The 115343-nt window shown below is 61.0% G+C and carries 87 protein-coding genes and 4 pseudogenes (2 of these 91 running past the window's edge); 57 read left to right on the top strand and 34 right to left on the bottom strand.

Going from position 1 to position 115343, the window contains the following annotated elements; genetic code table 11:
• The 9 genes and pseudogenes from JN279_RS33215 to JN279_RS33175 form a co-directional block, all read left to right on the top strand.
• Positions 1-2130 (top strand): annotated as a pseudogene (locus tag JN279_RS33215) (strawberry notch-like NTP hydrolase domain-containing protein) (its annotated part extends 414 nt beyond the left edge of the window); the annotation flags it as partial.
• Between the two features lie 145 nt (positions 2131-2275).
• The gene (locus JN279_RS33210) at positions 2276-2689 is read left to right on the top strand and encodes a hypothetical protein (protein ID WP_202351302.1); all 414 of its coding nucleotides are present in this window, start codon (positions 2276-2278) and stop codon (positions 2687-2689) included.
• 29 nt (positions 2690-2718) lie between these two features.
• Positions 2719-3810, top strand: a complete 1092-nt coding sequence (locus tag JN279_RS33205) for a tyrosine-type recombinase/integrase (RefSeq protein ID WP_202351301.1) — start codon at positions 2719-2721, stop codon at positions 3808-3810.
• Positions 3807-4718, top strand: coding sequence for a tyrosine-type recombinase/integrase (locus JN279_RS33200; RefSeq protein ID WP_202351300.1), 912 nt, complete (start codon positions 3807-3809; stop codon positions 4716-4718). Before JN279_RS33205 ends, JN279_RS33200 begins: the two co-directional genes overlap by 4 nt.
• Positions 4715-5725: a tyrosine-type recombinase/integrase gene (locus JN279_RS33195; RefSeq protein ID WP_202351299.1), complete on the top strand. Its 1011-nt coding sequence runs from the start codon at positions 4715-4717 to the stop codon at positions 5723-5725. Before JN279_RS33200 ends, JN279_RS33195 begins: the two co-directional genes overlap by 4 nt.
• Before the next feature lie 139 nt (positions 5726-5864).
• Positions 5865-7646: pseudogene (locus tag JN279_RS33190) on the top strand (strawberry notch C-terminal domain-containing protein); the annotation flags it as partial.
• On the top strand, positions 7646-8704 hold the full coding sequence (locus tag JN279_RS33185; RefSeq protein WP_096454556.1) for a DUF7146 domain-containing protein: 1059 nt from the start codon (positions 7646-7648) through the stop codon (positions 8702-8704). The pseudogene JN279_RS33190 and the gene JN279_RS33185, both read left to right, overlap by 1 nt.
• Positions 8705-9058: 354 nt before the next feature.
• On the top strand, positions 9059-9988 hold the full coding sequence (locus JN279_RS33180; protein WP_202351298.1) for a DUF2493 domain-containing protein: 930 nt from the start codon (positions 9059-9061) through the stop codon (positions 9986-9988).
• Between the two features lie 351 nt (positions 9989-10339).
• A complete protein-coding gene (locus JN279_RS33175; RefSeq protein WP_202351297.1) occupies positions 10340-10507 on the top strand; it encodes a hypothetical protein in 168 nt (55 codons plus the stop codon).
• A 50-nt stretch (positions 10508-10557) separates the two neighbouring features.
• On the opposite strand, the gene dinB is transcribed toward JN279_RS33175, so the two are convergent.
• On the bottom strand, positions 10558-11643 hold the full coding sequence (gene dinB / locus JN279_RS33170) for a DNA polymerase IV (protein ID WP_202351296.1): 1086 nt from the start codon (positions 11641-11643) through the stop codon (positions 10558-10560).
• Between the two features lie 369 nt (positions 11644-12012).
• Here dinB and JN279_RS33165 point away from each other — a divergent pair, with 369 nt between their 5' ends.
• From JN279_RS33165 to JN279_RS33150, 4 genes are all read left to right on the top strand, one after another.
• Positions 12013-12207 (top strand): transcriptional regulator domain-containing protein, encoded by a 195-nt coding sequence (locus JN279_RS33165; protein ID WP_096454562.1) that lies wholly within the window; start codon positions 12013-12015, stop codon positions 12205-12207.
• 154 nt (positions 12208-12361) lie between these two features.
• The gene (locus JN279_RS33160; protein WP_244734259.1) at positions 12362-12763 is read left to right on the top strand and encodes a DUF2285 domain-containing protein; all 402 of its coding nucleotides are present in this window, start codon (positions 12362-12364) and stop codon (positions 12761-12763) included.
• 351 nt (positions 12764-13114) lie between these two features.
• On the top strand, positions 13115-14890 hold the full coding sequence (locus tag JN279_RS33155; protein WP_202351295.1) for a type I secretion system permease/ATPase: 1776 nt from the start codon (positions 13115-13117) through the stop codon (positions 14888-14890).
• Entirely contained in the window at positions 14877-16223 is a 1347-nt protein-coding gene (locus JN279_RS33150; protein WP_202351294.1) for an HlyD family type I secretion periplasmic adaptor subunit, read from the top strand. Before JN279_RS33155 ends, JN279_RS33150 begins: the two co-directional genes overlap by 14 nt.
• 67 nt (positions 16224-16290) lie before the next feature.
• On the opposite strand, the gene JN279_RS33145 is transcribed toward JN279_RS33150, so the two are convergent.
• The 8 genes from JN279_RS33145 to JN279_RS33110 all read right to left on the bottom strand — a co-directional run bounded on the left by JN279_RS33145 (position 16291) and on the right by JN279_RS33110 (position 33276).
• Complete coding sequence (locus JN279_RS33145; protein ID WP_202351293.1) at positions 16291-24267, bottom strand: putative Ig domain-containing protein; 7977 nt, start codon at positions 24265-24267, stop codon at positions 16291-16293.
• 688 nt (positions 24268-24955) lie between these two features.
• The gene (locus JN279_RS33140) at positions 24956-26122 is read right to left on the bottom strand and encodes a Gfo/Idh/MocA family protein (protein ID WP_244734258.1); all 1167 of its coding nucleotides are present in this window, start codon (positions 26120-26122) and stop codon (positions 24956-24958) included.
• Between the two features lie 70 nt (positions 26123-26192).
• Positions 26193-27833, bottom strand: coding sequence for a GMC family oxidoreductase (locus JN279_RS33135; RefSeq protein WP_202351291.1), 1641 nt, complete (start codon positions 27831-27833; stop codon positions 26193-26195).
• Positions 27823-28482: a gluconate 2-dehydrogenase subunit 3 family protein gene (locus tag JN279_RS33130; protein WP_202351290.1), complete on the bottom strand. Its 660-nt coding sequence runs from the start codon at positions 28480-28482 to the stop codon at positions 27823-27825. Before JN279_RS33130 ends, JN279_RS33135 begins: the two co-directional genes overlap by 11 nt.
• A gap of 102 nt (positions 28483-28584) precedes the next feature.
• Positions 28585-29547, bottom strand: coding sequence for an ABC transporter permease (locus JN279_RS33125; protein WP_202351289.1), 963 nt, complete (start codon positions 29545-29547; stop codon positions 28585-28587).
• Positions 29544-31076 carry a sugar ABC transporter ATP-binding protein gene (locus JN279_RS33120; protein WP_244734257.1) on the bottom strand — a complete coding sequence of 511 codons (1533 nt, stop codon included), beginning with the start codon at positions 31074-31076 and terminating at the stop codon, positions 29544-29546. The genes JN279_RS33125 and JN279_RS33120 overlap by 4 nt, the downstream gene beginning before the upstream one ends.
• A 162-nt stretch (positions 31077-31238) precedes the next feature.
• Positions 31239-32363: a substrate-binding domain-containing protein gene (locus JN279_RS33115; RefSeq protein ID WP_202351287.1), complete on the bottom strand. Its 1125-nt coding sequence runs from the start codon at positions 32361-32363 to the stop codon at positions 31239-31241.
• A 79-nt stretch (positions 32364-32442) separates the two neighbouring features.
• On the bottom strand, positions 32443-33276 hold the full coding sequence (locus tag JN279_RS33110) for a sugar phosphate isomerase/epimerase family protein (protein WP_202351286.1): 834 nt from the start codon (positions 33274-33276) through the stop codon (positions 32443-32445).
• Positions 33277-33409: 133 nt separating this feature from the next.
• On the opposite strand from JN279_RS33110, the gene JN279_RS33105 reads away from it, so the two are divergent.
• From JN279_RS33105 to JN279_RS33050, 12 genes are all read left to right on the top strand, one after another.
• Entirely contained in the window at positions 33410-34813 is a 1404-nt protein-coding gene (locus JN279_RS33105; RefSeq protein ID WP_202351285.1) for an ROK family transcriptional regulator, read from the top strand.
• Positions 34814-34945: 132 nt separating this feature from the next.
• Positions 34946-35983, top strand: a complete 1038-nt coding sequence (locus JN279_RS33100) for a substrate-binding domain-containing protein (protein ID WP_202351284.1) — start codon at positions 34946-34948, stop codon at positions 35981-35983.
• A gap of 888 nt (positions 35984-36871) precedes the next feature.
• On the top strand, positions 36872-37198 hold the full coding sequence (locus tag JN279_RS33095; protein WP_135906813.1) for a DUF736 domain-containing protein: 327 nt from the start codon (positions 36872-36874) through the stop codon (positions 37196-37198).
• 303 nt (positions 37199-37501) lie between these two features.
• Positions 37502-37783 (top strand): helix-turn-helix transcriptional regulator, encoded by a 282-nt coding sequence (locus tag JN279_RS33090; protein WP_202351283.1) that lies wholly within the window; start codon positions 37502-37504, stop codon positions 37781-37783.
• Between the two features lie 17 nt (positions 37784-37800).
• Positions 37801-38853 (top strand): replication initiator protein A, encoded by a 1053-nt coding sequence (locus JN279_RS33085; RefSeq protein ID WP_202351282.1) that lies wholly within the window; start codon positions 37801-37803, stop codon positions 38851-38853.
• On the top strand, positions 38850-39332 hold the full coding sequence (locus JN279_RS33080; protein WP_202351281.1) for a DUF2840 domain-containing protein: 483 nt from the start codon (positions 38850-38852) through the stop codon (positions 39330-39332). Before JN279_RS33085 ends, JN279_RS33080 begins: the two co-directional genes overlap by 4 nt.
• A gap of 4 nt (positions 39333-39336) precedes the next feature.
• Complete coding sequence (locus JN279_RS33075; RefSeq protein WP_202351280.1) at positions 39337-39882, top strand: S26 family signal peptidase; 546 nt, start codon at positions 39337-39339, stop codon at positions 39880-39882.
• 35 nt (positions 39883-39917) lie between these two features.
• On the top strand, positions 39918-40247 hold the full coding sequence (locus JN279_RS33070) for a DUF736 domain-containing protein (RefSeq protein ID WP_096454634.1): 330 nt from the start codon (positions 39918-39920) through the stop codon (positions 40245-40247).
• On the top strand, positions 40244-41020 hold the full coding sequence (locus JN279_RS33065) for a lytic transglycosylase domain-containing protein (RefSeq protein WP_202351279.1): 777 nt from the start codon (positions 40244-40246) through the stop codon (positions 41018-41020). Before JN279_RS33070 ends, JN279_RS33065 begins: the two co-directional genes overlap by 4 nt.
• A 243-nt stretch (positions 41021-41263) precedes the next feature.
• Positions 41264-43003 carry a relaxase/mobilization nuclease domain-containing protein gene (locus JN279_RS33060; protein WP_202351278.1) on the top strand — a complete coding sequence of 580 codons (1740 nt, stop codon included), beginning with the start codon at positions 41264-41266 and terminating at the stop codon, positions 43001-43003.
• Positions 43004-43026: 23 nt separating this feature from the next.
• Positions 43027-45015, top strand: coding sequence for a conjugal transfer protein TraG (locus JN279_RS33055; RefSeq protein ID WP_202351277.1), 1989 nt, complete (start codon positions 43027-43029; stop codon positions 45013-45015).
• A 5-nt stretch (positions 45016-45020) separates the two neighbouring features.
• The gene (locus tag JN279_RS33050; RefSeq protein WP_202351276.1) at positions 45021-45464 is read left to right on the top strand and encodes a CopG family transcriptional regulator; all 444 of its coding nucleotides are present in this window, start codon (positions 45021-45023) and stop codon (positions 45462-45464) included.
• Positions 45465-45649: 185 nt separating this feature from the next.
• Here the strand turns inward: JN279_RS33050 and JN279_RS33045 are convergent, their stop codons facing one another.
• The 4 genes from JN279_RS33045 to JN279_RS33030 form a co-directional block, all read right to left on the bottom strand.
• Positions 45650-46975: a type II toxin-antitoxin system HipA family toxin gene (locus JN279_RS33045; protein ID WP_202351275.1), complete on the bottom strand. Its 1326-nt coding sequence runs from the start codon at positions 46973-46975 to the stop codon at positions 45650-45652.
• Entirely contained in the window at positions 46975-47229 is a 255-nt protein-coding gene (locus JN279_RS33040; protein WP_064982438.1) for a helix-turn-helix domain-containing protein, read from the bottom strand. The genes JN279_RS33045 and JN279_RS33040 overlap by 1 nt, the downstream gene beginning before the upstream one ends.
• A gap of 644 nt (positions 47230-47873) precedes the next feature.
• Positions 47874-48746, bottom strand: coding sequence for an ectoine/hydroxyectoine ABC transporter substrate-binding protein EhuB (gene ehuB, locus JN279_RS33035; RefSeq protein WP_096454646.1), 873 nt, complete (start codon positions 48744-48746; stop codon positions 47874-47876).
• A 249-nt stretch (positions 48747-48995) separates the two neighbouring features.
• Positions 48996-49463: an Lrp/AsnC family transcriptional regulator gene (locus JN279_RS33030; RefSeq protein ID WP_096454648.1), complete on the bottom strand. Its 468-nt coding sequence runs from the start codon at positions 49461-49463 to the stop codon at positions 48996-48998.
• 126 nt (positions 49464-49589) lie between these two features.
• On the opposite strand from JN279_RS33030, the gene JN279_RS33025 reads away from it, so the two are divergent.
• From JN279_RS33025 to JN279_RS33015, 3 genes are all read left to right on the top strand, one after another.
• Positions 49590-51971, top strand: a complete 2382-nt coding sequence (locus JN279_RS33025; protein WP_202351274.1) for a pyruvate dehydrogenase (acetyl-transferring), homodimeric type — start codon at positions 49590-49592, stop codon at positions 51969-51971.
• Positions 51972-52097: 126 nt separating this feature from the next.
• Positions 52098-53036 (top strand): GHMP family kinase ATP-binding protein, encoded by a 939-nt coding sequence (locus tag JN279_RS33020; protein WP_244734256.1) that lies wholly within the window; start codon positions 52098-52100, stop codon positions 53034-53036.
• The gene (locus JN279_RS33015) at positions 53033-54103 is read left to right on the top strand and encodes a PLP-dependent cysteine synthase family protein (protein ID WP_202351273.1); all 1071 of its coding nucleotides are present in this window, start codon (positions 53033-53035) and stop codon (positions 54101-54103) included. The genes JN279_RS33020 and JN279_RS33015 overlap by 4 nt, the downstream gene beginning before the upstream one ends.
• On the opposite strand, the gene JN279_RS33010 is transcribed toward JN279_RS33015, so the two are convergent.
• Positions 54098-55360 (bottom strand): threonine synthase, encoded by a 1263-nt coding sequence (locus JN279_RS33010; RefSeq protein ID WP_202353857.1) that lies wholly within the window; start codon positions 55358-55360, stop codon positions 54098-54100. The two genes, JN279_RS33015 and JN279_RS33010, sit on opposite strands and share 6 nt — an antisense overlap.
• Positions 55361-55562: 202 nt before the next feature.
• Between JN279_RS33010 and JN279_RS33005 the strand changes: the two genes are divergently transcribed.
• The 3 genes from JN279_RS33005 to JN279_RS32995 all read left to right on the top strand — a co-directional run bounded on the left by JN279_RS33005 (position 55563) and on the right by JN279_RS32995 (position 57405).
• The gene (locus tag JN279_RS33005) at positions 55563-55829 is read left to right on the top strand and encodes a helix-turn-helix domain-containing protein (RefSeq protein WP_202351272.1); all 267 of its coding nucleotides are present in this window, start codon (positions 55563-55565) and stop codon (positions 55827-55829) included.
• Positions 55830-55996: 167 nt separating this feature from the next.
• A complete protein-coding gene (locus JN279_RS33000) occupies positions 55997-56725 on the top strand; it encodes a LuxR family transcriptional regulator (RefSeq protein WP_202351271.1) in 729 nt (242 codons plus the stop codon).
• Positions 56726-56790: 65 nt separating this feature from the next.
• Positions 56791-57405: an acyl-homoserine-lactone synthase gene (locus JN279_RS32995; RefSeq protein WP_202351270.1), complete on the top strand. Its 615-nt coding sequence runs from the start codon at positions 56791-56793 to the stop codon at positions 57403-57405.
• 288 nt (positions 57406-57693) lie between these two features.
• On the opposite strand, the gene JN279_RS32990 is transcribed toward JN279_RS32995, so the two are convergent.
• The 10 genes from JN279_RS32990 to JN279_RS32945 all read right to left on the bottom strand — a co-directional run bounded on the left by JN279_RS32990 (position 57694) and on the right by JN279_RS32945 (position 69115).
• Positions 57694-57921: a hypothetical protein gene (locus tag JN279_RS32990; protein WP_202351269.1), complete on the bottom strand. Its 228-nt coding sequence runs from the start codon at positions 57919-57921 to the stop codon at positions 57694-57696.
• Positions 57922-59775: 1854 nt separating this feature from the next.
• Complete coding sequence (locus JN279_RS32985; RefSeq protein ID WP_202351268.1) at positions 59776-60069, bottom strand: hypothetical protein; 294 nt, start codon at positions 60067-60069, stop codon at positions 59776-59778.
• 248 nt (positions 60070-60317) lie between these two features.
• Positions 60318-61112 (bottom strand): class I SAM-dependent methyltransferase, encoded by a 795-nt coding sequence (locus JN279_RS32980; protein ID WP_096454622.1) that lies wholly within the window; start codon positions 61110-61112, stop codon positions 60318-60320.
• Between the two features lie 1320 nt (positions 61113-62432).
• Entirely contained in the window at positions 62433-63689 is a 1257-nt protein-coding gene (locus tag JN279_RS32975; protein WP_202351267.1) for an MFS transporter, read from the bottom strand.
• Positions 63690-63699: 10 nt separating this feature from the next.
• Positions 63700-64152 carry a MaoC family dehydratase gene (locus JN279_RS32970; protein WP_096454616.1) on the bottom strand — a complete coding sequence of 151 codons (453 nt, stop codon included), beginning with the start codon at positions 64150-64152 and terminating at the stop codon, positions 63700-63702.
• 273 nt (positions 64153-64425) lie between these two features.
• Entirely contained in the window at positions 64426-65712 is a 1287-nt protein-coding gene (locus tag JN279_RS32965; protein WP_096454614.1) for an NAD(P)/FAD-dependent oxidoreductase, read from the bottom strand.
• 139 nt (positions 65713-65851) lie between these two features.
• Positions 65852-67147, bottom strand: a complete 1296-nt coding sequence (locus JN279_RS32960) for an NAD(P)-binding domain-containing protein (protein WP_202351266.1) — start codon at positions 67145-67147, stop codon at positions 65852-65854.
• Positions 67147-67713 (bottom strand): OsmC family protein, encoded by a 567-nt coding sequence (locus tag JN279_RS32955; protein ID WP_096454610.1) that lies wholly within the window; start codon positions 67711-67713, stop codon positions 67147-67149. The genes JN279_RS32960 and JN279_RS32955 overlap by 1 nt, the downstream gene beginning before the upstream one ends.
• A gap of 180 nt (positions 67714-67893) precedes the next feature.
• Positions 67894-68070, bottom strand: coding sequence for a hypothetical protein (locus JN279_RS32950; RefSeq protein ID WP_096454608.1), 177 nt, complete (start codon positions 68068-68070; stop codon positions 67894-67896).
• A gap of 196 nt (positions 68071-68266) precedes the next feature.
• Positions 68267-69115, bottom strand: coding sequence for a class I SAM-dependent methyltransferase (locus tag JN279_RS32945; RefSeq protein ID WP_202351265.1), 849 nt, complete (start codon positions 69113-69115; stop codon positions 68267-68269).
• A gap of 151 nt (positions 69116-69266) precedes the next feature.
• Here JN279_RS32945 and JN279_RS32940 point away from each other — a divergent pair, with 151 nt between their 5' ends.
• Both JN279_RS32940 and JN279_RS32935 read left to right on the top strand, forming a co-directional pair.
• A complete protein-coding gene (locus JN279_RS32940) occupies positions 69267-70226 on the top strand; it encodes an AraC family transcriptional regulator (RefSeq protein ID WP_202351264.1) in 960 nt (319 codons plus the stop codon).
• Between the two features lie 711 nt (positions 70227-70937).
• A complete protein-coding gene (locus JN279_RS32935; RefSeq protein ID WP_202351263.1) occupies positions 70938-72587 on the top strand; it encodes an alpha/beta hydrolase in 1650 nt (549 codons plus the stop codon).
• A 130-nt stretch (positions 72588-72717) separates the two neighbouring features.
• Here the strand turns inward: JN279_RS32935 and JN279_RS32930 are convergent, their stop codons facing one another.
• Positions 72718-73410 carry a class I SAM-dependent methyltransferase gene (locus JN279_RS32930; protein WP_202351262.1) on the bottom strand — a complete coding sequence of 231 codons (693 nt, stop codon included), beginning with the start codon at positions 73408-73410 and terminating at the stop codon, positions 72718-72720.
• A gap of 688 nt (positions 73411-74098) precedes the next feature.
• On the opposite strand from JN279_RS32930, the gene JN279_RS32925 reads away from it, so the two are divergent.
• From JN279_RS32925 to JN279_RS32900, 4 genes are all read left to right on the top strand, one after another.
• Entirely contained in the window at positions 74099-75637 is a 1539-nt protein-coding gene (locus tag JN279_RS32925) for a winged helix-turn-helix domain-containing tetratricopeptide repeat protein (protein WP_202351261.1), read from the top strand.
• A gap of 498 nt (positions 75638-76135) precedes the next feature.
• Entirely contained in the window at positions 76136-80782 is a 4647-nt protein-coding gene (locus tag JN279_RS38425; protein WP_244734254.1) for a GAF domain-containing protein, read from the top strand.
• A complete protein-coding gene (locus tag JN279_RS32905) occupies positions 80779-81168 on the top strand; it encodes a response regulator (RefSeq protein WP_096454701.1) in 390 nt (129 codons plus the stop codon). Before JN279_RS38425 ends, JN279_RS32905 begins: the two co-directional genes overlap by 4 nt.
• On the top strand, positions 81165-82418 hold the full coding sequence (locus JN279_RS32900; protein ID WP_096454703.1) for an adenylate/guanylate cyclase domain-containing protein: 1254 nt from the start codon (positions 81165-81167) through the stop codon (positions 82416-82418). Before JN279_RS32905 ends, JN279_RS32900 begins: the two co-directional genes overlap by 4 nt.
• Before the next feature lie 141 nt (positions 82419-82559).
• On the opposite strand, the pseudogene JN279_RS32895 reads toward JN279_RS32900, so the two are convergent.
• Positions 82560-83056: pseudogene (locus JN279_RS32895) on the bottom strand (tyrosine-type recombinase/integrase); the annotation flags it as partial.
• A 345-nt stretch (positions 83057-83401) separates the two neighbouring features.
• Here JN279_RS32895 and JN279_RS32890 point away from each other — a divergent pair.
• Complete coding sequence (locus tag JN279_RS32890) at positions 83402-85153, top strand: adenylate/guanylate cyclase domain-containing protein (RefSeq protein WP_096454600.1); 1752 nt, start codon at positions 83402-83404, stop codon at positions 85151-85153.
• A 438-nt stretch (positions 85154-85591) separates the two neighbouring features.
• Here the strand turns inward: JN279_RS32890 and JN279_RS32885 are convergent.
• Positions 85592-85924: pseudogene (locus JN279_RS32885) on the bottom strand (integrase core domain-containing protein); the annotation flags it as partial.
• Positions 85925-86563: 639 nt separating this feature from the next.
• On the opposite strand from JN279_RS32885, the gene JN279_RS38975 reads away from it, so the two are divergent.
• Positions 86564-87190 (top strand): nitroreductase/quinone reductase family protein, encoded by a 627-nt coding sequence (locus JN279_RS38975; protein WP_446720380.1) that lies wholly within the window; start codon positions 86564-86566, stop codon positions 87188-87190.
• Positions 87191-87731: 541 nt separating this feature from the next.
• Here the strand turns inward: JN279_RS38975 and JN279_RS32875 are convergent.
• The gene (locus JN279_RS32875) at positions 87732-88583 is read right to left on the bottom strand and encodes a DUF1194 domain-containing protein (RefSeq protein WP_096458705.1); all 852 of its coding nucleotides are present in this window, start codon (positions 88581-88583) and stop codon (positions 87732-87734) included.
• Positions 88584-88760: 177 nt separating this feature from the next.
• Here JN279_RS32875 and JN279_RS32865 point away from each other — a divergent pair, with 177 nt between their 5' ends.
• A complete protein-coding gene (locus tag JN279_RS32865; RefSeq protein ID WP_244734253.1) occupies positions 88761-93569 on the top strand; it encodes an nSTAND1 domain-containing NTPase in 4809 nt (1602 codons plus the stop codon).
• A gap of 699 nt (positions 93570-94268) precedes the next feature.
• The gene (locus tag JN279_RS32860) at positions 94269-94487 is read left to right on the top strand and encodes a glycosyltransferase family 2 protein (protein WP_202351259.1); all 219 of its coding nucleotides are present in this window, start codon (positions 94269-94271) and stop codon (positions 94485-94487) included.
• Here the strand turns inward: JN279_RS32860 and JN279_RS32855 are convergent.
• Complete coding sequence (locus JN279_RS32855; protein ID WP_096454590.1) at positions 94444-95340, bottom strand: LysR family transcriptional regulator; 897 nt, start codon at positions 95338-95340, stop codon at positions 94444-94446. The genes JN279_RS32860 and JN279_RS32855 overlap by 44 nt on opposite strands.
• 349 nt (positions 95341-95689) lie before the next feature.
• Between JN279_RS32855 and JN279_RS32850 the strand changes: the two genes are divergently transcribed.
• From JN279_RS32850 to JN279_RS32805, 10 genes are all read left to right on the top strand, one after another.
• The gene (locus JN279_RS32850; protein WP_202351258.1) at positions 95690-96511 is read left to right on the top strand and encodes an alpha/beta fold hydrolase; all 822 of its coding nucleotides are present in this window, start codon (positions 95690-95692) and stop codon (positions 96509-96511) included.
• Between the two features lie 99 nt (positions 96512-96610).
• Positions 96611-97567, top strand: a complete 957-nt coding sequence (locus JN279_RS32845; protein ID WP_202353854.1) for an alpha/beta fold hydrolase — start codon at positions 96611-96613, stop codon at positions 97565-97567.
• A gap of 102 nt (positions 97568-97669) precedes the next feature.
• Positions 97670-98653: an alpha/beta fold hydrolase gene (locus tag JN279_RS32840; protein WP_202351257.1), complete on the top strand. Its 984-nt coding sequence runs from the start codon at positions 97670-97672 to the stop codon at positions 98651-98653.
• Between the two features lie 85 nt (positions 98654-98738).
• Positions 98739-99704: an MBL fold metallo-hydrolase gene (locus JN279_RS32835; protein ID WP_096454586.1), complete on the top strand. Its 966-nt coding sequence runs from the start codon at positions 98739-98741 to the stop codon at positions 99702-99704.
• Between the two features lie 29 nt (positions 99705-99733).
• A complete protein-coding gene (locus JN279_RS32830) occupies positions 99734-100483 on the top strand; it encodes an SDR family NAD(P)-dependent oxidoreductase (RefSeq protein ID WP_274608613.1) in 750 nt (249 codons plus the stop codon).
• Positions 100484-100515: 32 nt separating this feature from the next.
• Entirely contained in the window at positions 100516-100965 is a 450-nt protein-coding gene (locus tag JN279_RS32825; RefSeq protein ID WP_096454582.1) for a DUF6130 family protein, read from the top strand.
• 24 nt (positions 100966-100989) lie between these two features.
• On the top strand, positions 100990-101946 hold the full coding sequence (locus JN279_RS32820) for an MBL fold metallo-hydrolase (protein WP_244734249.1): 957 nt from the start codon (positions 100990-100992) through the stop codon (positions 101944-101946).
• A gap of 38 nt (positions 101947-101984) precedes the next feature.
• Positions 101985-102332: an SH3-like domain-containing protein gene (locus JN279_RS32815; protein ID WP_096454578.1), complete on the top strand. Its 348-nt coding sequence runs from the start codon at positions 101985-101987 to the stop codon at positions 102330-102332.
• 2 nt (positions 102333-102334) lie between these two features.
• Positions 102335-102979, top strand: a complete 645-nt coding sequence (gene nthA / locus JN279_RS32810) for a nitrile hydratase subunit alpha (protein ID WP_096458696.1) — start codon at positions 102335-102337, stop codon at positions 102977-102979.
• Positions 102976-103293, top strand: a complete 318-nt coding sequence (locus tag JN279_RS32805; RefSeq protein WP_096454576.1) for an SH3-like domain-containing protein — start codon at positions 102976-102978, stop codon at positions 103291-103293. Before nthA ends, JN279_RS32805 begins: the two co-directional genes overlap by 4 nt.
• A 547-nt stretch (positions 103294-103840) precedes the next feature.
• On the opposite strand, the gene JN279_RS32800 is transcribed toward JN279_RS32805, so the two are convergent.
• Positions 103841-104917 (bottom strand): medium chain dehydrogenase/reductase family protein, encoded by a 1077-nt coding sequence (locus tag JN279_RS32800; protein WP_202351254.1) that lies wholly within the window; start codon positions 104915-104917, stop codon positions 103841-103843.
• A gap of 786 nt (positions 104918-105703) precedes the next feature.
• Here JN279_RS32800 and JN279_RS32795 point away from each other — a divergent pair.
• Both JN279_RS32795 and JN279_RS32790 read left to right on the top strand, forming a co-directional pair.
• Positions 105704-107641, top strand: coding sequence for an adenylate/guanylate cyclase domain-containing protein (locus tag JN279_RS32795; protein ID WP_202351253.1), 1938 nt, complete (start codon positions 105704-105706; stop codon positions 107639-107641).
• Between the two features lie 229 nt (positions 107642-107870).
• Positions 107871-108044, top strand: a complete 174-nt coding sequence (locus JN279_RS32790; protein WP_202351252.1) for a hypothetical protein — start codon at positions 107871-107873, stop codon at positions 108042-108044.
• 178 nt (positions 108045-108222) lie between these two features.
• On the opposite strand, the gene JN279_RS32785 is transcribed toward JN279_RS32790, so the two are convergent.
• Positions 108223-108930 carry a winged helix-turn-helix transcriptional regulator gene (locus JN279_RS32785; RefSeq protein WP_202351251.1) on the bottom strand — a complete coding sequence of 236 codons (708 nt, stop codon included), beginning with the start codon at positions 108928-108930 and terminating at the stop codon, positions 108223-108225.
• 155 nt (positions 108931-109085) lie between these two features.
• Between JN279_RS32785 and JN279_RS32780 the strand changes: the two genes are divergently transcribed.
• Positions 109086-109361 carry a hypothetical protein gene (locus JN279_RS32780; RefSeq protein WP_202351250.1) on the top strand — a complete coding sequence of 92 codons (276 nt, stop codon included), beginning with the start codon at positions 109086-109088 and terminating at the stop codon, positions 109359-109361.
• A gap of 1701 nt (positions 109362-111062) precedes the next feature.
• Positions 111063-111761: a response regulator transcription factor gene (locus JN279_RS32775; protein ID WP_096454718.1), complete on the top strand. Its 699-nt coding sequence runs from the start codon at positions 111063-111065 to the stop codon at positions 111759-111761.
• Between the two features lie 71 nt (positions 111762-111832).
• Here JN279_RS32775 and JN279_RS32770 read toward each other — a convergent pair whose 3' ends face one another.
• Genes JN279_RS32770 through JN279_RS32760 form a run of 3 tightly spaced genes read right to left on the bottom strand, consistent with a single transcriptional unit; the run spans position 111833 to position 113911 of the window.
• Positions 111833-112609 (bottom strand): amino acid ABC transporter ATP-binding protein, encoded by a 777-nt coding sequence (locus tag JN279_RS32770; RefSeq protein WP_202351249.1) that lies wholly within the window; start codon positions 112607-112609, stop codon positions 111833-111835.
• Complete coding sequence (ehuD, locus tag JN279_RS32765; RefSeq protein ID WP_202351248.1) at positions 112609-113268, bottom strand: ectoine/hydroxyectoine ABC transporter permease subunit EhuD; 660 nt, start codon at positions 113266-113268, stop codon at positions 112609-112611. Before ehuD ends, JN279_RS32770 begins: the two co-directional genes overlap by 1 nt.
• Entirely contained in the window at positions 113258-113911 is a 654-nt protein-coding gene (locus JN279_RS32760) for an amino acid ABC transporter permease (protein WP_244734247.1), read from the bottom strand. The genes ehuD and JN279_RS32760 overlap by 11 nt, the downstream gene beginning before the upstream one ends.
• 394 nt (positions 113912-114305) lie before the next feature.
• On the opposite strand from JN279_RS32760, the gene trbB reads away from it, so the two are divergent.
• Together trbB and JN279_RS32750 are read left to right on the top strand one after the other, a co-directional pair.
• Positions 114306-115289 carry a P-type conjugative transfer ATPase TrbB gene (trbB, locus tag JN279_RS32755; RefSeq protein ID WP_202353852.1) on the top strand — a complete coding sequence of 328 codons (984 nt, stop codon included), beginning with the start codon at positions 114306-114308 and terminating at the stop codon, positions 115287-115289.
• Positions 115286-115343, top strand: partial view of a TrbC/VirB2 family protein gene (locus tag JN279_RS32750; protein ID WP_202351247.1) — the beginning only. Its footprint extends 269 nt past the window's final position; only the first 58 of its 327 coding nucleotides appear in the window; its start codon is at positions 115286-115288; the stop codon falls past the right edge of the window. Before trbB ends, JN279_RS32750 begins: the two co-directional genes overlap by 4 nt.

The raw sequence follows: 115343 nt of genomic DNA, 5'->3' as shown, positions 1-115343 counted from the left end.
GCGGCCGCCATAACGGCGTCCGACCGCGTGCTTGAGCCTTCCGCCGGTACCGGGCTGCTTGCCATCCTCGCCGAGATCGCGGGCGGCTCGCTTGTCCTGAACGAGCTTGCAGAGACTCGTGCGGGTCTCCTGTCCAATCTCTTCCCGGCCCTTACGGTCACGCGGTTCGACGCGGCCCAGATCGATGATCATCTCGATCCCGCAAGCTTGCCTACCGTCGCGCTGATGAATCCGCCGTTCTCGGCCCTCGCCAACGTGCGTGGTCGCGTCGCGGATGCGGCCTATCGCCATGTCGCCTCAGCACTCGCCCGGCTCGCCGACGGGGGCCGGCTGGTCACCATCACCGGGGCAAGTTTCGGACCGGAGATGCCAGCGTGGCGCGATACATTCGTGCGCCTCCAGGAGCATGGTCGTGTCGTTTTCACCGCCACGATCAGCGGCGCCGTCTATGCCAAGCATGGCACCACGATCGAGACCCGACTGACGGTCATCGACAAGACGCCTGCTGGTGATACGTCCCTCATCCCGAATGCACTCGGCGTTGCGCCGGATGTCGCCACCTTGCTCAGTTGGATCGAGGAACACGTTCCCGCCCGGCTGCCGGTCGCCGAAGCGGCTAAGGTCGTTCCCGCCACTTCACCGACGGTCCGCAGCTCTCTCGCCCGCACTGTCACAGGCCCAGTTCACCGGCAGCTGTCCGAGCCCGTCGGCGTTGAACTGTCGTACGAAACGGTCGATTGGACGCCCGACGAGGGAGCACGGCTGACCGACGCGATCTACGAGGACTATGGATTGCAGACGATCCGTATTCCCGGCTCAAAGGCTCACCCGACCAGGCTGGTGCAGTCCGCGGCGATGGCGTCGGTCGCGCCGCCAAAGCCCACTTATCGCCCGACCCTGCCCGACGATATCCTGGGGTCGCTCTCCGACGCCCAGCTCGAAACGGTGATCCTTGCCGGCGAGGCCCATTGCGGGTTTCTCGCCGGCTCGTGGTCAGTCGACCAAACGCTCGATCTTGTCAAAGCAGTACCCGATGACGCGCCGGCAGCCGTGCGCTTCCGGCGCGGCTTCTTCATCGGCGACGGTACCGGCGTCGGGAAGGGCCGGCAGTCGGCGAGCATCGTGCTCGACAACTGGCTGCAAGGCCGGCGCAAGGCTGTATGGATCTCGAAATCAGACAAGCTGCTTGAGGACGCGCAGCGCGACTGGGCCGCGCTCGGCATGGAACGCCTGCTGGTCACGCCGCTGTCGCGCTTTCCACAAGGGCGCACCATCACGCTCCCCGAAGGCATCCTGTTTACAACCTATGCCACGCTGCGCTCCGACGACCGCGGCGAAAAAGTTTCGCGCGTCAGGCAGATCGTCGAATGGTTGGGCTCGGATTTCGACGGAGTGCTCATATTCGACGAGGCGCACGCCATGCAGAATGCCGGCGGCGGCAAGGGAGAGCGTGGCGATGTCGCGCCCTCACAGCAAGGCCGCGCCGGTTTGCGCCTGCAACATGCTCTGGCCGGCGCCCGTGTCGTCTATGTCTCCGCCACCGGCGCGACCACCGTCGCCAATCTGGCCTACGCCCAGAGGCTCGGCCTCTGGGGAGGCGAGGACTTTCCGTTCTCGACCCGCGCGGAGTTCGTCGAGGCGATCGAGGCGGGTGGGGTGGCGGCGATGGAGGTGCTCGCCCGCGATCTTCGCGCGCTCGGCCTCTACACGGCACGCTCGCTCTCCTTTGATGGCGTCGAATATGAACTGGTCGAGCATGAACTGACGCCTGAGCAGCGGCGCATCTACGATGCTTATGCCGGCGCCTTTGCCGTGATTCACAACCATCTCGACGCAGCCATGCAGGCTGCCAACATTACCGGCGACAGCGGCACGTTGAACCGCCAGGCCAAGTCCGCCGCGCGCTCGGCCTTCGAAAGCGCCAAGCAGCGCTTCTTCGGTCACCTGCTGACGTCGATGAAGACGCCGACGCTGATCCGCTCGATCGAGCAGGATCTCCAGTCCGGGCATTCGACCGCGATTCAGATCGTCTCCACCGGCGAGGCGCTGATGGAACGCAGGCTGGCGCAGGTGCCGACGCAGGAATGGAACGATGTCCGCGTCGACATCACGCCACGCGAATACGTCTTATCCCGAGTTCGGGATAAGACGTAATATGCCGCGTCCGCGTTATGCAGGGCATGGCGGGTCAACTCTTTGATCTGCTTTTTCATTTTTCAATCTCCACTTGGCATAATCATGATGCCTCTGCTCTCAACAGCAGAAGGACACCCTCATGGCTTTCCCCACCAACTCTCGCTCCGGCGGTGACCCGCGCGCCGCCTCTCTCAAAGAACCTGCGCTCGTCCAAGGCTATCTGGCGCAGCACCCCAAGCTCGCGGCTGGTGCGCTGAGCGCGGCGCGACATTTTCTGAAGTGGGCAGGCGCCCACGGTATCGCGTACAAGGATCTCGATGCGGCAGCGGTTGATCGTTTCGCGCGGCATCGCTGTCGGTGCGGACGCTACAGCTCCCGGCAGTTGCGTGACCCGGTCTACATGACCGATGTCCGCCGGTTCCGCCGCTATCTGGAGAATGCCGGGATCGTGACCGTTCCGACCAGTGTCGAACGGCTGGACAAATACCTGCCAGAGTTCGCCGTCGGGCTTAGAGCGTCGGCTATAGCAAGCCGACCTATGCTCGACGATTAAGTCAGGCACGGCATTTCGCCGAATGGATCTTGCAGGCGCGCATTCCTGCAAAAGAGATCACTGACGACACCATTGAACAGTTCGCTCTGCACAATTGTCGGTGCGGTATCCGAACCAAGCGGGGCAGACGGGTGACCGGCACGGGAACCAGAGATCGCCGTCGCGGTGCCCGTCGCTTCGTCAATTTCCTGCGTGAACGGGGTGTGATCAATCTCTCGGCGCCACCCGATGCTCTGGCGATCGATCCGCGGCTGGACGGCTTAGCCGAATGGCTGCGCCACGAGCGTGGGGCGACTGAGGAGACGATCCGGCGCTACCAGCACGAGGCCGGCCGCTGGATCGGCGTTCTCGGCAAAGATCCAGGGCATTACAATGCAGCAATCATCCGCTCTATTGTTCTGGATCAGCGCCAGGAACGATCGCGTTCTTCGATCCGTATGACGGTGACCGTGCTGCGCGCGTTCCTGCGCTTCACCGTCAGCCAGGGACTTTGCGCCCCGTTTCTGCTGCATGCAGTGCCGCCAGCAGTTCGACGGAAGCTATCAACTGTTCCGCGCGTGATCCCGGCGGCAACGATTGAAGATATCATTGCATCCTCTGGCACGACGACACCGGTCGATATCCGGGATCGCGCCATCCTCCTCCTGCTCGCGCGAATGGCGCTGCGGGCCGGGGATGTGTGGCAACTGCGTCTATCCGATATCGATTGGCGGGCCAGTCGATTACGGTTGCACGGCAAAAGTCGTCGCGGGACGATGCTGCCGTTGCCCCAAGATGCGGGTGAAGCACTTCTCGCCTACATCGAGGATGCGCGGCCCGTCGTCTCGACGGACCGGGTATTTCTGCGGACACAGGCGCCGTTTACTCCGCTGCGTTCTTCGGCCGAGATCGCCGGCATCGTCGCTCGCGTCCTGAAGCGTGGTGGTTTCTCCCACCTGCCGACAGGATCCCATGTGTTCCGTCATTCACTGGCGTCCGCCTGGCTGCGCGACGGTGCCGACCTTGATCAGATCGGCGTCGCCCTCCGCCATGCCTCGCGGGACACGACCGCGATCTACGCGAAGGTGGATATCTCGATGCTGTCGGCCGTTGCCCAGTCTTGGCCGGGAGCAGCGTCATGATGCACCACCACGTCGATCGCTATATCCAATTGCATCGCGCCCTCGGCAAGAAGTTCGATGCGCAGGAACAGGCACTGAGTAAATTCGCTGTACTCGCCAGCGAAAGCGCCGCCACCATCATAACCGTCGAGTTGATACTAGAATGGGTGCGTGAAGCGGCTACGCCGAATGCCGCCCGTATCCGTTTTGGCCTCGCGCGCGCCTTTGCCGAGTTTCTGCACAGTGAAGACCCACGGCATGAAGTGCCGGCCGCAGGGTTGATGGGGCGCGGCAGACGGCGGCGGCCAGCTCCTTACATTCTGTTGCCGAATCAGATCACAGACATCATGGCGGAGGCCCTGAAGGTGCCGGGCTTGGCTCCGATCAGCCCGCTTACATATCATCATCTGTTCGGATTGCTTGCCTCGACAGGGCTCCGCATTTCGGAAGCTCTTTCCCTCCGCTGCGATGATCTGACGGATGACGGCCTCATGGTTCGCAGCGGCAAGTTCGGTAAAAGCCGCATTGTCCCGTTGCACGCTTCAACCCGCACTGCGCTTGAGCAATACCTTGCCGTCCGACGTGAGGTTCGCGGCGCAAGCGACGATCTCTTTGTGCTGGGTCACGGTCATGCGCCGACCAGGACCAGAGCCCATGTGGTTTTCGTCCGGATTGTTCGACAGCTCGGATACCGCAACCCAACGGGGCCTGGTCCCCGGCTGCACGATCTTCGTCACACCTTTGCAGTGCGGTCTCTGGAAGCCTGCGGGAATGATCCGCAGGCTATTCAGCGACACATGCTTGCGCTGAGCACCTATCTCGGCCATGCCGAGGTTGCCAACACCTATTGGTATCTCGAGGCGACACCTGTCCTGTTGCGCACAATCGCTTCAGCAACCGAAGGCGCTTTTGTCGGAGGTGCGGCATGACTCCGCTAGCTCCTGACCTTTCTGCATTCCTGCAAAACCACCTTCCGAATGAACGTGGTGCAAGCCCGCATACAATCGCGAGCTACGCGCATGCGTTCACGCTCTTGCTGCGTTTCACCACCGCTCGGCTCAAACGACAGCCCTCCGACCTCATGATCGAGGATCTCGACGTCGGACTCGTGCGAGCGTTTCTGCAGCATGTGGAAGAAGGGCGGGACAATACCGCCCGTTCTCGCAATGCACGGCTCTCGGCGATCAAGGCGTTCTTTCGCTTCGTCGAACATCGGCAACCGGCCTGTCTGGAGCAGGCTATGATGATCCGGGCGCTACCGGTCAAACGAACGGACACCCGGCTCATCGACTATCTGACTCGGGAAGAGATCCGAGCGCTGCTTGCGGCACCCGATATCCGCACGCGCGGCGGCCTGCGTGACCGCGCGATGCTCCATCTCGCCTATGCCGCGGGTTTGCGGGCATCCGAACTGTTGGCGATGCGGATGGAAGACTTCCCCGACAGGTCGCTTTCCAGCGTTCGCGTCCTCGGCAAGGGACGGCGAGAACGTATCCTGCCGCTCTGGAAAGAAACTCAGGCCGCATTGCGTGCATGGCTGGCCGTTCGGCCAAATGGTCACGGTCCAGAACTGTTCCTGAGCCGGGACGGCAAACGCATGAGCCGCGATGGATTCGCCTACAGGCTCAGCTTGCACGTTGCCAAAGCCGGCAAGACGGTGCCGTCGATTGCCGGCAAAAGCGTCACGCCGCACGTGCTTCGGCATAGCTGTGCCATGCACACGCTCCAGGCAACCGGAGACGTCCGTAAGGTGGCGCTCTGGCTCGGTCATGCCAGCATCCAGACCACCGAGATGTATTTGCGCGCCGACCCGACCGAGAAGCTTGCGCTTCTCGACGCGCACCATCCCCCGCTGATCAGGGCTGGCCGGTTCCGAGAGCCGTCGGACAAGCTGATGGCCGCTCTCGCGGCCGCAACCAACCCGCGGCACCAGTAAATCTGGAACGGCGATTATCGAAAGAGCAGTGCCGGGCGGCCTCCGCCCGGCATCTATTATTATGCCGAGTGGAGATCACGAAATGAAAAAGCAGATCAAAGAGTTGACCCGCCATGCCCTGCATAACGCGGACGCGGCATATTATGTCCTCGATTACCTCCAGCATTCCTTTCCAGTTCAACTCTACGAACCCTTCACGGATTCGGAAGGCAACCTGTCGTCGAGGCCGGTGTTTCGCGACGGCCAACCCGTTGAGAGCCGCGAGGCGGTCGCGCGCCGCACGGCCCTGATCGAGAAGCTGGCGAGCTTGCCACCGGTCCCTGGCGCGCTCGACCAGATCGTCCAGCGCTTCGGCACCGACATGGTTGCGGAGGTGACGGGCCGGTCGCGGCGCATCGTCAGGAAGGGCGAACGCCTGATGGTCGAGGGCCGCGCGACCTCGGCCAATCTCGCCGAGACGCAAGCCTTCATGGATGACGTCAAGCGCATCCTGGTGTTCAGCGATGCCGGCGGGACGGGCCGCAGCTACCATGCGGAGCTTTCGGCGCGGAACACGCGTCTGCGCGTCCACTACCTTCTCGAGCCTGGCTGGAAGGCCGACACCGCCATCCAGGGTCTTGGCCGAACGCATCGCACTAACCAGGCGCAGCCGCCGCTTTTTCGACCGATCGCCACCAACGTGAAGGCCGAGAAACGCTTCCTCTCCACGATTGCCCGGCGTCTCGATACGCTGGGCGCGATCACGCGAGGCCAGCGCCAGACCGGCGGGCAGGGCTTGTTTCGCCCGGAGGACAATCTGGAATCGCATTATGCGCGCGATGCACTGCGCCAGCTCTACCTGCTGATCGTCCGCGGCAAGGTGGAGGGCTGCTCACTCACGCTGTTCGAGCAGACCACGGGGCTGACGCTGATGGACGAGAACGGCATCAAGGACGAGTTGCCGCCGATCACCACTTTCCTCAATCGACTGCTGGCGCTCACCATCGAACTGCAGGATATCCTGTTCGCGGCTTTCGAGCGGTTGCTCACCGCCAAGGTGGAGGGCGCCATCGCGGCCGGGGTTTATGATCTTGGGCTCGAAACGCTGCGAGCAGAGAGCTTCGTCGTCACCGATAGGCGGGCGATCTACAACCATCCGAGCACCGGCGCGCAAACACAGCTTCTCACCATCGATCAGCGCCAGCGAAATCGACCCGTGCCCGTCGAGGAAGCAGTCGCCCAGCTCGACGACCAGCGCGCCATCCTCCTGGTCAACGAACGCTCAGGGCGTGCTGCCGTGCAAGTCCCCGCGCCATCGTTAATGCTCGATGATGGCGAAATCGAACGGCGCGTCCGGCTGATCCGGCCGATGGAACAGCACCATGCTTCCCTGCGCATGATGGAGGACAGCCATTGGCAGCAGGCTGATCGCGAGACCTTCGCCGCCGCCTGGAGTGCGGAGGTCGCGGGCGTCCCGACTTTTTCGGACTCGACCCTCCACATCGTCGCGGGGCTGCTGCTGCCGATCTGGAAGCGACTTCCAAACGAATCGAGCCGGGTCTATCGGCTCCAGACCGACGAGGGGGAGCGCATCATAGGACGCAGGGTTTCAGCCGCATGGGCCGCCGGCGCGCTCGCAACCGGTGTCAGCACGATCACAGCATCAGATGCCTTCAACGCCCTTGCGGATGGGCGAACGATGCTCGACCTCGAGGAGGGACTTCATCTGCGCCGCGTCCGCGTCATGGGCGCCAATCGCATCGAGCTGTCGGGCTTCACAGATGCGATGCGCGAGCGGCTAACGGCCTACGGACTTTTCCACGAGATCATCTCCTGGAAGCTGCGCATGTTCGTGCCCGCGGACGCAAGTGGGCCTGAGGTGCTCGCCAAGGTCATCGAGCGTCATCCGATACAGCGCATCAGCGAGAGGCAGGCCACCTGATGCCGCCTCGTGCTGCATCCGAAATGGCAAGCCGTCTCGCCCAACAGGCGGAGGCGGTCTGCCGCCGCTATCTTTCCAATGGACGCCGTGAGGGCCGCTACTGGCTGGTTGGCGACGCCCGCAATGCGCCGGGGCGCTCGATGTTTGTCCGTCTCAAGGGACCGGATTGTGGCAAGGGCGCCGCCGGGAAATGGACCGACGCCGCCACCGGCGAGCATGGCGACCTTCTGGACGTCATTCGGGAATCGCTTGGTCTTGTCGATTTCAAGGACGTCTGCGACGAGGCGCGCACCTTTCTGTCGATGCCCCTGACGACGAACGAACCAAAGGATCGGCGGGAGCAAGCCGTTCCCGCTGCCGGCGGCTCTCCCGAAGCGGCGCAGCGGCTGGTCTCCATGTCGCAGCCGATACCAGGTACGCCTGTGGAGACGTATCTGCGTGGACGCGCGATTACAGCTTTGCATGAAACCGGGAGCCTCCGGTTTCATCCGTGCTGCTATTACCGTCCAGAGAGCGGCCCGACCGAAACATGGCCGGCAATGATCGCGACGGTCACCGACCTCAGAGGCAAGCTCACCGGCGCTCACCGCACCTGGCTCAATCCGGGCGGATTCAGCGAGGCCCATCTCGGCCGCGCTCCAATCGACACGCCGAGACGAGCCATGGGCGAACTGCTCGGTCACGCTGTCCGCTTCGGCTGCTGCCGTGATGTCATGGCCGCCGGCGAAGGCATCGAGACCATGCTGTCGCAACGCACTGTCCTGCCCGCCATGCCGGCACTGGCGGCGCTGTCGGCGGCGCACCTGTCCGCAATCCTGTTCCCTGACACATTGCGGCGGCTCTACATTGCCCGCGACAATGATCCGGCGGGCGACGCAGCAGTGGCAACCCTCATTGAGCGCACCAGCGCGGCCGGTATCGAGGCGATGGTTCTGACGCCGAAACTTGGCGACTTCAACGAGGATCTGCGGCTGCTCGGCGCCGATGCGCTGAGGGGGATCCTGCGGGTTCAGATCGCGCCACACGACGTCGAGCGCTTCATGAAGCTGGCGGCCTGACCGGAAGGGAAGGGAGGGGTGGCATTTGCGATGCGTACCTCGGTGCGCAGGGGGACCTTTGCTCGGGCGAGGGCCGGCCCACGGCCTTCCAGAGGGCGATCGGGCGACGGCCGGTCCGGACAGGCAATGGCTGCGCCCGGCTATTTTCCGGCGGCCCTTGCCACCCACGCGGCGAGCCGCGCGGGTCCCCGTCTTCGGGCCTTTCCATCGCGAGGCAAAATAGCCGGGCTTCGCCATCCTCCACTTCCGTTGCGGCCCTGCGCTGACGCTGCGGGTGCAAGTCCGGATCGTCCATCGCCTTCGTCGCCATGAAGGCCGCGATGGGCGCGGCCGATCTCACGAAGGCAAGCCGCCATGAGCACCGAGCACGATACCGATTTCGCGCCGCAACCCGCATCATCACCCATCGACCACGTCCTTCAGGACCTTCAGCTCTACGGCTACCGTCCTTTCGACGACGAACCCGATCCGCGCCCGCTTCCCGAAGGCCGGGTCGTGGCAGCCAGCATCGCCGACATCTTCGACGCTCTCGTGGTGGCGATGGCCGACACACGCCTTGAGCCCGATCTCGAGGAGCTGCTGTGGGGTACGGTCAATCTGTTCCATCGCGCGACCAAGCGGATCGAACGCGAGCTCGATGAAAACGAACTCGGCCAGCAGCGGCTGCAACGCGAACAAGACGGATCCGAGGTCAAGTCGGTCGAACTCGAACAACTGATCGCCCAAGGTCAGACGCTGCTCGAACGCCGCAACGCCTTCGAATTGATGCGCGACCAGGCCGCCGAGCATTTCGAGCGTTACAGCCATTCGATATGGCGACCACGCTCAGGCTCTGTCGTCAACCACCGCAACCTGACCGCGGCACTGATCGACAGCCGGGACTTCGTTGCCGCGAGGAAGCACGCAGACAGCCAGGTGCTGTTGCCACCTGGACCGAAAGTCGCCTTCACCGGAGGACTCGATTTCAACGATCATCGGCTGATCTGGGCCAAGCTCGACCAGGTCCATGGCAAATATCCGGACATGGTCCTGCTACACGGCGGATCGCCAAAAGGCGCCGAGTTGATAGCGGCCAAATGGGCTCACAGCCGCAAGGTGCCACAGATTGCCTTCAAGCCGGACTGGACCAGGCATGCCAAGGCCGCGCCCTTCAAGCGCAACGACGCCATGCTCGACACCTTGCCGATTGGTGTCATTCATTTCCCCGGCTCTGGCATTCAGGACAACCTCGCCGACAAGGCCCGCAGGCTCGGCATTCCGGTAATGAAGTTCGGCGCCGCGTGAAGCGGCCACCACCCGCCTCAAGTCATTTGCTCTGATTTCCGTCGCTCCCGGCGCGTTGATCGGACGACCGCCCCTGCCGATGTGGCGTCGATAAAGGCAAGGCGGCGGACCACGAGGTTCACATCGCATCTCGTCCTGGAATGGAGAACAGGGGACCGATCGCCGCGTTTCTCGGCGCAATTCCTTAGTCCGGTCCGAGGGCCTGATGCCATCAACCCATGAAGGGTCGGACTACACAAAGCGTGCCGCCGTTCCGGCCTTGCCTTCACGGTGATTGCGGCCCTCGGCCGGACACATCGGGCGCCTGTCACGCGGGGATCGCTCCCCGCTTCCAGAACAGGAGCCGGAAAAATGTCCCTCGTAGAAGCCAACGCCTTCGCCTTCAGCCTCGCCACCAGCCTGATGGTCAGCATCGTCATCTTTCGCGCCGGCGACGGAACACTCACGGTCGTGCGGGCCGACGAATTTGAAGGAGAGGTTTCCCAGATCGTCCGCGAGATCGATCCGCACGAGCGATGAACCGGACAAGCTGCGGCCGGTGGTTCTTTGCGCCCCGGCCCGAGGCAGCGCTATAGTTCGAACCGCAATTGACGTTGATCCGGCGGTGACACAGCGCCAAGCGACGAGAGTGTTATACCCAACAGGCGGATGCCTTGGCGTAGCGGAAATACCGACCTCAGGAGATCGGCTGCCAGCTCTTCAAAATCAGGAAGTTCGATCGGCGCCGCCACGGTGCGACTACGCGTGATCTGCTGGAAGTCGGCGAATTTGACCTTAAGTGTGACCGTCCGGCCCCGGATGCCTTTGCCTTCACAGTATCCCCAGACCTTGGCGACCAGCGGCTTGAGTTCGGCGATTGATGCATCGAGATCGACGATGTCAGCTGTGAATGTGTCCTCGGCGCCGATCGATTTGCGTGGCCGATCCGGCTCGACCGCGCGTTCATCGATGGCGCGCGCGATCTGATAGTACCAGAGCCCAGACTTTCCGAAATGCTGTTGCAGGAAGGGGAGCGACCTCTCCTTGAGATCGGCGCCGGTCTCGATGCCGAGCGCTTCCATCTTCGCGGCTGTCGCGGGGCCGACACCATGAAATTTCTTGACTGGCAGACTCTCCACGAAGGCCGGCCCGTGGCGTGGCGTGATGACGAACTGGCCATTTGGCTTGTTCTGACCGGACGCCATCTTGGCGAGAAATTTGTTGTAGGAGATGCCTGCGGAAGCGGTCAGACCGGTCACCTGCAGGATCTTCGCCCTGATCATCTCGGCAATCGTCGTGGCAGAGGAAATGTTGAGCCGGTTCTGCGTCACGTCGAGATAGGCCTCGTCGAGCGAGAGCGGTTCGATGAGATCGGTATGTTCGGCGAACACGTCGCGGATCTGGGCCGAGACTGCCCGGTAGACGTCGAAGCGGGGCGGCACGAAGATCAGCTCGGGGCATTTGCGCTTTGCCGTGACCGAAGGCATGGCGGAGCGAACGCCGAACGCGCGGGCCTCATAGCTTGCGGCCGCGACCACGCCGCGGGCCGCGGCCCCGCCGACGGCAAGCGGCTTGCCGCGCAGTTCTGGATTGTCGCGCTGTTCGACCGACGCATAGAACGCATCCATGTCGACATGGATGATCTTGCGCGGGTCGGCGGCGCGTTCAGGGGCCATTTGCCTGCAATGTCATTTCGCCAGGATATGCGCTTCGTGCTTCCGGATGCTACAATCTTCAGATCGCAAATTCAGCCTGTCTGCGACCCTGGCGGAGATACGAAATCGCGAACTTCTCCCGGGAAGGGTGTATGTCGGAATTTCCGACAAGCCCTTGGGCGGCTAATTTGCCGGCGCCCTTCGGTAAGCCGGGTCGACGGGCACCGCTGCATCAGGCGCGTCCGCAGGCAGCGGTGCCGCAGTGGCTTAATGCATCCATGCCATCTCTCGGCGCCGGGACCTCTCCTCGGCCATCGTCAATGACGGAATCCAAGGATTTCGCTCAACGCCGCGTCCCCCTATCAACTCCTTGAGAAGGGAAGGATGCGAATGAAGCCGGATACATCGCAGTGGCGTGATCCACAGGCATATGCGTTCGTCAAAGGCGCCGCCGCTGATGCGATCGCCTGGGAATTCCTGCGACGCAATTCGCAGTATCAGCAGGACTTCGCTGCCTCCCGCTCAGGCAAGGCGATGCGCGCGTTGCGCAAGCGCTGGGGTTTGCAGTTTCGCCGCCAGGCCTGACCAATCCGCAGTCGAGCAGCCCGTCTATTGGGCGCCTCAGGTAGACCCTGGGGTCGTGACCCTAGTCGAGGTTCCGCCGGATCTGCGAGCGCGAGAGGCTATCGCCTCCGACGTCTCGCTGGCCGCGGGCCGGCATGACGAGGTGGGCCTTCACATGCGCTCTTCGCCGGGCGGCACGCAACTGGCGCTTCTCGGCGACGCGCAGCCAGGCGAACCGCTTGCCGCCATCATCCCGCTCGACGATATGGCCCACGACCGGCTCCAGGCGATCGAGCGGTTCATCCGCTCGATCCATACGCAGCACGTTCCGGACGCCCGCTTGACTGGGGCCCAGCGCCGACGCCTTGGCCTCATGCTGCGATGCCTGGATGGCCGCGACCAGCGGGCATCCCATTTTGAAGTCGCGACCGCCTTGTTCGGTCGGCGGCTGGTCAGCGCCGCCGACTGGCAGGACTCGGCTTTTCGCTACCAGACGCATCGCCTCGTGCGCGACGGCCTGAAGATGGTCGAGCGCGGCTACTGCCAATTGTTGCGCGCCCGAAGGCGTCATCTCTGACGAGTGCCGCCGGCCGCTTGTCCACTTTCTTGCACTGTCTCCGAGCCTACGCCTGTTCTCAATCCTGAAGCGAACGGCCGCTTTGCGCCTTAAGTCGGTCATCCAACTCCCATCTCGGCGCCCCCGGAAGCGGACGTTTACCAGCGTCAAGGTTGCCTCGCGGAAGCGATCCCTTTGGATCAAGTCTCGGACCGGTTCGCCGATCAGCGCTGAACGGTCGGTGCTTTTCTGGTCGGGCTCTGTTGCACCTCTGGCGGACGTTGCCAATTACGTCGAAACGATTAGGCCTACGCACCTTTTATTATATTTCAGTTTTCTCTAATATGGACGCCGGGAGGGACCAACGCGTCAATGCCAGGAACAAGCGAACGTGCAATCGTAGCGAAAAGTGTCGTCGAACTTGGCATCTTTTCGGCGCTGATGAATGTGCTGTTGCTGGTTCAACCCTTATATATGCTCCAAATTTATGATCGGGTGCTGCCAGCCTCAAACCTGGATACGCTGATCTATCTATCTGTGATCGCCCTATCTTCGCTTTTGCTTTTCGGCATCCTTGAGATCGTCCGCGGGATGTATGCGAGCCGCCTCGCTGCGAGGCTCGATGTCTCGCTTGGCTCAACGTGCTTCCTCGCTGCGATGAGCGGACCACGCGCCGGGCTGGGGGACGTTCAGGCACTGCGCGACTTAACGCTGCTTCGAAATTTCATCGCCTCTCGAGCTCTGTTTTTTCTTTTCGACGTCCCGTTCGGGCCGATTTTTGTTGGCCTTCTCTATTTCATTCACCCTCTGCTTTTCCTCGTCACGGTCGGTGGCGCCGTTCTGATGATTTTTATTGCCTTGTTGAATCATGCTGCGAGTTCAAGACCGACCAAGGAAGCTGCAGAGAACCTTAACGCCTCAATGAATTCCGCTCAGGCCTTCGCCCGGAATTTCGAGACTGTTCGAGCCCTGGGGATGGTGTCCCATACAGTCGAATTCTGGGGCAGCCGTTTCTCTGGAACAGTGAAGGCGTCCGATAGAGTTGCTCGTGTGAACGCGTTTTACGGTGGTGTCTCCCGCACCGCGCGGTCGATCTTGCAAATCGCGATCTTGGGTGTCGGCGCGGTTCTTGTCCTGCGTAATGAGATGACTGCTGGGATGATATTCGCGTCCTCGATGATCTCGGCTCGGGCGCTTCAGCCCCTGGATCAGGTCATTGGAAGCTGGCGGCAGATCACGGACGCGAAGCTTGCTTGGAAGCGGCTGGGGACAATCCATTCGAACTCGAGGCGGGCGGAAATCGTGGCGCTGCCAACGCCTCAAGGGGCGTTGAGCGCTGATCAAGTCATCTACTACCCTCCGGGTTCGCCCGATGGATCGCTGCCGCTGATCAAGCGCATGAGCTTTCAGGTGGCTGTCGGCGAATCCATTGCGATCGTCGGCCCCAGCCAGGCGGGAAAATCCACTCTCGCGCGGCTGATCGTTGGCGCCATCGAACCGCGTTCGGGCGCGATCCGCATTGACGGTGGCGACATTCGCAACTGGGACCCGGAAAGGCTCGGCCGGCACGTGGGCTATCTCCCGCAGGACGTTGAGCTCTTTCCAGGAACAATCGGCCAGAACATCTCCCGCTTTGAGCCCTCAGCTTCGGACGAGAAACTGGTGGAAGCCGCGCAACTGGCCCAGGTGCATGAACTCATTCTCGGATACCGGGAAGGGTATTCGACCGTGATAGGTCCGACGGGCGTCCGGCTGTCGGGCGGTGAGCTTCAGCGGATTGGACTTGCTCGCGCCTTCTATGGCGACCCCAGGATTGTCATCCTGGACGAGCCGAATGCCAATCTCGATGCTGACGGCGAGGCGGCCCTTGAGCGGGCGATCCTGCAGGCGCGTTCTCGACAGACGACAGTCCTGGTCATAACGCATCGCCCTTCACTGGCATCAAAATGCGATCGCATGCTCGTAATGCGGAATGGCCAGATCGAGCTTTACGGCTCGACCAAGGACGTGCTGGCTCAGTTGGCTGAGCGAATGAACCAGCAGGCCCGGCCGGCGGCGGCAGCGTCGCAGCCCGGCGCCAGCGAAGGCGTCGTTGCGTTTCCGTCACCCTCCCGCACCGAAGTGAAGACGGTCAATGACGGTTCCTAGTCAAACCCTCCCTGTGGTGGCGAGAACTTATCGCTGGCAGGAAAAGGTGGATACCCGAACCGGTCTGGTGTCCCTGGTTGGGTTTTTGAGCGTAAGCGTCTTTTTGCTGGGATTCGGCTACTGGGCGGCGACGGCTCCGATAGGTGGCGCAACAATCGCTCCAGGCGTGGTTGCGGCTGCAGGCCAGAATGTCATGATCCAGCACCTCGACGGCGGGATCATCACCAGCATCCGGGTTCGAGAGGGTGACCGGGTCTCAAAAGGCCAGGCGCTCATCACACTCGATACGACTTTGGCGCAGGCCCAGCTCAACCGCGTCCTGAAGCAATGGGTTGCTCAAAGGGCTGAAGTCGCCCGCCTCGATGCGGAGAGGGATGGCTCGAAAGAGGTCGATCTGCCCGATGAGCTTCGTCCCTATTCAATGGACCCGAATTACCGCGGCTTTATCGTCGAGCAGACCAAAGAGTTTCAGGCCCGCTTTGCCCGCTACACCGCGGACCAGGAAATCCTGAAGCAACGGATTGCGGCCCTGCAGGAAGCGATCGTTGGCATGCGTGCGCGAAAGGACGCTGTCGAAAAGCAGCTCGCGATCGTCAACGAGGAGACTGAGCGAAAAAAGGCGCTTCTCGATAAAGGCCTGACGAACCGCTCGGAATACACGGATCTGCTGCGCAGCACCGCGGATCTGGTCGGCCAGGCAGCGGCAATGGAAGCACAGATCGCCAGTTTCCTGAGCCAGATCGAAGAGGATCGCCAGCAGATCGAGCGGCTGACCACGGCGAGAGTCGAGGACGCCGTCACGGATTTGAACAAGACACGCGCGCAGGTAGCCGACCTCGAAGAGCAAATCAACGCCGCACGTTCGGTGTTGGAGCGAACGACCATTCGGACGCCGGTCGACGGCATCGTCGTCCGCTCCGTCTACAACTCGGTGGGCAGCGTTATTCGGGCCGGCGAGTCCGCAATGGAACTGCTCCCGACGATGGAGCAGTTCATTGTCGAGGCCAAGGTGAAGCCTGAAGACATCGATTCCATCCGTGTCGGTCAGGCCGCAAGCATGATGTTCACGGCGCTCAATGCTCGAACGACTCCAAAGGTTTCAGGGAAGGTGTTCTACATTTCGGCGGACCGATTGGTGACGCCGAATACCGGCCAGGCATATTACACGGTAAGGATCAGGCTGTCCGAAACTCTGCCGGCGCAGATCAAATCCGAACAGATTTATCCAGGCATGCCTGTTGAGACCTTCATCTCGACAAGCGAACGCACCTTCCTATCCTATCTTACCAAGCCGCTTATTGACTCATTCCAGCGAGCGTTCCGAGAACGATAGCGCGGCCACAAATCCGTTCATTCGTCCGGTCAGACAGGCTGGTGCCGTTTCTGGCTCCTACAATGCGTTATACAAACGCAAAGTCGGTTGCCTCCAAGTGATTCAGATCAACGTTGGTTAGTGTAATGGTGTTGTCTGCGTCGTGAGTGATAACAACGTCTGCATTGACTTGCTCGGCATGCGCCTGCACGGCGGCAAAATCCGCAAACAGGCTTTGGGCGAGCTGAATGACATCGTGCCCTACGGATGACGTGCTGAAATCGGTTATGACGTCGTGGCCGAAGCCGCTTCCGAAAACAAAGGTGTCTCGGCCAAACCCGCCAGTAAGGGTGTCGTCACCGTTGCCACCTGTGATGTGATCGCTGCCGTTTGCACCATTGAGTATGTCGTTGCCACTCGTTCCAGCAATTGCGTCATCACCGATGGTGCCTACAATAGAAGAACCCGCCAGCGTTTGCCCGTTGATGCCGCTTCCATCTGCGGGATATGCTGGGCTGAAGTTTGCGGCGGTGAATTCGGCAGCGTTGGTATTCTCGAAGCGAATTACGGTGGCGTAACCCTGGTCGGTCCCCGAGCCGTCGCGGTCGACCTGGAAAAGGGTATCGGCGCCATCCTGGACGAGTTGGATGAATCCCGAGCCGAACGGGTTGGAGGAGCCGTCCCATCCGATGAGTTGGTTGAGCAAGGCATTGTAGTCAAGCGTTTCTCCGCCAACTCCAGCGACGAAGTCGGTCACGGTTGCAGAATTAGTTCCATTCCATGAATCGAGAATGAGACTGTCAGCGCCGGTTCCCAGGGTTAGGGTCGGGTCGCCACTCTGCAGCGTGAGATGCGCCACGTCGTTGCCTGATCCGAGATCGGCAATCAATGCTCCGTCAATATATGCGGTATCATTCCCCTCATCGGCAGAAAATGAAACTGTTCCGCTTGCATGCACTGTGTCGTTGCCGGAGCCGAGATCTGCGGTCAAGGACCCTGAGATACTCACGGCATCATCGCCATCTCCGGTGGAAAGCGAACCGCCCCCGGATACATTCACCGTGTCGTCGCCGCCGCCTGTATCAACAGAGAGGGTAGTTGCACTGACGTTAATAGTATCATTTCCTATTCCGGAAGTCAGATTGACGTTACCGCTACCTCCCAAAGACGCGGAGTTGTTGCCATCTCCCAGACTAACATTGAAAACTGAATTCTGGTCTAACGTAATCTGAGAGCCCCAGTAGGCGACGTTATCTACAGTGTCACTTCCTGATCCAAAAGTTAAAGTGATGATGGAATTGCTAAAGGCTGGAATACCCCACCCATTATAGGTTTCCGTGTGGAAAACATTATTACCGTCACCCATCTCTAGATTTATAAAAACATTGCTAAACGTTCCAAGGTGAGCAAATTGAACTTGATCGTTACCGGCGCCTAACGCGCCATTCAGAGTCGAGTTAGACAATGCCGCTACATTCAGAACATCTCCTCCGTCACCCCCGTCAACCTGATAGGCAATCGAAGCAGCACCACTATTGAGAGTGATGTTGTCATCACCCGCGCCGGCATCCGCTATCTGAGCCAGCGAGACCCCGGACGGCCCCGAATACGTCAGGTTCAAACTGTCATTGCCGTCGCCGCCATAGAGCGAATCGTTGCCGCTGCCGTCCTGCAGGACGTCATTGCCCAGACCGCCGACCAGCACGTCGCTCCCAGACCCGCCGTTCAGCATGTCATTGCCGTCGCCGCCATCAAGTAGATCATTGCCAGCAAGGCCAGACAACGTATCGTTGCCAGCAAGACCGTTGATCGTATCGGGGCCGACATTGCCGCTCAGGAGATCATCGCCCGAAGTGCCGTCAATCGTTAAGCCAGACGGAAGCGTTCCATCTGCGGGATATGCTGGGCTGAAGTTTGCGGCGGTGAATTCGGCAGCGTTGGTATTCTCGAAGCGAATTACGGTGGCGTAACCCTGGTCGGTCCCCGAGCCGTCGCGGTCGACCTGGAAAAGGGTATCGGCGCCATCCTGGACGAGTTGGATGAATCCCGAGCCGAACGGGTTGGAGGAGCCGTCCCATCCGATGAGTTGGTTGAGCAAGGCATTGTAGTCAAGCGTTTCTCCGCCAACTCCAGCGACGAAGTCGGTCACGGTTGCAGAATTAGTTCCATTCCATGAATCGAGAATGAGACTGTCAGCGCCGGTTCCCAGGGTTAGGGTCGGGTCGCCACTCTGCAGCGTGAGATGCGCCACGTCGTTGCCTGATCCGAGATCGGCAATCAATGCTCCGTCAATATATGCGGTATCATTCCCCTCATCGGCAGAAAATGAAACTGTTCCGCTTGCATGCACTGTGTCGTTGCCGGAGCCGAGATCTGCGGTCAAGGACCCTGAGATACTCACGGCATCATCGCCATCTCCGGTGGAAAGCGAACCGCCCCCGGATACATTCACCGTGTCGTCGCCGCCGCCTGTATCAACAGAGAGGGTAGTTGCACTGACGTTAATAGTATCATTTCCTATTCCGGAAGTCAGATTGACGTTACCGCTACCTCCCAAAGACGCGGAGTTGTTGCCATCTCCCAGACTAACATTGAAAACTGAATTCTGGTCTAACGTAATCTGAGAGCCCCAGTAGGCGACGTTATCTACAGTGTCACTTCCTGATCCAAAAGTTAAAGTGATGATGGAATTGCTAAAGGCTGGAATACCCCACCCATTATAGGTTTCCGTGTGGAAAACATTATTACCGTCACCCATCTCTAGATTTATAAAAACATTGCTAAACGTTCCAAGGTGAGCAAATTGAACTTGATCGTTACCGGCGCCTAACGCGCCATTCAGAGTCGAGTTAGACAATGCCGCTACATTCAGAACATCTCCTCCGTCACCCCCGTCAACCTGATAGGCAATCGAAGCAGCACCACTATTGAGAGTGATGTTGTCATCACCCGCGCCGGCATCCGCTATCTGAGCCAGCGAGACCCCGGACGGCCCCGAATACGTCAGGTTCAAACTGTCATTGCCGTCGCCGCCATAGAGCGAATCGTTGCCGCTGCCGTCCTGCAGGACGTCATTGCCCAGACCGCCGACCAGCACGTCGCTCCCAGACCCGCCGTTCAGCATGTCATTGCCGTCGCCGCCATCAAGTAGATCATTGCCAGCAAGGCCAGACAACGTATCGTTGCCAGCAAGACCGTTGATCGTATCGGGGCCGACATTGCCGCTCAGGAGATCATCGCCCGAAGTGCCGTCAATCGTTAAGCCAGACGGAAGCGTTCCATCTGCGGGATATGCTGGGCTGAAGTTTGCGGCGGTGAATTCGGCAGCGTTGGTATTCTCGAAGCGAATTACGGTGGCGTAACCCTGGTCGGTCCCCGAGCCGTCGCGGTCGACCTGGAAAAGGGTATCGGCGCCATCCTGGACGAGTTGGATGAATCCCGAGCCGAACGGGTTGGAGGAGCCGTCCCATCCGATGAGTTGGTTGAGCAAGGCATTGTAGTCAAGCGTTTCTCCGCCAACTCCAGCGACGAAGTCGGTCACGGTTGCAGAATTAGTTCCATTCCATGAATCGAGAATGAGACTGTCAGCGCCGGTTCCCAGGGTTAGGGTCGGGTCGCCACTCTGCAGCGTGAGATGCGCCACGTCGTTGCCTGATCCGAGATCGGCAATCAATGCTCCGTCAATATATGCGGTATCATTCCCCTCATCGGCAGAAAATGAAACTGTTCCGCTTGCATGCACTGTGTCGTTGCCGGAGCCGAGATCTGCGGTCAAGGACCCTGAGATACTCACGGCATCATCGCCATCTCCGGTGGAAAGCGAACCGCCCCCGGATACATTCACCGTGTCGTCGCCGCCGCCTGTATCAACAGAGAGGGTAGTTGCACTGACGTTAATAGTATCATTTCCTATTCCGGAAGTCAGATTGACGTTACCGCTACCTCCCAAAGACGCGGAGTTGTTGCCATCTCCCAGACTAACATTGAAAACTGAATTCTGGTCTAACGTAATCTGAGAGCCCCAGTAGGCGACGTTATCTACAGTGTCACTTCCTGATCCAAAAGTTAAAGTGATGATGGAATTGCTAAAGGCTGGAATACCCCACCCATTATAGGTTTCCGTGTGGAAAACATTATTACCGTCACCCATCTCTAGATTTATAAAAACATTGCTAAACGTTCCAAGGTGAGCAAATTGAACTTGATCGTTACCGGCGCCTAACGCGCCATTCAGAGTCGAGTTAGACAATGCCGCTACATTCAGAACATCTCCTCCGTCACCCCCGTCAACCTGATAGGCAATCGAAGCAGCACCACTATTGAGAGTGATGTTGTCATCACCCGCGCCGGCATCCGCTATCTGAGCCAGCGAGACCCCGGACGGCCCCGAATACGTCAGGTTCAAACTGTCATTGCCGTCGCCGCCATAGAGCGAATCGTTGCCGCTGCCGTCCTGCAGGACGTCATTGCCCAGACCGCCGACCAGCACGTCGCTCCCAGACCCGCCGTTCAGCATGTCATTGCCGTCGCCGCCATCAAGTAGATCATTGCCAGCAAGGCCAGACAACGTATCGTTGCCAGCAAGACCGAAGATGGCATCAACGTCGATCGTGCCGGTCAGCGTATCGTCGCCGGACGTTCCGTTGATGATGGCTCCATTCACCACACTGATGGCAAAATCAACATGCGCCTCGGCAGAAGACGTGTCGTTGGCCGTGATGCGTATTGCAATCGTGCCGACATCGACGTTTGAGGGCGTACCAGTAAACGTACCGGTATTCGGATCAAAACTGAGCCAGGACGGTAGGGGATCTCCGTTCGCCTGTGTTGAAGTCAGCGTGAGATGGTCGCCCGGATCTGGATCGTAAAAGAGGTCCGAGGGGATCGTAAAACTCAAGGGACTGGCCACTGCTAGCGCCAGCGGCGAAAGAGACCCCGCCGTGGGCGCATCGTTGACGTTGGCGATGGCCGCGGTCGCGGCGCTCGCAACGGACTCCGCCGTGCCGTGGCCGTCGGTGTAGCTTGCCACCACGCGCACCGCAGCGCCGACGTCGTTGTCGCCCAGCGTGTAGGTGGTGTTGGTGGCGCCGCCGATGTTGACGAAGCCGGAACCGGTGTCGCGCTGCCACTGATAGCTGATGGTGCCGAGCCCATCGGCGTCGGCTAACGTGTTCGAGGCCGTCAGCACCTGGTCCTCGGTCGCCGTGCCGGCAACCGTCACCGAGCCGGTCGGTGTGTCGTTGACGTTGGCGACGGCCGCCGTCGCGGCGCTCGCAACGGACTCGGGCGTGCCGTGGCCGTCGGTGTAGCTTGCCACCACGCGCACCGTGGCGCCGACGTCGTTGTCGCCCAGCGTGTAGGTGGTGTTGGTGGCGCCGCCGATGTTGACGAAGCCGGAGCCGCTGTCGCGCTGCCATTGATAACTGATGGTGCCCAGACCATCGGCGTCCTGCAGCGTGTTCGAGGCCGTCAGCACCTGGTCCTCGGTCACCGTGCCGGTGACCGTCACCGAACCGGTCGGCACATCGTTAACGTTGGCGATGGCCGCCGTCGCGGCGCTCGCAACGGACTCGGGCGTGCCGTGGCCGTCGGTGTAGCTTGCCACCACGCGCACCGTGGCGCCGACGTCGGCGTCGCCCAGCGTGTAGGTGGTGTTGGTGGCGCCGCCGATGTTGACGAAGCCGGAACCGCTGTCGCGCTGCCATTGATAGCTGATGGTGCCTAGCCCGTCGGCGTCGGCTAACGTGTTCGAGGCCGTCAGCACCTGGTCCTCGGTCACCGTGCCGGTGACCGTCACCGAACCGGTCGGCACATCGTTAACGTTGGCGATGGCCGCCGTCGCGGCGCTCGCAACGGACTCGGGCGTGCCGTGGCCGTCGGTGTAGCTTGCCACCACGCGCACCGTGGCGCCGACGTCGGCGTCGCCCAGCGTGTAGGTGGTGTTGGTGGCGCCGCCGATGTTGACGAAGCCGGAACCGCTGTCGCGCTGCCATTGATAGCTGATGGTGCCTAGCCCGTCGGCGTCGGCTAACGTGTTCGAGGCCGTCAGCACCTGGTCCTCGGTCGCCGTGCCGGCAACCGTCACCGAGCCGGTCGGTGTGTCGTTAACGTTGGCGACGGCCGCGGTCGCGGCGCTTGGAACGGATTCCGCCGTGCCATGTCCGTCAGTATAACTCGCGACCACGCGCACGGTGGCGCCGACATCGGCATCGCCCAGCGTGTAGGTGGTGTTGGTGGCGCCGCCGATGTTGACGAAGCCGGAGCCGCTGTCGCGCTGCCATTGATAACTGATGGTGCCCAGACCATCGGCGTCCTGCAGCGTGTTCGAGGCCGTCAGCACCTGGTCCTCGGTCACCGTGCCGGCAACCGTCACCGAGCCGGTCGGCACATCGTTAACGTTGGCGATGGCCGCCGTCGCGGCGCTCGCAACGGACTCGGGCGTGCCGTGGCCGTCGGTGTAGCTTGCCACCACGCGCACCGTGGCGCCGACATCGGCGTCGCCCAGCGTGTAGGTGGTGTTGGTGGCGCCGCCAATGTTGACGAAGCCGGAACCGCTGTCGCGCTGCCACTGATAGCTGATGGTGCCCAGACCATCGGCGTCGGCTAACGTGTTCGAGGCCGTCAGCACCTGGTCCTCGGTCGCCGTGCCGGCAACCGTCACCGAGCCGGTCGGTGTGTCGTTGACGTTGGCGACGGCCGCCGTCGCGGCGCTCGCAACGGACTCGGGCGTGCCGTGGCCGTCGGTGTAGCTTGCCACCACGCGCACCGTGGCGCCGACATCGGCATCGCCCAGCGTGTAGGTGGTGTTGGTGGCGCCGCCGATGTTGACGAAGCCGGAGCCGCTGTTGCGCTGCCACTGGTAGCTCACGGTGCCGAGCCCGTCTGCGTCCTGAAGCGTGTTCGAGGCTGTCAGCACCTGGTCCTCGGTTGCCGTGCCGGCGACCGATACGGTACCGGTCGGGGCATCGTTGACATTGGCGACGGCCGCTGTCGCGGCGCTCGCAACGGACTCGGGCGTGCCGTGGCCGTCGGTGTAGCTCGCCACCACGCGCACGGTGGCGCCGACATCGGCATCGCCCAGCGTGTAGGTGGTGTTGGTGGCGCCGCCGATGTTGACGAAGCCGGAGCCGCTGCTGCGCTGCCACTGGTAGCTGATGGTGCCGAGGCCGTCCGCATCGGCCAGGGTGTTGGAGGCGGTCAGCACGTGATCTTCTGTCGCCGTGCCGGCGACCGTTACGGTGCCGGTCGGGGCATGATTGATTATGTTAATTGCCGCTGTTGCCAGACCGGTATCGGTGCCACCGTTGGCCGTTCCTCCGCCATCCACCAATGTGAACGTCACGGTGCGTGGCGACTGAGGCGGAGTGACTGACGAATTCGAATAGGAAATGTGCTCAAGAACGGTCGCCGCCAAACTGGGCGTCGCGCTATTTGCAAAGCTTATGACGAGATCTGTGCCATTGGTGCCACCCGAGACCGCACCAACCTTGGTGCCAGACACAAAGACGGAACCGTTCGAAATCGTCACGGACGCGTCCGTGGCAATCGTGAGCTGGTCTGATGTTGCCTTGTTCTGAGTAATCGAGACACGGAGCGAGCCGCCGCTGAACTTCGTCGAGTCGATGTCCGTAATGGTTGCAGAGGGCGCGATTTTTGCTGCCGAGCCGCCCGGTGAGTAGTTCAACGTGCCGGAAGTGCCGCTAGCCGCCCCGTTCAGATCGACGACTGGAGCATCATTAACCGCGGCAACGTTGATCGTGACGGCGCCGGTACTCGACGAAACGCCGCCCTGGTTGTCCCTCACATTGAAATTGAAGGAGGTACTGCCGTTGAAATCGGCAGCAGGCAGGAAGTAAAAAGTAGCGGTTGAGTAGGCAGTGTTCAGGAGGGCAGGTTGTGTGTGAGCGGCGTCCAGGTAGAGAATGCCATTCGAGGGTAGAGAGGTCAGGATATATCCCGTGACCGTCCCATCCTGATCCGTTCCACTTAAGGTGACGGTTATGAGATGATCTTCAGAGCCATTGAAGGTGATCTGCGTCGTGGCTTTTGGCAGCTTGTTGGCCATAGGAAATACCCCTGATGTTACTCATGGGGTTACCCGGTGATTGGGGGTAGCTCGGAGTTTTTACGTCCTGAGGTCGCCTACCTCTGAGCAATAAAAACCGGCTTCGGACGGTGTACTCCGCCCAAATTTGACCTCTTTGGAGCTGCCCCTATGTGGGTAGCGTCCCCAACCTTTTTCCCTCATATTAATGATATCTTAACCAAGGTCGGAATCCAATACTTCGCCGATCAAATTTTAGCGACAGCTAATGCTCTTGAACCGAGTTGAACTGAACAGCTCCTTTATGACCGGCGGGTCATTCGGGCTATACACCGGAGTGACGGTTCGTCATTGTTCCGTTTGAAAGTATGTAATGCCCCAGGATCGCGAGCTGAAATCTCGCTTGGGCCAACCCGCTGAGCCGAGGTTCGCAACTCTCGCTGCGTCCACAAGAGCGCTGAATACGGGCCTCGCTAACCAATTGTGCAAGACCTGATAATCCGCTTCCATCACGGTCGCCGGAAAGCTGCCTGACTACTCCCGGCCCCGCAACTGCCTGTCAGGAATGCGCCCATTTTCGGTCATTGTCAGGCCCATCTTCCCGATCCCGAAAGCGGAGATAGTGACCTGGGCCTGACGATTAGAAGCCAGGGGAGTTCAATCGCTTCTAGCAGCACTGCGCTGGTGGACCTTGATGCGCAGGTAATCATCACAATCTTGTCCAGACGCCACCTGCAATCGATGAACGAATGGCGGCGTCGATGAAAGCCATGCCCTTGACGCCGTCGTCGACGGTTGGGAACAGCGTTTCGGGCGCTAGCGACCTACCCTGGCGCATGGCGACGATCGCCTCGGCGACTTCACGATACAGGGTGGCGAAAGCTTCCAGGTAACCTTCAGGGTGGCCAGCCGGAACGCGCGAGGCACGTCTGTTTGCTTGATCCGCGCCGGCGCCGTTGCGGGTAATGATTTGTCGGTTCTGGTCGAGCGACGACCAGACCAGCTGGTTCGCGTCGCGCTGCGCCCATTCTAACGCTCCCTTTGAGCCATAGACGCGAAAACCGACCTCATTCTCGTTGCCGATGGCGACCTGGCTGCACCAGAGACTTCCGCGTGCGCCGTTTTCATAGCGCAGCATTATCTGGGCGTTGTCGTCGAGCCGCCGTCCTGACACAAAGGTCGTAAGCTCGGCACACAGTTCGTCAGGCTCGAGCCCAGTGACGAAACCGGCAAGATTGAAAGCATGGGTGCCAACGTCGCCAATTGAGCCGCCCGCGCCCGAGCGCGCTGGATCCGAGCGCCACTCGGCCTGCTTGTTGCCGCCGTCCTCGAGTTTCGTCGCCAGCCAGTCCTGCGCGTATTCGACCTGGACGATCCGGATGTCGCCCAGGTCGCCGTTGCGCACCATTGCGCGGGCCTGCCGGAGCATGGGATAACCGGTATAGGTATGGGTCAGCGCCACGACCAGCCCAGAAACCCTCGCCGCCTCTCTCAGCGACAGCGCTTCGGCCAGCGTCGTCGTCAAAGGCTTGTCACAAATGACATGGATGCCGGCATCGAGAAAGGCACGGATGGCCGGCGCGTGCATGTGGTTGGGGGTCACGATCGAAACCGCTTCGATGCCGTCGGGGCGTGCGGCCTCGCTGCGGGCCATCCCCGCGAAATCGGCATAGCTGCGGGCCGGGTCGAGACCGAGTAGCGCAGCGGATCGCGCCGCGCGCGCCGCGTCCGAGGATAAAGCTCCTGCAATCAGGTCGTAGCGGTCGTCGAGCCGGGCGGCGATGCGGTGCACTGCACCGATAAACGCTCCTTCGCCACCGCCCACCATCCCGAGACGAATGCGGCCACTCCTTCCCGCGAAACGGGTGCCGGTCATGGTGCTCTCCATTGCTGCGATCGATCGGGGATGTTGCGGGCGGTAGACCTCGGCGGCCTCGCGCCCGCCATTACGCTGCCGCCCCGCGTTCGGCGATGATCTTGTCGGCGACGCGCCAGGCATTGGCCATGATGGTGAGGGTCGGGTTAGCGCCGGTGCCGGTCGGGAAAGGCGATCCGTCGACTGCGTAGAGGTTCTCGACTTCGTGCGCCCGGCACCATCTGTTGAGCACCGACGTTGCCCCGTCATCGCCCATTCGTGCCGTCCCATGCTGGTGCGAGCAATTGCCGGTGACGCGGTCGGCATAGACCTTGCGGATGGTCAAAGCGCCGCTGGCCTCCAGAATGTCGGCACCGCGATCGATCAGGTAGCGTCCTTGGTCGAGATCGTTCTGGTGCGGCTTCAGTGTTACGCGCGCGACCGGCAGTCCCCAGGCGTCGACCACCTTTTCGTCGAGGTCTATCCGGTTGTCATGCTGGGGCATGTCGTGCAGCACCATGGCAATCGCCAGCGAATGGCTAAAGTGGTCGCGGTCGTTCTTCTTGGCCTCAGCGCCCCAGGATGGGGTGCCTGGCATGCGCCAGTTTATCGGCAGCGGGATGCCGACGCCCGCCACCGCAATATGCCCGCCTGAGACGAAGCCACGCGATGCGTCGTGCTCGTAGTGTTGGAAGGTCGAAGCGCTGACATAGCCGCCGCCTGCCCAGGCATAGACCGGATCGTCATAGGTGCCGACCGCAGCCGAATATTCGTGAAAGGTAACGTTGCGCCCAACCATGTCGCTGCCATTGGCAACGCCGTTCGGGAAGCGTCCGGACTTCGACAGAAGCATCAGTCGTGCGGTTTCCATCGCGCCGCAGGCAAGGATGAACAGATCGGCCTCCTGCTCCATCGTGTCGCCGTCGGCGTCCTGGTAGATCGCGGCCTTGATATTGCCTTGGCTGTCCAGCGTGAGTTCGCGAACCACGCAATCCGGCCGCAGCTCGAAATTGCCGGTTGCAACGGCGTCCGGGATGAAGACGTTGAGCGCCGACGAGCGCGTTCCGGTCGGGTCGCCGTGCTGTTGTGCAAAAGCGCTGACCACCGTCGCCTTGCGACCGTTGAACGGGCGTGACAAGGCGGCCTGCGGCGTCGGGAAGGCGTTCCAGCCAAGCGCGTCGCAGCCCTTGATGAACTTCTGCGCATAGCGTGAAATCGGCATAGGCGGACATGGGTAGCCGCCCGAGCGGCGCGACTCGAATTTGTTGGCGCCAGGCTGCCCCGATACACCGAACGCCCATTCGACTTTGAGGTAGTATGGCTCTAGCTCGTCATAGGTAATCGGCCAGTCGGCAAGGCTGGTGCCCGGCAGGTCGCCGGCCACGGTTCGCAGGCGGAAATCATTCTCGGTGAAACGCGGCAACCAACCCTGCCAGTGGACGGTGCCGCCGCCAACCATCTGCGGCACCGGGCAGAACATCTCGGAACGCGCGTCGTCGGCGGCCGTCTCTCGCCATGTGCGCGGATTAAGGATCGGGTCCGGCCACAGATTGTAGCGATTGATGTTGGCGAGTTCGTCGCCGCCAAAGCTTTCCTTCTTCCGCCACGGCCCCTTTTCGAGGGCCACGACCTTGACGCCAGCCTCGCAAAGCACCTTTGCGGCGGCGGCGCCGGACGCGCCGGCACCAATGATGACGACGTCGGTTCTCGCGGGTTTGGTCTTATAGGCCATCGTGGAACTCCCTGACCTTGTCGGCTTCGCCCTCGGCGAAATACTGCAGCGTGGTGTAGCGGCCGGTATGGACATCCTTCAGCGAGGCGGGGCCGGGAAAACCGATCACCTCCCAGCCGATCCGGTTCCTGTTACCGCCGTAGATGGGGTCGGCATAAAAACCCTGGCGCGTGTGGGTGACCATCAGCGGCAGAAAGTCGAGATCGACCTCCGTTGAGGTCTGCTGCAGTGCGGGTTGGGGCGAAACCGGACCAGCGAGCGCGTCGTTGACTGCGAGCGTCGTCGGCGCACCCGTGCCGGACTGCTCCAACTCGTGAAGGATGTCGTCCTGCTGGTGTGGGGCCAGTGCCACGAAGTCGGACGAAAACCTCTCGCGGGCGCGGGCGTCGAGGTCGAACAGTCCGGCGACATAGCGTTCGCGCATGATTTCGATGCGCTGCATCCAGGCCTTGGCCGATGCGCCATCGAGAACTTCGAAGCCGGAGCCGTCGGGCTTGGCGAAGATGTAACCGATACCCGAGAGATAGCGGTCGACGAAGTCCACGCAGCCTGCTTCGCGTGCGCCCGGCGTGTCGTCGGTTGGAATTATGCGGGCCATCGCGGCCTCCACCGTCGCGCGCTGATGCGGATTGAAGAAGGTGTCAGACATGGCATGTCCTTTGCTGCAGTTGTCTTTTTGGGTCGACGCATTGGGGCAGCGCGCCAAAGTTTGCTGCCTGGCAAAGCCCCGCCTGTGTTCTCTGCGCTCTGCCTAACGCTTGCGCGTTTGGCTGATGGCGACTGCAATGATGATGATGGCGCCGCGGGCGATCAGCTGCTGGCTGAATTCCAGTCCCATCAGGACGAGGCCGTTGTTGATCAGGCCGATCATCAGCGCGCCCATGATAGAGCCGACCACCGTGCCGGCACCCCCGAACAGGCTGGTGCCCCCGAGCACGGCCGCGGCGATCACCGAAAGCTCGTCGCCTTCGCCGAACTGGAAGCGGCCGGAATGCAGACGGCCCGCATAAAGCATGCCGGCCAAGGCGGCCGCCACGGACGACAGGATCAGCACGCGGAACTTGATAGAGGCGGTGTTGACCCCGGAGTAGCGTGCCGATGTCTCGTTGCCGCCGGTGGCCAACACGCGCCGTCCGAACGTGGTGCGGCGAAGCACGATGTGGCCGGCGACACCGATGATTGCCACCCAGACCAACAGGCTTGGTATCGGGCCGATGTTGCCGGCGCCGAAGACCGCCGCGTAGGGCTTGCTTAGTATGGGGATCGCCGCCGTGCCGCTGATCCACATGGCGACGCCGCGTGCGATGCCCATCATGGCCAGCGTGGTGAGGAACGAGGGAATTCCGATGCCGGTGGTCAGCCAGCCATTGACGGCGCCGACGACGACGCCGGTGCCCAGGCCGTAAAGGATGCCGCCGGGGATGCCGAACTGGTCGATGCCCATTGCAGTGGCGACGGAAGCGAGGCCCGCGACTGCCCCGACCGACAGGTCGATCTCGCCGGTGCTGAGCACAAAGGTCATCGTCACCGAGACCACGGCGATGATCGCGGTCTGACGGATAATGTTCAACAGGTTGTTGGGGTCGAGAAAGCCCCTGTCGCCCAGCGTCGCGGCAAAGACGAGGAAGATAACCACGAAGCCGATATAGATGATGTATTCACGCCAGTTGGCCAGTGCCGAGAATTTGCTGGCTGATGCGGCCGTGTCGGTCATTGGATAATTCCTCCGCGGGCTTCCTGCATGAATTTGTTGAGTTTCTGTTCGGCGTGCTGAAGACTGTCGATCGAGTCCACCTTGGCGGCGTCGTCGAGGTCGTGACGGGCGATGTCGCGCACGATGCGGCCTTCCGACATCACCAGGATTCGATCGCAAGCGGCGAGCAGTTCCTGCAACTCCGACGACAGCACCAGGATTGCCTTGCCGGATTTGGCGAGGTTGCGGATCAGCGTCACGATCTCCGATTTCGAACCGATGTCGATGCCGGCGGTTGGTTCGTCGAGGATCAGCACCTCCGGTTCGGTCGCCAGCCATTTGGCGATGACGACCTTCTGCGCATTGCCGCCCGACAGCGTCCTGATGGTCGCTTTGCGCGAGTCGGTTTTGATGCGCAGGCGCTGGATCGAGCTTTCCGCCAGTGCCGCCGACTTGGTGCGATCGACCCATGTCTTCGTCGAAAGGCGATCAAGGTTGGGTAGGTCGATGTTGCTTTCTACCGAATGGAAGGCGACGAACCCCTGACGGGCGCGGTCTTCCGGCACCAGCGCAATGCCGGCGTCGATGGCATCTCGCGGCTTGGCGATCGAAACCGCCTTGCCTTTGATCCGGATCTCGCCACTAGTCATCGGCTGGACCCCGGCCAGCACGCGCGCCAGCGACGAGCGGCCACTGCCCAGCAGGCCAGCGACGCCGACCACTTCACCGCGGCGAAGCGTCAGATCGATACCGATCGGCTTGCCGGAGCCCGAAAGGCCGCGTGTTTCGAGCAGCACTTCGCCGATAGTCGCCGTCTCACGCACCACGTCGGAGAAGCCGCGAGAGCGTCGGCCGATGATATGGGCGATCATCGATTCCAGCGTGAATTCCGACATCGGCGCGGTGATGATGTGCTTGCCGTCGCGCAAGATGGTAGCGCGGTCGGCTATGCGGAAGATCTCGTCCATACGGTGCGAGACATAAACGATGGCGACGCCCTGGCCGCGAAGCTGGCGCACATATTCGAACAGCCGCTCGACTTCGTTCTGCGACAGCGCAGTGGTTGGCTCGTCCAACACCAACACCTTGCACGGTTGCGAGGTCGCCTTGACGATCTCGGTAAGCTGTCGGTGTCCAGCGGGAATGTCGGAGACCTTGGCGTTGGGGTCGATCTCGACGCCCATGCGCGCGAAAAGCTTTCGCGATTCGGCCGCCGCGGTTCTGTCGTCGATGAGCCCGGAGTTGGTCCTGATCTCACGGTTGAGGAAGACATTCTGCGCCACCGTCAGCGTCGGAATCAGGCTCATTTCCTGGAACGCCATAGCGACACCGGCATTGCGCGCTGCCTCGGCGGTGAAGGTGGCTAACGGCACGCCGCCGATCTCGACCGTGCCGGAGGTTGGCGGTTGCACGCCGCGCAGAATCTTCAGGATTGTCGACTTGCCGGCGCCGTTCTCACCGAGCAGTGCGTGCACTTCGCCCGGGCTAACGTCGAGATGAACGTCGTCAAGCGCCCGGACACCGCCGAAACGCATGCTGACATTTCGCATTCGGACGGCTTCGGCTGCGTTGGCAGTGTTCATGACAACACCTAGGGCAAAACAAAGGTTGCGTCGGGTGGGACGAATGGTTCGGCCTGCCGGACAGAAACGTTGCGCTTCTGCTCGAACTCGGCCGAACCCATCTCCACCGGGAGGACCTGTCTGCGAAGTCTACTGCATGCTTTGCTTGATCTTGTCGGTGACCGGCTTGTGGTAGACCTGCTGCCAGGCATCGGCGAGATTGGCCTTGGTTACCGGCAGTGCCGGCAGCGCGACATAGGCCGGCGCCTGCTTGCCAAGCAAACCGTAGCCGGCCAGCATTGCCTCGGTCACGCCCTGGTCGTAGGGCCGCTGCGCTGACAGGCCCTTAACCGGACCGCCGCTCGCCATGTTGATGGCGACGTTTTCGCCGAGGTCGCAATTGACAATTACCAGGTCGTCCCGGCCATTGGTGAGAGCGGCGGAGATGACGCCTTCTGCGGGCACATCCCACACTGCCCAGATACCCTTGATGCTGGGATTGGCGACGAGCAGGGCGCCTGCCGCCTTCTCGGCATCGCCTGAGAAGTCGGGACCGCCGATGCCTTGCTCGGCGACGACGTGGATGTCCGGATAGTTCTCGGCCAGCGTCTTCTTGACGGCGTCGTAGCGCTGCTTGGTGACGAAGAAATCGGCTGCATGGAAGATCAGTCCGACATCGCCCTTGCCGCCAAGAGCCTGTGCCAGCAGGTGCGCGGTGGCGACGCCGTTGCCGTAGTTGTCAGCCGAGACGGAGCTGACGTAGTCCTTGCCGGCTACGAAGCCTTTCGGCACGTTGTCCATGAAGACGAGCTTGGCGCCTGCGTCGGCCGCCGCTTTGTAGGCCGCTGCGGTCGCGACCGGGTCGGTCGGAATCGACACGATGATATTGGGCTTCTGGGCCATTACGGTCTCGAGGTCGGACACCTGCTTGTCGGGCTTGAAGCCCGCGTCGGTAACGGCGACGACTTCGATACCCATGGTAGCGAACTGCGCCTTTAGGCCTTCGATTTGCGCCTGCGACCAGTCGTTGCCGGCATAGTGCATGACAATGGCGGCCTTTGCGTGCATGTCCTTAATCTTGGCGAGTTCCTCATCGGTGAGCTTGACGCTCGAGGCGGCTTCCGGCCTCTCGCCGTTAGGTCCGAGGCTCATCACATGCTGGCCGATCTCAGTCAGCGCCTGGGCAGAATCGATGGCATAGGCGGCGTTCGAGGCGAGGCCCAGGCCGAGCGTCAGACAGATTGCCGTCGACCGAAGCAAGGTTTTCATGCGCATGGTGTTTTCTCCCTGATATTGTTTGGTTTTCGTTATTGCAGTTACAGACGCCTCCCGGCGGCAACGCCGGTCGGCAAATTCAGACTTTCGCCAGTTCCGCTTGCACAAAGGCGTGGCTTTCCCGCGCTCCGGCGGCAGGATCGGCCCAGGCGTCGAGTTCGTTGCAGATCCAACCCGTGTAACTGATGTCCTTCAGGGCCCGGATCACGGCGCCACTGTCGCAATCGCCCCGGCCGACCGGCACGAAGGCGAACGGGTCGCGCTGCCATCCCTTGAGGTGGACGTAGGAAATGCGTGACGCGTGCTCGCGCACCATAGCTGCCACGTCGCCTCCGGCAGCGGCCAGATGCGCGGTATCCGGACAGAACCCGATCGCGGTCTTGCCGAAGATCGTCCGAACCTCGTCCGGGTTCTCGACGATGGTGGAAAGGTGGGGGTGGTAGTGAGCTTTCAGGCCGTGCTGCGCAGCGATTGCCATCACCTTGTCGAGCGCCGATGCCAAAGCATCGTAGTCGCTTTGGCGCGTCCCGTCGTGGCGCCGCGCGCCGCCGCCAACAACCAGGTGCTCGGCGCCGAGCGCCCGCGCTGCGTCCGCCGCCTTGGTGACGCGCGCCAGTTCTTCGTCAAGGATGTCCGTGAAGATGAAGTTGCCGCCGGCATAGATCGAGACAAGCGACAGGCCGGTGTCGGCGAGGATATTGCGCATGGCGGCGTAATCGTCGCCTTCGCTTTCGACGACATTGCCGTCGAAGAACTCAATGCCATCATAGCCCGCTGCTGCAATATCGCGCGCGGCCTCTGCCATGTCCCCGAACGTCCGGTAGGCCAAACGGTTGATGGAGGTCACACCAACGGCGTCGCCCCCAAGCGGACCCCAACAATTGGCGTGATAGGCCAGCTTCCAAGCAGTCATGGCGTCTCCTCCCGACACGGCCCAAATGCTTTTGTATTTGCAAACGTACCTTTAGTTGATAAAATGCAAAAGTCAATTAAGTTTTCTGTGTCAGCGACAAAATAGGCATTGCGTCTTCCGAAAACGCTCGTCCATGGTGGACAAGAAGGAGCAATCGGCCGTGGCAAGGACTGGTTTGGGAGGCACCGCAGTTGCGGATGCAGATCGATCCGGGGAGACTGGTTCTCCAGCGGCGGCCGACCGCGTGAGGGCCCTTGAAGCCGAACGGCAGAGTCTTGTTTCGCTTCTTAACATTCTGCGCTCCAGTGAACCTTGCACGCGTCTCGACCTCGAACGAGAGGCCCGGCTCGGCCGCGCCGTGGTCACGGACCGGCTGTCGACGCTTGCTGCCTTCGGCCTTGTTGACGAAGGCGGTGTCGGGCGCTCAATAGGCGGGCGCGCGCCGCGTCTGGTGCGGTTCCGATCGGAGGCCGCGCGCATTCTGGTTGCCAACATCGACGGCGACACCATCGGCCTTGGTCTCGCCGATCTGGACGGGCGGCTCATCCTTGAGCACTACGAGGATTTCGACGCCGCTTCCCCAGCGCAGGCACTGTTCGATCGGCTCGAGGCGCTGTTCAACTGGTCGCTCGGCAAGGATGGTGCTCCGCTGTGGGCGATTGGTCTGGGAGTGCCGGGCGCGGTAGAGCAGAAGGACTCGAACAGCCTCGCGATCCCTAAGCTTGGCGCTATGCCTGCGTGGGACGAGGCGAAGCTTCTGGAGCGTTTGATACAGAGGTTTCAAGCGCCAGTCTGGGTGCGGGGCGCCGTGCAGATGGAGACGATGGGGGAACTAAGCGCCCTGTCAGCGGAATCCGGGCGCGACATGCTCTATGTCGACCTTGGCTCGGATATCACCGCCGGCATCGTCGTCGACGGCCGCCTGCATCGTGGCGCGCAAGGCATAGCCGGACAGATAGGGCATGTTTACGCCGGCGAGCCGCACAAACGCATTTGCGGTTGCGGCAATGTTGGCTGCCTGCAAACCGTCGCCGGCTGCGATGCCATTGCTCAGGCCGGCCTGCTAGCGGCAGAACAGGGGCAAAGTCGCCTTCTCGGTGAAACGCTCGCCGCCACCGGGACGGTGACGGCTGCCGACATTGGCACAGCTGCGCGCCTTGGCGACCCGTTCTCGGCCGATCTGTTGGCGCAATCCGGACGGCTGATCGGCACCGTCCTGGCGACGCTGGCCAATATCCTCAACCCGTCGATGATCGTTCTTGGCGGCGAACTGTCCCAGACGGGAGACATCTGCCTGGCTGCGATCCGCGAGGGAATATACGGGCACGCGCAGCCTCTCATCAGCCGCGATATCCGTATTGTCCATTCGCGCATGGGGCGGTCGGCTGGACTTGTCGGCGCCGCAACCGTCGCCGTGACTGAACTGTTCGCACCAGCGTTCCTTAGCGAATGGATCGTATCTGGCACGCCGCTTGCCCACGCCGGGGTTACCGATTTGCTGGCCGTTGCCGAGAAGACGGCTATGACTGGCGGTTGAGCGTGCAGTCCGCCCGACCAGCTGTCGCGCAGTCACCGCGGTCAGCCGTGATGCTTGCAAACCCGAACCCCTGCGGTAGGTTCGATCCAATAAAGCTGCCCCGCAGAGGTGGCGGGCGGGAGGAGCAACGGGATGCAGAGAGCTGATGCAGCAATTCCGTCTGGATGTGCGTTGCCGGTTTCGTCCGTCGCGCGTCCACTGGTTGCAGGTTTGGGGCCACACGGCGAACGGCCGGCATCTCCCGAATTGCTGCTCCCATCTGCCGACATGCTGGAGCGCGCCAGGGAAAGAGCCTTCCGTGTGGCGATCGTGCTGCACACGACCGCTTCGGATTGGGCGCAGCGTCAGATAGCGGGCATCAAGGCCGGCTTGGAGCTGGCCGGCGCCGTCGTCGTTGACATCGTCGATTGCGGCTACGACGCGGCCACCCAGATCGCAGCGATCGAGCGGCTGGTGCAATCGAAGCCTGATGCCGTGATCAGCATCCCCGTCGGAAGCACGGCCGTGGCCGCAGCTTTCCGCAAACTGGCGGTCGCCGGGATCAAGCTCATTCTACTCGACAACGCGCCTTCCGGCCTGCTTCAGGAGACCGACTATGTAAGCGTCATATCGTCGGACAATTTCGGCCTCGGCCAGATCGCCGCCAGTCTGATTTCGCCACACATCCGGCGTAACGGCACAGTCTGCGTGGTCGCCTACAATGAAGACTTCTTTGCGACGGCGCAGCGTGAGATCGCATTCGGCAAGTGGATGCAGCACGAGCGCCCGGACATCACACTGACGCAGCTGAAATTTGAAGTGCCGGCAAATGCCGGAAGCGCAGTCGGCCCGTACCTCGATGCCAATCCTGACCTGGATGGACTGTTTGTCGTCTGGGACGAGCCAGCAGTTGCATCGCTGCCGGCTTTTTCTGGCCGCTCCCGGATCCCGGTCATGACCACGGTGGATCTCGGTAGCGCGATCGCTGAGGCCCTTCTTGAAGGAACGATCGTCAAGGGAGTTGCCGCGCAGCGGCCTTTCGAACAGGGCGAGATCGCGGCGATGGCCGCGATTGTCGGGCTGACCGGCAATGCTGTGCCGCCGTGGATTGTGCTGCCGGGGGTAGCCGTGACCTCTGGCAATGTCGCGGAAGTCTACAAGCACGTCGGCGGCGCGCCCAACTTCTATTGAGATGACATTACGAGAGGTTGCACGAAGGCGCGACAAACGGTTGAACCTTTTTTGACGTTTGGCAATACGTCAGGAGCAAATCCGACCTTGGGGTGTTGAAAAAATTCCCTGGCACTGGATCCATAGCTTCCATCTAAACAACGGGCGGGCCGCATCAGTGCGGGCTACTCTGAGCGAAGCTAGCCTTCATATGCCGCGATGGCATTGACATGACCATTGTCCGCGCCACGAAATGGCTATGCGCGATTGTGGTAGCTGCGCTTCTGTCGGCGGTGCCTGGCATCCGCAGTGCCGCTGTCGTCATTGCAAGGGAAGTGTGCATCAGGTCTTAAGATGTTTCCGTTGCAGCGCATGGTTCCAAAATCCTTTGTAATACTTTTGCGGTCATCGAGCCGGATGAGATCGTATCTTCGAAGGTCGCGGTCTGGAACGGCGGCTTTCCAAGCGACCTAGCCGAAAGCAGGCCGTCCGCTTTCGGCCCCAATTAGACATTCGGGGTGCATCGTCGTGCTTTGCACCCGACGGGCAAAGGCTTGATGCGGGGCAAGCAATTGTAGGCTGACATCCTGGCGAACCAATCCGCTTGTTTCTGAGCCATCGATCCCGCCATTGCCTCCCTCCTTCATTTCGCAGAGCGCACCAACGACCTCTCGAACGGGCTGATCTGGCCGAAGGACGGCTGAAGCCTCGACCGCCTATGCCGCAATGCCGCGTCGCGCGTTTCTTCCCCTGGGCAAAGCCCATTCCTCGCGGAACCAAGAAACGCGCGCCTGCGCCATCCTCCACATTGCTGCGGTCGCAAGCGATGCGGCGGCGGTCGCCTTCGGCCTCACGATCGCCGTCGAGGTCGCATGGTGCGGGCTCGGAAACGAAGAACGGAGACTGAAAATGGCTACCATCGGCACTTTCAAGAAGACCAACGCGAACGAGTTCACCGGCGAGATCGTCACCCTCAGCGTCCAGGCCAAAGGCGTGCGCATCATCCCCGACACCCGAGCCAGCGGCGAGAACGCTCCAAGCCACCGCGTGGTGGTCGGCAAGGCCGAAATCGGCGCCGCCTGGTCGAAACGCTCCAATGAGGGCCGCGACTATCTCGGCCTCAAGCTCGACGATCCGAGCTTCACCGCTCCGATCTACGCCAACCTCTTCGCCGACGAGGAAGGCGAGGGCCACAGCCTCATCTGGTCCCGCCCCAACCGCCGCAACGGCGAGTGAATCGCCAGACGCCTCGCCCGGCATCGGGCGAGGCGTCTTCTGCCAGTGACCGTGGAAGCTTTCCGCGCCGCGGGCTGCCATCACCGGGCTTCCTGTAATCAGATGCGTTGCTTGATGCGCGATGGCGTGAAGATGGTCGAGCGCGGCTATCACCAATTGCTGCGCGCATCGGCGCCACTGCCTGAGGGCCTCTTGGCGGTGCGAAATAGCGCCCCTCAATTGCGCACCTGATCGCCGTCCCCCCGCTCCTCCATCCTGGCCATCGATCGCCGTTCAATCGCAGCGGCCGCAAGGAGACACCCCATGAACGCCGACGCCGCGCCATTGCCGCCGCGCTATCTGCGCACTACGGAGGCAGCGCATTTCCTCAGCCTTTCTGCGCGCACGCTAGAAAAACACCGCACCTACGGCACCGGCCCTGCCTATCGAAAACTCGGCGGCCGCGTCGTCTACGCCGTCGACGACCTCCAGGCCTGGGTCCAGCGCGGCGCCATGACGTCGACATCCGATCCGCATGGCTCGGTGCTGCCGGCCAAGCCTCAGGCCGCCCGCCTGATCGCCTATGCCGGGCGCGAGAGGCGCTGACCCGGCTGATCTTCCCTATGTCGGCACGACCACCCCAACCGTCTGAACGCGGACAGCTTGATCTGTTCCACGCGCTGCCCGGTGTCGTCGCGCCACGCGATGCGCAGGACCTCATGGCCTATCCCTTCTTCTCGCTTGCCAAATCCAGGCGCATCGCGCCGATCGACTTTCGCGCCGGCGATATCGCGATCCGTGTCGAAGCGATGCCCGACCATGGCATGGCGACGATCTGGGATGCCGATATCCTGATCTGGGCCGCGAGCCAGATCGTCAGCGCGCGGGACGCCGGATTGCGCACGTCGCGCCTGATGGCTGCGACACCATACGAAATGCTCACCTTCGTCGGCCGCGGTGTCTCGAAGCGAGACTATTTGCGCCTCAAGGCGGCGCTCGACCGCCTGCAGTCGACAAGCGTCGTCACCTCCATTCGCCAGCCCGCCGAAGGCCGGCGCAATCGCTTCTCATGGATCAACGAATGGCAGGAGCGCTTCGATCGAAACGGCCGCCCGCTTGGCGTCGAGTTGATTTTGCCGGATTGGTTCTATCGCGCCGTCATGGATGACGCGCTGATCCTGACAATAGACCGGGCCTACTTCGGGCTGACGGGCGGCCTGGATCGCTGGCTCTATCGGCTGGTGCGCAAGCATGGCGGACGCCAGCGCGCTGGCTGGCGTTTCGACATCCGGCATCTGCATCAAAAGTCCGGCAGCCTCTCGCCGCTCAAGCGCTTTGCCTTCGAGCTGCGCGACATCGTGCGCCGCCAACCCTTGCCGGGATATCTGCTGTTCACAGAGGTCGAAGCCAGCGGCCGTGTGCTGCTGGCTTTCGAACCGGCGCCCGCGTCGGTGGACAGGATCGTGCCATCGGGAACCCGAACTATCGTGCCATCGGGGACCGCATCCTCGTGCTTTCGGGAACCGGGATCGGCCTTAAGGGACGAGCCCTTAACGGAAAACCGCGCTCTTAACTTAGAGTCTAACTCTCAATCTAACAGTCTTGCGGGCGAGCCGGGGACCGGCGGTAGGCAGGAGCGGCGGTGCGTTGGCCCGAGCGAGGGAGATTACACATGACGTCGTCTACCGAATTGCCGGCGCGCAGCGAGCTCACGACGGTCGAGCTGATCTGGATCGAGAAGCGGGTCGAGCATCGCATCCGCTTCGGACATCCATCCCATGAGACGATCATCGACAAGCAGCGGCGCGTCGTTGGATTTGCGCCAGGCAGTGTCTTTGCGTTCGTGCGCTGGGCGGCGAATGACTTTGGCACTGTCGTTTCGCGCATCGACATCGTGCGCGCGGTGTTGCACGCTGAACCTTATCAGACGCTGCGTTACATCCGGCCAGGCGGCGAGATCCTGCTCAAGATCGCGGGCTGGGACAAGGTTGAGCGGGTTCTCAAGCTGATCGATGCGATCGAAGCGATCGGTCTCGATCCGGCCGGGGCCGCGCCGGATTATTGGCGTCAGACCCATAACCGTCTCGTGGCCGGCGGACTGCCGCGTGCCTATTCGCTCGAGCAGCACCGAGCCTTTCTGTTGCGCAAGCGGTGACCTCATGAGCCGCGCCGCTTGCATAGCCGCCGCCCTTGCGGCCGTCGTCGCGACGGTCGCTCCGGCTGTCGTGGAGCTGCCGTCGCTGCTGCTGTGGAATGCTTCGGCCAGCGCGCCGCTTGGGCTCTATGCGATCAGGAAGATGGCCGCACCAAGGGCTGGCGCGCTCGCTGTCATCGCACCGCCAGATACAGTCGCTCGGTTCGCCGCCAAGCGTGGCTACCTGCCGCTCGGCGTGCCGATGCTGAAGCACATCGAGGGGCTTCCTGGGAGCCAAGTCTGCCGCGCAGGCCGCGTCATCATGGTGAACGGATTTGCGGTGGGTGCTGCGCTGGAGCGCGACCGCAAGGGACGCGCCCTGCCTGACTGGCAGGGTTGCCGCGTCATCGCCGCCGCCGAGATCTTCGTCATGAACCGGAAGGTCGATGACAGTCTCGACGGCCGCTATTTCGGCCCGTTTCCGACGAGCTCGATCGTCGGCCGCGCACTGCCGCTTTGGACCGACGAGAGGGGCGATGGCCACTACACCTGGCTCGCTCCGGCGAACTGAATTCAGTCCAGCCAACAACAGATAGGAGATAATCCATGGCCGAGATCGGCGTCTTCCACAAAACAGAATCCGGTTATTCCGGACGCATTCGAACGCTGCTCGTGGATGCCGAGCTGGTGCTTGTGCCCACCAAAACATCTGACGACAAAGCGCCGGATTTTCGTATCCACATCGGCGACGGCAGCGGCCCCGAGGTCGGCGCGGCCTGGAAGGAAACCGGACAGACGGCTGGCGACTATCTGTCGTTCCGGTTGGAAGATCCGCTGTTTGGCCGGCGCTTTCGCGCCGGTCTGTTCCAATCCGACGACGGCTCCTGGTCGCTGCGCTGGATCCGGCCGAAGCCGCGGCCGGAGCGTGCTCGATGAGTGGGCCATCGGCGCCGAACTGTGCGAACGGAAGCCGCGCCGTCAGTCGGTTGTTTGGTCGGCGAGAAGCACTTTGCCTTATCGGTGGCATGCTGATCGTCTGTCACGCAATGACGGGGGCGCTGGCACAATCCGCGCCGGCCTCACGCGCATCCGCGGACGATCCCTACGCCGCGCCTATTGCCGAGGCGTCGCATCGCTTCCGTGTTCCCGAGCGCTGGATACGGGCAGTCATGCACCTCGAAAGCGCCCGCGACCCGCGCGCTGTTTCGCGAAAGGGGGCCGTGGGCTTGATGCAGATCATGCCCGGGACCTGGGCTGAGCTGCGCCTTCGCCACCAGCTCGGCCGCGATCCCTATGATCCACATGACAACATCCTTGCCGGGACCGCTTATCTTCGCGAGCTCTATGATCGATACGGTTCACCGGGCTTCCTCGCCGCCTACAATGCGGGGCCAGGGCGTTACGAAGCTTCCTTGAAGGGCCGTCCGCTGCCGGCTGAGACCCGGGCCTATGTTGCGATGCTTCGCCCTTTCTGGGGCGGCGGTGATGCACCCGGCGCGCTCACCGCCGGCCATGCCAAGGCCGTCAGCTGGAAGGTTGCACCGCTGTTCGTAGTGCCGTCCGGGTCCATGCCCGCTTCCGGTCTTCCGTCCGGCGAGGACGCGTCCGTAGAGGTCTCGTCGTCACCGTTGGCGCGCAGACTTTTCGCGGCCGGTTCGCAGCCGCGCCAGCTGTTCACTGGGTCCGACGTCTGGACATCGCAGCGATGACGAAGTCTCCTCCAGGGCGCTCCCTGGCGTCTCGTTTGACGTCGCAGCCAATGAGGCGCGCAGAGCACAGGGCAACAACCGAAGGATGGCAGGATAAAATGGCGCACATTGCGCGGCGGTCGGTTGGTTGTATTTGCTTGATTTTCTGGCGGGGGCCGCACATTGCCGGCCATCGGCGCAATGTGTATGAAGTAGCCAATATATTGTATTTGTTTTTCTTTTTCCACATTGCGGTGCCGCGCCATGGCTGATGAGCGCGAGTTTCGCATTCGACCCGGGCGCATCCGCTCCACGCGGGCCCAGCAGGCCCGGCCCTTCATCGCGCAGGTGTTGGCCGCGGCGAAAAAGGCAGGCGGCGGTATTTCGCGCTCGGGCCGGATTGTACAAGCAAGCCGCTCCCGCTTTGGTCAGGGTCAGCGCGCCAGCATCCAGGCCAACCGCCTCATCACGTCGCGGTCGCGCGGCGCCGTCGTCAAGGCGCGAGTCGTCCGTCATTCCGTGCGCGCCGCTCCACTTGGCACCCACCTCAACTATCTGCGCCGCGAGGGTGTCAGCCGGGACGGGGAGAAAGGGCAGTTGTTCGGGCCGGGGACGGAGAATGCCGATGGCGCGGCCTTCGCCGCTCGCGGTAAGGACGATCGTCACCATTTCCGCTTCATCGTCTCGCCGGACGACGCTCTCGAGATGGCGGACCTCAACGCCTTCACCCGCGATCTGGTGGGGCAGATGGAGAAGGACCTCGACACGCGGCTCGACTGGGTGGCGGTCGATCACTGGAACACCGAGCATCCCCACATTCACCTGATCGTGCGTGGGGTTCGCGACGATGGCCAGGATCTGGTCATCGCGCGTGACTACATCAAGGAAGGCATGCGCGACCGGGCTCGCGATCTGGTTACCCAGGAACTGGGTCCGCGCACCGATATCGATATCCGCCACAGGCTCGAAAGCCAGATCCAGTCCGAGCGGTGGACGCAACTCGATCGGCAGTTGCTTCGCGACAGCCGTGACAGCGGGATCATCGATCTCGCGCCATCTCCCCAAAGCCAACCGGACGAGTATCACGCTCTGAAAATCGGCCGCCTGCGCAAGCTCGAGACCCTTGGTCTTGCCCAACAGGCCGGGCCTGGCCAATGGGCAATCGACGAACGGGCCGAAGCAACGCTGCGCGCGCTTGGCGAGCGCGGCGACATCATCAAACGCATCCACCGCGCGATGAGTGCGGCTGGCATCGAGCGTGGCTCAGCCAATTATGTCCTGGCCGCGGAGAGCCTGGAGACGCCGGTTGTCGGCCGGCTGGTCGATCGTGGGCTCGATGACGAACTGATCGGCACGGCCTATGCCGTGGTTGACGGCGTCGACGGACGTACCCATCACATCAAGCTCTCCGATCTGGAGGCGGCTGGAGACAGCGCACCGGGATCGATTGTCGAGCTGCGAAAATTCGATGACGCGCGCGGTCAACGCCGGGCCGCACTCGCCGTGCGCTCCGATCTTGGAGTGGATCAGCAGATTACGGCATCGGGTGCGACCTGGCTCGACCGTCAGGCAATCGCGCGGGAACCGGCCGCCCTGGCCGAGGCCGGCTTCGGCGCCGAGGTTCGCGACGCCCTCGACCGGCGCGCCGAACATCTTGTCAAACAGGGGCTCGCGGAGCGGCAAGGCAGACGCATCATCTTCACCCGAAGCTTGCTCGATACACTGCGGCGGGCGGAACTCGGGACGCTTGGCGACAGGCTGGCGGCCGACACTGGCAAGCCCTTCCAGCGCGCCGCCAGCGGAGACTTTGTTGCCGGCGCCTATCGCCAGCGCTTGTCACTCGCCTCCGGCCGTTTCGCCATGATCGACGACGGGCTCGGCTTCCAGCTCGTCCCCTGGACGCCCTCACTTGAAAGGCATCTCGGCCAGCATGTCTCCGGTGTCGCGCGCGGTGATGGCGGCATCGACTGGAGCTTTGGCCGCAAGAAGGGGCTCGGCCTCTGAAAACCAGATGAAAGGCACACGTCATGTCCGCCACGAAAATCCTGTGGGGCCAGATCCTCACGGTCTTCCTGATCGTCCTCTTGACGACCTGGGCGGCGACGCAATGGACCGCATGGCAACTCGGTTTCCAGGCCGGGCTTGGCCCACCCTGGTTCGAGATTGCTGGGTTGCCCGTTTACTATCCGCCCGCTCTGTTCTGGTGGTGGTATTTCTACGACGCCTACGCCCCGTCTATCTTCGTGAAAGGCGGCTTGATCGCCGTGTCCGGTGGCTTCCTCTCGATCATTGTTGCCATAGGCATGTCGGTGTGGCGGGCGCGCGAAGCCAAGACTGTCCAGACCTACGGGTCGGCGCGCTGGGCTGATAAGCGAGAGGTGGAGGCAGCGGGCTTGATCGACAACGATGGTGTCGTGCTCGGGCGCTATGACCGCCATTACCTGCGTCACGATGGCCCTGAGCACGTGCTGTGCTTCGCCCCGACGCGATCGGGCAAAGGCGTCGGCCTGGTGGTGCCTTCGCTTCTGACCTGGCCGGGCTCGGCGATCGTCCATGACATCAAGGGCGAGAACTGGCAGCTCACCGCAGGCTTTCGCGCTCTGCACGGTCGCGTGCTGCTTTTCGATCCGACCAATTCGCGATCGTCAGCCTACAATCCGCTTCTGGAAGTCCGTCGTGGCGAATGGGAGGTCCGCGATGTCCAGAACATCGCCGACATTCTCGTCGACCCGGAAGGGAGCCTGGAGAAGAGGAACCATTGGGAAAAGACCAGTCACGCGCTGCTGGTCGGCGCGATCCTCCACGTTCTGTACGCCGAGCAGGACAAGACGCTCGCCGGCGTCGCCGCGTTCCTCTCCGATCCGAAGCGCCCGATCGAATCGACGCTTGCCGCGATGATGAAGACCGCGCATCTCGGTGACGCCGGCCCGCATCCAGTCATCGCCAGTGCGGCCCGCGAGCTGCTCAACAAATCCGACAATGAACGCTCGGGCGTCCTGTCCACCGCGATGTCCTTCCTCGGTCTCTACCGCGATCCGGTCGTCGCCGGCGTGACCCGGCGCTGCGACTGGCGAATTTCCGACATCGTCGGCGGAAGGCGACCGGCAACGCTCTATCTCGTGGTGCCGCCTTCGGACATCAACCGGACCAAACCGCTCATCCGCCTCATCCTCAATCAGATCGGTCGCCGCCTCACCGAGGACCTGACTACCAAGACAACCCGCCACCGGTTGCTTCTGATGTTGGACGAATTCCCGGCGCTGGGCCGCCTCGACTTCTTCGAGAGCGCGTTGGCCTTCATGGCGGGCTATGGCCTGAAAAGCTTTCTCATCGCGCAGTCGCTGAACCAGATCGAGAAGGCCTACGGTCCCAACAACTCGGTCCTCGACAATTGTCATGTCCGCGTCAGCTTCGCCACGAACGACGAGAGGACTGCCAAGCGGGTCTCGGACGCACTCGGCACGGCAACCGAAATGCGGGCGATGAAGAACTATGCCGGTCACCGGCTTTCGCCCTGGCTCGGGCATCTCATGGTGTCGCGGCAAGAGACGGCGCGGCAGTTGCTCACTCCTGGCGAGATCATGCAGCTTCCGCCGACCGACGAGATCGTCATGGTGGCGGGCGCGCCGCCGATCAGGGCCAAGAAGGCCCGGTATTACGAGGACGCCAGTTTCAAGGAGCGCGTGTTGCCGCCACCCGAACTGGCGCGGTCGCAAGAGGCCGTACCTGATGATTGGAGCCAGTTGCCGGTCCTGGCTCACTTGGAGGTCACGCAGGCTTCCGGAACGCTGCAGCAGGACGACGGAGATCCGACGGGATCGGAGCGCCGCCTGCAGGCCGAACTCAATCGGGCGCAGGCGGTCGAGAAAGCGGCGCCGATCGAAAACGAATTCGATATGGAACCGGACGACGATGCCGACGACGATGATGCGGTCCGCAACCGGCGCCTGGCGCGCCTCATGCAGGGTGTTGCACGGCAGGTTTCCCTGGACCCCGATGACGGCATGGAGTTGTAGGCGCCATGATGGCTCGCAAAAAGAAGGCGCAGATTTCCGTCTATCTCGATCAGAGCATCATGACGATGCTCGGCGATTATGCGGCGCGGCGCGGTCAACCCCAATCCATGATTGCGGAAGCAGCACTCGCTTCCTTCCTGTCGCCGGATGCGGACGCACGCCGCGAGGCCGCTATCGCCAAACGCCTCGACCAGGTCGATCGCCGCCTGGCCAGGCAGGAGCGCGATATCGGCATTGCGGTCGAGACACTGGCGGTGTTCGTCCGCTTTTGGCTGGCGACAACGCCGGCGTTGCCCGAGCCCGTCGCCCAGGCCGCGCGCGCCAAGGCGTCCGAACGCTATGAAGCCTTCGTGACGGCCCTGGGCAGGCGCCTGGCGAAGGGGCCGAAATTGCGACAGGAGATTTCCGAGGATATCAATCCGATGGACAACAGCGAAAACCCACCCTGACGGATTGCAGGTCAATCATCGGCTGGCTTGGAGCATGATGGCCATGTTCATCATGCTGATGGGTATACTCGACGCCCCTGGCGGTCACGCGACGACAAAGTTGGCGTACCGATGACGACGCTGATGATCAGCCGCGGCAACAGGATGAGCGAGCAAGTCCCGGCAGCCGGTTCGTCGCACCTTGATCAATCGATGGCATCAGCCTTGTTATCGGCGAGAAGAGCCGCCCGCTTGCCGATAGCCGACTTGACTGAGTCGACAAGCTGCTCAGGAAAGCCACGGGGCAAGGAGATGATCACCTCGTCGGCCTGCTTCTCCACGTTTTCAGCAATGTCATCAAAAATTCTGCGCATGACAGGGGCACCCACACCGGCAATGTCAGCCGTCTGCAGGAAGTGGCGTGGCATGATGTCAGGTACCGAATAGTGCCTGTTCTTGCCGACCGACATTGCCAATTTGAATTTCTTGCGAGGGATCTGTCCGGCATCGAGGCTGGGTTGCGCGGTCAGCACGTCGTAAAGCGGCGTCATGCGGAAGCGTCCGCCAGGGCTCAGAAAAATACTGAAATTCTTGGCGTGGCCGTCGGTCGCGCCAATCAGCCAGAACAAGATGCAGGTGCGCAAGAATGTGGCGATGTCTTCATCTGGCGTATCGCTGCCCTTCAAGAGGTCAATAATCTCTCGCATCCCGGGACCGCCATCGGACTGGTACTTGCGCGTCGGCGGCACCGACAGCGCTTGACAGATATCTTCCTGCGGCAGGCGCAGGAGGCGGCCGTCGCGTGCCCACAGCCGGTCGAAGCGTTCTACGATCAGGGTACGGCGCACGCCGAAGTCAGCGATCTGCGCCTGGGCGGAGGGAACGCCAAACGCTTGCAGCAGCTTAAGGCACAGATACTCGTTCTCGACGCTGTTGGAGAGATCGATGCCGTTCGGCAGCCGGCCGATCTGCGGCTTCAGGATATGGGTGGTCGCTGCCGTGCCGATCGGTTTGAACCAGCTTCCGTCCTTGCGCAGCAGCGCGGTCTTTTCCTGCGCGCCGGCAATCGAGATGCGAAAGTCCTCATCCTCGCCGAGGCCCAGCGGAGCGGTGGCAAGGTTCTCGATTATCCCGGCGACGTCCTCGTTGCTGACCGGCTTGCCTTCGACACTGCCGGGAGGGCCTGGATCCATGCCATCGGGCTGGAATTGCAACGCGCCGACGCAGTCACGGCCGAGCGCAGCCAGCATGCTGTAGGCGTCGGTGCCGTCGGCGCCGACCCGTTCGGCAACACGCCTGCGTATGGCGTCATTGTCCGGAAGCAGGTTGTCGAAGACGTTGGTCACCGGCGTGCCGATATAGCGGTCTTCCCGCAAAGGAAGCGAGAGTGAGATCGGGAAGGTGCCGCGCCAGTCCAGCCATTCGCGGGCGTATTGGAAGTCGATGGCGCCCGTCGATTCCCTGCGCAGGATGCCCACCAGGCGCCCGTTCAGAAAGACATTCAGGGGGATGTGAACCCGGCGCCGTGCCATCAGAACAGATCCTCGATATCAGCAGAGCTGCCTTTGCTGCGCGCGCGCACGACGAGTTCAAGGTCGAGAGCGGAGAGGGCGGCCATCAAGGTGCGGAGTTGCATCGCGGGCTCGCCGGCCTCGAGGCGGGAGACCGTACCCTGGCGCAGGTGGATCTGGTTGCCGAGCGAGCCTTGCGTGAGCCCGGCGTTCTTGCGGGCGCGGCGCAGAATGGCTCCGAGTTGTTTTTCGTTGCGAGCGATCTGGTCTGTCATGATGGGTCTCCACGCCAGCAATATACGCGATCGCGTATTATTCGTCAATATACGAAGTTGCGTATAAAATGGAGATATACGTGATCACGTATATAAGGAAGATATACGCGACCGCGTATGATGCGGCGCGTCAGCTGGCAGCGGCGGTCTTGGCGCCCCAGCTGAAGCGGTCCGCACCCGGTCATCGCCAGCGCCGCACGGGAACTTCTGAGCAAGTCCGACAACGAACGCTCCAGTGTACTCTCGACCGCGATGTCCGCAATGCGAGGCGGCGATCTCCAGGCGTCTCTACCGGACCGACCGCCGGATCGCGCGCCTGGAGCGCCGGCATCTCGCTGGAGACCTTGGCCGTTTTTATCCGCTTCTGGTTGGCGCGACTCCGCTTTGCCGGAACCGATGGCGCAGGCGGCGCGCGCGAAGGCGAACGAACGCTACGAGGCATTCGTCGCCGCGCTTGGCAGCGCCTCGCCAAGGGGCCAAGCCTGCGGCAGGAAATCCCCGTAGACGTTATGCCATCCAGCGACGCAGAATGACGATGAGAGGCCTGTGGGCAGAGGCGCCGCCCGGGCTAGCGCGGCGCCGCCCGCGCTAGCGCGGCGCCGCCCGCGCTGTTGATGCCATCTGGGTTCTGTTGCTGATGGCGTTCAGTTGGCGGCTCCGCACAACTGCGACGTCGTCAATCCTGGCGGCACGTTCTCAGTGGGGCCAAATCCGTACTTCGCCATGATGGTGGCGATCGTGCCATTCGACATGACCTTCGCCAGACCCTGATTGTAGAGGTCGCGCAGATCGCCATCGTCCTTCCTGAACGCGATCGCGATGTAGCTGATCGACTTCTCGTCCGTCGTAAACGGGCTGGCGCGCTCCAGATCGGGGCTCTTGTTGCCGGCAAGCAGCCCGATCACCGTCGGGGAAGAGAACAGAGCCGCGTCGATGCGGCCGGCGCGCAGTGCCGCGATGTTGGTCTCGATGTCGGGGAACTGCAGGATGCGGTCTTCCGGCACGCCCTCGGTGATGGCGTTCTTGATGACATTGCTGCCGCGGCCGCCGCCCATGATCGCGTCGGATTTCTTGGCAAGATCCGCATAGCTGTGGATCGCCTTGGGATTGCCGGCGAGCACGATCGCCGCGTCGTCCGACCTCAGGTCGGGAGCGCCGAAGGCCACCTGCTGGCATCGCTCCGGCGTTATCGACAGGCCGGATGCGACGGCATCGAAACGGCCGGCCATCAGGCCAGGGATCAAGGCGCCGAACTCGGTGACCTCGAAGTCGACCTGCTTGACGCCGAGATCGGCGAAGGCAGCCCTGAGGAGATCCGGATGCCAGCCGAGCAACTCGCCGGTTCCCTCCTTTTTGTAGCCCCATGGCGCGCGGTTGTGGATGCCGATGACGATGCGCCCTTCCTTTAGGACGCGTTCTTTCGTGGTCTCTGCCGTTGCCGGCAGCACAGATCCAACAAGCGCGGCATAGGCGATGCAGGCTAGGCCAATCGCAGCCGATGGGGCTCGAAAATTCATCGGGGGTCCTCCCATGAGTTTGAGTTGCGCGAAGGCGTCCCGCCTCAGCCGCTCAAAACTACGGTTGGATGCCGCATCTCGTCAATGTATATATACGAAATATAGACGAAATATTGCGTATGAAGTGGTGAGTGGGTCAGGCCTGCCCGTCGAGGAGATACATGCCCTACGTGATTGCGATCGGGTGACGCAGTCCCCCAACCTCGCTTCCGCCGCTGACGCTTGAACCGATGCCGAACACCCGGTCGCCTAGACAGGCAAGACTTCCGAGCGCTTGACCTGCCCGAGCGCGAAGCTGCTTTCTATCGAGGCGATGTTGTCCAGCCGCGTCAGCTTGTCCTTGATGAACCGCTCATAGGCCTCGAGGTCGCGCACCACGATGCGCATCAGGTAATCGCGCTGGCCGGTCATCAGATAGCAGTCGACAACCTCCGGCCAGCGCAGCACCGCCTGGGAGAAGCGGTCGAGATCGTCCTCGCGTTGCCGTTCAAGCTTGATCGACGCGAAAGCGCTGATCGGCAGGCCAAGCTTCTTCTGGTCGAGGACCACGGTGTAACCTTTGATGACGCCGGCGCTCTCCAGGAGTCTCACGCGCCGGGCGCATGGTGAGGGCGAAAGGCCGACGGCCTCAGCGAGGTCGTTCGTCGTTGCCTTTGCGTTCTTCTGCAGCGCGGCGATGATTTTAAGGTCGATTGCATCGAGCGTCGGACTTGGCACGTTTCCCTCATCTGGGTGTCAATATTGGCTGGATCAGCCAATATTATTGAAATCCTTGCGTAAGAATAGCCACTTTTGAGAGACCTTGGCCGCTATCGTTGAACCGCGATTTCACGGGAGCCGACGATGACGATCCTTTCCGAGCTTGAACGCAAGGTTCTGTGGCTGGCTGTCTGGATGATCCATCATGCCAACCATGTTCGCGGGTCGCAGGACGGCCTCAAGGTCGGCGGCCATCAGGCGTCGTCGGCGTCCGCGTCGACCTTGATGACGGCGCTCTACTTCCAGATCCTCAGGCCTGAAGACCGCGTTGCCGTCAAGCCGCATGCGAGCCCCGTCTTCCATGCCATCCAGTATCTGTTCGGCAGGCAGACGCTCGAGCAGCTGCAGAATTTTCGCGGCTATCGCGGCGCGCAGTCCTACCCGTCACGAACCAAGGATATCGACGATGTCGATTTCTCGACCGGGTCGGTCGGACTGGGCGTGGCGCAGACCTTGTTCTCCTCGCTGGTCCAGGACTATGTCAGGGCCAAAGGCTGGAACGCGGACCAGCCGGAAGGTCGGATGGTCGCCCTTCTCGGCGACGCCGAAATGGATGAAGGCAACATCTTCGAGGCTCTTCTCGAAGGCTGGAAGCACGGCCTGCGAAACACCTGGTGGGTCGTCGACTACAACAGGCAAAGCCTTGATGCGGTGGTGCGCGAAGGCTTGTGGCAGCGCTTCGAATCCATCTTTCGCAACTTCGGCTGGGACGTGGTGATCCTCAAACATGGGACATTGCAACAGGCGGCCTTTGAGGAGGAGGGCGGCGAAAAGCTGCGGTCGTGGATCGATGCATGCCCCAACCAGCTCTATTCGGTGCTGACCTTCCAGGGCGGCGCCGCGTGGCGCCGGCGCCTTCTGGATGACCTGGGGGACCAAGGACCGGTGACCCGCCTGATCGAGAAGCGCAGCGACGAAGACCTTGCCGCCTTGATGGCAAACCTTGGCGGCCACGATCTGGCAAGCATCATCGATGCCTTCGAGCAAGCGCGCGGTCATGATCGTCCGACCTGTTTCATCGCCTATACGATCAAGGGCTTCGGCCTGCCGCTCGCCGGCCACAAAGACAATCACGCGGGATTGATGACGCCAGCGCAGGTCGACGCGCTGCGGCAAGGCATGGGTGTGCGCGAAGGGCATGAATGGGACTTGTTCGAGGGCCTTGCATACGATGAGGCGGCGATCCGGTCCTATCTGGCGTCGTCGCCTTTCGCGCAGGCAGCTACCCGTCGCCATAAAGCTCCAGCCGTGCCCGTGCCGGTGCAGATACCCTGGGGCGCACAGGCCTCCATGTCGACACAACAGGGCTTCGGCCTCTTGATGCACGAGATCGCCAAGTCAGACAGCGATTTTGCCAAGCGTGTCGTGACCACGTCTCCGGACGTCACGGTCTCGACCAATCTCGGCGCCTGGGTGAACAGGCGGGGCCTGTTCGCGCGCGGCGGCCAGGCAGACCTCTTCCGGGAAGAACGCATTCCCTCTACCTTCAACTGGACGTTTTCGCCGTCAGGACAGCATTTCGAACTGGGCATCTCGGAGATGAACCTCTTCACCATGCTCTCGGCGCTGGGTCTGTCGCACTCGCTTCACGGCGAGCGCCTGCTTCCCGTCGGAACGCTCTACGACCCCTTTATCGAGCGTGGCCTCGATGCGCTCAACTATGCCTGCTATCAGGATGCGCGCTTCATCCTGGCGGCGACGCCTTCTGGCGTGACGCTGGCCCCCGAGGGCGGAGCGCATCAGTCGATCGCCACGCCGCTGATCGGCATGGCGCAGGACGGCCTGGCGACATTCGAGCCGGCCTATGTCGACGAACTGGCAGTCATGCTGCGTTGGGCATTCGACTACATCCAGCGCTCCGGAGAGGCCGAGCCCGATGACCAGACCTGGCTGCGCGATCAAACGGGAGGTTCGGTATACTTCAGGCTCTCGACGCGGCTGATCGAGCAGCCGACACGCCAGACCGGGAATCCCTTGGTGCGCGACATCGTCGATGGCGCTTACTGGTTGCGCAAACCCGGGCCGAATGCCGCTGTGGTGATCGCCTATTCTGGAGCTGTCGCGCCGGAGGCGGTGCAGGCATTGGGGCTGATGGCCGGTGACCGGCGCGATGTCGGGCTTCTTGCCGTCACCTCTGCCGATCGGTTGAATGCCGGCTGGTCGGCCGCGGCGCGGGCGCGGCAATATGGCCATCCGCACGCCACCAGTCATGTCGAGCGCCTGTTGGCCGGCCTCCCGGCCTCATGCGCCATCGTGACGGTGTTGGACGGGCATCCCGCAACGCTCGCCTGGCTCGGTTCCGTATGTGGCCATCGCACGCGCGCCCTGGGCGTAGAGCATTTCGGCCAGACCGGCACGATCGCGGATCTCTACCGGCATTACGGGATCGACGCGCAAGGTATCATGGCTGCCGTGCAATCGGTTTCGGCCGGCCGGCCGCTGCGGCACCTTGGCTCCGCCGCCTGACGATTCGCCAGCATCGCCCGCGCGGTTCGCTCTTTCGATAGGGGTGTCAATACCGGAATTCCTTGAGGGCGCTTGCCGACCGCCGGTGCCATCTTCCCGCGTGGCGACAAAGCGGGGGAGATGAAAATGGCTGAGGCAGGCGATCCTATGAGCCGCGAAGTGCTGCGGTCGCCGGTTGGGACGGCGGTGGCGATGGCGCATCACGGCGAACTCATCCAGGGCGTCTTCAAGGACGATCGCGGGCGCCTTCATCGCGGGCTCGTGACGCTGCCGATTGCCGGCTTGAGATCGCAGGCGCGCTTTGTCCGGAGCGACGCAGATGCGGTCGTTGTCCACCCCGATCATAAGGTCAAGGCGTCGGCCGCCGCACGGCTCACGCTCGATTTCCTGAACGCCGCCGGCGGCGGCGAGCTGACCCTTCAAAGCTCAATTCCCGTGGGGCACGGCTACGGCTCATCGACGGCCGACGTTGTCGCTTCCATTCGCGCCGTCGCAGCGGCAGTCAACGTCCAGCTGCGGCCCTCGAGCATCGGGCGTCTGGCCGTTGCCGCCGAGCGCGCCAGCGACGCCATCGCCTTTGATGATCACGCGGTGCTGTTCGCGCAGCGCGAGGGCAGGGTTATTGAAAACTTCGGCGGCTCCCTGCCGCCGCTGCTTCTGGTCGGGTTCAAGGCAAATGGCGGGGTTCCGGTCGATACATTGCAGCTGCCGCCCGCGCGCTACGACAGTGCCGAGATCCAGGAATTCGGCGTGCTTCGGGCGCTGGTGGCGCGGGCGGTTCGCCTCCAGGATCCCTATCTTCTCGGACGCGCCGCCTCGGCCAGTGCCCTGATCAGTCAACGGCACTTGCCGAAACAGGGCTTCGGCGAGATCGCCGAAATCGCCCGGCGAGCCGGGGCGTGTGGGGTGCAAGTCGCCCATAGCGGTTCGTTGTTCGGCCTGATTTTTGATCTTTTCGCATCGAATCTGAAGCGACGGGCGGCGCTCGTCGCGCAGCAGATAAGACGTGCCGGCTTCAACGACGTCGAAATCCATCAGGTCAATGCGGAGGGCTGGACGTGGTGAGCCTCGACGTGGACTATTTCAGGGACCTTGAGACCCCGCGCCTTGCGCGCCTGGCGCCAAATCTCGTGGCCGCGGCTTTTCCGCTGATGAAGCTGATGCCGGCCCGCTTCATTCTGGATCGGGCAGCGTCGAATGGCGAGCTGAAGCGAGGCTCCCATATCGTGGAGACGACGTCCGGCACGTTCGGCATGGCGGTCGCGCTGCTGGCGGCAGCGCGCCACTATCGGCTTACGCTCGTCACCGCTTCAACGCTGATTGACGCCAAATACAAAGCCCGCCTGGAGCGCATCGGCGCCACGGTCATCGCGCTTGACGATCCGCGCGGCGACGGCAACCAGCCTGGCCGGCTGGAGCGCCTCCAGGAAATCCTCGCCAACGAGCCGGACGGCTTCTGGACCCGCCAATATGACAGTCCCGGTAACTGGCTTGCCTATGCGCGGTTGGCCGAACTCTTCATCCGCGCAATGGGCAAGGTTGACTGCCTGGTCGGCTGCGTCGGCACGGGCGGCTCGCTATGCGGCACCGCCTCCTTTTTGCGAACCGTCTTTCCGCACCTGACGGTATTTGCCGTCGATACCCATCGCAGCATTCTGTTCGGGCAGCCTGTCGGCAAACGCATGCTGCGGGGCTTGGGCAACAGCGTACTTCCGAAAAATGTCAGGCATGAGCTTGTCGACGAAATCCATTGGGTTGGCGCCTACCCGGCGTATGGGACCGCGCACCGTTTGCTGCGCGACCACGGCCTGTTCATGGGGCCGACCAGCGGCGCCGCCGCCTTGGTCGCGCAATGGGTTGCAACGACCCTTTCGGATGCGCAAGTGGCGGTCATCATGCCTGACGAAGGCCATCGCCATGCCGAGACTGTCTACAGTGACGAATGGCTCAGCGCGCTGCCTGGCTGGCCCTGCAAGGAGCCGTCCGAGCCGAGGACGCTGACGACCATCGCGCCAGCCGCGGAGACGCAATGGACGCGCTTTCTTTGGCTGCGCCGCAGCCTCGACGATGTGCTGAAAACGCGCGAAGCAGGGGAAGTGCCACCGGCTGTTGGCGCCGCGGAGAATCTATGAAACGAGATCCAGCCCGTTCTTGTCGAGCCAGCGCCAGGCATCGTCCGTCGTCTGGAAGACCTGATCGTGTTCGTTCGATCCGGCGGACCGATCGACGTCCTTGAGACCGCTGGCCGTCACGACGGCCACAACACGGTCTGTGGCTGCGATGGCACCTTGGTCCTTCAATTTCGATATCGCTATCAGCGGCGTGACCGACGCCAGTTCGGCAAAGATTCCTTCGTCCCGCGCAAGGCGCTCCTGCATCGCGATCAGGCCGTGATTGCTGACGGGGACGGCGTGCCCGCCGGATTCGCGCAGCGCCTTCAGCGCCTGAAAGGTGCTGCGCGGCGTACCGATCGATACGGCAAGGCTGTCGAACAGCATCTTGCGTTCACTCAACGCATCAGTGCCGCTGGCCAGAGCATCCGCCAGCGACCCATGCACCTCCGCCGCGACGAGACGAGGCAGGCGCGTGATCGACCCTTGGGCGAACAGCTCGCAAAAGCCAGCCCACACGCCGGACAGGGCATCGCCGTAGCAGACCGGCAGGACGCACCAGTCTGGCGCCGTTCCGTTTGACTGCTCGATAATCTCGTAGGCGATCGTCTTGTAGCCCTCGATGCCGAGTGGGTGGCTGCCGACGACCGGACCGTGATAGGGCGAGGCGATGAACCAGTCGTAGCGGGCAGCCGCCTGTTCAAGCAGCGACCATCGGTCCATCTTGCTGACCAAGGGGAGGACCGTCGCGCCATACTTGCGGATCTGCGCCAGCATCGCGCCGGCCGACCCCGCGAACGTGGTGACGACGCATTTCAACCCGGCGCGGGCGGCGTAGGCCGCCAGGGAAGCGCCGGCGTTTCCCGAGGATGCGGTCGCGACGATCTTCGCGCCACGTGCACGCGCCACGCTGACCGCGATTGTCGAGAAGCGGTCCTTGTGCGACCAGGTCGGGTTTCGGCCTTCGTCCTTGATTGCGAGGTTAGGCACGCCGAGAAACGCGCCTATGCGCGGCGCGGCAAGCAAAGGTGTCAGACCCTCGCCGAGGCTCACCGCCTCCGCTTCTGTGCAAGGCAGCATATGCGCAAAACGCCACAGCGAGCCCGAGGTGGCAGCGCCGGCCAAGGGGTGAGGCTGCGGGGCCGTATAGACGGGCGCAAGATTTGCCGGCGCGGTGTCCTGGCAGCGCGCGCACCCTTTGGAGTCGATGGTGACATCGGCCGGGTAGGAAGCGCCGCATCGGATGCAGACGAACTCCAGGACGCGACCTGTGTCCATACCAGGTCGGTTTTGCTCGCCTGAGAGATGCGCGGACATATCGTGTGCGAGGTCGCGAAACGGCCGGCTCGCCATGGCTATTCCTTATCCAGGAAACGATGAAATCGCTGGTTGTTTCAAACAGCCAACAGGACCGCTGTCAATGCGGAATGTGCACTATAGTGTGTCGCACCATAGTGCGCGTCGTAGCATCCGTTGTTTGATGAAACTTCGCGGCGTTTTCGGGCTGAACGTGCAGCGGCTCCGGAGAGAGAGAAAACTCTCTCAGGAGCAGTTGTCTTTCGTTTCGGGCCGCACGCGCGCCTATATCAGCAGCGTCGAGGCCGGGAGGCGCAACGCCACGCTGGATACAGTCGAAATTTTGGCCAAGGCCTTGAATGTCGAGCCGCAAGAGTTGGTTTCAGCAAGTCCGGCAGACAGGCGAGCTATCCGGGTGACGAAGCAGGTCGCTTCCAAGTCGACCGAGTGAAGCCAAACGTCATCAATGCAGTACTGATCCAGTTTTCACTTATCTCTTCGTTGTGACATGCGATTGACTCCTTCAGTGTACATTCGATCCGCCTCCTATTGAAGATGGTATCAAGGCACGCATAGGTTGTTGCGCGGGTAGGGCCTGACTGTAGTCGAGGTCTGCCAATGGAGAACAAAATCGTTTCTGACCTCTTTGCGGCGATCTCGAAGATCGACACCGCGCGGTCGGCCGATGCAATCCTTCAAGAGTTCCGCTCAGCCATGGAGCGCTACGGATTGCGCAATTTTCTGATCACCGGACTGCCTGTGCCGCACGATACGGACTGGCAGCGTGAGATTCTTGCTGATGGCTGGTCTCCTGAATGGCATCGTCGGTATGTCGCCGAAGAGTATTTTTTGCACGATCCTTGTGTCGCCCAGTGCCGGCACTCGCCACAGCCCTTCCGATGGGGCGAGCTGCCGGCCGCAAGGCTCGTTGCACGCGCGAAGCTGGTCATGGACGAGGCGGCCGAGTTCGGGATGAAAGAAGGTATCTGCGTCCCAATTCATGTCCCACTGGCCGGGCCGGGCGTCGTCACGGTGGCGAGTGACCGGATGGACGTTCCGCCAAGCGCCATGCCCCTTATCGAAACACTTTGCGTGCATACCTTTCGCAGCCTCTCAGCGCTGGGAACAGCCGGCGATGGCGATGAGCCCACGCCCTTGACGGCGCGCGAGCGCGAACTCCTGGAGTGGAGCGCGCAAGGCAAATCCAACGATGACATCGCTTGTATCCTCGGCGTCACCAGGAACACGGTTGAAAGCCATCAGCGCAACATTCGAGGCAAGCTCGATGCAATCAACGTGGCGCATGCCATTGTCAAGGCGCTGCGACGGCAGGAAATCCAGATTTAGCAATACCTGAATACCGTCATACGTACGGCAAATCCGTTTTCCTACGACCTCCGCATGGAGGCGTCATGGTTCGTGTGCATTTGGTCACTTGGGACAACAGGAAGCACTACAGGAAAGTTCTGGAGCGCTACTTTCGCATGAGGTACGACATTTACGTCAAGCAGAGGCGATGGCGCGCCGTCGCCCGGCCGATCAACATCGAGATCGACGCCTTCGACAACGAGCATGCGCTTTATGTCCTGGCGCTTGACACCAACGGCAAGATCGTTGGCGGCTCCCGTCTCGTGCCGACGCTGGAACCGCATCTCATGAGCGAGGTCTTCCCGGTCCTCGCCGGTGGCAAGCCTCCGAGAGCGGCTGAGATTTTCGAATGGACGCGCTTCTTCATCGTTCCATCGCTTCGCACGCACGGTGCTTCATCGCCGGTCGCCGGCTTCGTCCTCTGCGGTATGCTCGAGATGGCCCAAATTCTGGGGATTCGACAGATCAGCGTGGTGTGCGAGACATTCTGGCCAAAACGGCTGCGCGCGCTTGGCTGGACGCTGACCGAGCTCGGCGACGTTCTCGAACATCCCGACGGCGACATCATCGCGCTGCTGATCGATGTCACGCCCGAGGCTGTTGAACACACGCGCCGCGCCTACGGCATCAGCGGCGTCATACTTGCCGATAAGATCTAGAATGATACCCATCGCCAGCTGAAGTTCGCCAGCCGGAGACCGCCAATCGATCGCGAATTGTAGAACTATTCGACGACCATTTTGGGCCGGAAGCGGACGAGCGGCTTTCGAAAGGCGAAAGCGAGTAAGCAGCCGGTCCAGTTGCCCTCCTTCAAACGCATTCATCATGGTTTCATACCGCCACCAGAACAGTGAATCTGCTGTCTTCGTCGCTCGACCATGCATATCGACTGCGATGATTCAGTTTCCAGCAGGTCGACCAACCGAAGAGCCGACAACTCTGTCAGGTCAACCTGTCGGCTTCAGATCCTGATGACGTGCCCGCGCAGCGATGAGCAGCATCGTCTCGTCGTTCATGCCGCTCTGGAAAAGCCGGACAAGATCGGCTGCAAGCCTTTCAGCCTGCGGCGAGCCCGCTATCAGATGGCCTTCCTGGCACACCTGAATGAAAATGCGTTTCAGGGCTTCCAGGTCCGACGGATACAGGGCGGGGTCGATGTTCATGCGGTCAATCATGTCTGTGCCTCCCAGTTGCCAGCTATGATCAGGGGGCGGAAAATACCCCTGCCAGTGAAGTCTGTCGTTTAAATTTGCTGTGACGGGCGTCGCAAGCAAAAGACCGGCAGTAGGACGGCGGCTTCCATGGGCGGCACGTCCTTACGATTCAGTAAGTAGCTCAGTTGGGCAGCGCCAGCTAACCATCACGATCGGCAGCGAACGGCACATTTGCTGCCCGGTGGGCCTCCACCCGCCGAAACTAAAAGGCCCGCTGCCCGCGAACCCCAGGCAGCGGGCCGTCAATACGAAGGCTTCGCCCGGCAAGCGCGCGCTGGACGGATCTCCTTACACGGCGGCGCTGGGATGAGGCTGGCTAAGCCAGGAATTTTGAAATGATCGGTGTCCCTGCCAACCGACGACACAAAGAGAATGGCGGCTAAGGAAGACCCGGAGGCAATGCGCTTCGCGGCCTGCCTGGCTATTGTCGTCCGGTTCGATAGGAGGGCTGAACGACAATTTGTCGGCGCTTGTCCCCATCTGGCTGAACTGGCGAGCCTGTCCCAGACCCATTGTTGACTTGAATTGGCTGTTTTGCCGCGGTCCCACCATCGCCCTCAACGTATAGCCGTTCACTCTCCGTTTGGCTCGTTCCGTTGCCGTAGTAGATGATTGACGGCCATTTCTTGTCGACCCTTTGCTCGTCTGCCAAGCTATGGGTCGTCGCAAGGATCAGTGCAGCCAGCGCCAAGATGACCTTCATTTCAATCATCCATCACCAACCAAAAGATGCGCCTGAAATCATAAGTTTGCCGTTAAGGGAATTCTGCAAATTGTAGTCTTCCGCGCCATCGAGGCAGAGACGAGAACAGAGGGTGAGATGAGTTTCGCAATTCCGACCCCGATCCCAGTTGGCGATTGTTCAGTAATCAAGGCTGCCTAGTTTTCCACCGCTAATCACGGCCCGTGGACCGAATTTTCTGGCCGGAATTTGCGAGACTCTTATATAAGCAATTCCTAATGGAACGCCGGTACGCAATCCGAAGGGTCGAGGATGGGCTGTGGGAGGTCTACGACATAGACAACTACATGGTTGTACCCGTGGGTGGGGTAGCCTTGACAAATTTGCTGGATGAAGAGGCGCTCGACGCCTTGGAACTGCTAAAGGGCGGATTCCTAACCCCGAGCAAGACCAGGAAGATAAAGCCCTAACAAGAATTCACATCGATTACGGTGTGCCAAATTTGCCCTTGAGGGTACTTCAGGACGCGAACCCGGACGCCGCCGGGCCATCCTGAGGGATACTTGGAAGCCTTCTCTCCAACCTCTACGCCGGGTTTGCGGAGGCGCCAAGCGCGAAAAGCGCGAGCCCATTGCCATAGGTCGCGATATCCCAACTGCCACGATGGCCTGAAGGACGTCGCCATCGCCGACGCAGTCGTTGACAGCGCGACCGCTACTGACCCCGCTTGGATAACGCCCGTCGCCGTTTGGACACTGTGTCTGCTATCGAGCACCGACAAAGTTGATCTCAACGACCGACATTGGGCGCATTGCGGTCCGGCAGCATAGGGCCGACAGTAGTAGGTTCGCTTGTGGTGGAGGGAACGCCGATAGCGGACGCTGAACTGCCAATGTTCGATGTCGTTAGTTGACCAAAAGCAGACACTCAACTCAATTGATCGGTGTCGTCACCATCCAGGAGTGCTTGGCGTTCCCGCGAGAAAGACCAGGCATTTGCCTCGTTTCGCCTGCCCCAACGTTAGACATTGGATCAAGTCGACTGGTGTCACCGGGATCGCTCTACAAGCTCGTTTCCACCTGTTGTAGACCCGACATGGCGGCATCGGACTGCCGGACCAAAATTTCCTGCGTCTAGCGCAGTGGGATGCCAAGGTTATCCTCCCGACTTTTCACCTCGGCTTCGCTTAAATACCCCATTCGGAGGCAGTTCGCGACTTCATATGGGTGGTTCGGCGGGATGGAAAGCGTGCCATTTAAGTCATCGAGGCACCCCTGCCGCAGCGCTTTATCCACCAGTTGCTGCAACGTCGCTTCTTTTCCTTGCTGGTTTGATCGATGTTCGCCGAAGACATAAAACCCAACCCAGACGACAATGGCTGCGAAAGCGCCGGCTACCAGCAGTCGCAATCGCGCGTTATTGGGCATTTGCCCTCCGCAGAGCAGCGCAGCCTTTCAGGCTACCGGGCTTGGTCAGGGTGAATCCTTGCCGATCAATCCTCCGGCTGCCGCTTGACTCTCGGTCGAGGACTGGTTGGCACCGATCAGTGTTGCAGATGGGGTCCGGCGCTCTTGGGCCAGTAGTGGCGGCAATCTGTGCCGTCGTTGTGGTTGGCATCTGCCACGCAGGTGCTTCGAAGATGGTCAGTTGGCGCGCGGTACACCCGTACACCACGTCACCGCTTGCACAGTCGCGCCACCAGGCCGCGAAAGCCGAATGGCAACCAAATCATTTGAATATCGATTTGATCCGACGCAAATGCGCTCTTGCCGAGGAAATCCTCAAGTCCTTTTAGATCAAATGTTTGTCGTGTTTCGGGGCCAACGAATTGCAACCTCTTCATTGAAGAGCAATCCGTCGCGTAGATCGACATTGTTCCGCCTGGACGCAGGACCCTGTGGGCTTCCGCCAAGGCGGTTCCGGTCGGCGAGCAGAAGTATATCACGTTGACGGCCAGAACCTTGTCCATTGAGGCGCTTTCCACTGGCAGCCGCTCGAAGGTGCCCTGGATCAGTTTCAGCTTTCCGTCTTGAATTGCGGCTCGATTTCGAATTTGGGCCTGACGAAACATCGTCGGCGACCGATCCACCCCTGTGATCGTACCGCTGTGCGCAAGTCTGGCCATTTTTTTGAGCGCCCAACCCGGCCCAAACCCTATTTCTAGGACGTCATCCTTCTCGCCGATGTCCAATCGTTCGATGGCCCGCCTGTTGGGCAGGTGATTTATCAGACCCATGACAGCCCCGGCCGCACGCCCGCACATGCCCTCCGGCATGGAAAACTGTTGCGCAATAAAGTTGTGCAGGCCAATGGTGCCTATGCCATCGGGTGTCTCGACGACGGATGCACGTGGTGGTGCCAGATGCCAGCCAGGCGCGCCTTGGAACGCAAGGCCGTCGTTTCCGCCGCATCTGTCAATCTGTGGAACCAATGATATTGCAAGCGGCTCCTGGGCTTTTTCATCCAACATTCATTCTTGCTCTTTGTTGCGGGCGATACCCAGAACGCCAGTTCGATGCGGCAGTGTCCGAAACGTATCCGGCGCCATGGCGGCAGCGGCCATCGTTGCAACCGCGGACACACTCACAGGGTTGCGATCGCCCAACGACGGTGTGGGTCGTCTCTATGGTCGGAGCAACACGGGACCGATCATCCGAATCCCTTCGGGTGGAGGGATAAACGACACGGCCGCAATAGGGGTGCCGATAAACCCTCCGCATCGCCACAGGAAGCGCGAGCTCAAAAAAAAGCAACCGATGGCAACGATCGGTACCGCGACGGCTGCAAGGGCCGCGCCTAGAACCAGCGCGAACGCAATCCAGAAGGTTTCAGCGATCCTGTTCATTAAGATGACTCCATTCCTTCCGAAACAATGAGCCATTCATGTTTCCCGCGCATTTCCGTTGGAATACATATTCGTAAGGTGCCGTAGTGGCGGACGCATTGGATAAGGGGTATCGATCCCGCCAATCGAGCGCAAAGAGATCAGGAAAGATGCGCGGTGGTCTTCATCCAGGTAACGGAAAAAGCGTCGAGGCTGAGGGTGCGCGCGTGAGACGCAAGCATCCGATCGACAGTCTCGAATTCCTTGTTGGTGCCTGACAAGGTCGCGGGCCCCGTCCAGCACCGTCGTCAACAATGAACTGCCGGATATCTGGCGTCGACAGGGTCGGAGGCCCTGAACCGCTGTCGGTTCGGCATTGATGGTTCGCAAGCTCCATTCCTGACGCGTTGCCGAACCGACCGCTTTGGGGCCGCAAGCTGACTGTCTGCTTGTGGGACGAAATCGCAATAAGCAGTCATCCCGCCACTACCAAGCATGACCATCGCAGAGCAGTCGATCAGAGAAGCGAAATGACCGGTATGCTCATACGGCATGACATCGATTGCGGGATGTTGGACGCGCGTTTCCGCTATGCACGTGTTCGCTCCAGGAACCCTAGATCTCATGCACTTGCTTTGTCGCCGTTGCCTTCGGAACCATGAAGTCTATGATGTCAGATCTTGCGCGATGATACGACATCGAGAGGATTTCGCACGATGTTTCCATCGTGCGAGCAAGTTTGCAGGTGAGAAGGAGGTGGCCTCGCCCGCAACACAATCGTGGTGCGTATCACCACCTGGAAACGGGAGGCTATTTTGCAAGTCGGCAGGGCGCGCGGTCGTCAACCTGCCCGTGAACTCCACCGATCAAGGCAACAAGACCGGCGTCACGGGATTCGACGCCCACTCTCCACGCTGGGAGAGCCTGATGCAGAAACCTCTCCATCGGATTTCGGAGGGATGAGGTTTACCGCTTTCCGCCTGCCATCTTCGTGGAAGCAGGTAGTCGCCGCAGGCCAAGCATGGCCGCGGCACCGATCAACGGTCCAGGTACTAGAAGCAGGAATGCCCAACGCCAGCCGCCAAGCAAGCCCGCTATGCGCGGGATCAAGCCGATGACCAGCACGGTGAGGGCAAAGCCGAGCCCGAGTTGGACGGACAGCGCCGTGCCGACAAAGCGCCTGTCGCCAAGCTCCGTCACCGCCGCCGAGAACTGCGCGGAATCCCCGATGACTGAGATGCCCCAGACCAGTGCGACCAGGACGAACAGCCAGAGCGGCCCGTCAAAGACAAAGCCGATGGCCAGCGCACAGAGGCCGGACACGATCATCATTCCTGCCGTGGTCAGGCTGCGGCCGAAGCGGTCGGACAACACGCCGCCAAGCAGGCAGCCGGCGACACCCGCAGCGATGGCGCAGAACGTGAACAGTGATGCAAAAGCCGGCGACGGTTGACCCTGCACTTCGAGTGCAGCCCGGGCATAGGTGAGCAGCCATGCCCACATCGCATAGAGTTCCCACATGTGGCCGAGATAGCCGATATTGACCAGCAGCAACGGCCTGTCGCCGAAAATTGCGCCTATCTGGCGCGGTTCAAAGATCGCCTTGCCGAATGGATGCGGCCCTTCGCCAGCGAAGAACCAGAATATCGTGGATCCGATGAGTGTCGCCACGCTTGCGGCAAGCACCACCGATTGCCAGTTGAGCGAACCGGTGAGTGCCCGGAACAGATGCGGCAGCGCCGAACCCAGTGTCAGCGCACCGATGACGGCGCCGAGCGCCAGTCCCCTGCCTCGTATGAACCAGGTCGAGACCAGCTTCAGCGCGGGCGGATAGACACCGGCCAACGAAACGCCGGTGAGGATGCGGGCAGCGACGATGCCGACCTGTCCGGGCTGCAGCAACAGACAGGCGTTGGCAGCGGCGGCAAGCAGTGCAGAAACTGCCATCAGCCGGTTCAACCTGACGACGTCGGGCAGGTTGACGAGGCTCGAGACCAGCGCGCCGGCAACGAAGCCGATCTGCACGCCATTGGTCAGCCATGCCTCGATCGTGCTCGAGAGAAGCCACGCCGCCTTGAGCTCGGGCGTGATCGCGGTAGCTGAAAACCAGGTGGTCAGCGACAGCACCACGGCGAGGCAGAGCAAGGCAAGTACACACCAGCGATGCGTATCCTTGACCAGGACGGCCTCGGCCGCGCTATCAGAACTCAGCCGGAGCGCCATGACCAACCACTCAGCCGCGAGCCAGCGGCACGGTGAACACAGTCGCGGTGCCGGTCAGGCAGACGTCGCCGGCCTCATTGCGCACCGAGGTCTCGATCTTGCAGATCGGCTTATCGGGGCGCACCTCCTTGATCTCGACGCGGCCGGTGATCATCTCGCCGACGCCGACCGCCTTGACGAACTTCCAGCCGACTTCAAGGAACACCGTGCCTGGACCGGGAAGGTCCTCGGCTACCAGCGCATTGAGGATGCCGGAGGTGACGCCGCCCTGGACGATGAGCTTGCCGAACACGGAGGCCTCGGCCAGTGCCCTGTCGTAGTGCAGCGGATTGCGGTCACCGGTCATCTCGGTGAAGGCCGCGATGTCTTCGGGACGCGTGCGCCGAGAGCGCTCGGCGAATGCGCCCACTTGCGGGCGTCCCTTGACGACGCCAATCCAGCCATCCTGTGTCTTTGCATTCATGGGCTTACTCCAAGTTAAGTTGCGTCATGTGGCTGAGCCAGCCATCGCTGGACCACGCCGCCAAATCGTGACGGTAAGATCAGGTCGTGCCCTTTGTCGGGAACAAGTCCCGGTAGTTCGTTACCTTAAGCAGGTGGCGTCGAACGTCTTCGATGGATGGGCCTTGGCGGACTAGCGTCCAAAGGCTTGAGGGCGGTAAGGTTTCCATTCCGAAAGAGCGATGCATTTTTTTTACCTTTGTTTGAATTCAGCGGTTCGACTGCGGCTTGCTACTCACTGAGCAATGTTTCGTTGGCGTAGTCGCTTCGACCTCCGGTTGGCATGAGCTACCTCTCTCCTGTTAGACGAGCCTTTACTCGCCAGGGTCAGGGCTGTGGTCGTTTGCCGCCCGCGCACCGCGGGGCTGCGGCCGGGCATATCGCACTGGGACAACTGCACAATCTCGGCTTTCATCACGGTGCTGAACTGCCGATGCCTGTCCTCTATGTCGAGCAACGTCCAGTTGAAGGATGCGATTGCGTCGGTGGCGTCGAGGATTTTCCCGCTGATCAGATCGCGCTCGCGCTGGTAGACCTCAAAGGCCTTGGCGGTGTTATCGAGGATTGCACAGGCAAGGCTTTCGCTATCGCGCAGCGCATCGGAAATACCGTGCGACGTGATCGGGTCGCGGAAGAACCCGGCATCACCGACAAGCGCCCAGCCTGGACCATGCGCTTGGCGCAGGAAACCCGGCGCGCCACGAAAGACATGGATTCTTCCGCGAGTTGCCTTCCCGGCCTGTGCGGCTAATTCTGGAGACACTGCGTGCAGAGTAGCCATGCGGGCGTCTGCGTGGCCACCTCGAAAGCGTTCGTCGAACTGTTTTGTCGGCACTGAGGCCACGATGCAGGCGAGGCCGTCATTGGTCGGGATGAACGAGCCGCTTATACCCTCGCGAAAATACCAATGGTAGCTGCTCTCCGGCTCGACCGGCACGTAGGCGTAGAGATGGGCGGCCGAAACTTGGCCGCGCCGCAGCGTCTGCGCTCCACAGCGCTTCGCCACCAGCGACCCAATCCCATCCGCCCCAATGACTATGTCGGCTGTGATGGTTAGATGCGCTCCGTCAGAAGTGAGTATCTGAACGCCACGCATCCTGCCATCGGCGCTGCTGACCAAATCCGCAACGACCGTGTCGTGCAACACCTCGGCGCCGGCCTCGCGAGCGGCATCGACCAGCGTCCTGTCCAGCAGCGTGCGCCTCGGTGCTATCAGGCCCGGCAGATGCGGGCTCGCGCGCAGAGGTATGGTGATTTCCTGATCGCCATAGTGGAAGGCGGTCGCGGTTATCAAGGGCGTGCCGGCGTCGAGCAGCCTCTTCAGCAGGCCCCAACGCGACAGCTGGAGAACAGCCGGGCGCATCAGCGCATGGGTCGACAACGTGTCCGATCCATAGGCCCTGCGGTCGAGCGCAAGGACTCGCAGCCCGGCTCGCGCAAGCAGCATGGCGGTCGAGGCACCGGCACAGCGAGCGCCGACGATGATGGCGTCGTAATGGGAACAGCCTGGTTTGATGCGCATTTTAATGTCCTAACGCAGTGGGAGATTTCGGTGGCTATCGCTTGCTCGTCCGCGCTGACGCCGCCGATGAAGATGGGATGACGCCCGCGCAGCACGGAATTTAGCTAAGGAATGTTGAGGCGCGTCCTCCGTCGCCGCCCTAGATCGCCACCGAGCGGAGACGCGACTTTATTTGGCTCGTTGACCTGTCGATGTAGTCGGCGATATGGGTGCTGAGTTCGCGCACATCGTCCTCAGCGCCGTGGATGAAGCTCGATTTCCGGCGACGCAAGTAAGGCAGCCCCAACACATACACACCGGGAACGTCAGCAACACCGCGACTATGCTTGAGGTCGCCCTTGCGATCGAAGATTGGCAAGTCCAGCCATGAAAAATCCGGCTTAGAACCGGTAGCCCATAGCACCGTGCGAATGTCTTCCCCGAGTTTGAGTTCCAGCTGTGACGTCTCACCAACTAAGGTAGGAACGAAGCGTTCGGTGGGACCGATGCCGGACGGAGTATTGGCCTCTGCCCATTGGTCGATCCAAGCGAGCAGCCGGTTCATCTTCAGGTCGGCGAGCGCGCAGACGTTGCGCAGCGATCCGGAAAATTGGGCTACAGAGTCGCGAATGCCCATCAGCCGCCCGACGATTTTGACGCCCTGTCCTTGCAGGACATTGAGGTCGAGCGTCGCGCGGTCCGATGTGCCGACAAGCTGTGGCGACGGTACTCTTCGGGCGCGGTCGGGGTCGTCTACGTCATCGATGTGCTGGTCCAATACGCCCGTCGCGAGCATCCACCATTGGATGTCGCGACCTCGATAGACGCGCGGCAGCCGAACGTGTTCGCCTACCGCGAGCGTTACAGGCCGGCCGCTGAGCTGAATCTCCTGTGCCAATTGCAGGCCTGTAGCCGATGCCCCAACCACCAACACCCCGCCAGGGGCAAGTTGCCGCGGATTGCGGTAGGTGTGAGCCGATAGCTGTTCGACATTGGCTGGCATGGCCTCGGCCAATCTCGGTATGACCGGCTTGTTGAACGCACCAGTCGCGAGCACGACGGCTTGGCACAGCCAGTCCCCACGCGAGGTCTCGACCCGAAAGCCGTGTCTGCTCTGCGCGACTCTGGTGACAGTGGTGCGCGTAAGAACCGGTGCTGATGTGTATGTGGCATAATTGGAGATGAAATCAGCGGCTTGGCCGGCGCTCATGTAGCCGTCCGGGTCATCGCCCCGGTATGGGTAGCCGGGGAGCCGCGTCATCCAGTTGGGCGTAAGCAAACGCAGTGAATCCCAGCGCTCCGTGCGCCAGGAATTCGCGACCTCGCCTCGCTCGAGAACCACATGCCTGAGCGAGCACTGGCCTAGCAAATAACTCATGGCCAGGCCGGAGTGACCGGCACCGATGACGACTACGTCAACGGTGCCGGCGATCCCGCGCGATGCGCTTTCGCTCATCAGGACTTGCTCGAGGTGACAGTGACATCGGTCGGGTTGGCGACCACGTCAAAGACGGCCGAACGCTTTTGCGACTGTGCGACGAGAGCGGCTATGTCTTCCGCGCTGGCGTCGGCGTCGATATCGTAATGCACCTTGATGCCATCGAAACCATTGCGCACATCCGGATCAATGCCGAGGATACCCTGGATATTCATGCCCGCCTCAAGCGTCGCCTTGACTGAGTGCAGCTGGATGTTGCGGTTTTGCGCAACAGCCGCGATGCCCGCGGTCAGGCAACCGGCCAGGCCGACCAGCACAAACTCCACCGGCGTCGCGCCGTTGTCTTCCGACGCGAAGACTTCCGGGTGATCGGACTCGAACTTGTAGGTCTGGCGATGCTGGTGTTCTGTGCCCAGGCCGAAAAATCCGGCAACCGTGGCTCGGTTGTGGGTGCCCTTTACCCACTCACTAGTTGCTCTCCATTTGAAGCGGGCGGCCTCGGGGGCATCCTTCAGCGCCTCGCGGGCGCCAAGCAGAGCGGCTACGTTGACGCCATTCGTGGCGGTTTTTGTGTGCTTGGTCATTAGGTCGTACTCCTGTCGATAGTGATGGGTCCGAGTCTTTCAGCGGACTGGTTGTCTTCCCATGGGGCGTTGTACCCAACATGGGAGTGGGCGTAGAATCGCCGGACGAGACGCTATGCTGGCTTAACTCCGGCAAGGCCAAGCCAACGGATTGCAGATGTTAAGGGCGATGGGCGTCGTTCAGAGGAACCTGCCCCAAGTGTTTGATGAGAGCCTTTTTGAGCGCGGCGTAACCGGCCAGCCTATGTCCTTTTGAATTTCGATCGGTAGGCTGTTCAGAACGCGTTCCGACTTTCGTGCTTCACGGGCATTTTTGAAGGCCGCCCCATAGCGAGCGAGCGTTTCAAACATTGACATTTTCTTCTCCTGTAGAGCCTTGGGGCACCGAGGGATGTATCCAACGGGCGTTCGACGAATGTTGAATGCTCCACATTTGTATCTGGAAGGTTCCACCGAAATCGCCGTTCGGTAACAAAGATCGAGGCGTTGAAATTTTCCCACAACTGTCGCCGCTAGCTCGTGGATGCCGATGCGACATTTGCCTCTTTGATCGTTAGCGCGTCGTGATAACGGCCTCGAGATACTCGCTGGGTACGATGAGCGTACCCCGTCCGCCCCGGTTCATTCGATCCAGAAGATCAAAGATGTCAGCCTTCAAAGCAGCTTGCGCACCGACTTCGAGGGTCGCAAAGGCGCGGTTCATCGGGCCGTAGTAGGTCTTGAAGACACCAAAGAAATGATCAGCGGATTTGTACCGGAAGTTGAAAATCTGGCTTGAGCTTCTGACGTGATGCCCGGCGAAGAGTTCGGCGAGCCGCACCTGCGTGCCCCAAAGCGCCGGCGATTTAACGCCGGCCGGCGTAGGCAGATATTTGCCGATGGCCTTGAACAGCTGACCGATGAACCCGTTGGGCGTCCAGTTGGCGATGCCGATGCGACCACCCTGGCGAACCACGCGGGTGAGTTCGGCTGCTGCCTTCTCTTGGTTTGGGGTGAACATGACACCGAAGGTCGACAGCGCAACGTCGAACGAGCCATCCGCATAGGGCAGCGCCTCGGCGTCGGCCTCCTTGAAAGTAGCGGACAGGCGCTCCCCATCGGCGCGCTCCTGGCCTCGTTGCAAAAGGGCGTCGACGTAATCCGTTGAGGTGACCTGAGCGTAACGCCGCGCGGCGGCAAGCGTGGCATTGCCGTTTCCGGCAGCAACGTCGATTACTCGCTCATCTGCGCGCAGGTCGACTGCCTCGCATATGCGCTCTCCAACGATCTGCAGCGTGGTGCTGATCATGGCATAGTCGCCGGCGGCCCAGGTGACCTGCTGGCGGACCTTGATAGCCGCAAAGTCAGACAAGACCGTCGGGGAAGTGGTTTTGCTTGAATCAAGCACAGTGTTACCTTCCATAGTTGGATCATCAGATGACGAGAGCCCGGCCACGACCGGTCGGTGCGGATGGCGCCCGTCTTGGTGAGGGGTGTATAGAAGCCCACCATGCCGGCGAGTATGATCGCGCGGCCGAAACAGATGACTGATCGTCCAAATCAGGAAGACCGCTATGGACCCACTCTCGGACGTTCTGAGGTCATTTCGACTGACGGGCGGTGTATTTCTAGACGCCCGCTTCACCGCCCCATGGTGCGTTGCCACTAGGCTTTCCGCCGAGGATTGCAAAAAGTACATGACGGACCCGTTGCTGCTGATCGCCTATCACTTCGTTGTCGAGGGAAGACTGCTTATAAGCGTCGAGGGCGAGCCGGCGATCGAGGTGCGTGCCGGTGAGGTAGTGCTCCTTCCGCGCAATGATCTGCACGTGCTGGGCAGTGGCTACGGGCTGGACCCCGTCAGCGCGCTGGATCTTATCCGGCCATCGGATAGCGGCGGCCTTGCTCGGGTATCCCATGGTGGTGGTGGTGAAGCCACGCACATTGTCTGTGGCTTCCTGGGCAGCCAGGACCCCTTCAATCCCGTCATCGCGGCCTTGCCGAGCATCCTCAAACTCGACGTCCGAGAGGGGGCGTCGGGGGAGTGGATCGATGCTTCGGTGAGATTCGCAGCCAACGAATTAACCCGCGGCAAGTTAGGCTCATCGAGCGTCATGTCGCGTCTGTCAGAGCTGTTGTTTGTAGAGACCGTGCGCCATTATGCCACGACGTCGGACAATCCCGATGCAGGATGGTTGAAGGGTCTCGCCGACCCTCGCGTCGGGCGCGCGTTGGCGTTGATGCACGGGGACATGTGTGCTTCCTGGTCGACCGAAGCACTTGCTCGGGAAGTCTCAATGTCCCGTAGTGCTTTCGTTCAGCGCTTCACCAGCCTAATAGGCATGCCACCAATCCGATATCTAACGCTCTGGCGTCTCCAGGCCGCGAAATCGCAATTGCGGGAGAGCCAAAAGACGATCGGCCAGTTGGCATATTCGGTAGGCTATGAATCGGAGGAGGCCTTCAGCCGGGCCTTTAAACGGGAATTCGGTCTTCCACCGGCGCGGTGGAGAGACCAACAAGTGGCGCAATAGGCGCAATGGATTGATGCATTTGTCATCACTACGTTGTGCAAGTTGACGGTGCTTTTGATTATAGCAACGCCGCTGACTGATAGGCCTCTGCGAACTCGTCCGAAGGCTTGCCACGGGAAAAATGTTTTTGAATTCCCAACGACGGCACTTTGCGCGGCTCCGACGTTCAGTATGGTCACCAACAAAGTCTGCTTTCTCGACAGCTTTGGGCCGCAAGCGGACTGTCTGCCTTGCGACGGACGCAGCGCAAAGCGGTCGCTCAACTCACACCCGACGGTCCGGAGGGTCATAGGCTTATCGCGCCGCGATGACTTTCCGTTTCAAGAAGAGGCCGACCCTCGATAGACGCAGGAGCACCAGGGTGCCCAGACGGGTCTGCGCATGTTGTCGAGATGCCATGATCGCTGCGCGATGAGCTTCTTGTTGTTCCAGGTAGCATGCAAGTGCAAGGTCATAACGTGACGCTCGAATGTCGCCGGGGGGCTGTTCTACCGTTGACGATCCCCTAGATTGAATGGGCCAATCGGAAAGGCTGGGGCCAAGCATAGCGTTTCCCTTGCCAAGTGTTGATTTGAGAGTCTCTCGTATGGCCGTGAGGGATGCGTACGAAGAACTGTGATTGGTTCGTGAAAAGCGCCTGTCCAGACAGATTGCAGTTGAAGTCGCAGCAGGTCCGGGGAACAATCGAATGTCCAACATGGCTTGCGAACGGTGGCGCAAACACAACTTCTGTTATTCGGCGGCTTCACTCTTGCTGGAGGCGGGTTTGCCAATGCAGCGCTGAGCCGCAAAGCGCGTGGTTTGGTGACTTATCTAGCACTCAATCCTGGACAGTCCCATTCGCGCGAGAAACTCGCCGCGCTTCTATGGGGCGATACTGGGGAGCCGCAGGCGCGGATGAGCCTTAGACAGGCCCTGTCGGCGATCAGGAAGGCGTTGCCATCGGTCGACGACCGACGCCTCTTGGCAGACGGCGACAATGTCACCCTCAAGCTCGACGATCTTGAGATCGATGTGGCACGGTTCGAGCGCCTAGCGTCAGGTGCAGACCACGAGCAGCTTGAACAAGCCGTTGTTGTCTATCGCGGTGACTTGCTCGATGGCTTCGCCCTGAAGGAAGAACCGTTCAACGACTGGCTCAGGGTGGAACGAGAGAGATTGAGGACGATTTGGATCGGCGTTCTGGAAAAACTTCTGCATCACTACTCGGTTGAGAACAATCTGGCCGCTTATGTCGAGGCAGCGAGGCGCCTAATCGGATCGGATCCACTCAGGGAAGACATTCACCGAGGCCTCATGCAAATCTATGCCCGCCAAGGCCGATTGAACATGGCACTGAAGCAGTATGCCCAAATTCGCGAGGTCCTTCGCAAGCACCTCCAGGTGGAACCGGAGAAGGAGACGCGTGAGCTGAACGACAGGCTCCGTGCTAGCCGCTCGGTAACGTCCAAAGCGAATTCAACAACGTTGTTGGAACCCGCGGCAGGCCTTGTCGATAGTCCGGTGCCAGCCTCGCTGCGCCCAGAAACGCACTATGTAAAGTCGGGCGGGGTCAGCGTTGCCTATCAGGTAACCGGTGGAGGGCCGTTCGACCTCGTCTACGTACAGGGCTGGGTTTCCAACCTCGACTATGCTTGGGAATCCCCGCGGCTGGCGCATGTGCTGCGGCGGCTTGGGTCATTTTGCCGGCTGGTCCGCATCGACAAGCGAGGCACTGGGCTTTCCGATCGCAACGTGGGCTTTCCAACGATGCAGGAGCGGGCGGACGATTTACGGGCGGTACTCGATGCAATCGGATCGCGACGGACAGTCTTGTTCGGCAGTTCCGAAGGGGGCGTCCTGTGCATGCTTTTTGCGGCGACCTATCCCGAACGAACCCAGGCACTCATTCTTCACGGTGCTTACGCTCAGGGACTTTGGTCACCGGACTATCCTTGGGCAAAGACTAGAGAGGACATGGAAGAAGAACTGGCCGAAATCGAACGCAAGTGGGGAGAGCCTTGGGATTTGGGACGAGGGGCGCCGAGCTTGGCGAACGATACCCACGAGCAACAATGGTTCGCAGCCTATCTGAGGAGTTCGGCGTCTCCCTCCGATGCCATCGCATTGTGGCGCTGGGGCGCAGAAGTCGATGTTCGTAATATCCTCCACGCGATTCATGTGCCCACTCTGATCCTGCAGAGGAAAGGCGATCGATGGGTCAAGGTAGAAGAAGCGCTTTACCTGTCCGAGCACATTGCTGGCGCCACGCTCGTTGAGCTTCCGGGAGATGACCACCTGATCTGGGGCGCCGATTCGGACCGTCTAGTCGACGCAATCCAACACTATCTCGCCGTGAAGTTTCCGACGAAGGCCAGCTAAGGCTGCAAGGCTGGCTTGTCTTTCTCCTGCTTGTAGAAATGGACGATCTAGACGCCTTTTCCGTCGCAAGAAACCGACAGGCCATTGTCTCACTCGTCTCAGTTCATGCCGGACTTATGAGTTCACGGCCCTAGTGACGGAACCGGTAGACGCGTGCCAGTCTGTTCGGCACCATCATCAATTCGTCCGCAGTTCTGAAACCGGCCTCGCGGCCCATGCCAATCCAAGTCGCGGCCGTCTCGGCATAATCGGATGCGCGGCAGTGGGTCTCAAAGGCGGCGAACTCCTCGTCAGAGACCGTCGCCCACTCGGGCCTTATCTTATGAAATCGCTCGAGCCATCCCTCTCGATCCTCGCTCTCGAGGCGCGTGGGCTCCCATATCAGAAAAAGACCATCTCTGGGCAACAGGTCGCGGATTTTGCGCATGAAATTCCGCTTGTCCGGCGCAAGAAGATGGTGGAGGGACTGACCAATCCATACAACGTCGAGCGGCCCCTTCCAGGAATCGATTGCAGCAACGAAATCTCCGCAACGCAGTTCGACCGGGCAGGTGAGTGGGGCAAGCGCTTCCTTGGCTGCATCGAGCGACGGTTGGGATATGTCGATGCCGATATAGCGTGCGACGTTGCTGCCGGCCAGTGCGGCTGCTGAGCCGGGGGCTGTGCCGCAGGCCAGATCGGCAAAGACGAAGCCGTCGGAAGCCTCATCGAGAAGAACTTGGCGCAGCGTTTCATAGACCTCCCAATGGGCCATATAGTTCGCCGCGACAACCTTCTGGTATGTTGCAAGACCCTTCTCGAATAACTCTTGGTCGGACTTCATGGCTCCTCCTCGAGGCGAGCATTTCGCGTACTGGAAAAACTCGGTGCTTTCTGATTCGAACGTCACCCGTTTGGCGCCTGGGCTGGCACGGAGCGGCCATGATATTAGCATCAGCTTAAGTAATATCCGGCTTTTGCCAGGGGCCGTCAATCTGTGTCGTCCTGCTTTGACACCAGAAGAAGCGACACGTGGCGCCAGGATTTCAAGGGGTCGATAACGACGAGTCGAAACGATGCCACCTAATGCTTGTGGCAAGATGTTCGCTCCAATGGACGCGATTGATGGAGCGGCTCGATAGGCCATCTCGCTGGGCGCAGCACTGCAGAGGTACCCCAGCCGGCGGCGTTGAAAACCGCTCTTAGTCGCCGTATGAAATTAGGCAAATGTCTTCTCGCGAACCCGGAAACATCCGGGCCGGATTGAAGCCGGACTCTTCTTTGATACTCGACGTAGTCGGCCAAGTAGCGATCTAAAGCTAGACGAAATTCCTCTTGTCTACCTCGCTTTGCGAATCCGCATGTCTCCTGGAAATCTGGTGCGGCAAGGACAGGTGCCCGTTCGTGCGTGATCGACGACATTCTCGGCTCCTCGCTATCAACGTGGAGGTACCTTGCGTCTAGGGGTTTCAAATGTCCCCAAGGCTCTCGGAAAAGTTCCGAAACGTCCCGAAAAGACATAAGGTCCTCACATGTTTGGGCAGCGCGTTGCCTTTGGTTCGTTTGTTCTGAACTCGGAAAGCGGTACGCTTCTTCGAGACGGAGTTCCCGTGCCGGTCGGGTACCGAGCGCTGCTCCTTCTGGCGAAGTTAACGGACAGCGCCGGTCAAGTTCTCACCAAGACCGAATTGATCGACGCTGCCTGGCCGGGTATAGCGGTGGAGGAGAGCAATCTGTCTGTTCAAATCGCTTCGCTGAGAAGATTGTTGGGTTCGATGTCCGACGGCACGGACTGGATCGCGACAGTCGCTCGCGTTGGCTATCGGTTCACCGGCACCGTCGAAAAACTCGATCAGCCTGCACTGGCAGCCGCATCTTCGGAGCCGGGGCCATCGATCGCGGTGCTACCCTTCACAAATCTCAGCGAGGATGCAGAGCAACAGTACTTTGCCGACGGGCTGGCTGAGGACATTATAACGCGGCTTGGGCGGTTGCGCTGGCTGTTTGTACCCGCTCGCAACTCTTCTTTCAGCTACAGGGGCAAGGCTGTTGACGTCAAGCAGGTAGGGCGAGAACTCGGCGTCCGCTACGTGCTCGATGGAAGCGTTCGCCGCTCCCGGCAACGTCTTAGAATTGGCGCCGAAGTGAGCGACACGTCGAGTGGGCATCAGGTGTGGGCCGAGCGCTACGATGTTGAGAACTCCGATTTTCTCACTCTCCAGGACCAAATCGCAGACAGTGTCATCGGGGCAATCGAGCCGAGATTGTACGCAGCGGAATATGACCGCTTTCAGAGCCGCTCGCCCAATAATCTCGACGCCTGGGGTTTCGTCATGAGGGCCATGCCTCATGTTTGGACGTGGGGCCCGGCGGCGGACATCGATTCCGCGGAGGCGTTGCTAATGCACGCCACTGAGATCGAACCTGACTATCCCCGTGCCAATAGCTTGCTCGCCTGCATGCGAACGGCTCGAACACTGCTTGGAATTGTGGATCCGACGGCCAACCTTGCCGCCGCCCAAGAAATGGCCGAACGTGCAATCCAGCGTGATCCGATAGATCCCTGGACGCACTTTGCGGCCGGCTTTTCCTATATGGTGGCGCGCCGTTTTGATCAGGCAGTCGAAGCCTTAAGCGAGGCAATCAGCCTGAACCCCAGCCTTGCAATCGCTCACACCATCCTCGGATCGACCTACGGCTATGGAGGCCTTCCGACAGACGGTCTGCATCATCTCGCGATCGCGGAGAGGCTGAGTCCCCGCGACTTCACCCAAGCGGCGAACCTGTCCATAAAGGGCATGTGCCATTTCGTCATTGGAGATTTCGCCGAGGCCGTTCGGCTCGAGAGCCGCGCTGTGAGGCTCCGTCCCCATTTCGGAACCGCCTGGCGCACCCTCGCTGCGTCTGCCGGCGTGTTCGGCGATCAGGCCACGGCGGTTCGTGCTCTCAGCGAAGCGAAACGGCTTCAGCCATCTCTGTCTTTGGATTGGGTGGAGAAATACTACCCGATGGTGCGGCCAGAGCACCGTGCCCTCTACATCGAGGGATTGCACATTGCGGGGCTCAGCTGAACGGCCGACACCATCGGTTGCGCTCCCTCGATGTGGGAAGAGAAGCGATGTTCGCGTTTGTGTGTACGAACGCCGCGGCGAAGCGCTTTCAACGACCCGCACAAGGCAAGCCCTTTTTCCATCTCAGCGCTCCCCATAGATTTAGCGTCACAACTATGACGTAGGAGGCCACTCAGGTCGGCTTTCAGGACGCGGTTAAGCTGACCTCTACGGCCGAGATGCGTGGCATTGCTGACCGGCAGATTGGAGGCCGGAAGCTGACCGACTGGTTTTAGGTCAAGGTGCGAAGAAGCGGGCACTCGGCCTACGATACCATCTCGGACGTATTCCCTATCTGCAATAGCTCCGAAATCCGACCCTCAGGTGCATCACCAAGGCCGCGCTGCGTCACAAACGGACGTTGCAGGTCACCAAAGTTGACGCTAGGCTGGCCAAAGCCGACACTGAGCAGAGAAAGACAGGAGCACCTCAGTGGGAGGGCCCGACTCCGACTCTGAGATGACTATCAGCTCGCTCCGAACCGAGTTGACAGCGGCGCGCGAAGAAAATCAGGTGCGCACCGCGGAGGTCGCCAGTCTCCTTGAACAGCAGACAGCGACGAGTGCGATCCTCAGGGTGATTGCCGCATCGCCGACCGACATCCAACCGGTCCTGAATGCGGTCGCCGAAAACGCCGCACAACTCTGCGACGCCTATGACGCGGCGATCTTTCTGCGGCAAGGCGAATCGCTGGCCATTGGTGCACACCACGGGCCGATCCCCATCGACTTCTCCACTTTTCCGATCACGCGGGAGTGGGTCACCGGCCGCGCCGTGATCGATCGCAGGCCGGTCCACGTGCATGATCTACTCGCCCTGGAGGGCGAGTTCCCTGCAGGCCGATCGATGGCGCTGCGGCTTGGTCACCGGACAATTCTCGCCACCCCTTTGCTGCGTGAGGACGAGGCCATTGGAGCGCTAGTCATTCGCCGAACGGAGGTCAGACCGTTCAGCGAAAAGCAGGTCGAGCTACTCAAGACCTTCGCCGACCAGGCCGTAATCGCCATCGAAAATGTCCGCCTGTTCGACGAGGTGCAAGCGCGCACGCGCGATCTCGCCGAGGCGCTGGAGCAGCAGACCGCGACCGCCGATGTGCTCAAGGCAATCAGCAGGTCGGCCTTCGATCTTCAACCGGTACTGCAGACGCTGGTCGACTCGGCAATACGCCTGGCCGGGGCGGACATGGGCGCAATCACGTTGCGCGTTGGCGATACGTTGCGGTTCATGGCAGGCGGCGGGCAAGGTGCCGAACTGCAAGCATACGAACGAGCCAACCCACATGTCGTGGGACGAGGGACGTTCCAGGGCCGCGCCGCACTGGAGGGATTGACGATCCACGTGGCGGACGCGCTTGAAGACCCGGAATACGAAAGGCCGGAAGCGGCAGTCATGGGCAGTTTCCGCGGAGTACTTTCTGTTCCGCTGAAGCGGGGTCAGGAGACCATAGGCGTATTCGGTTTGGGGCGGCGGACGATCGGGCTATTTTCACCGCGTCAAGTCGAACTGGTCGAGAGCTTCGCCGACCAGGCCGTGATCGCAATCGAGAATGCCCGGCTGATCGAGAAAGTCGAGGGGCACAATCGTGAACTGGCCGAGTCGCTGGATCAGCAGACGGCGACGGCCGAAGTGTTGAAGACGATCAGCAGTTCGGTGTTCGATCTCGATTCCGTGCTGCGTACGCTGGTGAAGTCCGCGTCCGACCTCTGTCATTCCGGGATGGGCTACATCTATCTGCGCCAGGGCGAGGTGTTGCAGCCGACGGTACAGATCGGATGGAGCCAAGAATTCCAGGACCACATGAATAACCTCCCGGTCACGCCGGGCCGGGGCAGCATTGCCGCCCGTGTTGCCCAGAGCGGGTCCGTAGAGCAGATCGCCGACGTTCTCGACGATCCGGAGTATACCAACATCGAAGGCCAGCGGCTCGGCGGCTTCCGCACCCTGCTGGGCGTTCCGCTGATGCGTGACGGCGCCGTGACCGGCGTCTTCGTCCTCGCCCGTTCGTCAGTCTCTCCGTTCAGTACGCGCGAAATCGAACTGGTGCAGACATTTTCGGATCAGGCGGTCATCGCGATCGAGAACGTGCGGCTGTTCGAAGAGGTGGAGTCCCGCAACCGCGAACTAGCCGAGTCGCTGGAACAGCAGATGGCGACCGGCGCGATTTTGCAAGTGATCGCCGGCTCTCCTACGGACATTCAACCTGTGCTGGACGCCGTCGCTGAAGGAGCCGCTCGGCTCTGCGACGCCTATGACGCAACGATCTATCTGCTGCGCTCCGATAGGCTGGCTGTGGGAGCGCATCACGGACCGATTCCCATTGACGGCACCGGCTTGCCGGTCGCGCGCGACATCGTTACCGGCCGCGCCGTATTGGATCGGGTGCCAGTCCACGTTCCCGACTTGACCATCGCTGGAGAGGAGTTTGCAAGCGCCCGAATGATGGCTCAACTTCTTGGTTTTCGCGCGATTCTCGCCACGCCGCTGTTGCAGGAAGGAAAAGCAATTGGAGCGCTTATGATCCGGCGCATTGAGGCGCGGGCCTTTAGCGACAGCCAAATTGGCCTTCTCAAAACTTTCGCCAACCAGGCCGTCATCGCAATCGGCAATGTGCGGCTCTTCGAAGAGGTGCAGGCTCGCACCGCCGAGCTTGGCGAAGCGTTACAGCAGCAGATTGCGACCGCGGATGTGCTCAAGGTCATAAGCCGCTCCGCATTCGACCTGCAGAGCGTCCTGCAGACACTTATCGATTCTGCTGTTAGGCTCTGCGGCGCGAAAACGTCTGGCATCTTTATGCGGGACGGCGATGTCTTCCGGCTTGCGGCAGGCTACGACCAAACCCCGGAGTATCGCGCGTATGAAGAGGCGAATCCGAGTCCGATCAGCCGACAATCCTGGGTCGGCCGAACAGCACTCGACAAGGCAGTCGTCCATATTCCAGATGTTACCAAGGACACCGAACATGGCCTTCCCGATGCTCCGCGCCTCGGAGGATATTCGGCTGTGCTCTGTGTACCGCTCATGCGCGAAGGATCGGTAATTGGCGTCTTCGCAATGACGCGGCCCGAACCCGGGCCCTTCACCGATAGCCAGATCGAACTTGTCCAGACCTTTGCCGATCAGGCGGTGATCGCCATCGAGAATGTGCGCCTGTTTGAAGAGGTACAGGCACGCACGGCGGAACTGAGCGAGTCACTGCAGCAGCAAACGGCGACTGCGGATGTGCTAAAGGCGATCAGCCGTTCGACGTTCGACCTCCGGGCAGTGCTCGACGCTCTGGCCGCATCGGTAACCCGGCTGTGCGAAGCGGACAACGCCTCGATCGTGCGTGAGACGGGCGGCAAATTCGTCGAGGCTGCGAGTTACGGCTATCCGGCCGATCTCGAGGAATATTTCAGCGGTTTTGTGCACGTCCCGGGGCGCGGCACCGGTGTCGGCCGAGTCCTGCTCGAAGGCAAGGCCGTCCAGATTCCAGACGTGCTGGCTGATGCCGACTACACGCTGTGGGAAGGACAGCGGCTTGGCGGATACCGCACGGTGCTGGCCGTGCCGCTGCTGCGCGAGGGGGTTCCAATCGGCGTTTTCTCACTCACCCGCTCGACGGTGCGGCCCTTCACCGAAAGGCAGATCGAACTCGTCGAAACCTTTGCCGACCAGGCAGTGATCGCCATCGAAAATGTCCGTCTGTTCGACGAGGTGCAGGCCCGCACGGCGGAATTGAGCGAATCGCTGCAGCTGCAGACGGCAACGGCGGATGTTCTGAAGGCGATCAGCCGTTCCACATTCGACCTGCAGCCGGTTCTCGACACGCTGGCAGAATCGGCGGCCAAGCTGTGCGACGCGGACACGAGCGTCATCTTCAAGCGTGATGGCGATCTCTACCGGTGGTCGGCCGAGTACGGCAATTTGCCCGAAGCCGCGGCTTTCGCCAAAGCCAATCCCTTCGCCGCCGGTCGCGACAGCGTCACCGGAAGGGTGGCCCTCGAAGCCCGCGCCGTCCACGTTTCGGACGTGCTCGCCGACCCGGACTACGGGGCAACGCAGCTTCAGAAGCTCGGCGGTTACCGGACCATTCTATGCGTTCCAATCTTGCGCGAAGGCGCGCCGGTCGGCGTGTTCGCGCTGACGCGGTCACAGGTGCGGGACTTCACGCCGAGGCAGATCGAGCTCGTCGAGACGTTTGCCGACCAGTCCGGCATAGCGATCGAAAACGTTCGGCTGTTCGACGAGGTGGAGGAGCGTACCCACGAATTGTCACGCTCGCTCGAAGATCTGAGGACCGCGCAGGACCGGCTCGTGCAAACGGAGAAGCTCGCCTCACTCGGCCAGTTGACCGCCGGTATCGCCCACGAGATCAAGAACCCGCTCAACTTTGTCAACAACTTCTCAGCGCTCTCCGGCGAACTCATCGATGATTTGAACAGTGTGCTGGCCGGAGCGCCTTTGGAGGCATCCGTGCGCGAAGAGGTCGGCGAGCTGATAGCCATTCTCAAGAGCAATCTCGACAAGGTGGTCCAGCACGGCAAGCGGGCCGATTCCATTGTCAGAAACATGCTGCTGCATTCGCGCGCGGGTTCAGGAGAGCATCGACCGATTGACATCAATGCCATCGTGGAGGAGAGCCTGAACCTTGCCTATCACGGGGCGCGCGCCGAAAAGCCGGGTTTCAACGTCACGCTGACGCGGAATCTCGACCCGCAGGCGGGGGATGTCGATCTCTACCCGCAGGAGATCACGCGGGTGCTCCTCAACCTCATCTCCAACGGCTTTTATGCAACAGCCAAGCGCAGCGCCGCGGCAAATGGCGCGGGCTATGAGCCGACGCTCTCCGCCACCACCATGAGTCTCGGCGACCGTGTCGAAATCAGGATCCGCGACAACGGCACCGGCATTCCGCCGGAGGTGAAGGAGAAGATGTTCAATCCATTCTTCACGACCAAGCCAGCCGGCGAGGGTACCGGGCTCGGCCTGTCGCTCAGCCACGACATCGTCGTCAAACAGCATGCTGGCACGATCGACGTCATCAGCCAGCCAGGCGAGTTCACCGAGTTTCGGATTGTGCTGCCGCGCGCTGCGGCCTCGCTCGCAAAATCGGGAGGTGAAGAATGAGCCTCCTCATTCTGGTCGTCGACGACGAGCCCGACGTCGAGCCGCTGTTTCGCCAGCAGTTCCGCCGCGACATCCGAGCCAGCCGCTTCACCATGGAGTTCGCGCAATCGGCGGTGGACGCGTTGGAGCAGATAGACCACGCCGAAGGGGTGACACTGATCCTGGTGCTGTCCGACATCAACATGCCCGGCATGAGCGGGCTCGAGCTCCTGCCGAAGATCAAGGTGCAGCGGCCGGACGTCCCGGTCATCATGATCACCGCTTATGGCGACGCCGAAACCAAGCGCAAGGTGTTGGAGAACGGCGCCGAAGCGCTGCTGACCAAGCCGATCGACTTTGCGGCGCTCAGGCAACAGATCGAAACACGGCTGGGAATGGTGGCGTGACGGCGCGCATTCTTGTGGTTGACGACGAGCCCGACCTTGAGGTCTTGATCGTCCAGAAGTTCCGGCGTCAGATCCGCGACGGCGCGGTCATTTTCCTGTTCGCCAGCGATGGTGTGGACGCCCTGTCCGTCATCGACGGCAACAGCGACATCGACATGGTGCTGTGCGACATCAACATGCCCCGCATGGACGGCCTGTCGCTGTTGGAGAAGCTGCAGCAGGCCGAGGGGCAGCAGCTTTCGACGGTCATCGTCTCCGCTTACGGTGACATGGCCAACATCCGCACTGCGATGAACCGCGGCGCCTTCGACTTCATCACTAAGCCGATCGACTTTGCCGACCTGGAGACCACGATCGCCAAGACCTTGAAGCATCGCGAGGTGCTGCACGAGGCGCATAGGCGGCAAGCGGTCGCGGAGCGCGCGCATGCATCCCTATCGCGCTACTTCTCGCCCAATCTGGCCGAGCGGCTGGCCGGCGACGCGGACGGGTCGGCGCTGGCCGGGCAGTGGCGCGAGGTCGCCTCGCTGTTCACCGACATTACCAGCTTCACCACGCTGGTGGAAACGATCGACCCTGCCACGCTTGGCGCGCTCCTCAACGACTATTTGGCTGGCATGACCGACGTCGTGTTCGCGCATGAAGGCACCGTCGCCAAGATCGTCGGCGATGCGCTGCATGTGCTGTTCGGCGCTCCTGGCGAGCAGCAGGACCATGCGGCCCGCGCGGTTGCCTGCGCGTTCGAGCTCGACGCGCTGTCGCAATCGTTCCGCGATAGCTGGCGCGACAAGGGCGTCGCGGTCGGTACGACCCGCATCGGCGTCCATGCAGGTCCGGCGCTGGTCGGAAATTTCGGCGGAGGCCGCTTCTTCGACTACACGGCCTATGGCGACACCATCAATATAGCGGCGCGGCTGGAAAGCGCCAACAAGCAGCTGGGCACGCGTATCTGCGTCAGCGCGAGCGCCGCTGCAAGGGTCGATGGCTTCCGCGGACGGCCGGTCGGCGATCTGATGCTGCGCGGCAGGGCCGAGGCGCTGCGCGCGTTCGAGCCTTTGTCGTCAAAGCAGTATGATGATCCTTCGACGGCCAGCTATCTTGAAGCCTTTGGCAGATTGGAGGTCGGCGAGGCAAACGCGCTTACGGCTTTCGCCGCGCATATCGGCAAATGTCCGGACGACCAGCTCGCCAGCTTCCATCTCAAGCGGCTGCTCAACGGCGCCAAGGGAACGCGGATCAGCCTCGACTGATCTTTGCGCAAGTCGCGACCGCGACCGTCAAGCCTCGTCGCCGGCAATGTCTGCTTTCACGAGGTGGCTAAGGTGCCCTCAACGGCTGACAAAAGGCGCAAATTGGTCACGGCTCCACTCGTGAAGTGGAGCCGCTCCTGATCAAACCTCAGTTGCCTCGGCGAGTTCGAGAGCATGCTCTGTATCGACTCCCAGATAGCGGACGGTGTCCTCGATCTTCGTATGACCGAGCAAGATCTGGACGGCCCGCAGATTTCCGGTCGCTTTGTAGATGATCGAAGCCTTGGTGCGACGCAGGGAATGTCTGGCCGAAGGCCGATCGCCTCGACCCATTCGTCGACGAGGCGGGCATACTGCCTTGTGCTCATGTGAGCCGTTGGATCGATCCTACCCGGAAATGCGTAATCATCCACCGTCCCGCCGCGTCGCTCCAACCATGCGAGAAGGCTGGAGCGTGCGTCGCTCATCAACTCGAACTGAACAGGTCGGCCGGTCTTCTGTTGGATGATCATTGCGCGAGCTCGGATCTCCGGTCCTACAACAAGATGGCCGATTTTGATCTTGACCAGATCGCAGCCGCGCAACTTGCTGTCGATCGCCAAATCGAAGAGCGCTCTGTCTCGCAGACGCCGTTCCCGAGGTGGCAAGGTCGTAGCACGAGTGTCCATTTCGTTTCTCCTTCGGCCATGATCGGCCACCGGGGAAACGCCATTAGACGGTTGCGGGGCCGGGATAAGCAGGTCCGCTTTTGTTCAGGAAAAAACGATAGCGGACGTTCAACCTCCAAGGTCTGATGTCGTGAGATGACCCCAAAGTAGCCCTTCGGCAGCACCCGCGATCGGACCATAATGACCCCATGTGCGGAACGCCAAGGAACGTGGTGGGTTGATCGCTGCCGGCGCCGGCCTGCACGCTCGCATTAGAGGAAGGACTAGACTACGCTCGCCAGTCGGAGCGACCTATGGGAGAGCCGGGACACAAGCATGGAGCGACGCCTCACCGCAATCCTTGCTGCCGACGTCGTCGGCTACAGCCGCCTCATGGGAGCCGACGAGGTTGGCACGCTTGCGCACCTGAAGAGGCTTCGCGCCGAAGTGATCGAGCCCAAGATCAAAGAGTCGCACGGACGCATCGTCGGTTCCGCTGGCGACAGCCTTCTTGTCGAATTCGCCAGCGCAGTCCACGCGGTGCGGTGTGCGGTCGAAGCCCAGGAGGAATTGGCCGCTCACAATGCAAGTTTGCCCGAAGACAAGCGCATGACTTTCCGCATAGGCGTGAATTTGGGCGACATTATTGCACAGGACGATACGATCTACGGTGTTGGCGTGAACATCGCCGCGCGGCTCGAGAAGCTTGCAGAACCTGGCGGCGTCTGCGTCGCGAGCAACGTCTACGAGCAGGTCAAAGGCAAACTAGACTATGCCTACACCGACCTCGGTAGCCATCAGGTCCACAACATCGTGGAGGCGGTGCGCGCCTATCGGGTCAGTCGAGGGAAACCCGCTTCGGTATCCTCCACAAGGGTTGCGCTGATGCTTCCCGAAAAACCGTCCATCGCGGTCTTGCCATTCGACAACATGAGTGGCGACCCGGAGCAGGGCTACTTCGCTGACGGCATGGTTGAGGAGATCATCACCGCGCTGTCCCGGACGCGCTGGCTGTTCGTCATCGCGCGCAACTCGAGCTTTACCTACAAGGGCCGGGCAGTGGACATCAAGCAGGTTGGACGCGAGCTTGGTGTGCGCTACGTCCTTGAAGGGAGCGTGCGCAAGGCGGCGACCAGGGTTCGCATCAGCGGGCAGCTTATCGACGCGACAACGGGAGCACACCTATGGGCCGACCGTTTCGACGGCGCGCTGGAGGACGTTTTTGACCTGCAGGAGGAAGTGACCCGGAGCGTCGTCGGAGCGATCGCTCCGAAGCTGGAACAGGCAGAGATCGAGCGAGCCAAGCGCAAGCCGACCGAGCACCTTGACGCCTACGACTACTATCTGCGCGGGATAGCAAGCCTGCACCAGTTGACCAGGGAATCCACGGCAAACGCCCTTCAGTTGTTTTACAAAGCCATCGAACTCGACCCTGAATTCGCCTCGGCATACGGCATGGCCGCGTTCTCTGCCGTCATGCGCAAGGCGAACGGCTGGATGGCCGATCGTGAGCAGGAAACCGTCGAAACAGAACGCCTGGCTCTGAAGGCAGTGGATTTGGGCAGGGATGACGCGGTTGCGCTCTCACTCGGCGGGACCGCACTCGCCTTCGTCGTGGGCGACAACAATAGCGGGGCAGCGTTCATTGATCGCGCGCTCGCGCTCAACCCGAACCTGGCTGCTGCGTGGCTATTCAGCGGCTGGGTCAGAGTCGACCTCGGCGATACGGAAACCGCCGTCCAGCACCTGGCGACTGCGATACGCATGAGCCCGGTCGACCCGCTCATGTTCGACATGCAGAATGCGCTTGCAGTGGCTCATCTCTTCGCTGGTCGATTTGAGGAGGCATCATCCTGGGCCGAAAGGTCGTTACAGGAAAAGCCGGACTTTTTGGGGTCATTGCGCTATGCGGCTGCAAGCTATGCTCATGCTGGCCGAACCGAGGAAGCGCAAAAGGTGGTGAGCCGAATTCTCGCCCTCAATCCCGGCCAACGAATTTCCAATCTGGCCGATGTCATGCCGACCTGCCGTCCGGCCGATATGGCTCTGCTTGCAGAAGGTTTGCGAAAGGCGGGACTACCGGAATAGCGCTGCCAAGCTGGCGAATCGATCGTGAGTTGGGAACGCACCGACATCGCAAAGACCGCACCGTCGGTGGCGTCGGCCCGGCACAAATCGCCATAGGGCGCCGTATAAGCGATCCGACGCCATGTCAGGGCACTGATCCCACTCGTCGCGTGGGCCTCGATTGGGGTGCCTGTGGCGAAGCATCTGCTCGATCTCTAGCCAAGTCGGCGATGCATCAGCAGACCTCGACGGCCCAGATTGGGCGCCTTTCTGACTACCTTCTCACTTTGATAATTGCCGATTGGCAAGATGCGACAACGACGCGATCGTAGCGGACAATTTTGCAGCAGACCTTGCAGCGCCGGCAGGCGCCAGCTTATTTCACCCTGAGCATCGAACCGCTGCGACGGTATGTGACGTCACGCGTCGTGCCTTCGAAAGACGCCAGACGGCGTCTTTTCAGAGCCAATGGATAGCCCTGTTCACGTTGTGGTCCGATCTGGACCGGTTTGCAAATTCGTTCGGGGTGAGCCCATCGAGGCTCGTATGTGGGCAGTTTACATTGTAGTCGATCCTCCATTTTTCGATGATCTCGCGAGCATGCCGATAGCTGGTGAAGAGCCGCTCGTTGAGGCACTCATCGCGCACCCGGCCGTTAAAGCTTTCCACCAAGCCGCTCTGCATCGGCTTGCCCGGCGCGATGTAGTGCCATTCGACATGCCGGTCTTCCTGCCATGCCAGCATGGCATTCGAGGTCAGCTCGGTGCCGTTGTCCGACACGATCATGCAGGGGTATGTGCTTGGCGACCACATCGAAGCGATCAAATCCCACATTTTCAGAATGGACGACTTAACGCTTAGGGCTCTTGAAGCAAACCTGCCGTCAAAAGCGCCTGCCGGCACAGCTTAGATGCTCATGCTCCTACTGGTCCACCGGGAGATGGAACGCCGGTCAAGGCGCAACCGGAACGTCCTAACATTCCCATCGGGACAATTGAGACGACAGGACTAAAGTCTTGCGCCGAAGCCTAAGCGGATCGCACCGTCGGTCATCGGTTGTGGTCCTTCATGGTTTGTTGACCATATTAGGCCACGATAATACTCCTTCTCCGCCTGGAGGTGATTGCGAAGGACCTCGCGGCATTGGGCATACTGCTTCAGTGCCATGTTCAGGTCGGCCTTGGCGGCCATAGGTTTGCATGAGGCCTCGGTGAATGTTTTCCCTGAGTGGATCCGACCCGATTAAGCGCCTCGCTGCCTCGACATATGCGGCCGGTGTCGCACTACTCGAAACTGGCCTGCGACGTCGTACAAAGTATTCGACCTACTAACTTCGCCTCGCCATCTGAGATGGGAGAGAGGCAGCGCTGGCATCCAATTTGATCTAGCGCAAAGCCGACGACCCATTTCGCAGTAATATTCATATTTGCCATGTTAGGGGTTCGATCCGAATCTCCATTCCATTCAGCGGTAGGCTCAAGGCAGGATTTGAACTGCAGGCAATCCAGAATGAAAGTCCCATCAAATATGACCACCGGACCTGAGAAGTCCGCGCGTCGGTCCCGGGACCCCGCCGAACAGGGCTGGCTGCGCTGGTACTATCACGATTGGCGACCGACTCTCTGGGGGCGCATTTCGAACAAAGTATGGACATGGCTTGCCTCGCTTGGGGTGCTGTCGCCGACTTTGCTGACGCTGCAGGTCGCGGACCGGAGAAACGGGCGGATGCGATCAACGGTCCTCGCGGTCGTCGAGCACGAAGGGAACCGCTATCTGGTGTCGATGCTGGGCGACACGTCGGAGTGGGTCAAGAACATCCGTGCTGCAGCGGGAAAGGCGTTCATCAGACGTGGGTCAGCCATGGAGGTGAGGCTAACTGAGATCTCTAGTGACGATCGAGCGCCTATACTGAGAGCCTGGTGCCAAGTTGCCACGAGCGGACGTCGTCACCTACCTGTACCGTATGACGCTCCTGTGGCGGTCTTCGAGACGATTTCTCCTGACTACCCTGTCTTCCGCATCGATCCGTTCCAAGCCAGCGCGAAACACTCGGCATGATAATCGAGGCGGTAGCCGCGGCAGAATGCGCGCGGCCACATGGGTAGGGACAAGAGCCCCGTTGGCTGCGCGGCGGAAGCTCTCTTAATAGCTTATTCAGCGTGTCCCCTGATCATGGCATCAAGCGAACTGCGTATCACTCTCAGCCCGCCTCCGTCGTCACCCCAAGAACCCACCAAAAGTCCCAGCATGATGGCGTCCGCGACGAGAGTCTGGGAATGCGCGACATTCCGGCGACGCAGTCCGTCGCGCTGGTCGAGTAGGCACGTCCCATTCGCCCGCGCCGATCTCTGAAAGCAATTTGCCTGAGACCATTGCGGGATCGATCTGAAAATTCCGCCAAAACGAAGTTAACAGCCAATCCAGTAGCCAAGCCTCCTGAAGGACAACTGATTGAGCGTCTTGCCGTCATAACGCGTCCATGGCCCGCTTACGGTAAGCATAGGCTGTCAGATGTCCCGCAGGTCCTTGGCGTCGTGCCCGCGCGGTTGTCATGACGAACCGGCGGCCGTGAAATCACTCCAATCCTTTTGGTGACCCTCTATCGTCCAGGCGTCTCTCCGATCGTGTCGCAATCGACGACCGGTCGTGAGCGGCTCCGATAAGTCGCGGGCTGCACGAAAGCGGGCAAACCGGCAATTTCATTCACGAGCTTCTTGCGAATGGCGTTCGCAAAGCCCGCTGTGTTCTCGACGGTGACAACGAAGGCGTCAGAACCGCCAATGACGCAACTTTCGTAATACAGCTCGATAAAGTGCGGCCCAAAGCTGTCGAGCGTGTCGGCAGCGCGCAGTGAGATCGCCAGTCCGTTGACGGTCACGCCGCCGGTTATGAGTGCGTCGTGCACGAGTTGAAGCGGTAGACCGGCATTGTTGGGTCCGTCGCCGGATAGGTCGATAACCCTGCGCGGGCTGCGCAAGCCACTCTTCGCGAACAAAGCATTCGCGGCCGACAATGCGCCGGAAATCGACGTTCCACGGCCTTCAGTCAACGGCAGTGCCGCGAGCCTGTCTGCCAAAATCAGAGCGTCGTCGAGGCTTTCGACAATTGTCCACGGCATAACAACTGTTTGCTGATTTGGTCCTGCCCACTCGAGATAGAGCACTGCGATTCTGCCCCGCTCTCCTGACTTGAGTGCCCTTGCGATGTCTGCGTGGCGGAAGGCACCGACGTAGCCGTCGCGTTGCACTTTTTGTTCAACTTTGCTCATCGATGGCGAGACGTCCACGGCAAGGATCAACTGCAGATCGACTGCGGCCAGATCGGCCGTGGGACGGTGGGTCGAGTGAGCCGGTGACGCGATCGCGAAGAACAGCGTCAGCAGGCAGGCGCCCGTGAGCCGCAGCACCCATTTTCCACCCGCATATCGAGCAATTTGTACTATGTCGTCCATGACGAGCCTCTCGCTGACAAGCAACTGTCGGCCCGAGGCGTCTCCGGGTCACGAACGACTTCCGATCATTCGCCGAAATCTGCGCTCCCGCCGGTCTGGTTGGTGATGACCCTTCGCGGCGCGAAAACCGTGCTAAGATCGAAGCATTGGACTGCGGCTGTGCTTGAGGGAACCAGCTTGAATAGCTCGCGCCCCACGACGTTCGTACTCAACGGCGTTACCGCCGATCTGAGCAGCGAGACGTTGCGCGACAAGTCCAACAGGACAATCGCACTTCGCCACCAAACCTTCGCGGTGCTTCGTCACCTTCTGGAGAACGCTGATCGCGTCATCACCAAGGACGACCTGATGAAGGCAGTCTGGAATGGGCTAGCCGTGACCGATGACAGCCTGGTGCAATGCATTCACGAGATACGTGCGGCGCTCAATGACCGTCGGCAGGTTGTCGTGCAGACAGTGCCTAGGCGCGGTTACAGGCTGGTCCTTCCCTCAAATGCCGGACCGAAAATGGCCACCATCCTGGCAGCCGAATTGGCCCCAGAGGCCCGGCCGGCAGGCAAGGATGAGCGGATCTCTCCTGCAAACTTCCGGGCGTACAGGGAGATCGTCGATCGGCTGCTCGTTCAACATGCGGGTCGCGTGTCCTGGAGCGCCGAAGAGAGCGTGGTCGCCGAGTTCACCGGCCCTGTCGAGGCGATACGGTGTGCGAGCGAGATCCAGCATAAGGTCGATCGGCGGAACTGCGACGCTCCCGAGACAAAGCGCCTGCGCATCCGCATCGGCGTTCACCTGGGTTATGCCATCGCCGAGGGCGACCAACTCGTCGGCGAGGCCGTCGATGTCGCCGCTTATCTGCGAACGTTGTCACGGCCGGGCGGGATTTGCGTCACGGAAGCGGTTCATGCCTCGGCCCAAGACCGGCTCTCGCTGGAATTCCTCGACCTCGGCGAGCATAAGCTGAAGAACGTCGCACGCGCTCTGCGCATCTACCGCGTACCCCTTGCTTCGGAGGAAACGGTCAGGTCGCCATTCCGCGGTCTCGATGCCTTCGAATTCGAAGATGCCGACCTCTTCTTCGGCCGAGCGCGGGCGATTGCTGCCTGCACTGCACGACTGGAGCAGCAGGCAGCCGGTGGAATGGCATTTCTGCTCATCTACGGGATGAGCGGTTGCGGCAAGTCTTCCCTCCTGCGCGCTGGCCTGCTGCCGTCATTGACCAGGCCTGGAGCCGTGGCGGGCATATCCTTGTGGCGCCGCTGCCTGATCCGCCTCTCCGAAGGGCCGGATGCATTCGCTGTGCTGGCTGCGGCACTGCTTAGCGAAACTGCTTTGCCGGAGCTGTCCTGTGAAGTAACAGTCGCGGAGTTTGCTCTGCTCTGCAGGAGTGCGCCGGATCGGGCGCTGGCGATGGTTAGATTGGCACTTGGGAAGGCCGCCGGGTCGTCCCGCTCGCAGATCAGATTGCTTGTCGCAATCGATCAGCTGGAGGAGCTATTCACCACGGAGAAGCAGCCGGCAACGCGCGCGGCCCTTGTGCGGCTCATGGCGGCGCTAGCCGCGAGCGGGCTGGTCTGGGTGGTCGGAGCGATCCGTTCGGACTTTTTTCACCGCTGTGGTGAGATCCCCGGTTTCTCGGCGCTCAAGGACGGCCTCTCCAGCTACGAACTCCTGCCGCCGACCGGCCCGGAGATCGCGCAGATCATCCGCGAACCGGCCGGCGTTGCCGGGCTCCGCTTTGAGGAGAGTGCCGAGTTGGGGCGGCTCGATGATGTGCTGCAGGAGGCAGCATCCGCCGATCCCGGATCATTGCCGCTTCTCGAGTTTGTGCTCGACGTTTTGTACCAGGCCGGCCGCGAGCGCCGAGTTCTCACCTTTGCGCATTATCGCGCGCTCGGCGGGCTCGAAGGCGCAATCGCGCGCCGCGCCGATGAAGTCGTGGACTTGCTCGCGCCGGAGATCCAGGAGGCCTTGCCCGCGGTGCTGCGCGCCCTCATCACGGCAACTCTGGGTGATGAAACGGTCACGGCGCGTCCGGCCCTGTTCACTGAAGTTGCGGGCACGCCCGCGCGATCGTCCCTCGTCAGGGCCCTGATCGACGCACGGCTCCTCGTCAGCGGCGAGGACGCCGAAGGGCATGTCTTCGTTCGCCTTGCACATGAAGCACTGTTGAGGCGCTGGCCGCGCGCCGGTGACATTGTGAATGCAAACCGGAATTTCCTCGAGACGCGTGAACGCCTCAGGTCTGACGCCCACCGATGGCGCCTGGAGAACCGGAATAGAGAGCTTCTGCTTCCGTCCGGCAAACGTCTGGCGGAGGGCGAAGAGCTGATGCTCTCAAGACGGGAGGAGGTCGACGATTACGTCCTGGAATACATCGAGGAGTCTTTGCGTGCCTATCGGCAGAAAGAGGAGAAGGACCGGCACGCAGAGCTGGCGCTGATCGCGGCCGCCGAAGAGGCAAAACGCGAGCGCCTGGAGCGCGAAGCCGAGCGCCGGAACCTCGCGGCTGCCGCGGCAACCCGGCTTGCCCGAAGTACACGCAACGCTGCGATCGTGGCGATAATGCTCGCTCTCATGGCGGGCGCAGGTGCACTGGTCGCCTTTAGGGCGCAGGAGGAGGCAAGGTGGCAACGAGACCAGGCGCTGCGCAATCAGTCTCTTTCGCTCTCGTTCCTTTCGGAGCAGTCCACGGCGAGAGGTAACACCGAGGCTGCGATCCTGTTGGCGCTTGAAGCACTGCCCTCGAAAGACCAATCCGACCGGCCATATCTCTTCGAGGCGGAGGCAGCCCTCTACAAGGCTCTGCTGGCGCACCAACAGATCAAGATCTTCCGGCATGGCGCCGGGGTGACGTATGCGGCATTCAATCCAACCGGCGATCGCATCGTCACCGCATCCTACGACAAAACCGGAGGCGTCTGGGACATCTCCAGCGGTGCCGAAACTGAAGTTCTAAAAGGTCATGAAGAGGCCTTGGAGAGGGCTGAATTCAGCCCTGACGGGAGCCGTATTCTGACGGCCGCGAGGGACGGCACTGCACGGATCTGGGACGCCGTCTCGGGAGAACAGCTCTTCATCCTGCGGCCGGTAGGCAATTATCCGACGGCAATCTTCAGCCCGGATGGCACCCGGGTGCTGACAGCGGGGGAGAACAGCGATGCAACGCTCTGGGATGCTCGGACCGGAAAGAAAGTGCTAGGTGTAAGCAGCGACGCATATACGCGTGCTGCTTTCAATTCGGACGGCCGCAGCTTCGCGACGGCAGGCAAGCATTTTGTTTCGATCTGGAATACCGCAGACGGCGCGCTGACGCGGTCAATCCGAGTGACCTCCTGGCCCTACAGCCTGGCGTTCAGCCCGGACGGAAGCCGGATGCTGGCCGGCCCGTGGGGTTGGCATTCACACCGCGACACGTCAAGCCTTTTCGATTTGTCGAAAGGAACGGAGATCGCAAAGTTGGCCGGCAGCAAGAGCGACACGCAATTGAACGGCGTGATTTTCAGTCACGGGGGTCAGCGAATCGCCACGGTATCCCTCGATGGCACTGCCCGGATTTGGGATGGAGCGTTGGGAACGCTGGATGATGTGCTCGGCCAGGAGGTTGCGGGGTTGAAGCCAGACATCGACACAGATGAACGCGATGTGGAGATAAACGGTGCTTTCACGCCGGACGACCGCTTCCTGGCGACCGCCTCGATCAATGGGCCGATCCGCATCTGGGACGCTGAACGCGCCTCGTTGGTGACGACGATCGCCGGTCATGAATCTTTGGTCGAGCATCTGGAATTCAGCCCGGTTGACAGCAACATTCTTCTCACTGCTTCCCACGATGGCACCGCTCGGCTGTGGGATGTCGACGGCGCCCTGACGACCGCGCTCTCGCATGAATACCGGCCGACTTTTGCGGTCTTCAGTCCCGACAATGTCCATCTGCTGACCGGTGGCGGCGACAGCGCGGCGCATCTGTGGGATTTTGTCAGCGGACGCGAAATAATGCGGCTCGATACACATGAGATCGTTCAAAACGCGACGTTCAGCCCCGATGGGAAGCGCGTCGCGACGGCATCTCTTGAGGGCCAGGTCCGAATTTGGGATGTGGCCACGGGATACGAGGCCGCTCAGTTCCGGTCACATGGCGGACTGATCGAAATCCAGTTTGGTCGCGATGGTAAATCGCTTGTTTCCACGTCGATCAACGCCACCGCGCAACTCTGGGACGCGACGACCGGCACCGAGCAGGCCGTCATCAATACAAGCAGTAATCTGCCGCGGGCCATTCTTAGCCCCGACGGACGTCTGATCCTCTCGGCCAGGGAAGACAATGCGGGCCACCTTCTGACGACTAGTGGGGCCGAGCTCAGGGCCCTTGTGGGGCATCAGGATCGCATCACATCAGCGGTCTTCAGCCCGGACGGTCAACTGGTCGCCACAGGCTCACTCGACCACACGGCTCGCATTTGGTCGACCACGGACGGAGCAAACGTCAGAACGCTAGTGGGACATACCGGCGCGGTAACGGTGGTCGCCTTCAGCCCCGACGGTCAGTCGCTGCTGACCGGCTCGCGCGATGGAACCGTCCGAATCTGGAGCGTCGCTGGCGGGCTGGAAAGGGCCGTTCTAAGGGGCCACAGCGGCGCGGTGGATAGCGCCCAGTTCAGTCCCAGCGGTTTGTATGTCGTGACCGCGTCCTCGAAAGATCGCACGGTCCGGCTATGGGCGACGCAATCGGGGCGCCAGATTGCCGTCCTTGGCAGCCACGACGAAGCAACCGTTCTACGGGGCTTTACTCGCGCAGCTTTCAGTTCCGACGGCACCCACGTCGCAATTGTTTCCGGCGATAAGACGATTCGCATCGTTCGCGTCTTCCATACACCCAAGGACCTCATTGACTTTGCACGGCGGACCGTCCCTCGCGAACTCACCCCTTGCGAGCGGCGAAGCTTCTTCCTGCCTGAAGACCCTGCAAGCGGCACTTGTCCGGGCTGAAGTCGGGAGCGGCCAGTGCCCGGGGAATGCACCGGGACGGGCGGGACGGTGCGATAGCCGAAGCTTTTCTCCATTCCAATGTTCCTAGCCTTGCGATTATATTTTAGCTTCTATGTCAAAGTGCACAGACTCGGTCATAGAAAGGGCACGATGGGGAAGTCAGCGGCCATGTCATGGGCAACGCTGCTTGGGAGCGAGCATCGCACTCTCGCCCTTGTATGGAGGCGCAGAGATGCTCAATCGCCGAATGCGCCCGGTTCTCCCGAGGCTGAGGCGATCGCTATCCGGCTCATCAATCTTTTCGAGTCCGGAGAGACCAGCGAAGACGAATTGCTTGAAGGTGCGCGTCCCCGAATGCAGTTTCGACAGGCTGGCTAGCCGGTTCGCGGCCGGCCGGGCCGTAGATTGTCGACGGCGGCCTTCGTCCAGGTCATGCACCATGCGTCAGATAAAATCTGGCATGCTGGGTCAGCATGTAGGCTAAGCACTGGATCGTGTGACTAGGCCTAAAACACCCGCCGACACGATGACCCTGTTTGAGGGGTGATTTTCGTCCAAACCGGTTCCACTGTCATTGACAGAATGGCGGAGGCCTGCGGGCTGAGGCACGAATCTGAGTTTGTCTGCGGCGTCGCAACGCCTAACCAGAGCCCCCGTCTGACGCGGTAGTTTTAACGCGCTCCAACGTTTGTGACTAAAATGCCCGCACTGTCGATTGTTCTTCCCGCCTACAACGAGCAAATTAACCTCGACTATGCCGCCACCGCCGTTCTGAAGCACGTCGCTTCAGTCGTGCCCGACCTGCAAACGGTGGTGGTCGACGACGGCAACACCGATACGTTGTACTCAAACCTGTTGCACGCCATTTCGCGGACTACGGTGACAGACATTCTCTCAAGCGTGGAGCCATCCAATTGAGAAATGCGCGGAGCTTAAGTGGGAGCGGCTTCCTTTCCTGATAAACGATATGCACCGGAAGCGGCGGACGCTCAAAATCATCTAATAAAACAATAAGTTTCCCTTCCTGCCGGGCAGATTCCATCTTATAGGCCATGACTCGCGCAATGCCTGCTCCGGCGACCGCCGCTGCGATTGCCGCTTCAGAAGTATTCACAGTTAGCTTTGAGCTAATCGGCGCCACGATCTCACGGCCCTGATGCTCGAACTTCCAAGTACGCTGCACTGCAAGATCATCGACTGTGATGCAGTCATGGTTAGACAGATCGGCAGGGCTTTTTGGTTCACCGTTTTTCGCAATATAGCTCGGGCTTGCGCACGCTACGATCCGCACCGAACCGATACGGGTTGCAATCATGCTGCTATCCGGAAGGTTTCCGATGCGTATTGCCACGTCGATCATCTCCTCTCTTGGATTGAGAACCCGGTCGCTGAGTACAAGGCGTAATCTGATGTCCGGATAAGCACGCATGAATTCGCAGGCCAACGGCAGTAGATGCATATGACCGAAGCCCCATGGTGCGGTTGCCGTAAGGTCTCCCTTAGGTGCAACATATTCCCCCGAAACTTCCCGCTCCGCGTCGTCAATCTGCTCGATGATGCGCTTGCATGCCTCAATGTAACCTCGCCCCGCATCTGTCAGCTTCAACTGACGGGACGACCTCTGAAATAGCTCAGCTTTTAGGTGCTCCTCGAGTTCAGAGAGTCGGCGGCTAACCGTAGGGATTGATTTGCCAAGCCTTCGGGAGGCAGCCGAAAGGCTACCTGACTCCATTATGGCGATAATGAATGACATAGCTTCAAGGCGATCCATCTCCACACCTTTTCAAACGTCGAAAAGCTCGTTCTCAAAGTTAAGGGCTGCTCAGAAACCCGATAGTGACCGATGATCGCACTAGCTCAGGCGTTAGGAAGCAAACCGCTCAAAAGTCGATCTTTCAAAGCTTGGACGCAGCGCTCGTCTGAAGCAGTTCAGGTTGGCGTAGAGCAGATCGCAGAAAGACCGCAGTCTGCTTCGAAGCCAGTAGGCAAGGGTGAACGATTGCCCTTCAGAGCGATAGTCATGTTGCGGCGCAATTAGCCGATTGCCGAAGTCCCGTATGATCGCCCCCGTTTTGAGCGCATGGGCGGTGTTCTGCCGACAAATCTTCAAGGAGTTTCTGATGAGTACCATTACCACGAAAGACGGCACAACCATATTTTACAAGGACTGGGGTTCCGGGCAGCCAATCGTATTCAGCCATGGTTGGCCGCTGACCGCAGACGCCTTCGAGGACCAGATGTTCTTTCTGGCCTCGCGTGGCTACCGTTGCATCGCACATGACCGGCGTGGCCACGGCCGTTCCAGCCAGCCCTGGCAGGGCAATGACCTCGACACCTATGCGGACGACCTTGCGGAGCTGACCGCCGCGCTCGATCTGAAGAAGGCGATTCACATCGGCCATTCGACCGGCGGCGGCGAGGTGACGCGCTACATCGGCCGGCACGGGACAGGGCGCGTCGAAAAGGCTGCGCTGATCGGGGCGATCCCACCGGTGATGATCAAGTCCGAGAAGAACCCCGGCGGCACGCCGATGGAGGAATTCGACAAACTGCGCGCCGCCGTCCTGGCCGACCGCTCGCAGTTCTGGAAGGATCTCAGCCTTCCCTTCTATGGCTACAACCGGCCCGGCGCCAAGGTCTCGGAGGGTGTCCGGCAATCGTTCTGGCTGCAGAGCATCATGGCGGGCTTCCCTGCCTCGTATTTCTGCATCAAGGCGTTTTCCGAAACCGACTTGACGGAAGACCTCAAGCGGATCGACGTTCCGACGCTCGTCCTGCACGGCGACGACGACCAGATCGTTCCGATCGCCGACTCCGCCCTGCTGTCATCCAAGATCGTCAAGAACGCGAAGCTCGTGGTCTACGAGGGCGCCCCGCACGGCATGTGCACCACGCTCAAGGATCGGGTGAACGACGAGCTGCTGGCCTTCATCAAGTCCTGACCGCTTCGCGCGGACGGCCGCCCTAAACACTAGTCCGCGCGCGTTCACCACAATCGAAGGGATAAAGCTGTGACCGAGACTTTGTACTCGCGCCATGCCATGGCATCGCGCCGCACCGTCCTGATGGGGACGACTGGACTATTTGCCGCCTCGGCCTTGGGCCTGCCTAGCCCGACCGGTGCGGACCACGCCGAAGCCGCGACTGTGCGTGGCAAGGGAAAGCTTTCCGGCAGCTTCCTAACCACCAGCGACGGTGCGCAGATTTACTACAAGGATTGGGGCTCCGGTCAGCCGGTCGTTTTCAGTCACGGCTGGCCGTTGTCGTCGGATGCTTTCGAAGATCAGATGTTCTTCCTGGCCTCGAACGGCTATCGGGTCATCGCCGCGGACCGGCGCGGGCACGGCCGTTCCAGCCAGCCTTGGCGGGGCAACGACATTGATACCTATGCCGACGATCTCGGCGAACTGGTCGCGGCGCTTGATCTGAAGAAGGCGATTCACATCGGCCATTCCACGGGCGGCGGCGAAGTGGCACGCTATGTTGGTCGCCATGGAACCAAGCGCATCGCCAAGCTGGTACTTATCAGCGCGATACCGCCGCTTCGGCTAAAAACCGAAGCAAATCCGCTCGGCGCCCCGATCGAAGCATTCGATGCACTGCGCGGGAAAATCCACGAAGACCGGTCCGCCTTCTGGAGCGAGCTGTCGCTGCCTTTCTACGGCTACAACCGGCCAGGCGCCAAGATATCGGACGGCGTGCGCGGCCAGTTCGTTCTGCAATGCATGATGGCCGGCATGCCCGCATCCTATCTCGGCATCAAGGCACAGTCGGAAACCGACTTCACAGGAGACCTAAAGAAAATCGACGTTCCAACACTTATCCTGCACGGCGAGGACGACCAGTTGGTGCCAATCGCCGATTCAGCCTTGCTGACGGCTAAGCTCGTCAAGGGATCGCAGCTCAAGATCCTAGACGGAGCCCCGCACGGCATGTGCACCACCCGGAAAGACGAGATCAACGCCGCGCTTATCTCGTTCATCCGCGCTTCGGCCTGAACTGCCACGCTCGGCACTCGCCGAAGCCGCGCTACGCGGCCGTCCTCCCACCGCGTAGCGCCCCTTCCCTAAATTCCGGCCGATGCCGGCAAAGGAGCTAAGATGTTGAGTTTCAATTCCAGGGTTATTGCACTGGCGGTCGCGTCTGTCTTGCTTGCATCGACGGCGCCCCTGCCGATCGGCCTCCAGTCCGGATATGCCGCCGAACAGACGGTGCCTCCGACCGTCCACTACCGCACGGCTAAGGTCGAGGGTGTTGACATTTTCTACCGCGAGGCTGGTCCGACCGATGGACCTGTGGTGCTGTTGCTGCACGGCTTTCCGACATCATCTCACATGTTCCGCAACCTGATCCCGCTGCTGGCCGACCGCTACCACGTGATAGCGCCGGACTATCCCGGGTTCGGCCAGAGCGGCGCGCCCGATCACAAGGAGTTTGCCTACACGTTCGGGCACTATGCCGATCTCGTCGACGGCCTGCTCGGCCAGCTCGGCGGAAAGAGCTACGCCATGTATGTCATGGATTACGGCGCACCCGTCGGCTACCGGATTGCTCTTAAGCACCCGGAACGGGTGACAGCGTTGATCGTTCAGAACGGCAACGCCTATGAGGAAGGCCTCAAGGAATTCTGGGATCCGATCAAGGCCTATTGGGCAGACGGCTCGGCCAAGCACAGGGAAGCACTTAGTTTTCTCGTCGCGCCAGAAACCACAAAGTTTCAGTACACCGATGGTGTAGCTGACCTGTCACGCATTGACCCTGATAATTGGGCGCATGATCAGGCCCTTCTCGATCGTCCTGGGAACAAAGATATTCAGCTCGATCTATTTCACGATTACGGGAGCAACGTCCCGCTCTATCCGAAGTTTCAGGAATTTTTCCGCACCAAGAAACCCCCGACCCTGATCGTGTGGGGCAAGAACGACAAAATCTTTCCCGCGGACGGTGCCGGGCCGTACTTACGTGATCTTCCTGAAGCTGAGATTCACATGTTGGACACTGGGCATTTCGCGCTCGAAGACAAGCTCGACGAGATGGGCCCGCTGATCCGGAATTTCCTTGACCGAAAGGTCGTCACAAACTGATCACGGACTTCTACCGAGATTTGTGAATCTCGCCCGCAACGCGTCTTCTAGAGAAAACCTCAGATGACCGTCAGAGGAAGAAACCATGTCGTTCGCTCACCGGAATTCCCTTACCCGCCGCGGCTTCTGCATGTGCTGCATCGGAGCCGCTGCGTCTGCCAGCGGGTGGCTTTTGCCCCGGCAGGCCTATGCGGAGGCCAGGGGCCTTGTCAGCTTGATCAAAGACAGCGCCGCCACGTCGCCCATCACGGTCCACACGCTGCGCAACAATGTCAGCGTGCTGGAGGGGTCTGGCGGTAACGTGGCCGTGCTGACCGGGCGGGATGGCAAGGTGCTGGTCGATGCGGGGATCAGCGTATCGCGGCCGCAGATAATCAAGACGCTGGAAGCCATATCCGCTGATCCTGTGACGCACCTGATTAACACCCATTGGCATTTCGACCACGCCGACGGCAATTCCTGGCTGGGTCCGGCGGGTGCAAAAATCATAGCGCACGACAACACCCTGAAATATCTCGCGCAGGTACAGCGCGTGGAGGAATGGGACTACAATTTCCTGCCGCTGGCCGCTAACGCCCTTCCGACCGACGTGCTGACAGACAGTCGCGATTTCAAGCTTAATGGCCAGTCCATCGCGCTCAAGCACTATGGTTCTGCTCATACTAACAGCGACATCTCCGTCACTTTTGGAGAAGCGGATATCCTGCATGTCGCGGACACGTTCTGGAACGGCATCTACCCCTTCATCGACTACTCGACCGGTGGCAGCATCGACGGGATGATCGCCGCCTCGGATGCCAATCTCGCGGCGACGACCGACAAGACGATCATTATTCCCGGCCACGGCCAACCGGTCAGCAACCGCGCCGAGTTGCAGGCTTTCCGCGACATGCTGGTCGGGATCAGGGACAACGTCGCCAAACTCAAGCGCGAAGGTCGCACGCGCGACGAGACCGTTGCGGCGAAGCCTACGGCCGTCTTCGACGCCATATGGGGCAATTTCGTCATCGACCCGGCCTTCTTTACTCGGCTGGTCTACGAGGGCGTGTGACTGAACCCGTACAAAAAAGGAGATTTGCCGTGGGCAAACTCGACGGAAAGGTTGCGGTTATTACCGGCGCGACGAGCGGCATCGGCCTGGCGATGGCCAAGCGATTTTCCATGGAGGGCGCCCGGGTTTTTATGACGGGCCGCCGGAAGAAGGAACTCGACAGCGCGGTGCTCGCAGTCGGCAATGGTGCGCGCGGCATCCAGGGTGATGTAGCCGACATGGCAGATCTCGACCGCCTCTATGCGATCGTCCGAGACGATGCCGGAACGATTGACGTACTCGTCGCCAATGCCGGCGGCGGCGAGTTCGCCGCATTGGGCGCGATCACCGAAGAGCATTTCGACAATACCTTCCGGACCAACGTCAAGGGAACGCTCTTCACTGTTCAGAAGGCGCTGCCGTTGTTGAAGGACGATGCCTCGATCATCCTCGTCGGATCGACCACCGGAACAACGGGGACACCCAATTTCAGCGTCTACAGCGCCAGTAAAGCCGCGATCCGCAACTTCGCGCGAAGCTGGATCCTCGATCTCGCCGGCCGGGCCATTCGAGTGAACGTCCTTTCTCCTGGCTCCACCCTCACGCCCGGCCTTTCGGACCTCGCCCCGGCCGGGGCGGCGAGGGACCGGATGTTCGGCTCCCTAAAGGCGGCGACGCCGTTGGGTCGGCTTGCCGACCCGGACGAAACTGCGGGCGCGGCACTGTTCCTGGCTTCAAGTGACAGCAGCTTCGTGACCGGGACCGAGTTGTTCGTCGATGGCGGGTCGGCCCAAATCTAGATTTCCCCTTAGCTCTGCTGAAGGATTTCGCGATGACGCTCAGTTGGAAGGATTTGATCTCCATGACCGCAGCAATCGGGATAACCACAGGGGCGTCGGCGCAAACGGCAAAGGACATTGTGGGTCCATCGCCGCTTGTCGCCATCGAGAATGAGCCGGCGCCGAAGCTCGTCGTCGACCCGCCATTGGCCGAACCGCTGTCGCGCGGCCTCGTCTTTATCCAATACCGCACCGAGAACCTGCGCGTTGTGCCGGTGTTCGGCAAAGGCGCCCTCGATGTCTCGCCGCGCATCGGCCATGTCCACATCACCGTTGATGACGCGCCCTGGCATTTCGTCGACGCCAGCGGCGAGACAATAATCGTTGTCGGGCTGAATCCCGGTTCCCACAAGGTACTGGTCGAGCTGGCGGATCCGACGCATCACGTCATCGACCGCCAGATCGTCAGCTTCGACGTGCCGGCCAAGCCAGGCACGCCGTAACAGCTCGGCGTCAGGCCGCGGCGGATGTCAACGAACGTGAAAGGGATTGAAATGGACCTCGATCGCTTTACTCGCCGGCAGGTGCTGGGAACCGCTGGCGGGCTGGCAGTATCGACTCTCATGCCGAAAGCGGCACTCGCGGCGCCGGCCTACACCTTCTCGCATGGTGAGTTTGAGATAACCGTGCTCAGCGACGGGTTTATCTCCGTTCCTGGCGAAATCCTGGTGCCCGACGTTCCGGCGGAGGAGCGAGCCGCTATCCTCGATCGCATCGACGCTCCCGGCGGCGTGGTTCGTGCTAAGACGAATATCCCGCTGCTGCGCAAGGGAAACGATCTCATCCTCGTCGATATCGGCGGGGGCCACAAATATCAACCGAGCGATGGCCACCTCGCGGAGGACCTGCAGAACGCAGGGATAGATCCTACCGCTATTACGAAGGTGGTCTTCACCCATGCGCATCCGGACCACATTTGGGCAACGTTGGTGGAAGGTGGCGGCCTGCGATATCCGAACGCCAGCTACCATGTCGGCGCATCAGAATGGAATTTCTGGATGGATCCGGATTATCTGACCAACATGCCCGATGCCCTGCATGAGTTCGCAAAGGGGGCGCAGCGGGACCTCAATGCGATCAAAGACCGTGTGGTGATGCTGAAGCCCGGTGACGACGTTATTACGGGGATGAGCGTGCTTGACTCGGCTGGCCACACGCCGGGTCACCTGTCATTCGAACTAGCAGGCGCCGAGGGAATGGTTATCACGGCGGACGTGGCCAACAACCAGATCGTCTCGTTCGAACATCCGGATTGGAAGTTCGGCTATGACACACTTCCGGAATTAGCGATCAGCAACCGGTTCAAGCTGCTCGACCGTGCCGCGACCGACAAGGTGAAGCTGCTTGGCTACCATTGGGAGTACCCCGGGGTCGGCTATGCAAACCGCACCGGAAACGCGTTCCGTTTCGTGGACGCCAGCTAGGCCGCGGCAATACGCGCAGGAAGCCGAAGAGACGAGAGATGTCGAATATTCGCGGAACTTTGCAACCCGCCCACTTCAGAGTCGTTCTCGCCGCCGGCGAGGCACCCATTTTTAAAGCGGGAGATCGGGTCCGGATACTCATGCGCGCTCCGATCGGCCACTACCGCGTGCCTATCTATCTGCGTGGCAAGCATGGGGCGGTCGAAGCCGTGATCGAACCGGCCGCAGTCGACAATGAGGAAGAGGGCTTTGGCCGCAACGCCGGGTCAAAGCGGCATTATTACCGCGTGGCGATACCTATGGCCGAGATCTGGGCAGACTATGCCGGCTCGCCGCAAGACGGGCTGCGCATCGAAATCTTCGAGACATGGCTGGAAAGGATATGAAGATGGCTGACCCCGGTCAGGACCACCATGACGATCACGCCGAAATCACGCAGGACGAAGCGCCGGGCTATTTCGACATCATGGAAACGGCCGTCCGCGAGCTTCTGATTGAGCGCAAGCTGATCCGCGCCGACGAGATCCGCCGGCAGATTGAAGTCATCGACTCGCGCACCCCCGCTCTCGGCGCAAAGGTCGTCGCGCGAGCCTGGGTCGACCCGGCGTTCAAGGCCCGCTTGCTGGAGAACGGCCGCACTGCATGCGAGGAGCTCGGCATCAGCTTCTACGACGACACAGAACTCATTGTGCTGGAAAACACACCGGACGTTCACAACCTGATCGTCTGCACATTGTGCTCCTGCTACCCTCGGCCGGTCTTGGGGCTTCCGCCGGACTGGTACAAGCTGAAGCCGTACAGGGCACGCGCCGTCTCCGAGCCTCGCGCCGTCCTTGCAGAGTTTGGCACCGAAATTCCTGACGACGTCGAGGTCCGCGTCAGCGATTCGACGGCGATAGTGCGCTACCTGGTGCTGCCGATGCGTCCGGATGGCACCGATGACTATGATGAGCAGCAGCTGGCCGATCTCGTCACGCGTGATGCCATGATAGGAGTGGTTCCCGTCAGATTAGATCTTGAGGTTGCACCATGACTGACAATCGTCACCTCGTAAGTCGACTTCCCAACGATATCGGGGGATTGCCGTCCGACCCCATCCATCGCGTAGACCACGAGCTTGAGCCTTGGGAAAAGCGCTGCCACGCCCTGGCAGATGTTCTCGATTTTCACAAGATCATCAACACAGAGGAGAAACGCTGTGGCGTCGAAGCTCTCGGCGCCGAGATGGTGGGAAAGCTAAGCTACTATGACCGCTGGATCGTTGCTTTCGCCAACATCCTCTTCCGGAAAGGCATCCTCACCCCGGCCGAACTTGCCCTGAAGATGGATGAGGTCAAGGGTCGGTAGCTTCAAGAGAGAAGCGGCGCGTGCAAAGCGAGCATAGATCGCCTCGTTGAGGCCGCGGTGGCGAATGGAATAGCAATTCTGGCCGGCATCGACCACTTCGCCACAGCCAAACAAGTCGGCATGGATGTGAGCCGACCGACTTTCTGATTTAGGCAACCCCAAGAGGGGACGCCGATCATGCAGTATGTCCAGACCGTGGCAATCGGGGGGCCCCGATGGCGGGCATTTGTGCGCAGGCGGCCACGATATGTTCGTTCACACGCGCAGCAAGGTGCCGAAGCAGCTCGTGGCGGCAGAACTATTTAGGGGGGCATTTCAACAGCAGCGTGCCAAAAAGAGCGTGCGCAATGGTTTGAATTATTGCACGCCGTTTGATTACCCATAATGTTAACATGGCTGACCCGCCAGATTTCGGATCGAAGCGTACGCACATCCGTTTGCGGCTTCCTTAAAGCCAGACATTGTGACAAGAAACCGGACGTAGTGATTGCGGCGCGAAGTGGTCGTTGAAACGTCCCAGGCCGACGGTTGAGGCAGGGCTTACAGTTTAAAGGCTCTGCTCTTGCTCAGCAATACCTTGTCGGGGTGCCAGCGAATTGCAGATCAGCACGATCTTGCCCTTGACGCCTCCCTGACCGAGCAGTTCCTGGGCGCGACGAGCCTCGGTCAAAGGAATCCGCTCGGCAACGATCGGCTTGATCTTCCCATCGCGAAGCAGCTCGAGTAAGGCGCCGAGATCTTCGCGGAACCAGGCGGGCCTCCACCGTTTCAAATATTGTATGCTGTAAGGGAGGATGCGTCGTCGGCCTGGTGAAACGAAAGCGCGGACCGCGTACCACGCAGGTCGCAATATCCCGCGAAGACGATAACGTAAGCCGCCTGCCAGTTGGCCCTTCTGCAGAAATGAGGTGAAGCCATAGGCTATGACGCGACCGCCAGGCCTCAGAGTCCGAAACGAACGCCAGACATTGGCTTCGCCGACCCCGTCGAAGACGACGTCCACGCCGTTGTTTGTCAGGCGATGGATCTCTTTGACGAAGTCGGTCCGCTCGTAGTCGATCGGCGTAGCGCCGAGATCTGACACGGTTTGATGAGCCGCAAGAGATGCAGTCCCATACATCTCCAAGCCTGCCAGGCGGCCAAGTTGCAGCAGAGCCGTGCCCACTCCACCGGCCGCGCCATGAATAAGGACCCGTTGTCCCGCTGAGGCATGCCCAAGGCGATACATCATCTGATAGGCCGTAACGTAGTTCAGTACGAGGCTAACTGCCTCGGCGGGATCAACACCAGGTGGGACCGGAGTGAGTTCATCTTCCGGCAGGCAGATCAACTGGGCGTAGCCACCATGAATGGGCAACGCGGCAACCATTCTGCCAACCATCGCATGGGACGCTCCGTCTCCGGCCTCGTCCACGATGCCTACAATATCCCATCCTGGCGTAAATGGCAGGGTCGTCTTTTCCGGATGAATCCCCTCCCGCATCAATAGCTCTGCGAAGGAGACACCGGCGGCGATTGTTCGCACCCGCAACTCACCTGATGCCGGATGGGGCGCGTCTTCCTCCACGACCTCCAGAACTTCAGGCCCACCATGGTGGCGAACAATGACGCGCAGAGATTTCATGGCAGGGTCGGTCCAGATTGGACTCCTCGCTGAGGCAAACTCAGACAAAAAGGTAGCGCGCGCGGTTATGGAGCGATTTGCTCCAGATCAAACTTACCAGAAAACAGCCCCCACCAGATGATATTGGGACGCAGCCTCGACAGGAGCAAGTCAGCTGCCATCGGACGTAGGTGGAAACAAACGTGGGCTCACGTCCCGGAGCAGTTCGAACGTCTGATAACCTCGCCGCGGAGCCGGAAAGCCGTCACTCCGCTTCTGACCTGTTGGGGCCGCCCTTGGCGGATGACCTGACAAGCCGCCCGACCTGAAATGCTATTCGCTTTGACCGCCGAGGTCCCCCTTAAGCAACTGGAATATTAGGCGGGTGGTTCAGGGGGGCAGCCCACTTGCCGCCCCGTCGTTGTCTGCCCGTAGCGCTGGGCTTTTCATTGGGCAAACGAGGATGCCCGCCACTCCTCATTACTGACTGGCGGGGCATCCTGTTGGTTTTGAGACACCCAACGAGAAGGGACTTAGTCACTGGATGGCCTACTAGTGAGGCTCGGCGGGTTCCGTTGCACCACTCGGACTATTACCTCCACTCTTCGGTTTTGCGGGATGCGTAGGAGTTGGAACTGACGCCGGCTCGGACCGACCGAGCCACCAAGCCCTCGACATCATTTTAGATATATCTAATGATGCGAGCGGGACCCCGGAAGGTCTCCCACGCAGCCCGGGCAGCGTCACCGACACTGCCGCCTGAGACGGGCGCTCAGAACTACGCTATCAGGCGTGCGGGGAGCGGTCATGGACCGGAAGCTTGCTGCCATTCTTGCCGCGGACGTGGTCGGCTACTCCGCTTTGATGGAGCAGGACGAACAGGGCACGTTCGAGCGTCTCAAGGCCGGCCGCAAGGAACTATTCGAGCCCGAAATCTCCAGTCATCATGGTTATATATTCAAGCTCATGGGCGATGGTCTGCTGGCTGAGTTCTCCAGCGTCGTAGACGCCGTCGAATGCGCCATGGCGCTGCAAAAAGGCCTCGTGGAGCGCAACGCGGCCGTTCCCGAGGGGCAGCGCTTCCAAATGCGTATCGGCATCAATCTCGGCGAGGTGATCGTCGAGGGCGACGACCGCTATGGCGAAGGTGTCAACATAGCCGCGCGTCTGGAGCAAATCGCGGAGCCCGGTGGCGTCTACGTGTCCGGCAAGGTGGCCAAGGAGGTAGAGAAGAAGCTTGCGTTTGCCTTCGAGGCCATCGGCGAGCAGCGCGTGAAGAACATCGCCGAGCCTGTGCCGGTCTACCGGGTGAATCTGAACGGGCAGCCTCGACGCCACCTGCTCAAAGCTCGTCGCTTGCGCAACAAATGGCTGATGCCGGAAGGGTTGGCTGTTGTTGTGGCGGTCACAGCCGCCGCCGTTCTTGGCACCCAGCACTGGTGGAAACCATCGGGCGCGGCTTTCGATGAAGCGTCGATTGCCGTTTTGCCGTTCGACAATCTCGGCGATGACCCCAAATGGGAACGGATCGCTGACGGGATATCAGAGGACATCATCACTGAGCTGTCCCAAGCGGACCATGTTCTTGTCATCGCACGCCACTCGACCGACGCTTACAGGGCCACGTCAGCGGACGTTCGCCAGGTCGGTGCGGATCTGGGGGTGAGGTTTGTTCTAGAGGGCAGCCTGCAGGCGATCGGCGATCGCGTTCGCATCAGGGCGCAGCTTGTTGACGCTGTCACAGGCGCCGACCTTTGGTCCGAGCGCTACGATCGGCCGGACGAAGATATCTTTGAGGTGCAGAGCGACGTCACTGCGAAGATCGCAAATACCTTGGGGTCCCAGGTCGGCGTCATTCGCAAATCGCAGTTTAAACTCGCCCAGCACAAGCCGCCCAACAGTCTGACGGCTTATGACACCTATTTGATGGCCGATGCGGTGGCCTTAACCCCTGTAGGAGGCGTCACGAAAGATGGGTTGATCGAAGGAGAGAGGCTGTTCCGCAAGGCCATCGAACTCGATCCACAGATGGCGCGGGCCTACGTCGGCTTGGCCTATGTGTACAGTCTCATGTACGGCTATGGCTTTGCTGACTCGCCCCAGCAGGCACTGTTAAAGCAGCTTGAGGCTGCCCGAAAAGCAGTGGAGCTCGATCCCAACAACAATGAGGCCCATGGCGCTCTCGGCCAGGCTCTCAACTGGAATGGTGAGTGGGCGCAAGCGCTTGTCGAGTTCGACAGAGCAGAAGCCCTTGCGCCAAACGATGCAGACACTCTTGCGCTAATTGCCACGAACATTGCTGCCAGCCAGTCCGCGCGGGCGGTCCGTCTCTCCGAGAGAGCGATTTTGCTAAATCCTCACTACCCGAATTGGTATAATTACGGTCTTTACTGGGGATACTTTTTTCAGGAGCAGTTCGATAAATCGCTTAATTATGCGAAACTTGTGACAGGCCCTTCGATAAACGAGAAATCCTTTCTTGCCATGCTGTATGGCTACCTGAACCAGCCGGAAGAGGCGAAGAAAGCTGCGGCCATGGTGTTGAAAGATGACCCCGACTGGACTGCGGAGAAATTTCTCACCAAGTGGTTTGTCGGCGGGGAGCACGAGACCGAGCTTGTTGCAGAAGGCGCAAGAAAGGCTGGACTCCGAGCCTGCGCCACACGGGCGGAGCTGAAAGAAAACCCCAATATGATCCACGTGAAATCATGCGACAAAGAGCGACAGAAGGCGGGATCGGGTTGATTTGGCGCGCAATCGGAATGAAGCGGTTCCCCAAACGACCGTAGCCACGAATGCACTCGCCAGCAGCGGGCCGACGCCTGGGATTCCCATCAAGTGCGACCAAGCTCGGTCTCACGCGCACTCGCCCGAACCCTGCGATCTTTCTCGAGGATCTGTTCCCTCACGACCCTGAGCTGCGCCTCGAGCATGCGGCAATCGCTACCTGCGACAATTACTCGTAGTCGGCGCAATGGCGGTCATCCTCTATGCCGAACGGAACGGGACCAGCAGGCCATGGCTCGTGCAGTTGATGGCGCGACGAACAACCAAGGTTGCGGCGGTTGCGCTGGCCAACAAGACCGCCCGCATGGTCTGGGCATTGATGACAAGCGGCGAGCGCTACAGGGAGCCAGTCATCGCATAGAACGAACAAGGCGCGCGATCGCCGACGAAGTTGGAAAGGGCGGACAGGAGCTAATGCACAAAGCCGGTTGAAACCGCCGGATCAGGAGATGTAGTGCGGCATGTGCGCCAGTCACTATAGCAGGCGTTGAACGGCAACGAGCGAGCATCCACTCGTCGGGCCGCAACCGCAGTATGGTTCAAGAAAGCGGGATGATTCCTTCGAGTGCTGCATAGACCGAGGTTCGCAGCCAACGGTCCATGCTGCGGGCAAGGCCGGGGTCGCCGCTTAGGAAAAGGCCGCCCCTTTCTTTCTCGCGCTCGATGCTTGAGCGGCCCTCCAGGATGGCCCCCAGCGAAACAACGCCGGTCTCGACGTAAAGGTCGACGTCCCGCCGCGGGTCGGCCGAGCATAGCTCGGGCACATTGGCGCCCGGCTCGACCACAAGCCAGTAATGAGGGTACTTCGGCGGGGGATCGTCCCGGAAATGGAAGCGGATGACGGCACGCCGCCTCGGCAGCTCAGCGAGGTCGATCTTTCGCCGCACCAACCACATCAGAGTGGAAACATCCACGTCGGCGAGCGCGACCTCCGCCTCGATGTTGCATTGCGCCCATTCCGCCAGCGCGTTCATCGCGGGCTCGAGCTTGATCGACTTCTCGGTGCGCAAATAGGCGATGGTGCCCGACGCCTCGTCCTCGATGCGCTCGACTAGGCCCAACGCTTCCATCTCCTTGAGCCGCCTCGACAAGAGGGCGGACGAGATGTTGCCTACGCCCTTGCGAATGTCGTTGAAGCGGGTCGAGCCGTTCCAAAGCTCGGTCAGGATTTGGATCGTCCAGCGCGGCTCCAGGAACTCGCAGGCGCGCGAGATCGGGCAGAGCAATCCGTAAGGCCGTCGCGTCATGGCTGAACGCTCCTCTGCCGCAAGTTAGGCCTCCAGAAGGGTTAAGGCCAGTTCACAATCTGAAGCTGAACGCTTCCGAAGCTGCGCTGGCGACTTACCCTCTTCCCCCGTCATGGTGATCTTCTTTCGCGCAACCTCGACCAACGGAGGATAACATGACCAGGCGTAACGCAGCACAAGCGACACTAGCCCAGACCGCACGGCGCGTGCCGGGGACTTTTCTTCATTCGTTCGAACGCCTGCTCGCCTTTGTCCATGAGTGGCGGACCCGGCGCGAGATAGAGCGCTCTGTTGGCCGGCTGTCCAATTTCCACTTACGCGACGTTGGCTTGACAAAATTTGACGTCGAAGCGGCCTGCTTCGACAGCTTCGATCGATCCGCCTCTCGCGCGCTCATGAGCGCATCGCAGAACCGAACGGGCAATTGGTAGAAGGCAGCCGCCGGACCTCTGCGAGCATCTGTTCCTCACTCGTGCTGGGCGACGATGCCGCGTATTGCGTCGAGGCCGCAGAAGCCGCCTGCCTGCAGGTAGAAACGGTTGGCTGATCAGCGCTCGGGCAACCCCGCCAGCTCCAAGCCTTCGGCCACCTGGTATGCCCGATCCGGGGTGTTGTGGAAGACCGGCAGCGACCGGGATCGCTCGATCGTGAAACTCGGCTGCGCGGCCAAGAGCTTTTGAGCGGCCCAGCGAGCGGTCTTCGGGTCGCCGTTCATCGCCGACCAGGCGGCAAGGTACCGATAGGACGTGATGATGTCGGGGTGGGCGGCGATGAACTCACGGGCGATCGCGACGGCCTGGGAAAAGGAGCCGTCTTGGCCAAGGCGTAGCCCATTCCCAGTCCCACGGCGAACGCGAACGGATCCATCGGGCTCAGCGCCATCGCCCGCTGGAACCGTTCTGCGGGTATCCGATTGGGCAAACGCCGTAACTGGGTCAGCCAGGCGTTTGAACGTGCATCTCAACCGCCCCTAATTTTGTTCCGATCGAAGCCGTGACCCTGCGGGTTATCTGGTCCTGCAGGGCCAGGAAGTCGCCGCCCTCGATGCCGACCCGTTCCGCCCCAACTGCGTGCCCGCACCGGCATCGGATGTCCGACACCTGCCATGCGCGTGGCGATGGACTGGTCATGGACGGAGCGGAAATAGGGGCTCGCGGGAGCGCCCCTATTTGTAGGTTGTGCCGTGCTTTGGGGGACGGGGGTACTTATGTTTCGGCGGTGTCCCAGGTGGTAGAACCGCCTTCGCTGGGGGCGCGCACGTTCCGCTCCCGGAGGTGCTTGAGCAATCTGCATTGCCATTATGGCAGCTTGCGCCCGCTGAGCCTCCGTTGTCACCGGTGCATGAAACCTGCTGGTGGGGCGTGGTGCTACAACTGCCTCCTTGGACGGATACGACTTTGCTGCCTTTGTCACAGTCCAGGGTTATGCTGGCAGCATGAGCCTGGCCAGATGGACAGAGAACCATGAGCGTCAAAAGCGCGGATGCAGAAAGCACAAGGCGTGACATGGCGTTCCTCCTGAGAGACGCCCCCCCTTTCCCTTAGGAATTGATCATAGCCAGAATTGTATATTAGGTCATCCTAAAGCTACGAGACTGGGTTAACTTTCTCTTTTGGCCAATGGGCGGTCACTCCTCCTCCGGATATATTTACATCTAATTGATTTCGCTTACCAATTCGCGATTGCCCGTGCTCACTATCGAGGACCTCTCTCGCATGGATGTCGTTGACTTCCTTCAGCGAGAAGGTTCTGTCGTCTACGAAGCCTCGAATGCCGACGAAGCAATCGGGCTCCTGGGATTCCATCCACCGATCAGCTTCCTTGTTCGTTGACATCGACATGCCTGGAGCATGGATGGCCGAGTAAGCATTGACAGTCCCAATGCCCCCTCCTCAATCCGCTTCCATGTCCGCTTTTGGGAGGCCGCTAGGGTAGACCCTATGACCGAGATTGGGCGCAAAGCTGCCGTCCACACTCGATGCATTCCCGCTTTATCCATAAGCACCCGAAACTCGGGCTGAGGCGCGACTCAGAAAGGTCGAAAAGATTCAAAGAAACCAAGGGATATTGTCATCGCGCCCACTTGCGCGGTAGTCAGCCCTATGACGTCTCGAACTCGGTTGGTGGACTCAATGAAGCCGCTGGTCCTGATCTCCTCGAAGGACCCGGATTTTTTCCTGGTTTTCGGGCACATCCTGTCGGTAGCTGGCTTTGAAATACGGCTGATCACGGGAGATCGGGAAATCGCACGTGCCATCGAGGCGGCAGCCCCGCTTGCTGTCGTCATGGACTGCCATCCAGGCGACCGTGCGGTGGTCAAACAGTGCGCCTGGCTGAAGTCTGCCGCCGCGACCAAAGCGACGCCGGTGGTAAGCCTGGTCGCCCCGCGTTCGGGCAAGCTGCATCTAGACTTGATCAAGGCTGGCGTCGACGAGATATTTTCGCGGCCGTTCGCCCCCGAACAGCTTCTGGCCTGGCTGCATGGCAAAGCGGCCCTTGCGAAGCTATCGCGCGAAACGGATTCGGGTGAGCTGGTTCAGGGCGATTTCCGGCTGGAGCGACAAACCCACCGGACATTCTTCCGGCAAAAAGAAATTGTGATGCCACCGATCGAGTTCAAGCTCTTGCGCAGCCTTTTGGCGCAGCCTGGCAAAGTCTTCAGCCGCGAGGAACTGGTCGCGACCGCTTGGCCTGAACATGCCGCCGCAACCGATGTCCGGGGCGTCGACGTCCATATCGCCAGGCTGCGCAAGAGGCTTCGGGCATCCGTGGGAAGCGATGTGATCCGGACGGTCCGCTCGGCTGGCTACGCCTTCGCACCGGAGTGGTAACCTGCTCGGCGATTCCAGCGTTAGCTCGTGCGCGCCCATTGGCAGCCCGCCGGGTCCGCACGCATCTGCTCTCAATGGCTCAGGATGGTATCCAGGAACAGCCGGGCGCGTGGGTGAGCGGCTCTAGAGAAAAAGTCTCTGGAAGAAGCATGTTCGACAATGCGGCCTTGGTCCATGAAAACGATCTCATCCGCGACTTCGCGTGCGAAACCCATTTCATGGGTCACGCAGACCATGGTCACGCCGCTTCGCGCCAGCGCGATCATGACGTCCAGGACTTCCTTGATCATTTCCGGGTCGAGCGCCGAGGTGGGTTCGTCGAACAGCAAGATGCGGGGATTGAGGCAAAGCGCGCGTGCGATCGCCACCCGTTGTTGTTGGCCGCCGGAAAGCTGGGCCGGGTAGGCCTGCGCCTTTTCGGGGATGCGCACCGCTGTCAGATGCCGCATGGCGATCTCTTCGGCCTCGCGCGCCGGTTTCAGGAGAACCCGGCGCAGCGCCAGCGTGCAGTTGGCAAGCACCGTGAGGTGCGGAAACAGGTTGAAGTTCTGGAACACCATGCCCGTCTGCCGGCGCGCCATAGCCGTGTCACGGGCATTTCTTCCCAGAGTCGTCCCTTCGAGCTGGATCGTTCCCTTTTGGAAGGGCTCGAGACCGTTGATGCAGCGAATCAAGGTCGACTTGCCGGAGCCGGACGGTCCGCAAACGACGATGCGCGCGCCCGCTCCAACCGTCAGATCGATGTCTTTCAAAACCTGCAGGGCGCCGAACCATTTGTTGAGGCCGTCGATCCGGACATGAGGGATCGATTGAACGGCCGCGACTGGATGTGGGGCTTGAGCGAGCATCAGCGACGTCCAGCCGCAAGCAGGCGCTGCTCAATGCGCCTCACGCCATAAGCAAGTATCAGCGCCAAGGCGAGAAACAGAATGCCGGCGACGGTCAGTGGCTCTGCGTATCGATAGGTCTCGGAGGCGATGTCGAAGGCGCGTCCTAGCATTTCAGGCACGGCCAGGATCGCGAGATAGGGCGTCGCCTTGAGGATCGAAACCAGATAGTTGCCCAACGGTGCCGCGACGTTGCGCAACATCTGCGGCGCGATGACGAAGACGACCGTGTCGCGGCGTGTGAGTGACAAGGCTCTGGCTGCTTCCTGCTGGCCTTTCGGGATTGCGTCGATGCCCGCTTTGAACACCTCCGCCAGATAGCCGCTGTAATAGAGGCTCAGCCCCAATATGCCGACCGTCATGGCGCCAAGCCGGATCCCGTAGAAGGGCAGGACGAAATACAGGAAATAGAGCCAGGCCAGAACCGGCGTCGAGCGGATGAAGTCGATCAGGAAGCGGACGGCGAGGCCAGGCGCACCGCCCCCGCGGCGGATCATTTCGAAAGTGAAGCCAAGCGCCGAAGCGCCGAGACAACTCAAGACCGTCGCGAGCAGGGTCGTCCCGATCGCCCCGATGATCGTCGGGATGGTCGATAGTGCGAAGTCAAAGTTAAATCCCACGCGGCGTTCCTCTTTCGGGATTGACTCGCGCCTCGAGCCAGCGGCCGGCAAGTGCGATCGGATAACAGACGACGAAGAACGCAAGCAGCAGCGCCGAATAGATTGCGACCGGATCGTATTGGGTCTGCGCGATTTCCTTGGCGCGGAAGGTCATGTCCGTCAGCGTGACCAGCGAGACGAGGGACGTCGCCTTGACGAGCTGGATAAGGTTGTTGACGAAGGCGGGGCTCATGGCGACCAAGGCCTGCGGCAGCTCGATCAGAAACAGGATCGCCGGGCGCGAGAGGCCAAGCGCCATGCCCGCCTCGCGTTGGCCGGCCGGAAGAGACTGCAGCCCGGCGCGCACCGCCTGGCTGGCATAGCCGCCGGTGTTGAGGCCGAGCACCAATGCACTGACGGTCAGCGCCGATAGTGTGATCCCCATCACCGGCAGCACGTAGTAAAAGAAGAAGAGCAGGACGACGACCGCGGAGCTGCGCCAGAATTCAATCACGGCGGTAACCAGAAAGCGTGTCATGCCGGTGGTCAGAAACTGCACGACGCCGAAGACGAGCGCGAAGGGGACCGCAAAGACAAGGCCATAGGCCGTGACCTCCGCGGTGATACCCAGCCCTTGCAGAATGCCCAGCCAGATGTCGAGCATGCTCACCGGGTCCCACTCTTCGTCGAGTCGGTTGGCGACGATGTCGGCATCGTCTCGCCGTGCCTGAGGAAGGCGGCTTTGCGCTGAAGAATCGCGCCCTCCTGACCGGACCTCATGGCAATCCTCCGCACTGTGAAAAGGACGATCGCCTGTAGGGCAGGCCATCGATCGCTCTCTCATAAACCGCGCGGGAGTCGAGTGTCAATAAACATGTACGTATTGTTGCCAAAGTTCATATTATAGCGCCACGGCCGTCGGCACCGCCGTTGGCCGGTAATTGCACGCTACGCTACGATGACAGGTAAAATCCGTTGAATCGGAGTGCTCCAGGGCTCTTTTGATCGTCCCCGACCGGGCGGTGTTCGATGTGTTCCCGGCTCATAACGGGGACAGGATGGCTATCTCGCACAACGATACCGAAGGACGCGCGCGCAGCTCGCGCATGCTGCGCACCGCGCTCGGGCCAGCCATCGCCCGGTTTCTCGACGATCCCGCGATCGTTGAAATAATGCTGAACCCGGATGGCCGCATCTGGGTGGACCGCCTTTCGGAAGGTTTGGCCAATACAGGGGAAATGCTGGCGCCTGCCGCTGGTGAGCGAATTGTGCGCCTGGTTGCCCATCATGTCGGGGCCGAGGTCCATTCCCGGTCCCCACGCGTCTCGGCCGAGTTGCCGCAAACCGGCGAGCGTTTCGAAGGCCTGTTGCCGCCCGTCGTCGCAGCACCCGCCTTCGCGATCCGCAAGCCTGCCGTCGCCGTGTTCACGCTCGATGACTATGTCGCGGCAGGCATAATGTCCGCCGGCCAGGCCGCGATCTTGCGCGCCGCGGTTGCGGAGCGCGTGAACATCCTTGTCGCCGGCGGCACATCGACTGGCAAGACCACGCTCACCAACGCGCTGCTCGCCGAAGTGGCGAAAGGGATGGATCGGGTCGTCATCATCGAGGACACCCGCGAACTGCAATGCGCTGCGCCCAACCTTGTCGCAATGCGCACCAAGGATGGCGTCGCAACGCTCGCCGACCTGGTTCGCTCTTCGCTGCGCCTGCGGCCCGATCGCATTCCCATCGGCGAGGTTCGTGGCGCCGAAGCCCTCGACCTTTTGAAGGCATGGGGAACCGGGCACCCCGGCGGCATCGGCACCCTTCATGCGGGCTCCGGCGTGGGCGCGCTGCGCCGCCTTGAGCAGCTCATCCAGGAAGCCGTCGTCACTGTCCCGCGTGCGTTGATCGCCGACACGATCGACCTCGTCGCTGTGCTCGCCGGACGTGGCGCCGCGCGACGGCTTAGCGAACTCGTCCGGGTCGAGGGTCTCGGCCCCGACGGCGATTATCGCATTGCTGACGCCACACCGATCAACCCAGGAGAAATCTCATGATCCGCCTCCTTGCACGCTGCCACCTGGCCGCGGGGGCCACCGCCCTTGCCATCA

Source organism: Mesorhizobium sp. 113-1-2, assembly GCF_016756475.1.
Classification (GTDB): Bacteria; Pseudomonadota; Alphaproteobacteria; order Rhizobiales; family Rhizobiaceae; genus Mesorhizobium; species Mesorhizobium loti_C.
Note: the sequence above shows the minus strand (reverse complement) of the source record. Positions and strands in the feature narration are given on the sequence as shown.

Coding starts and splice junctions, on each gene's coding strand:
- JN279_RS33210 (WP_202351302.1), top strand. CDS start 2,276: ATGGCTTTCCCCACCAACTCTCGCTCCGGCGGTGACCCGCGCGCCGCC.
- JN279_RS33200 (WP_202351300.1), top strand. CDS start 3,807: ATGATGCACCACCACGTCGATCGCTATATCCAATTGCATCGCGCCCTC.
- JN279_RS33195 (WP_202351299.1), top strand. CDS start 4,715: ATGACTCCGCTAGCTCCTGACCTTTCTGCATTCCTGCAAAACCACCTT.
- JN279_RS33185 (WP_096454556.1), top strand. CDS start 7,646: ATGCCGCCTCGTGCTGCATCCGAAATGGCAAGCCGTCTCGCCCAACAG.
- JN279_RS33180 (WP_202351298.1), top strand. CDS start 9,059: ATGAGCACCGAGCACGATACCGATTTCGCGCCGCAACCCGCATCATCA.
- JN279_RS33175 (WP_202351297.1), top strand. CDS start 10,340: ATGTCCCTCGTAGAAGCCAACGCCTTCGCCTTCAGCCTCGCCACCAGC.
- dinB (WP_202351296.1), bottom strand. CDS start 11,643: ATGGCCCCTGAACGCGCCGCCGACCCGCGCAAGATCATCCATGTCGAC.
- JN279_RS33165 (WP_096454562.1), top strand. CDS start 12,013: ATGAAGCCGGATACATCGCAGTGGCGTGATCCACAGGCATATGCGTTC.
- JN279_RS33160 (WP_244734259.1), top strand. CDS start 12,362: ATGCGCTCTTCGCCGGGCGGCACGCAACTGGCGCTTCTCGGCGACGCG.
- JN279_RS33155 (WP_202351295.1), top strand. CDS start 13,115: ATGCCAGGAACAAGCGAACGTGCAATCGTAGCGAAAAGTGTCGTCGAA.
- JN279_RS33150 (WP_202351294.1), top strand. CDS start 14,877: ATGACGGTTCCTAGTCAAACCCTCCCTGTGGTGGCGAGAACTTATCGC.
- JN279_RS33145 (WP_202351293.1), bottom strand. CDS start 24,267: ATGGCCAACAAGCTGCCAAAAGCCACGACGCAGATCACCTTCAATGGC.
- JN279_RS33140 (WP_244734258.1), bottom strand. CDS start 26,122: ATGACCGGCACCCGTTTCGCGGGAAGGAGTGGCCGCATTCGTCTCGGG.
- JN279_RS33135 (WP_202351291.1), bottom strand. CDS start 27,833: ATGGCCTATAAGACCAAACCCGCGAGAACCGACGTCGTCATCATTGGT.
- JN279_RS33130 (WP_202351290.1), bottom strand. CDS start 28,482: ATGTCTGACACCTTCTTCAATCCGCATCAGCGCGCGACGGTGGAGGCC.
- JN279_RS33125 (WP_202351289.1), bottom strand. CDS start 29,547: ATGACCGACACGGCCGCATCAGCCAGCAAATTCTCGGCACTGGCCAAC.
- JN279_RS33120 (WP_244734257.1), bottom strand. CDS start 31,076: ATGCGAAATGTCAGCATGCGTTTCGGCGGTGTCCGGGCGCTTGACGAC.
- JN279_RS33115 (WP_202351287.1), bottom strand. CDS start 32,363: ATGCGCATGAAAACCTTGCTTCGGTCGACGGCAATCTGTCTGACGCTC.
- JN279_RS33110 (WP_202351286.1), bottom strand. CDS start 33,276: ATGACTGCTTGGAAGCTGGCCTATCACGCCAATTGTTGGGGTCCGCTT.
- JN279_RS33105 (WP_202351285.1), top strand. CDS start 33,410: ATGGTGGACAAGAAGGAGCAATCGGCCGTGGCAAGGACTGGTTTGGGA.
- JN279_RS33100 (WP_202351284.1), top strand. CDS start 34,946: ATGCAGAGAGCTGATGCAGCAATTCCGTCTGGATGTGCGTTGCCGGTT.
- JN279_RS33095 (WP_135906813.1), top strand. CDS start 36,872: ATGGCTACCATCGGCACTTTCAAGAAGACCAACGCGAACGAGTTCACC.
- JN279_RS33090 (WP_202351283.1), top strand. CDS start 37,502: ATGAACGCCGACGCCGCGCCATTGCCGCCGCGCTATCTGCGCACTACG.
- JN279_RS33085 (WP_202351282.1), top strand. CDS start 37,801: ATGTCGGCACGACCACCCCAACCGTCTGAACGCGGACAGCTTGATCTG.
- JN279_RS33080 (WP_202351281.1), top strand. CDS start 38,850: ATGACGTCGTCTACCGAATTGCCGGCGCGCAGCGAGCTCACGACGGTC.
- JN279_RS33075 (WP_202351280.1), top strand. CDS start 39,337: ATGAGCCGCGCCGCTTGCATAGCCGCCGCCCTTGCGGCCGTCGTCGCG.
- JN279_RS33070 (WP_096454634.1), top strand. CDS start 39,918: ATGGCCGAGATCGGCGTCTTCCACAAAACAGAATCCGGTTATTCCGGA.
- JN279_RS33065 (WP_202351279.1), top strand. CDS start 40,244: ATGAGTGGGCCATCGGCGCCGAACTGTGCGAACGGAAGCCGCGCCGTC.
- JN279_RS33060 (WP_202351278.1), top strand. CDS start 41,264: ATGGCTGATGAGCGCGAGTTTCGCATTCGACCCGGGCGCATCCGCTCC.
- JN279_RS33055 (WP_202351277.1), top strand. CDS start 43,027: ATGTCCGCCACGAAAATCCTGTGGGGCCAGATCCTCACGGTCTTCCTG.
- JN279_RS33050 (WP_202351276.1), top strand. CDS start 45,021: ATGATGGCTCGCAAAAAGAAGGCGCAGATTTCCGTCTATCTCGATCAG.
- JN279_RS33045 (WP_202351275.1), bottom strand. CDS start 46,975: ATGGCACGGCGCCGGGTTCACATCCCCCTGAATGTCTTTCTGAACGGG.
- JN279_RS33040 (WP_064982438.1), bottom strand. CDS start 47,229: ATGACAGACCAGATCGCTCGCAACGAAAAACAACTCGGAGCCATTCTG.
- ehuB (WP_096454646.1), bottom strand. CDS start 48,746: ATGAATTTTCGAGCCCCATCGGCTGCGATTGGCCTAGCCTGCATCGCC.
- JN279_RS33025 (WP_202351274.1), top strand. CDS start 49,590: ATGACGATCCTTTCCGAGCTTGAACGCAAGGTTCTGTGGCTGGCTGTC.
- JN279_RS33020 (WP_244734256.1), top strand. CDS start 52,098: ATGGCTGAGGCAGGCGATCCTATGAGCCGCGAAGTGCTGCGGTCGCCG.
- JN279_RS33010 (WP_202353857.1), bottom strand. CDS start 55,360: ATGGACACAGGTCGCGTCCTGGAGTTCGTCTGCATCCGATGCGGCGCT.
- JN279_RS33005 (WP_202351272.1), top strand. CDS start 55,563: ATGAAACTTCGCGGCGTTTTCGGGCTGAACGTGCAGCGGCTCCGGAGA.
- JN279_RS33000 (WP_202351271.1), top strand. CDS start 55,997: ATGGAGAACAAAATCGTTTCTGACCTCTTTGCGGCGATCTCGAAGATC.
- JN279_RS32995 (WP_202351270.1), top strand. CDS start 56,791: ATGGTTCGTGTGCATTTGGTCACTTGGGACAACAGGAAGCACTACAGG.
- JN279_RS32990 (WP_202351269.1), bottom strand. CDS start 57,921: ATGATTGACCGCATGAACATCGACCCCGCCCTGTATCCGTCGGACCTG.
- JN279_RS32985 (WP_202351268.1), bottom strand. CDS start 60,069: ATGCCCAATAACGCGCGATTGCGACTGCTGGTAGCCGGCGCTTTCGCA.
- JN279_RS32980 (WP_096454622.1), bottom strand. CDS start 61,112: ATGTTGGATGAAAAAGCCCAGGAGCCGCTTGCAATATCATTGGTTCCA.
- JN279_RS32975 (WP_202351267.1), bottom strand. CDS start 63,689: ATGGCGCTCCGGCTGAGTTCTGATAGCGCGGCCGAGGCCGTCCTGGTC.
- JN279_RS32970 (WP_096454616.1), bottom strand. CDS start 64,152: ATGAATGCAAAGACACAGGATGGCTGGATTGGCGTCGTCAAGGGACGC.
- JN279_RS32965 (WP_096454614.1), bottom strand. CDS start 65,712: ATGCGCATCAAACCAGGCTGTTCCCATTACGACGCCATCATCGTCGGC.
- JN279_RS32960 (WP_202351266.1), bottom strand. CDS start 67,147: ATGAGCGAAAGCGCATCGCGCGGGATCGCCGGCACCGTTGACGTAGTC.
- JN279_RS32955 (WP_096454610.1), bottom strand. CDS start 67,713: ATGACCAAGCACACAAAAACCGCCACGAATGGCGTCAACGTAGCCGCT.
- JN279_RS32950 (WP_096454608.1), bottom strand. CDS start 68,070: ATGTCAATGTTTGAAACGCTCGCTCGCTATGGGGCGGCCTTCAAAAAT.
- JN279_RS32945 (WP_202351265.1), bottom strand. CDS start 69,115: ATGGAAGGTAACACTGTGCTTGATTCAAGCAAAACCACTTCCCCGACG.
- JN279_RS32940 (WP_202351264.1), top strand. CDS start 69,267: ATGGACCCACTCTCGGACGTTCTGAGGTCATTTCGACTGACGGGCGGT.
- JN279_RS32930 (WP_202351262.1), bottom strand. CDS start 73,410: ATGAAGTCCGACCAAGAGTTATTCGAGAAGGGTCTTGCAACATACCAG.
- JN279_RS32925 (WP_202351261.1), top strand. CDS start 74,099: ATGTTTGGGCAGCGCGTTGCCTTTGGTTCGTTTGTTCTGAACTCGGAA.
- JN279_RS38425 (WP_244734254.1), top strand. CDS start 76,136: ATGACTATCAGCTCGCTCCGAACCGAGTTGACAGCGGCGCGCGAAGAA.
- JN279_RS32905 (WP_096454701.1), top strand. CDS start 80,779: ATGAGCCTCCTCATTCTGGTCGTCGACGACGAGCCCGACGTCGAGCCG.
- JN279_RS32890 (WP_096454600.1), top strand. CDS start 83,402: ATGGAGCGACGCCTCACCGCAATCCTTGCTGCCGACGTCGTCGGCTAC.
- JN279_RS38975 (WP_446720380.1), top strand. CDS start 86,564: ATGTTAGGGGTTCGATCCGAATCTCCATTCCATTCAGCGGTAGGCTCA.
- JN279_RS32875 (WP_096458705.1), bottom strand. CDS start 88,583: ATGGACGACATAGTACAAATTGCTCGATATGCGGGTGGAAAATGGGTG.
- JN279_RS32860 (WP_202351259.1), top strand. CDS start 94,269: ATGCCCGCACTGTCGATTGTTCTTCCCGCCTACAACGAGCAAATTAAC.
- JN279_RS32855 (WP_096454590.1), bottom strand. CDS start 95,340: ATGGATCGCCTTGAAGCTATGTCATTCATTATCGCCATAATGGAGTCA.
- JN279_RS32850 (WP_202351258.1), top strand. CDS start 95,690: ATGAGTACCATTACCACGAAAGACGGCACAACCATATTTTACAAGGAC.
- JN279_RS32845 (WP_202353854.1), top strand. CDS start 96,611: ATGGCATCGCGCCGCACCGTCCTGATGGGGACGACTGGACTATTTGCC.
- JN279_RS32840 (WP_202351257.1), top strand. CDS start 97,670: ATGTTGAGTTTCAATTCCAGGGTTATTGCACTGGCGGTCGCGTCTGTC.
- JN279_RS32835 (WP_096454586.1), top strand. CDS start 98,739: ATGTCGTTCGCTCACCGGAATTCCCTTACCCGCCGCGGCTTCTGCATG.
- JN279_RS32825 (WP_096454582.1), top strand. CDS start 100,516: ATGACGCTCAGTTGGAAGGATTTGATCTCCATGACCGCAGCAATCGGG.
- JN279_RS32820 (WP_244734249.1), top strand. CDS start 100,990: ATGTCAACGAACGTGAAAGGGATTGAAATGGACCTCGATCGCTTTACT.
- JN279_RS32815 (WP_096454578.1), top strand. CDS start 101,985: ATGTCGAATATTCGCGGAACTTTGCAACCCGCCCACTTCAGAGTCGTT.
- nthA (WP_096458696.1), top strand. CDS start 102,335: ATGGCTGACCCCGGTCAGGACCACCATGACGATCACGCCGAAATCACG.
- JN279_RS32805 (WP_096454576.1), top strand. CDS start 102,976: ATGACTGACAATCGTCACCTCGTAAGTCGACTTCCCAACGATATCGGG.
- JN279_RS32800 (WP_202351254.1), bottom strand. CDS start 104,917: ATGAAATCTCTGCGCGTCATTGTTCGCCACCATGGTGGGCCTGAAGTT.
- JN279_RS32795 (WP_202351253.1), top strand. CDS start 105,704: ATGGACCGGAAGCTTGCTGCCATTCTTGCCGCGGACGTGGTCGGCTAC.
- JN279_RS32790 (WP_202351252.1), top strand. CDS start 107,871: ATGGCGGTCATCCTCTATGCCGAACGGAACGGGACCAGCAGGCCATGG.
- JN279_RS32785 (WP_202351251.1), bottom strand. CDS start 108,930: ATGACGCGACGGCCTTACGGATTGCTCTGCCCGATCTCGCGCGCCTGC.
- JN279_RS32780 (WP_202351250.1), top strand. CDS start 109,086: ATGACCAGGCGTAACGCAGCACAAGCGACACTAGCCCAGACCGCACGG.
- JN279_RS32775 (WP_096454718.1), top strand. CDS start 111,063: ATGAAGCCGCTGGTCCTGATCTCCTCGAAGGACCCGGATTTTTTCCTG.
- JN279_RS32770 (WP_202351249.1), bottom strand. CDS start 112,609: ATGCTCGCTCAAGCCCCACATCCAGTCGCGGCCGTTCAATCGATCCCT.
- JN279_RS32760 (WP_244734247.1), bottom strand. CDS start 113,911: ATGCTCGACATCTGGCTGGGCATTCTGCAAGGGCTGGGTATCACCGCG.
- trbB (WP_202353852.1), top strand. CDS start 114,306: ATGGCTATCTCGCACAACGATACCGAAGGACGCGCGCGCAGCTCGCGC.